At 41.3% G+C, this 115343-nt stretch carries 116 protein-coding genes, 1 tRNA gene, 1 pseudogene and 1 other annotated feature (1 of these 119 running past the window's edge); of the genes and pseudogenes, 81 read left to right on the forward strand and 37 right to left on the reverse strand.

Going from position 1 to position 115343, the window contains the following annotated elements:
* Window positions 1-252 precede the first annotated feature (252 nt).
* Window positions 253-678 (reverse strand): hypothetical protein, encoded by a 426-nt coding sequence (locus AB5627_RS02435; RefSeq protein ID WP_117925295.1) that lies wholly within the window; start codon window positions 676-678, stop codon window positions 253-255.
* Window positions 679-916: 238 nt separating this feature from the next.
* On the opposite strand from AB5627_RS02435, the gene AB5627_RS02440 reads away from it, so the two are divergent.
* On the forward strand, window positions 917-1630 hold the full coding sequence (locus AB5627_RS02440; protein ID WP_265291000.1) for a LytTR family DNA-binding domain-containing protein: 714 nt from the start codon (window positions 917-919) through the stop codon (window positions 1628-1630).
* A gap of 536 nt (window positions 1631-2166) precedes the next feature.
* Window positions 2167-2928, forward strand: a complete 762-nt coding sequence (locus AB5627_RS02445; protein WP_256320470.1) for a sensor histidine kinase — start codon at window positions 2167-2169, stop codon at window positions 2926-2928.
* Window positions 2929-3006: 78 nt separating this feature from the next.
* Here the strand turns inward: AB5627_RS02445 and AB5627_RS02450 are convergent, their stop codons facing one another.
* Window positions 3007-3954 carry a DUF3991 and toprim domain-containing protein gene (locus tag AB5627_RS02450; protein WP_265291001.1) on the reverse strand — a complete coding sequence of 316 codons (948 nt, stop codon included), beginning with the start codon at window positions 3952-3954 and terminating at the stop codon, window positions 3007-3009.
* Between the two features lie 94 nt (window positions 3955-4048).
* On the opposite strand from AB5627_RS02450, the gene AB5627_RS02455 reads away from it, so the two are divergent.
* On the forward strand, window positions 4049-4399 hold the full coding sequence (locus AB5627_RS02455; protein WP_046438598.1) for a hypothetical protein: 351 nt from the start codon (window positions 4049-4051) through the stop codon (window positions 4397-4399).
* 64 nt (window positions 4400-4463) lie between these two features.
* Here the strand turns inward: AB5627_RS02455 and AB5627_RS02460 are convergent, their stop codons facing one another.
* The 13 genes and pseudogenes from AB5627_RS02460 to AB5627_RS02520 form a co-directional block, all read right to left on the reverse strand.
* Window positions 4464-5162 carry a hypothetical protein gene (locus AB5627_RS02460; protein ID WP_265291002.1) on the reverse strand — a complete coding sequence of 233 codons (699 nt, stop codon included), beginning with the start codon at window positions 5160-5162 and terminating at the stop codon, window positions 4464-4466.
* A 13-nt stretch (window positions 5163-5175) separates the two neighbouring features.
* On the reverse strand, window positions 5176-5502 hold the full coding sequence (locus AB5627_RS02465; RefSeq protein ID WP_117878576.1) for a DUF3852 domain-containing protein: 327 nt from the start codon (window positions 5500-5502) through the stop codon (window positions 5176-5178).
* The gene (locus tag AB5627_RS02470) at window positions 5502-6293 is read right to left on the reverse strand and encodes a class B sortase (RefSeq protein WP_265291003.1); all 792 of its coding nucleotides are present in this window, start codon (window positions 6291-6293) and stop codon (window positions 5502-5504) included. Before AB5627_RS02470 ends, AB5627_RS02465 begins: the two co-directional genes overlap by 1 nt.
* A gap of 3 nt (window positions 6294-6296) precedes the next feature.
* On the reverse strand, window positions 6297-10685 hold the full coding sequence (locus AB5627_RS02475) for a SpaA isopeptide-forming pilin-related protein (protein WP_302837843.1): 4389 nt from the start codon (window positions 10683-10685) through the stop codon (window positions 6297-6299).
* A 21-nt stretch (window positions 10686-10706) separates the two neighbouring features.
* A complete protein-coding gene (locus tag AB5627_RS02480; RefSeq protein ID WP_265291006.1) occupies window positions 10707-11114 on the reverse strand; it encodes a DUF3846 domain-containing protein in 408 nt (135 codons plus the stop codon).
* A complete protein-coding gene (locus AB5627_RS02485) occupies window positions 11111-11377 on the reverse strand; it encodes a hypothetical protein (RefSeq protein WP_117940694.1) in 267 nt (88 codons plus the stop codon). The genes AB5627_RS02480 and AB5627_RS02485 overlap by 4 nt, the downstream gene beginning before the upstream one ends.
* A gap of 9 nt (window positions 11378-11386) precedes the next feature.
* Entirely contained in the window at window positions 11387-12193 is an 807-nt protein-coding gene (locus AB5627_RS02490) for a DNA adenine methylase (RefSeq protein ID WP_265291014.1), read from the reverse strand.
* Window positions 12194-12318: 125 nt separating this feature from the next.
* A complete protein-coding gene (locus tag AB5627_RS02495; protein ID WP_022288247.1) occupies window positions 12319-12516 on the reverse strand; it encodes a hypothetical protein in 198 nt (65 codons plus the stop codon).
* A 97-nt stretch (window positions 12517-12613) separates the two neighbouring features.
* A pseudogene (locus AB5627_RS02500) lies at window positions 12614-12850 on the reverse strand (hypothetical protein); the annotation flags it as partial.
* A gap of 5 nt (window positions 12851-12855) precedes the next feature.
* Window positions 12856-13626, reverse strand: a complete 771-nt coding sequence (locus tag AB5627_RS02505) for a phage antirepressor KilAC domain-containing protein (RefSeq protein ID WP_368369652.1) — start codon at window positions 13624-13626, stop codon at window positions 12856-12858.
* Complete coding sequence (locus AB5627_RS02510; protein ID WP_368369653.1) at window positions 13619-14368, reverse strand: DNA cytosine methyltransferase; 750 nt, start codon at window positions 14366-14368, stop codon at window positions 13619-13621. The genes AB5627_RS02505 and AB5627_RS02510 overlap by 8 nt, the downstream gene beginning before the upstream one ends.
* Before the next feature lie 48 nt (window positions 14369-14416).
* Window positions 14417-14890, reverse strand: a complete 474-nt coding sequence (locus tag AB5627_RS02515; protein ID WP_368369654.1) for a DNA cytosine methyltransferase — start codon at window positions 14888-14890, stop codon at window positions 14417-14419.
* A 53-nt stretch (window positions 14891-14943) separates the two neighbouring features.
* Window positions 14944-15210, reverse strand: a complete 267-nt coding sequence (locus AB5627_RS02520) for a DUF4314 domain-containing protein (RefSeq protein WP_368369655.1) — start codon at window positions 15208-15210, stop codon at window positions 14944-14946.
* A gap of 449 nt (window positions 15211-15659) precedes the next feature.
* Here AB5627_RS02520 and AB5627_RS02525 point away from each other — a divergent pair, with 449 nt between their 5' ends.
* From AB5627_RS02525 to AB5627_RS02775, 51 genes are all read left to right on the forward strand, one after another.
* The gene (locus tag AB5627_RS02525) at window positions 15660-16472 is read left to right on the forward strand and encodes a replication initiation protein (RefSeq protein ID WP_287209470.1); all 813 of its coding nucleotides are present in this window, start codon (window positions 15660-15662) and stop codon (window positions 16470-16472) included.
* Between the two features lie 600 nt (window positions 16473-17072).
* On the forward strand, window positions 17073-17861 hold the full coding sequence (locus tag AB5627_RS02530; RefSeq protein WP_038672587.1) for a ParA family protein: 789 nt from the start codon (window positions 17073-17075) through the stop codon (window positions 17859-17861).
* A gap of 4 nt (window positions 17862-17865) precedes the next feature.
* Window positions 17866-19104: a ParB/RepB/Spo0J family partition protein gene (locus tag AB5627_RS02535; protein ID WP_287612934.1), complete on the forward strand. Its 1239-nt coding sequence runs from the start codon at window positions 17866-17868 to the stop codon at window positions 19102-19104.
* 14 nt (window positions 19105-19118) lie between these two features.
* The gene (locus AB5627_RS02540; RefSeq protein WP_022287869.1) at window positions 19119-19388 is read left to right on the forward strand and encodes a hypothetical protein; all 270 of its coding nucleotides are present in this window, start codon (window positions 19119-19121) and stop codon (window positions 19386-19388) included.
* Window positions 19381-19863: a hypothetical protein gene (locus AB5627_RS02545; protein WP_022287870.1), complete on the forward strand. Its 483-nt coding sequence runs from the start codon at window positions 19381-19383 to the stop codon at window positions 19861-19863. The genes AB5627_RS02540 and AB5627_RS02545 overlap by 8 nt, the downstream gene beginning before the upstream one ends.
* Window positions 19860-20465, forward strand: coding sequence for a hypothetical protein (locus tag AB5627_RS02550; RefSeq protein WP_368369656.1), 606 nt, complete (start codon window positions 19860-19862; stop codon window positions 20463-20465). Before AB5627_RS02545 ends, AB5627_RS02550 begins: the two co-directional genes overlap by 4 nt.
* Window positions 20466-20611: 146 nt before the next feature.
* Window positions 20612-21559, forward strand: coding sequence for a hypothetical protein (locus AB5627_RS02555; protein ID WP_051706741.1), 948 nt, complete (start codon window positions 20612-20614; stop codon window positions 21557-21559).
* 718 nt (window positions 21560-22277) lie between these two features.
* Complete coding sequence (locus tag AB5627_RS02560; RefSeq protein ID WP_368369657.1) at window positions 22278-22964, forward strand: hypothetical protein; 687 nt, start codon at window positions 22278-22280, stop codon at window positions 22962-22964.
* A gap of 212 nt (window positions 22965-23176) precedes the next feature.
* The gene (locus tag AB5627_RS02565) at window positions 23177-23578 is read left to right on the forward strand and encodes a DUF6075 family protein (RefSeq protein WP_287216462.1); all 402 of its coding nucleotides are present in this window, start codon (window positions 23177-23179) and stop codon (window positions 23576-23578) included.
* A gap of 22 nt (window positions 23579-23600) precedes the next feature.
* On the forward strand, window positions 23601-24518 hold the full coding sequence (locus tag AB5627_RS02570) for an exonuclease domain-containing protein (protein ID WP_368369658.1): 918 nt from the start codon (window positions 23601-23603) through the stop codon (window positions 24516-24518).
* Window positions 24519-24567: 49 nt separating this feature from the next.
* The gene (locus AB5627_RS02575) at window positions 24568-24879 is read left to right on the forward strand and encodes a hypothetical protein (RefSeq protein ID WP_368369659.1); all 312 of its coding nucleotides are present in this window, start codon (window positions 24568-24570) and stop codon (window positions 24877-24879) included.
* A gap of 7 nt (window positions 24880-24886) precedes the next feature.
* Window positions 24887-26464, forward strand: a complete 1578-nt coding sequence (locus tag AB5627_RS02580; RefSeq protein ID WP_333635164.1) for an exonuclease domain-containing protein — start codon at window positions 24887-24889, stop codon at window positions 26462-26464.
* Between the two features lie 22 nt (window positions 26465-26486).
* Window positions 26487-28256 (forward strand): hypothetical protein, encoded by a 1770-nt coding sequence (locus AB5627_RS02585; RefSeq protein ID WP_333635163.1) that lies wholly within the window; start codon window positions 26487-26489, stop codon window positions 28254-28256.
* On the forward strand, window positions 28256-28480 hold the full coding sequence (locus tag AB5627_RS02590) for a hypothetical protein (RefSeq protein WP_256321572.1): 225 nt from the start codon (window positions 28256-28258) through the stop codon (window positions 28478-28480). Before AB5627_RS02585 ends, AB5627_RS02590 begins: the two co-directional genes overlap by 1 nt.
* The gene (locus AB5627_RS02595; RefSeq protein WP_256321573.1) at window positions 28480-28830 is read left to right on the forward strand and encodes a hypothetical protein; all 351 of its coding nucleotides are present in this window, start codon (window positions 28480-28482) and stop codon (window positions 28828-28830) included. The genes AB5627_RS02590 and AB5627_RS02595 overlap by 1 nt, the downstream gene beginning before the upstream one ends.
* A gap of 111 nt (window positions 28831-28941) precedes the next feature.
* Window positions 28942-29880, forward strand: coding sequence for a hypothetical protein (locus tag AB5627_RS02600; protein WP_333635162.1), 939 nt, complete (start codon window positions 28942-28944; stop codon window positions 29878-29880).
* 160 nt (window positions 29881-30040) lie between these two features.
* Window positions 30041-30676 carry a hypothetical protein gene (locus AB5627_RS02605; RefSeq protein WP_038672571.1) on the forward strand — a complete coding sequence of 212 codons (636 nt, stop codon included), beginning with the start codon at window positions 30041-30043 and terminating at the stop codon, window positions 30674-30676.
* Between the two features lie 379 nt (window positions 30677-31055).
* A complete protein-coding gene (locus tag AB5627_RS02610) occupies window positions 31056-31958 on the forward strand; it encodes a hypothetical protein (RefSeq protein ID WP_368369660.1) in 903 nt (300 codons plus the stop codon).
* Between the two features lie 123 nt (window positions 31959-32081).
* Window positions 32082-35288 carry a SpaA isopeptide-forming pilin-related protein gene (locus AB5627_RS02615; RefSeq protein ID WP_368369661.1) on the forward strand — a complete coding sequence of 1069 codons (3207 nt, stop codon included), beginning with the start codon at window positions 32082-32084 and terminating at the stop codon, window positions 35286-35288.
* A gap of 49 nt (window positions 35289-35337) precedes the next feature.
* Window positions 35338-35736, forward strand: coding sequence for a hypothetical protein (locus AB5627_RS02620; protein WP_038672338.1), 399 nt, complete (start codon window positions 35338-35340; stop codon window positions 35734-35736).
* Window positions 35729-36037: a hypothetical protein gene (locus tag AB5627_RS02625; RefSeq protein WP_038672340.1), complete on the forward strand. Its 309-nt coding sequence runs from the start codon at window positions 35729-35731 to the stop codon at window positions 36035-36037. Before AB5627_RS02620 ends, AB5627_RS02625 begins: the two co-directional genes overlap by 8 nt.
* Entirely contained in the window at window positions 36034-36462 is a 429-nt protein-coding gene (locus AB5627_RS02630) for a hypothetical protein (protein WP_038672342.1), read from the forward strand. The genes AB5627_RS02625 and AB5627_RS02630 overlap by 4 nt, the downstream gene beginning before the upstream one ends.
* 3 nt (window positions 36463-36465) lie before the next feature.
* The gene (locus tag AB5627_RS02635) at window positions 36466-36627 is read left to right on the forward strand and encodes a hypothetical protein (protein ID WP_181987037.1); all 162 of its coding nucleotides are present in this window, start codon (window positions 36466-36468) and stop codon (window positions 36625-36627) included.
* Window positions 36628-36968: 341 nt separating this feature from the next.
* Window positions 36969-37406, forward strand: coding sequence for a hypothetical protein (locus AB5627_RS02640; protein ID WP_256321799.1), 438 nt, complete (start codon window positions 36969-36971; stop codon window positions 37404-37406).
* Window positions 37366-37527 carry a DUF3970 family protein gene (locus AB5627_RS02645; protein ID WP_256321798.1) on the forward strand — a complete coding sequence of 54 codons (162 nt, stop codon included), beginning with the start codon at window positions 37366-37368 and terminating at the stop codon, window positions 37525-37527. Before AB5627_RS02640 ends, AB5627_RS02645 begins: the two co-directional genes overlap by 41 nt.
* Window positions 37517-37696, forward strand: coding sequence for a hypothetical protein (locus AB5627_RS02650; protein WP_256321797.1), 180 nt, complete (start codon window positions 37517-37519; stop codon window positions 37694-37696). Before AB5627_RS02645 ends, AB5627_RS02650 begins: the two co-directional genes overlap by 11 nt.
* Window positions 37689-38069: a hypothetical protein gene (locus tag AB5627_RS02655; RefSeq protein WP_278339928.1), complete on the forward strand. Its 381-nt coding sequence runs from the start codon at window positions 37689-37691 to the stop codon at window positions 38067-38069. Before AB5627_RS02650 ends, AB5627_RS02655 begins: the two co-directional genes overlap by 8 nt.
* A 5-nt stretch (window positions 38070-38074) precedes the next feature.
* Window positions 38075-38806, forward strand: coding sequence for a hypothetical protein (locus AB5627_RS02660; RefSeq protein WP_333635013.1), 732 nt, complete (start codon window positions 38075-38077; stop codon window positions 38804-38806).
* A 5-nt stretch (window positions 38807-38811) separates the two neighbouring features.
* Window positions 38812-39030 (forward strand): hypothetical protein, encoded by a 219-nt coding sequence (locus AB5627_RS02665; protein ID WP_368369662.1) that lies wholly within the window; start codon window positions 38812-38814, stop codon window positions 39028-39030.
* A gap of 72 nt (window positions 39031-39102) precedes the next feature.
* The gene (locus AB5627_RS02670; RefSeq protein ID WP_038672555.1) at window positions 39103-39300 is read left to right on the forward strand and encodes a hypothetical protein; all 198 of its coding nucleotides are present in this window, start codon (window positions 39103-39105) and stop codon (window positions 39298-39300) included.
* 149 nt (window positions 39301-39449) lie between these two features.
* Entirely contained in the window at window positions 39450-39938 is a 489-nt protein-coding gene (locus AB5627_RS02675; protein ID WP_038672553.1) for a hypothetical protein, read from the forward strand.
* An 84-nt stretch (window positions 39939-40022) separates the two neighbouring features.
* Entirely contained in the window at window positions 40023-40202 is a 180-nt protein-coding gene (locus AB5627_RS02680; protein WP_195220739.1) for a DUF3970 family protein, read from the forward strand.
* A 91-nt stretch (window positions 40203-40293) separates the two neighbouring features.
* The gene (locus AB5627_RS02685) at window positions 40294-40623 is read left to right on the forward strand and encodes a hypothetical protein (RefSeq protein WP_286962139.1); all 330 of its coding nucleotides are present in this window, start codon (window positions 40294-40296) and stop codon (window positions 40621-40623) included.
* The gene (locus AB5627_RS02690; protein ID WP_287215381.1) at window positions 40607-41152 is read left to right on the forward strand and encodes a hypothetical protein; all 546 of its coding nucleotides are present in this window, start codon (window positions 40607-40609) and stop codon (window positions 41150-41152) included. The genes AB5627_RS02685 and AB5627_RS02690 overlap by 17 nt, the downstream gene beginning before the upstream one ends.
* Complete coding sequence (locus AB5627_RS02695; protein ID WP_118157211.1) at window positions 41149-41352, forward strand: hypothetical protein; 204 nt, start codon at window positions 41149-41151, stop codon at window positions 41350-41352. The genes AB5627_RS02690 and AB5627_RS02695 overlap by 4 nt, the downstream gene beginning before the upstream one ends.
* 15 nt (window positions 41353-41367) lie before the next feature.
* A complete protein-coding gene (locus AB5627_RS02700) occupies window positions 41368-42069 on the forward strand; it encodes a septation protein SpoVG family protein (protein ID WP_195550920.1) in 702 nt (233 codons plus the stop codon).
* A gap of 103 nt (window positions 42070-42172) precedes the next feature.
* Window positions 42173-51016, forward strand: a complete 8844-nt coding sequence (locus AB5627_RS02705) for an SNF2-related protein (protein ID WP_265290551.1) — start codon at window positions 42173-42175, stop codon at window positions 51014-51016.
* A gap of 55 nt (window positions 51017-51071) precedes the next feature.
* Window positions 51072-51593, forward strand: a complete 522-nt coding sequence (locus AB5627_RS02710) for a hypothetical protein (protein WP_256321584.1) — start codon at window positions 51072-51074, stop codon at window positions 51591-51593.
* Window positions 51577-52650, forward strand: a complete 1074-nt coding sequence (locus AB5627_RS02715; protein WP_256321585.1) for a DUF3991 and TOPRIM domain-containing protein — start codon at window positions 51577-51579, stop codon at window positions 52648-52650. The genes AB5627_RS02710 and AB5627_RS02715 overlap by 17 nt, the downstream gene beginning before the upstream one ends.
* Window positions 52651-52675: 25 nt before the next feature.
* A complete protein-coding gene (locus tag AB5627_RS02720; protein ID WP_022288328.1) occupies window positions 52676-53068 on the forward strand; it encodes a hypothetical protein in 393 nt (130 codons plus the stop codon).
* A gap of 177 nt (window positions 53069-53245) precedes the next feature.
* A complete protein-coding gene (locus AB5627_RS02725) occupies window positions 53246-55855 on the forward strand; it encodes a hypothetical protein (RefSeq protein ID WP_256321586.1) in 2610 nt (869 codons plus the stop codon).
* Window positions 55856-55907: 52 nt separating this feature from the next.
* Window positions 55908-56273, forward strand: a complete 366-nt coding sequence (locus AB5627_RS02730) for a hypothetical protein (protein WP_195220733.1) — start codon at window positions 55908-55910, stop codon at window positions 56271-56273.
* Complete coding sequence (locus AB5627_RS02735; protein WP_256321587.1) at window positions 56242-58980, forward strand: VirB4 family type IV secretion system protein; 2739 nt, start codon at window positions 56242-56244, stop codon at window positions 58978-58980. The genes AB5627_RS02730 and AB5627_RS02735 overlap by 32 nt, the downstream gene beginning before the upstream one ends.
* Before the next feature lie 7 nt (window positions 58981-58987).
* Window positions 58988-60226 (forward strand): Ig-like domain-containing protein, encoded by a 1239-nt coding sequence (locus tag AB5627_RS02740; RefSeq protein WP_195550914.1) that lies wholly within the window; start codon window positions 58988-58990, stop codon window positions 60224-60226.
* A 12-nt stretch (window positions 60227-60238) separates the two neighbouring features.
* On the forward strand, window positions 60239-60892 hold the full coding sequence (locus AB5627_RS02745; protein WP_022288323.1) for a hypothetical protein: 654 nt from the start codon (window positions 60239-60241) through the stop codon (window positions 60890-60892).
* Between the two features lie 16 nt (window positions 60893-60908).
* On the forward strand, window positions 60909-61277 hold the full coding sequence (locus AB5627_RS02750; RefSeq protein WP_022288322.1) for a hypothetical protein: 369 nt from the start codon (window positions 60909-60911) through the stop codon (window positions 61275-61277).
* A gap of 420 nt (window positions 61278-61697) precedes the next feature.
* Window positions 61698-62171: a hypothetical protein gene (locus AB5627_RS02755; RefSeq protein WP_022288321.1), complete on the forward strand. Its 474-nt coding sequence runs from the start codon at window positions 61698-61700 to the stop codon at window positions 62169-62171.
* Between the two features lie 39 nt (window positions 62172-62210).
* Window positions 62211-64073 (forward strand): relaxase MobL, encoded by a 1863-nt coding sequence (gene mobL, locus AB5627_RS02760; RefSeq protein ID WP_022288320.1) that lies wholly within the window; start codon window positions 62211-62213, stop codon window positions 64071-64073.
* A 10-nt stretch (window positions 64074-64083) separates the two neighbouring features.
* Window positions 64084-66504: a VirD4-like conjugal transfer protein, CD1115 family gene (locus AB5627_RS02765; RefSeq protein WP_333635009.1), complete on the forward strand. Its 2421-nt coding sequence runs from the start codon at window positions 64084-64086 to the stop codon at window positions 66502-66504.
* 164 nt (window positions 66505-66668) lie between these two features.
* Entirely contained in the window at window positions 66669-67421 is a 753-nt protein-coding gene (locus AB5627_RS02770; protein WP_368369663.1) for a helix-turn-helix domain-containing protein, read from the forward strand.
* A 169-nt stretch (window positions 67422-67590) separates the two neighbouring features.
* Complete coding sequence (locus tag AB5627_RS02775) at window positions 67591-67878, forward strand: helix-turn-helix transcriptional regulator (RefSeq protein ID WP_022288205.1); 288 nt, start codon at window positions 67591-67593, stop codon at window positions 67876-67878.
* Here the strand turns inward: AB5627_RS02775 and AB5627_RS02780 are convergent.
* On the reverse strand, window positions 67837-69042 hold the full coding sequence (locus AB5627_RS02780; RefSeq protein WP_333635008.1) for a site-specific integrase: 1206 nt from the start codon (window positions 69040-69042) through the stop codon (window positions 67837-67839). The genes AB5627_RS02775 and AB5627_RS02780 overlap by 42 nt on opposite strands.
* A gap of 233 nt (window positions 69043-69275) precedes the next feature.
* Between AB5627_RS02780 and AB5627_RS02785 the strand changes: the two genes are divergently transcribed.
* Window positions 69276-69845, forward strand: coding sequence for a hypothetical protein (locus AB5627_RS02785; RefSeq protein WP_022288203.1), 570 nt, complete (start codon window positions 69276-69278; stop codon window positions 69843-69845).
* Between the two features lie 114 nt (window positions 69846-69959).
* Here AB5627_RS02785 and AB5627_RS02790 read toward each other — a convergent pair whose 3' ends face one another.
* The 13 genes from AB5627_RS02790 to AB5627_RS02850 form a co-directional block, all read right to left on the reverse strand.
* Window positions 69960-70604: a hypothetical protein gene (locus AB5627_RS02790; protein WP_333635007.1), complete on the reverse strand. Its 645-nt coding sequence runs from the start codon at window positions 70602-70604 to the stop codon at window positions 69960-69962.
* 749 nt (window positions 70605-71353) lie between these two features.
* Window positions 71354-71437, reverse strand: a tRNA-Leu gene (locus AB5627_RS02795).
* Window positions 71438-71809: 372 nt separating this feature from the next.
* On the reverse strand, window positions 71810-72181 hold the full coding sequence (gene rplL, locus AB5627_RS02800) for a 50S ribosomal protein L7/L12 (protein ID WP_022288201.1): 372 nt from the start codon (window positions 72179-72181) through the stop codon (window positions 71810-71812).
* 66 nt (window positions 72182-72247) lie between these two features.
* On the reverse strand, window positions 72248-72757 hold the full coding sequence (gene rplJ / locus AB5627_RS02805) for a 50S ribosomal protein L10 (RefSeq protein WP_022288200.1): 510 nt from the start codon (window positions 72755-72757) through the stop codon (window positions 72248-72250).
* Window positions 72758-72798: 41 nt separating this feature from the next.
* Window positions 72799-72932, reverse strand: a sequence feature (ribosomal protein L10 leader region).
* A gap of 64 nt (window positions 72933-72996) precedes the next feature.
* The gene (locus tag AB5627_RS02810) at window positions 72997-73422 is read right to left on the reverse strand and encodes a F0F1 ATP synthase subunit epsilon (protein ID WP_022288199.1); all 426 of its coding nucleotides are present in this window, start codon (window positions 73420-73422) and stop codon (window positions 72997-72999) included.
* Between the two features lie 27 nt (window positions 73423-73449).
* Window positions 73450-74844 carry a F0F1 ATP synthase subunit beta gene (gene atpD, locus AB5627_RS02815; RefSeq protein WP_022288198.1) on the reverse strand — a complete coding sequence of 465 codons (1395 nt, stop codon included), beginning with the start codon at window positions 74842-74844 and terminating at the stop codon, window positions 73450-73452.
* Window positions 74845-74872: 28 nt separating this feature from the next.
* Entirely contained in the window at window positions 74873-75757 is an 885-nt protein-coding gene (atpG, locus tag AB5627_RS02820; RefSeq protein ID WP_022288197.1) for an ATP synthase F1 subunit gamma, read from the reverse strand.
* A gap of 29 nt (window positions 75758-75786) precedes the next feature.
* Window positions 75787-77301, reverse strand: a complete 1515-nt coding sequence (gene atpA, locus AB5627_RS02825; RefSeq protein WP_333635006.1) for a F0F1 ATP synthase subunit alpha — start codon at window positions 77299-77301, stop codon at window positions 75787-75789.
* Window positions 77298-77804 (reverse strand): ATP synthase F1 subunit delta, encoded by a 507-nt coding sequence (gene atpH, locus AB5627_RS02830; RefSeq protein ID WP_022288195.1) that lies wholly within the window; start codon window positions 77802-77804, stop codon window positions 77298-77300. The genes atpA and atpH overlap by 4 nt, the downstream gene beginning before the upstream one ends.
* On the reverse strand, window positions 77801-78286 hold the full coding sequence (gene atpF, locus AB5627_RS02835) for a F0F1 ATP synthase subunit B (RefSeq protein ID WP_022288194.1): 486 nt from the start codon (window positions 78284-78286) through the stop codon (window positions 77801-77803). The genes atpH and atpF overlap by 4 nt, the downstream gene beginning before the upstream one ends.
* A 34-nt stretch (window positions 78287-78320) precedes the next feature.
* On the reverse strand, window positions 78321-78539 hold the full coding sequence (gene atpE / locus AB5627_RS02840) for an ATP synthase F0 subunit C (protein WP_022288193.1): 219 nt from the start codon (window positions 78537-78539) through the stop codon (window positions 78321-78323).
* Between the two features lie 47 nt (window positions 78540-78586).
* Window positions 78587-78805, reverse strand: coding sequence for an ATP synthase F0 subunit C (gene atpE, locus AB5627_RS02845; RefSeq protein ID WP_022288192.1), 219 nt, complete (start codon window positions 78803-78805; stop codon window positions 78587-78589).
* Window positions 78806-78832: 27 nt separating this feature from the next.
* Window positions 78833-79528 (reverse strand): F0F1 ATP synthase subunit A, encoded by a 696-nt coding sequence (locus AB5627_RS02850; RefSeq protein WP_022288191.1) that lies wholly within the window; start codon window positions 79526-79528, stop codon window positions 78833-78835.
* 270 nt (window positions 79529-79798) lie between these two features.
* Between AB5627_RS02850 and AB5627_RS02855 the strand changes: the two genes are divergently transcribed.
* Window positions 79799-80704: a LysR family transcriptional regulator gene (locus AB5627_RS02855; protein ID WP_022288190.1), complete on the forward strand. Its 906-nt coding sequence runs from the start codon at window positions 79799-79801 to the stop codon at window positions 80702-80704.
* A 97-nt stretch (window positions 80705-80801) separates the two neighbouring features.
* Here the strand turns inward: AB5627_RS02855 and AB5627_RS02860 are convergent, their stop codons facing one another.
* Both AB5627_RS02860 and AB5627_RS02865 read right to left on the reverse strand, forming a co-directional pair.
* Window positions 80802-81701, reverse strand: coding sequence for an NAD(P)/FAD-dependent oxidoreductase (locus AB5627_RS02860; protein WP_022288189.1), 900 nt, complete (start codon window positions 81699-81701; stop codon window positions 80802-80804).
* 72 nt (window positions 81702-81773) lie between these two features.
* A complete protein-coding gene (locus tag AB5627_RS02865; RefSeq protein ID WP_022288188.1) occupies window positions 81774-82226 on the reverse strand; it encodes an Rrf2 family transcriptional regulator in 453 nt (150 codons plus the stop codon).
* Between the two features lie 286 nt (window positions 82227-82512).
* Between AB5627_RS02865 and AB5627_RS02870 the strand changes: the two genes are divergently transcribed.
* The 7 genes from AB5627_RS02870 to AB5627_RS02900 are packed head-to-tail and all read left to right on the forward strand — an operon-like array spanning window position 82513 to window position 86608.
* Window positions 82513-83739 (forward strand): PLP-dependent transferase, encoded by a 1227-nt coding sequence (locus AB5627_RS02870; protein WP_302839177.1) that lies wholly within the window; start codon window positions 82513-82515, stop codon window positions 83737-83739.
* 12 nt (window positions 83740-83751) lie between these two features.
* Complete coding sequence (locus AB5627_RS02875; RefSeq protein WP_368369664.1) at window positions 83752-84615, forward strand: 4Fe-4S binding protein; 864 nt, start codon at window positions 83752-83754, stop codon at window positions 84613-84615.
* A complete protein-coding gene (locus AB5627_RS02880) occupies window positions 84608-84853 on the forward strand; it encodes a sulfurtransferase TusA family protein (RefSeq protein ID WP_022288185.1) in 246 nt (81 codons plus the stop codon). The genes AB5627_RS02875 and AB5627_RS02880 overlap by 8 nt, the downstream gene beginning before the upstream one ends.
* A complete protein-coding gene (locus AB5627_RS02885) occupies window positions 84853-85170 on the forward strand; it encodes a co-chaperone YbbN (protein WP_117858165.1) in 318 nt (105 codons plus the stop codon). Before AB5627_RS02880 ends, AB5627_RS02885 begins: the two co-directional genes overlap by 1 nt.
* A gap of 12 nt (window positions 85171-85182) precedes the next feature.
* Complete coding sequence (gene thiS / locus AB5627_RS02890; RefSeq protein ID WP_022288183.1) at window positions 85183-85389, forward strand: sulfur carrier protein ThiS; 207 nt, start codon at window positions 85183-85185, stop codon at window positions 85387-85389.
* Entirely contained in the window at window positions 85389-86201 is an 813-nt protein-coding gene (locus AB5627_RS02895; protein ID WP_368369665.1) for a ThiF family adenylyltransferase, read from the forward strand. The genes thiS and AB5627_RS02895 overlap by 1 nt, the downstream gene beginning before the upstream one ends.
* Window positions 86198-86608, forward strand: a complete 411-nt coding sequence (locus tag AB5627_RS02900) for a M67 family metallopeptidase (protein ID WP_278459762.1) — start codon at window positions 86198-86200, stop codon at window positions 86606-86608. The genes AB5627_RS02895 and AB5627_RS02900 overlap by 4 nt, the downstream gene beginning before the upstream one ends.
* A gap of 173 nt (window positions 86609-86781) precedes the next feature.
* Here AB5627_RS02900 and AB5627_RS02905 read toward each other — a convergent pair whose 3' ends face one another.
* Window positions 86782-88059, reverse strand: coding sequence for a glycoside hydrolase family 5 protein (locus AB5627_RS02905; protein WP_289148922.1), 1278 nt, complete (start codon window positions 88057-88059; stop codon window positions 86782-86784).
* Between the two features lie 256 nt (window positions 88060-88315).
* On the opposite strand from AB5627_RS02905, the gene AB5627_RS02910 reads away from it, so the two are divergent.
* The 15 genes from AB5627_RS02910 to AB5627_RS02980 all read left to right on the forward strand — a co-directional run bounded on the left by AB5627_RS02910 (window position 88316) and on the right by AB5627_RS02980 (window position 107101).
* Complete coding sequence (locus tag AB5627_RS02910) at window positions 88316-89485, forward strand: cation diffusion facilitator family transporter (protein ID WP_267300846.1); 1170 nt, start codon at window positions 88316-88318, stop codon at window positions 89483-89485.
* A gap of 178 nt (window positions 89486-89663) precedes the next feature.
* On the forward strand, window positions 89664-89867 hold the full coding sequence (locus AB5627_RS02915; protein ID WP_022288179.1) for a DUF1858 domain-containing protein: 204 nt from the start codon (window positions 89664-89666) through the stop codon (window positions 89865-89867).
* 75 nt (window positions 89868-89942) lie between these two features.
* On the forward strand, window positions 89943-90605 hold the full coding sequence (locus AB5627_RS02920) for a class I SAM-dependent methyltransferase (protein WP_117924482.1): 663 nt from the start codon (window positions 89943-89945) through the stop codon (window positions 90603-90605).
* A gap of 23 nt (window positions 90606-90628) precedes the next feature.
* Window positions 90629-91390 (forward strand): Nif3-like dinuclear metal center hexameric protein, encoded by a 762-nt coding sequence (locus AB5627_RS02925; RefSeq protein WP_022288178.1) that lies wholly within the window; start codon window positions 90629-90631, stop codon window positions 91388-91390.
* A gap of 16 nt (window positions 91391-91406) precedes the next feature.
* Complete coding sequence (locus AB5627_RS02930; RefSeq protein ID WP_022288177.1) at window positions 91407-93158, forward strand: NFACT family protein; 1752 nt, start codon at window positions 91407-91409, stop codon at window positions 93156-93158.
* Window positions 93159-93458: 300 nt separating this feature from the next.
* Entirely contained in the window at window positions 93459-95696 is a 2238-nt protein-coding gene (locus tag AB5627_RS02935) for an NPXTG-anchored protein (RefSeq protein ID WP_265290566.1), read from the forward strand.
* Window positions 95697-95795: 99 nt separating this feature from the next.
* Window positions 95796-97757: a DUF4430 domain-containing protein gene (locus AB5627_RS02940; RefSeq protein WP_368369666.1), complete on the forward strand. Its 1962-nt coding sequence runs from the start codon at window positions 95796-95798 to the stop codon at window positions 97755-97757.
* A gap of 10 nt (window positions 97758-97767) precedes the next feature.
* Complete coding sequence (locus tag AB5627_RS02945; RefSeq protein WP_022288174.1) at window positions 97768-99498, forward strand: prenyltransferase/squalene oxidase repeat-containing protein; 1731 nt, start codon at window positions 97768-97770, stop codon at window positions 99496-99498.
* Window positions 99486-100418 (forward strand): MoxR family ATPase, encoded by a 933-nt coding sequence (locus tag AB5627_RS02950; RefSeq protein ID WP_022288173.1) that lies wholly within the window; start codon window positions 99486-99488, stop codon window positions 100416-100418. The genes AB5627_RS02945 and AB5627_RS02950 overlap by 13 nt, the downstream gene beginning before the upstream one ends.
* Window positions 100415-101383, forward strand: coding sequence for a DUF58 domain-containing protein (locus AB5627_RS02955; RefSeq protein WP_022288172.1), 969 nt, complete (start codon window positions 100415-100417; stop codon window positions 101381-101383). Before AB5627_RS02950 ends, AB5627_RS02955 begins: the two co-directional genes overlap by 4 nt.
* 17 nt (window positions 101384-101400) lie before the next feature.
* Window positions 101401-103422: a transglutaminase family protein gene (locus AB5627_RS02960; RefSeq protein ID WP_265290568.1), complete on the forward strand. Its 2022-nt coding sequence runs from the start codon at window positions 101401-101403 to the stop codon at window positions 103420-103422.
* Window positions 103419-103949, forward strand: a complete 531-nt coding sequence (locus tag AB5627_RS02965; protein WP_022288170.1) for a DUF4430 domain-containing protein — start codon at window positions 103419-103421, stop codon at window positions 103947-103949. The genes AB5627_RS02960 and AB5627_RS02965 overlap by 4 nt, the downstream gene beginning before the upstream one ends.
* On the forward strand, window positions 103946-104812 hold the full coding sequence (locus tag AB5627_RS02970) for an energy-coupling factor transporter transmembrane component T (protein WP_022288169.1): 867 nt from the start codon (window positions 103946-103948) through the stop codon (window positions 104810-104812). Before AB5627_RS02965 ends, AB5627_RS02970 begins: the two co-directional genes overlap by 4 nt.
* Window positions 104785-106425 carry an ABC transporter ATP-binding protein gene (locus tag AB5627_RS02975; RefSeq protein ID WP_022288168.1) on the forward strand — a complete coding sequence of 547 codons (1641 nt, stop codon included), beginning with the start codon at window positions 104785-104787 and terminating at the stop codon, window positions 106423-106425. Before AB5627_RS02970 ends, AB5627_RS02975 begins: the two co-directional genes overlap by 28 nt.
* Window positions 106415-107101, forward strand: coding sequence for an ECF transporter S component (locus AB5627_RS02980; protein WP_022288167.1), 687 nt, complete (start codon window positions 106415-106417; stop codon window positions 107099-107101). The genes AB5627_RS02975 and AB5627_RS02980 overlap by 11 nt, the downstream gene beginning before the upstream one ends.
* Before the next feature lie 34 nt (window positions 107102-107135).
* Here AB5627_RS02980 and AB5627_RS02985 read toward each other — a convergent pair whose 3' ends face one another.
* A complete protein-coding gene (locus tag AB5627_RS02985; RefSeq protein WP_022288166.1) occupies window positions 107136-109814 on the reverse strand; it encodes a cation-translocating P-type ATPase in 2679 nt (892 codons plus the stop codon).
* Window positions 109815-110051: 237 nt separating this feature from the next.
* Here AB5627_RS02985 and AB5627_RS02990 point away from each other — a divergent pair, with 237 nt between their 5' ends.
* Entirely contained in the window at window positions 110052-110843 is a 792-nt protein-coding gene (locus AB5627_RS02990) for a Bax inhibitor-1/YccA family protein (RefSeq protein ID WP_022288165.1), read from the forward strand.
* 256 nt (window positions 110844-111099) lie between these two features.
* Here the strand turns inward: AB5627_RS02990 and AB5627_RS02995 are convergent, their stop codons facing one another.
* The 4 genes from AB5627_RS02995 to AB5627_RS03010 all read right to left on the reverse strand — a co-directional run bounded on the left by AB5627_RS02995 (window position 111100) and on the right by AB5627_RS03010 (window position 113487).
* Window positions 111100-111420 (reverse strand): AzlD domain-containing protein, encoded by a 321-nt coding sequence (locus tag AB5627_RS02995; protein WP_022288164.1) that lies wholly within the window; start codon window positions 111418-111420, stop codon window positions 111100-111102.
* Complete coding sequence (locus AB5627_RS03000; RefSeq protein ID WP_118124143.1) at window positions 111414-112124, reverse strand: AzlC family ABC transporter permease; 711 nt, start codon at window positions 112122-112124, stop codon at window positions 111414-111416. The genes AB5627_RS02995 and AB5627_RS03000 overlap by 7 nt, the downstream gene beginning before the upstream one ends.
* A gap of 34 nt (window positions 112125-112158) precedes the next feature.
* On the reverse strand, window positions 112159-112689 hold the full coding sequence (locus tag AB5627_RS03005; protein ID WP_118124142.1) for a cysteine hydrolase family protein: 531 nt from the start codon (window positions 112687-112689) through the stop codon (window positions 112159-112161).
* Window positions 112690-113280: 591 nt separating this feature from the next.
* Entirely contained in the window at window positions 113281-113487 is a 207-nt protein-coding gene (locus AB5627_RS03010) for a DUF378 domain-containing protein (protein ID WP_022288161.1), read from the reverse strand.
* A 274-nt stretch (window positions 113488-113761) separates the two neighbouring features.
* Between AB5627_RS03010 and AB5627_RS03015 the strand changes: the two genes are divergently transcribed.
* Entirely contained in the window at window positions 113762-114766 is a 1005-nt protein-coding gene (locus AB5627_RS03015) for an aldose 1-epimerase (protein WP_265290569.1), read from the forward strand.
* A 172-nt stretch (window positions 114767-114938) separates the two neighbouring features.
* On the forward strand, window positions 114939-115343 hold the 5' end (the start) of the coding sequence (locus AB5627_RS03020) for a glycosyl transferase (RefSeq protein WP_368369667.1). Its footprint extends 2055 nt past the window's final position; only the first 405 of its 2460 coding nucleotides appear in the window; the start codon lies at window positions 114939-114941; its stop codon lies beyond the right edge, outside the window.

The following is a 115343-nucleotide window of genomic DNA, read 5'->3' on the forward strand; positions in this document are numbered from 1 at the left end:
ATGACAGCTGCCACACTCGCTGTCATAGCTAAAGCCAGTACTCCGGATAGCGTTCGCTTGAGCCGTGACTTTGTTTTCTGTTTGATCATAACTTTTACCTCCATAATTTAAAATCCTTGTTAGTTTACTAACGCCATAAAAATACCACAAAATCATGCTGTTCTCAACAAATTTCTTGTAAACACCCCCTTTTTCCTTGTAAAGGAACAAAAACGAGATCAGATTACTAAAATCCAACCTCGTTTTCGCATTTCATAAAATGTTCTCATTGATACCAATATACACATCATAAATTTTGTTTTTAATATCCTGAACAATGAAGTACGGAGGGGTAGCGGGCAAAAAAGACTGGTCTTGAATATACTTCTTAAGCTCCTCCACTTTGTTTTGAATACTGTCGAAAGAACCGTAATGTCTTGTCCTTATAGCATTTACAAGTTTGAACTCCGGTTTATAGCGGTAATGCTTGCTGCTTGAAAATTGTTTATCTACAGGAATCAGAAACTCAAGAAAAGGGGATTTTTGAGTAATAACAATTTTCCCGTCACGGGATAGATCTAAAACGTCAAGACTATAATCGATTCTTTGGGCAAAGTCCTCTATTTCTCCGTAATCAAGCTGCATTTCAAAACATAAAACATTTTTATAATGTAGATACTGGTGTTCAACTATCGGCATAACCGCACCGCCTTACTTGAAGAATTTATAAAATGCAAGCCAAAAATTATAGAACATATTATTTGCCTCCTTTACAAATCGATGCCATTAAGATAACACCGATTTCTAAAACAGGCTACAAAATTCTTGTAAACACCCCTTTTTTTCTTGTAAAGCTCAAAATAGCTTGAAATTAATGTCAAAATATTGTATAATAAGAACAACAAAAAATATCAGAAAATAATAGGGAGAGGTTATTATGCATATAGCAGTTTGCGATGATGAGTCTTTTTTTCGAAAAACGTTGTTTGAAGAATTATACATATATGCAGATAAGCATGGTCTTAATTTTATTATATACGAATATTCCGACGGCATGGAACTCTTAGCTGCCGATATGTCCTTTGACTTGATTTTTATGGATCATCAAATGACAGATAAAAACGGACTCGATACCGTTTCGGTATTGAGGAAACGCAATGTTGATACTACCGTAATATTTGTGAGCAGCTATAAGGACGTTGTTTTTGACAGTATGAAAGTTAATGCTTTTCGCTTTCTCGTTAAACCGTTTGAAAAAGAGGATTTGTACGAAGCTTTGGATTCTGTTATAAAAAATCTAGCAAAAACTGCTTATATAGTAGTTAAGGATACTGTTAATCAAAAGAATATAACGATACCCGAAAACGAAATAATATATGCACAAGCCGACAATATCTATGCGGAAGTTGTCACAGCTCAAGGAATTTTTCTTTATTCAAACAAAATTTCTTTGTTGGAGAAAGAATTGAATGAGGCGTATTTTTATCGCTCAAATCGCTCGTATATCGTCAATTTCAATTACATAATCGGCTACAGTAAAAAGGAAATTGAATTTTCTAACGGTCAAAAAGCGCTTATTTCAAGCTCTAAATTCAAGGACTTTAAAAGCAAATATCTGAATTATCTTAAAAGAAAAAGTATAGGAGAATAGAAATGAATTTAGTACACACATTTGAATTTACAGTAATATCTATACTATATTTATTTACGATTATCCAAACCATGAGTCTTATTTATGGAACCAAAGAGTACAGGAGAAAATATGTGACTGTATTTCTTATGTATTTGATTTCCGGAATTATTTGCTCCTGGTATAGAAATCATGACAAACCTGTTATTTTCCTAACGGCAACAATATGTTATTATGCATTTCTACTAATTTGCATTTTGTCAATATTCAAATCAAAAAAATTATGGTCTGTATATATTTCGGTTATTGTACTGATTTTAGATTCTATTTTCCAATCAATTGGATGCATACTGATTGATTTATTTGTACAAGATTTTGACAGAGCAACGGTTTTAAATTTTTCATCTATGATTTTTAATATTGTTGTATTAATCCTACTCAGATTTCTTCAAAAAAATCATCAAAATCAAATCAGGAACAGCATAAGATTACTGCCAAAACGATTATATATATTGATATTAATTGTCCTGGTTTTTATCGGAGAGCTTTGTGGAAACATGGCTGTTGAATCTAGCGAGTTGTTCTTTGATAATAAAATAAACAGTTTCTTGACAGTGCTGACCATTATGGCTTTTTTGACAATTATTATTTCATTTGTATTCAGCAGTATTTCACGGCAATACTACGAAAGCATATTAGGAATAATGGAAAAACAGATGGTAGGTCAAGTTGAGCATTACCAAAAGATCAATAAGCTTACAGACGATTTGAGAGAATTTCGTCATGATTATAAAAATCATATGATATGTTTGCAGGCAACGCTTGAGAAAAGACAGCTTGATGAAGCACTTGACTATGTAAAAAGTATAACCAAGCAGGAGATAATTGATGCAAATAAGTTTTCAAGCGGAAATCAGATCGCTGATTCGATACTTTCGGAGAAAAGCGAATCAGCCGCAAATATCGGCACTCAGATTCAATTCAGCGGTTTTATTTCCGATGAGATTCCTGCAGTCGATCTATGTACAATGCTTTCCAACGCTTTGGATAATGCTATCGAGGCTTGTGAAAAACTCAGCTTAACCGATTCGGCTGTTATAACGGTGAAATGTGCTGTTGTACAGAATGTTCAGGTGATTAAATTATCAAATCCAAATCCAGACAACAAAAATTCCACAGAAACCTCTAAGCTCGACAAAGATAATCACGGCTTTGGGTTATACAACATTCGCAGGACTGTCGAAAAGCTTGGCGGAGAGATGAGAATACCAAAGCAGTTCCCGGAGTTTGTTCTGGAATTGGAGTTTCCAATCAAATGATAAAAGCTGTTGTATGGTTATGGTGACATACAACAGCTTTGTAATAGCTCCTATTCGGTTCATTTTTATTTTTCTTCGTTAATGGTATAACGCAAGTGCATACTCGGCGAGATATTTGTATTGTTTGTTTTTGAAGGCGGCATAGATCTGAGACGTCAGCTTATCCGGACGGCATTTGACGTTTGAATATCCGTTCTCATTTAGAATATCCCTTAGACGGTCAACGGCCTCGATCCCTCCTTCGTCATTATCAACGCAGAGAATTACTTCCGATAAGTTAGAATGATTCTTTAATGCCGCAAGCACAGCATTTTCATACACTCCGTTCATTGCAATGCAGCTGTGCTTTTGCCAGTCTTTCGGATAAAGCGTAAGAAAACTCATCATATCTATGGGAGCCTCAAACACATAGAGCCTTTTGCTTTCACCGAAATGTGCAAAGCTGTATCTTGTGTCAGAACCTTGACAAGTGATCCTGAAACTATTGCCGTAAGAATTTGTTGAACGCTTGCTTGCCTGCCTTGGAACGCCGTTTTCGTCAACGCCTACGAACACCGCATTGTGATGTTCCTTGTCCTCATAAAGCGTGTGCTGTTTTGCAAAATGGCTGATAATATCGGGAGAAATGAACCTCTGCTTTATCAGGTAGGCATAAACCCTATGCATATTTGTGTTTGCCTCGGGAAGTCTGAACTCTTTCTTTTCTTCCTTTGCCGATACTTTCGGCGGACTGTGGGACAGCGGAGTTACCGTCTGTCCTAACAGCTCTTGTACCGCCGTCTGAAAGTCCATGTCATAGAATTCCTGCATGAACTTTATCGCTCCGCCGCCGATTTGATTTTTGTGGTCGAACCATTTTGACCCACGGATAGTTATACTGTCGTGCTTGCCTGAGCTGTCGTAATATATGAGCTTATGCTCTATGCCGACACGCTCAAGCTTTTCACCACGCACACGCAGGTATTCTGCCAGATCTATGCTGTTGGCAAGGATTTTTTGTTCGTCTGTAAATGGGATATATGACACTTTATCACCTGCTTTCTGTTTACTAGGGTTGATTTTTCGAGGTTGGTGTGGTATAATGGATAATAACATAAATCGAAATTTGTAGGAGATAGCCATGAAAAGTAAAATTATCTATTGTCTGAATTTTCTCTGGACGAGTTTTATTGCATTTTCATTTCCAATATGTTTCGGCTGGATTTTTCTTGATATAACTGGACATTCAAAAGGCTATAGCTATGATTTAGGCTCGGAGAAAGATGTTTCTATTATGCTTGGCTGTATTGAGCTACTGATTTGGCTTGCTTTATCATTTCCCTCAAATATCTATGTATTTCGGAAAACATTGAGTAAAGGCAAGGCATATCTGCTTATCCCTATCGTATTGTATATAACACTTGCTGTAATTTGCGTAATGATTACACATGGTGGGTGGACATCATACGCAAAAGAAGTATTTAATATATAAATTCTGATTTATACTCCCCAAAACCAAAGGGCTGAGCCAACCTCAGCCCTTTTTTCATTTTAAATCAGTACTTCACATTCTCCGCAAACTTAGCCATCAGCTGTGAAAAACTCTGCCTTTCCATCATATCTGAACTGAGAAATGCACCCGACACAACGGTCAGCTTGTTTTCACTCAGCACAGCATAGGTTTCTGTGTATCCGAACTGAGTCGCCATACCGTCGGATTTCTGAACAGAGCCGTACTGCTGATACTTGCCCTTTGAAACAACACTGCTTGTCATTCGGTAACTCGAAACAAAGTCATCTTCGGTGATACCGCTCATCTGAGCAGCAGTCTGCCTGAAGTAATGATCTCCGAAATTTTCAAGGATATATTCCATATCATAAGGAAGACTGCTTTTACTCAGATCAATACACATCACCTCAATAGAACCGCCGCCGTTTGTACCTTTTAGCGTTATCTTCTGCACACCATTTGAATCATCGATTTCATTATCAAAAGAACAGCCTTTCATTGCTTCTGTTACCAATGCGCTTGTATCTGCAAAGCTGATATTTGAATCGAAAAACTCCGCAATAAAGGTATCATATTTTACCTGTTCTTCATCGACGGTACTTTCAGCCTCCGAAGAGGCAGCCGCACTTACTGTCGGAGCGGCTGTTGTGACCGTTGTCTGCTCGGCTTTGAACGGCGGCGAGATATTTCCGCAGCCTGTAAGGATCACCGCAGACAGTACGGCGAGTATAAGAATATTCTTCATTTGTCATACCTCCTTACACAATAGACCAGATATACAACGGAGCGGTAAGGGTGAATATGAGGCAGGCGAAGATTATCGCAACAGGAGTCCATTCTATCTGTCCGTGCTTGCGGTAGTCCATATACATCGCACCTATCTTCACAAACAGCAATACCGCAAGGATAACATCAAGGCACGGAAAAACAACATTGTTCACCACCGACACTATTTGCGATCTGGCTGTGTTCCAAGTGCTTGTGACCGCCCCCGCAACATCACCCGAAGCATAGGCAGTTAGCGACATCACAGCCGCAAAGCACACCGAACTTGCTGCTGCGATCAATTTCTTTTTAGATCTCATTACACATCATCCTTTCTGCTTTCGATAATTTTTCCTACCAGAATTGTACGGCTGTTACCCTCTGCAGAAGTACAAGTTGACAGCGTTATCAGGTTATCTTCTTCGGAAATGCCGATCTCCTTGTAAATACTTGCACAGTTTCTGAGCTGATTATCCCATTCATTAAAATTCGGAGCAGCAAGATAAAGTCCGCTTGTATCGGAAGTTCTTGCAACCGCAAAGAAATCTATAAGCCTGACATCGTTCTCAGTGGTCAGCCAGCCGTAGCTGTGATTCATGAAATATTCCTCGTTTTCGTAATTCGGAATATCCGCAAACATCGTTCCGTTTCCCATATTGTGACCGTAGATCACGCTATTAAAGTCAGAAAAATCGCTTGAACAGCGATAGTCCATAAACAGTGATCCTGCATACAAATATGAACCGTCCGCCGCCCTGCGTGTGTAATAATCGTTATCTCCCGACTGCATGATCGGATAATCGATATTTGTATCGGGAACATACAGCCAACCCACAGAATCGTCATGCTCGTTGGAAAGCTGACGTACCTGTTCGGTCAGTTCTTCTTTGGTATCCTCGGGAACTCTGTCAGACGACGGTTTTTCTGAATCGTTATTTACCGCTTCGTCAAGCGTTTCTCTCGCTATCGGGGTAGGAGCATAGATCAGAATATCCCGCCAATTGATTTTCTGAGCAACATCGTTTTTTACAAGAAGATAAATTCCTCCTCCGAGGAGGGCGGCTGCGGTCACAGCCGCAATAGTGCGAATAGCTTTGGTTTTCTTAGTCATAGATCAATCCTCATCAATTTCAATAAATTCGGGGCAAAGAGCTGAATGATCTTCAGGCTCCTTGTCATCATTTTTCTTTCTGCTAATGATCAGCACAAGAAAGATTACGAGCGAAGCGCCCATAAGTGCAAAAGCTGCAAAATCACTATGGTTATCGCCAGTATACGGAGTATCCGTTTTAGGCGTCAGCTCATCGTACATAACGACTTCGGTCACAGAACCGTCCTCGTTGACAGTAAAACTGATCTCGTTTGCGATCTCATAACCGTCGGGAGCGATAGTTTCACGAAGCGTGTACTCCTTGCCTGCGATCAGCTTGCCTTCGATGAAGTGAGCCTCGTCCGTGGATACCCATTCCTCAACAACATTTCCGTTCTCGTCAATAATTTGCAGAGTAGCACCCGGCAATTCTTCGCCTGTTGTAATGTCCCGCTTTGAAATACGAACCTTAGTGGTATCGTCCACCATAGCGATAAGCGGATTGCCATTATCTGAAACGGCCGTAAAATCAACGTTTTCTACCATAACATTGCCGTAAACATCAACAGTAAATTTAATGTCCGTTGCAATCACATAACCGTCGGGAGCGGCAATTTCTTTAAGCATATATTCACCTGCACCAAGCTTTGAAACAATGTGGTTTGTGCCGTCGGAAGTCCACTTATCAACTATCTCACCGTCAGCATTTTCAAGCACCATTTCAGCACCCACAAGTTCGTTTCCGTACACATCACGTTTGGAGATCTCAACAGTAATAGGTTTGTTTTCCGCAGTTATCTCAATAACTTCTCCGTCCTCTGCAATGCTGACAGCATATTCCTTGTCACTAAGAATATACCCCCTTGGACTTTCTATCTCACGAACGATATACTGTCCGAAAGGAACATCTGTAAACTCAAAACAGCCATTCTCATCTGAGGCGGCAGTCATTATTGCAGTATCTCTGCTGAACTTCACACAGTCGGTAGTAAACAGACCGAACACAGCATTTTCAAGAGGTTCGCTCTTGTCATCTACCTTGTGACCCTCTATCCTGCCACGCTTGAGAAGATTTACGAATTGTCCGCAGTCAATATCCACAGTCCGGATGTCCTGTCCCATATATTCGAAGTTTACAAGATATTTTTCTCCGTTAAGAACATAGTGTTCATCAGTAGAAATTTCTTTGACATAATACCTTCCGAAAGGTATCTGTACATCAAATTTTGCAGTCATATTCTCAGCAAGTGAAACCTCTGAAAGCAGTCCGTCCGCAGGAATAACAGAACCGTCAGCGGCAGTAATATCTTCTGCGGCGAATAGCCCGAAACGAATGCTTGTATAGCAGTCCTTGCCGTAGATCCCGAACAGTTCATCACTTTCCATAACCTTAGAAAGCGATATCCTCACGCTCTGATACTCATTTTCAAAAGCTGTATTCACTGTATCTCTCACCTCAAATTCCTGTCCTGCATATGTTAGTTCAACATCTTTAGGCTCATTGTTCAGCACATATCCATAGGGAGCTTTTATCTCTCTGACCTCATACTTGCCAAGATAAAGCGGTTCGGTTTCAGCATAGCCGTTCTCGTCTGTCGTGATCTCCGAAACAACATCTCCTGCATAAGCTCTGATCGTACCGTCGAGCGTAACAATATCTTCTTTTGCTGTTATCTGAAATACCGCGCCGCTGAGATCTCCGTTCGCAAACACGGGAGTGTAAGTTGTTGGATTCACGATCATTTCACCGTTTTCATTTGTGTATGCGGAGGAAGCCGTTGCCACGCTTGTGAAAATATCTCCCGTTTTATGAACGCTGATCTTACCTTTCTGGGCGGTGTTTTGCTTTTCAACTTTGACGATAGTAAGCGAGTTTTCTTCCTCTGCATTTTCTGAGGAAACCGAAAATGATACTGGAGTTTTATCAAGCACATATCCGTAAGGCGCCTGCACTTCAACAAGTGAATACTCCCCGTATGGGAGCACTTCGGGAGTGATAAGATAACCCTCGGAATTTGTGTAGAACACATCAATGGCAGTAGGAGATGGATAACTATACATCATAGTCATCTTTTCTCCGTCTGCATTGTATATCTCAAATCCGGCACCCTCGTAAGGAATTGTTTTTCCCGTTTCGGAATCGACCTTTACCACCTTAACATAGCTTTCAAACTCTGCATTGTTGATAAGATAGCGGTAGGTCTGTCCGTTTTCGCTGATGTTGACATCAAAATCAGCAATAAACTCAGTACCTTCCCAGCCCTTGGTCTGATGAACCGTGTAAATTCCGTATGGCATATCCTTGGTCTGTGCAAATCCGTTTTCATCGCAAGTCAGATGATCACGTTCTGTTTCAACAGCATTTGCATAAGAACCCGAAGATTTCAGATACACTTCAAATTCAGCTCCCACTTCCGGAGTTTCTATCTGAGTAGAGCCGTCATCGGAATGCTTGATCATTGCGATATTTCCCTTGATAACGTCCTCAGTCACTGTCATAGAAAGTGGGTTATGCTCAATGAAATAATTCTCAGCTTCTGCACCTACTGAGTAAACTGTTTTGTCAATGAGATAGCCCTCGCTTGGTGAAATTTCCTGAACAGTGTAGTTTCCGCAGACATACTCTTTGGTCTTAAAATATCCGTTTTCATCGGTCGTATAGGTATCTACGAGCTCGCCGTCCTTGTACAGTCCGTAAACTGCTCCCGCAAGCGTTCCGTTGCCCTGTGCTGATGCTGTTTTGGAATCCTGCTTTGTCAACTCTACAGTAAATTTCTTGAGGATATTTTTGAATGTCTTAGTTGTGGTTGCGTCTGCCGTAAGGGTTGCAGTTTGCTCTGCAGGAACTACATATCTTATTGGAACATTTTTCTCGGAAATGGTGTACACGATCTTCTCATTATTGCTGTTGTAAACAGGAATATCGGAAAGGATTGCAATACCGTCCGAACCTGTTTTTATTGTGTAGGTCTTACCGTTGCCCGTAATAGTGAACTCTCTGTCGCCGTTCTGATTGTCCTCGGACTGCTTATTTATCTTTATTGAACCCGTTTTAAGCTGATTGTTGAACTTCACATTCACAGTCAGATCAACATCTCCGCTTGTCAGCGTAACATTCTGAGCCTTAGGAACTTCGTATCTTGTATCTACATTGATCTCGGATACGGTGTAGGTGATCGATTTGCCCGTAGATGTGTTGTATACCTTTAATCCGCTAAATTCGGCAACGCCGTTTGCATTGGTTTTCTTGGTGTAACTGCTGCCGTCGTTTCCTGTGACCTTGAACTCTCTGCCGCTTACGATCCCGTCATCGGCGGTCTTATTGACCTTAATTTTGCCTCTCGTAAAATCTTCGGTCACAAATATATTTTCGTCAGCCTTTAATGCGAACACTTCTTCAGAGATACTGTAACCTGTCGGTGCGGAGATCTCCTTAACGTAATACTGCTTTTCAGGTAACTGAATGGAACCTGTTCCGTCCTTGCCGATAGTGATCTCGCCGACCTTGTTTTTACAAGCCTTATCGGTATATACTCCGTATTTTGCAACCGTTCCGTCCACCTTGCTTGTGCCTGAAATCTTAACCGTTCTGTCTGAAGCAAGAACCTTAGTTATTTCAAATTTCACATCATTTTTTGTTATCCTGAACGCCGACATATTCATAGCGGTAGCAGTCTTACCGTCAGTCTTGTTGTTGATAACAACGCCCTCAGAACCGCTTGATTCGATTCTCCAGTGTGTACCTCCTGTGCCTGTGCCGTCCCCGACTGTTCTGGAATTGATAAGACTTTCCGAAACGCCGATAGACTTAAGGTAGCTTATTACATCGTTTCTTGAATCAAATTCGCCCATATATATCCAAGCGTGATCCTCACCAACCGGATTCTGAGCGACCACCACAGAACCTGCTGTAATAACCGAACCGTCAGCACACTCCCAATACGGGCGGTCCGTTGTCTTGATGTTTTTCTTTTCGACTTCGACCTTTGAAGTCTTTCCGTCGTAAGTTATGGTGCAGTTATCATTGACTGTAAGCCAATGATCTGTATCAACAGGCACAGGGTTGTTCCAACTGAACCCCGATGTTTTGTATCCAAGCTGCGTAAGAGTATAGTACACAAGACCCGAACAGTCAATGCCGAGATTATTTATTGTTTCGACCGACAGCGGAGTGTACTGACCCTGATCATACGCATACCAATACCCCTTGTTACCAAAGGTATACGGCGTACCCAGCAAGGTCGCCGCCTTTGCGATCACCGTATCCGCTGACGGGAATGCCAGGTTTTCCATAGGTGTGCTTGCGGCACTTGCTGTGATTGCTCCGCTCATAGATGAACCGAACATAGAAAAAGCACAGAGTCCTGCCATGAACCCTGCGCTGAGTTTCTTTAATATTCTATTTTTTATCATTTATCATTCTCCTTTTGCTTTTTACAATGTCTGCTCAAATTCTGTTTCTTCCGGTTGGATCACTTCCGGCTTTGTTTCTCTCACAGCAACCAGCCCGATACCGGGCAGATCTACTATGATATGATCAAACTGCTGCTTGTACTTTTCTATCTGTTCATCGGTAAGTGAACAGGAATCCCATTCGCCGTATTCGTTCAGACAGTTGCCCGAAATATAGAAAGTGCCGTGAACAAGTGTATTTCCAACTATCCTGTTAGGCTTTGAACCGTTCAGCAGAAACTCATCATTGCACCAGCAAATAGCATCCTGCTTTGGTTCAAAATATATTGACTCGATGCTGCCGCCCACAACTTCCTGCATGGCATGGATATCATCTTCAATATCCTTTACATATGGTTCTTTCAGAGGTTCAAACACAAGTATCCTCATTCTTTTGCCTCACTTTCACAATACTCTTTCAGCGGACAATCGCCGCAGTCATCAAACATCGCACAGGTACGCTGTATCTCTTCTTCGGATATCCCACAGTCAAAATTCTGCTTTTTCTGCTCGTTCTGCCATACGATGAGTGAAACACCGCTGCTGTCACGTTCGACCTCTACCGTTACAGCATTTCCGTGTCTGTCATAAAGCCCTGAAAATTCTGTTTTGCCTTTTGCCGTTAAAACCTGTGCCAATATTATCTTCTTCATAAAAACCTCCTAATCAAAAAGCGAAAGCTGCCTAATAGCTTTCGCACGTTCGCTTGTGTCATAATTTGATATGAGCAGTTCGCCGTACTGACAGCCTGCGTCATAACGCTGTGCTAAGTTGTTAAGTCTGCTTATCTCCTCGATGTGGGTATTAGGCTTGTCCCATATCTCCCTTATCTCAGGACAGTCATTATACGAAACCAAAAATCTGCCTTTGATATCAAGCAGAGCGTCACGCAGTCTGATATGATCTTTTGCAGTAAACCCTACGTCCTTGTAGTAATTCTCTGTAGCAAAATACGGCGGATCGCAGTAGAAAAAGCTCACAGGGCGGTCATACTGCCGTATCAGCTTTTCAAAATCTTTATTCTCAACTACTACCTTCTGCAACCGCCTTGCGGCAAGGTCGATCATAGGGAAGTCCGACCACATCGAATGCGGCTGACTTCCAAAGCTGTCAAGACCGCTTGCATAGCTGTAACGTATAAGCTGATAAAACTTAGCCGCTCTGTCAACGTCATAAAGCCTTGGCAGTATTCCACGCTTATGCAGGCTTGAAGTCAGGTCAAAATCCTCTCTTGAATCGAGCACATATCTCAGCTTGTATTTGAGTCTGTTCGGTTTATCTCTGACGCATCTGTACAGGTTCGTAAGGTTTGAATTGAAGTCATTATACACCTCAAAATCTGCACCTGGCGGCTTGTGAAACAACACCCAGCCTGCACCGCCGAACACCTCTATATACCTTTCATAGTAAGGCGGAAATCTTGCAAGAACCTCGTCACGAAGATTTTTCTTTCCCCCTACCCATGACATAAAACTGTTCATGTTTTTCCTTTCTGCCGTTAGAACCAACAGCAGAAAAGTCGCTTTGCAAGCACCAGATTTTTGATCTGCTGTTGGCAAAACGACCTTAATAAATATTAGATTTTACGCTGTTTTCAGCCCTTGATTATCGGGTCAACATAGCTGAATATTATGCGTTTCTGTTCAAGGTAGCCGTCGGCTTTGTTTACCTCATTACACAGCTCCTTGTATTGCTTTTCCGAAAGCACAGGCTTTGTTGCTCTCAGCATTGCAGGAATATTACCCATACAGAACTTGAAGTCTACTTTGGCTTTAACTCTGTTTGTGTGCATCTTTGACCTCCTTATCAAGACGTGCGATCTCTTTTTCAGCAGACTTAAAAGCCACGGCAAGAGAACCTATCATCATTCCAATGAACAAATACGTCATTTACATCATCTCCATTTCCATATCCTCATCTTCTGTCTGTTCATCATCGATAGAAGTGATCTCAACATACTCGCCGATAACATTCAAGGCCTCATAGTAACTGCCCGAAGATGTTATTCTGCTGCACATTTCCTTTGCCTCATCATACATTCCGTTCCTTTTCAGCGTTTTTGAGGCTATGCCAATAAGATTAAATATATTTCCGTCCTGACCTATCAGCGGACATTTTGGCTTTTTGGACATCACGAAATCTCCTTTCCGTAATATTTTCTCAGCAGACCTATGATAAAAAGCTGACCTTTTCCCGTCACAAACGTCTGCCGATAAGTCTTTTTCAGACCATTGACCTCGAATACCGACTCCTTGACCGCAAAATATCCTCTGTCGATATATCTCTGATATGGCAGATTGTTTGACATCAGTACACCCGTTCTTTTGAGCCAGCGAAACAGCCTTGTTCTGCCGATATTGAAATTTTTATCAGCAGCAAGCTTTGCCATTGCGTTCATGTCGATTAGGTCATCTGTTCCTGCCACCTGATTTGCAAACTCCACCAGCGGTTTATCATGACGGATACGTTCATTCAGCTTTTCGATAGCCGTCATCTGAAGTCTGAACAGGTCACGGTACGGCTCGTCGAGAAACGGGAGGTAGTTTTCAATAAACATTTCTTCGTTTGAAACATAGACGCCTGTTCTTCGGATAGTCGGTAGGACATCATCAAATATCCAGCTTTCAAATTTCTCAGCATAGGGAAGTCTGGAGTGAGATATAAGTCTGTAAAGATTACATTCAGAAATAAACTTAGCACCTTGCTTTCTGCCCATTGAATCTATGAGGTGGTGAATCACCACCCCATCTTTTTTGCAATGAGTTTTTATCGCATTGTTCGTATCGCTATACCCCAATGCGAGAGCCACGTCTTTTCCACAAAACATCACCCTTCCGTTTTCCTCGATAGTTCTCACCGAGCCAAACTCCTCATTCACAAATGTTTTTACCATATTATCCATTTGCATTCTCCTTTTCGATATCTAAAATATACTTTGCCAGAGCCTCGATAACATTAGTTGTCACCGCATTTCCTGCCTGTTTGTAAAGCTGTGCATCGGACATTCCTGTGGCTTTCACCCTTTCAAACTGCTCATCGGTAAAGCCCTGCAGTCTCCAGCACTCCAAAGGCATAAGCTTTCGGATATATCCGCAGTAAACAACGCCGTGCCTGTCCGTTACAGTTATTGTAAACATAGGCTCGTTGGGAAGTTTAAATCTTCGGCCTTGCTGTCTTGTTTCTGCTTTTGCAGGGTCAAGCACAGCTATCGGGTCTGTTATGAGGAACACTCCGGATTTTTCGCCTTTGTGATGACCGATACCGCTGTCCTGCCTTGCGGTGATACATCTTGCAAGCTCTGTGACCTTCGGCTCTGGATTCATATCTATCCCCAATGCGTAATATCCCTGATTACAGCTTGTTGTAAGGGTATGAGCTATCTCCTTGCCAACTCTCCCACGCCTTGAATTCATATTTGGATATGCAAGGTCAATACTGTCGCCGGGCAGAGCTATCTGATAGCCTGACTTAGTTTTTGATTTTATCGGCAGGCCGATTATCTCATAAAGGCCTGTTTTTCCGCCGAATCCGCCAGCCTGACTTGTAAGGGTTATGCTCAGTCCGTCGGCTGAATATACTCTGTTGCCCTCTCTGCCTGAAATTCTTTTGACAAGAGTTTTTGGATTTGCGTCTGTGAAAGACAATACTTTTCCGGAACACTTTTCTCTATGAAATCCGATAATATACACTCTTTATCTGGATTGGGGTACACCAAAATCTGCGCTGTTAAGCACTTCCCATACGACATCGTACCCCAATTCATCCAACGTACTAAGGATGGTCGCAAACGTCCTGCCTTCGTTATGTGATAGCAGTCCGGGAACATTTTCAAGGAGCAGATATTTAGGTTTTTTAATGGCGGCAATCCTGGCGATCTCAAAGAAGAGAGTTCCTCGGGTATCGCTGAATCCTTTCCGTTTTCCAGCGATCGAAAAGCTTTGGCAAGGGAACCCTCCGCATATAAGGTCGAGATCGGGCAGTTCGTTTGGGTCAATTTTTCTTGCGTCATCGTAATACACCTCGCCTTCCGTATCGTACATTGTTTCGTATGCTTTTTTAGCATATCGGTCAATCTCGCAGTACCCGACGCACTCAAAGCCTCCTGCTTTTTCAAGTCCCGAACGGAATCCGCCGATGCCTGCAAAGATATCGAAATACTTTATCATTTATCACGTTCCTTTCTGCAATAAAAAACGGCCAAGCTTTCTTAACTTGACCGTTACATTGACATATTCATTTCTTCTTCCTCAGTTTGTTCCGATTCTTCTCTGATAACGTGAAAATCGTCCACGCCTGGTATAACTCCGAGCGTTCTTCCGTTATCAAAAACGCAATGCACAGTGCCGATGTCATCAACGTGATCGACCCTGCCAAACGTCCCCGACTCAACAGGGAACGGGTCATCATTCATTCTGTCAAGGCAGATGCGAGTTCCTTCGGGATATCTCTGTCGCAGCCTTTCAACGTTTTCTTTATTGTAATACATTTCACATTTCTCCTGTCAAATTTATTTTCTCATCTGTTAATACAGCCTCTGCCACATTAGGATCACCACCTCTCTAAAAAACAAAAAAGCCGATCCTATTGGTTTCTCTGTTTTAAGAGATACCAACAAAATCGGCAGATCCAATAAATTTGTATTGAAAACTTTGTGAAAGTTTTTTCATAAAAAATCGGCAGGCTTAGAGCATAATATACTCAAAGTCTGCCGTTTTGTTTGACGATGTTTAATTGTTGAGGGTTCAGATCCTTTTTTACGAAAAAGCATCTACGGTTTTACACCTGAAATTTTTACCCTCAAAACGCAAAAAAAACTCGTAAATACGAGCTTTTCGAGGTGTGCATCTATTTTATTGCACAAGTATGGTGCGGCAAACGGGACTTGAACACTCAAGTTTTTTGAGGAAATAATCGGCAAAAAAGGGGGAGAAAATCATGGGCAATGCGTTGGTTTTGAATAAGGACTTCAAAATAGTCATGTCAAACAGCATGGTCAAGGGCAAGCAGGATGTGTTGACACTGTGGCAGCATAAGATTTTTCGCTTGCTCATTTCGCAGATAAAGCCCTCAGACAAGGGTCTGGAAACATATACTTGTAAGATAACGGACCTTGCGAAGTATCTTGGAATGAAACCTAAGTCCATGTATGGTGATATTAATGAGCTTACGGATAAGCTTATGCAAGCGTTCATTAAAATCAATACGGGTGGTATTGGAAATCGTGAAAGTTGGCTAAAAATCAACCTCATTTCTTCCTGCTCATGCAACAATGGAATACTTACTATCAGGCTTAACGATGATGTTAAGCCTTTTGTTTTGCAACAAAAAGGCTTTTATACGCAATACGAGATCGGCAGTATCCTGAATTTCAAATCTGTATATGCTATCAGGCTCTATGAGATTTTGCTCTCCGACTTCAAGGCAAGTTTCTTTTCAAGAAATAGGCACAAGTTTGAGTACTCTATTGAACAGCTCAGACAGCTTATGGGCTGTGAGGATAAGCTTTTAAAATTCAGCCAATTCAAGGAGAAGTGCATTGGCAAAGCGATTTTTGAAATAAACAACTCTGATACATCAGAGTTCACGTTGACAGCCAAGTATAACAAGAACGGCAGAGCAGTTAAGGGCGTTTCTTTCATTCTTCTCGGCAGAAGCGAATGTTTTCTGCCGTGTGATGATTACTATAATATCATCAAAACAAGCATAGAATGGAATGAAAGTTGGGATGAACCTGACGCCCCGATTTAAAAACCACCTTTTCCTAACGAGGTGGTTTTTAAAGTTAGGAAAAAGTGGTTCTAAAACATGAAGGTGTGTTGAAAGTTAGGGAAAAGTGGTCGATTGGTTAGGAAAAGGTGGCTTTTCGTTAGGGGAAAGTGGTCTTTACGCAGACAAAAATCAGGTTTTTCTGCTCTGAATTGTTGAAAGTTAGGAAAAAGTGGCTCTAAAACATGAAAGTGTGTTGAAAGTTAGGGAAAAGTGGTCGATTGGTTAGGAAAAGGTGGTTTTTCGTTAGGAAAAGGTGGCTTTTGGTTAGGAAAAAGTGGTCGCTACGTTAGGAAAAAGTGGTTTTTAAACGCTTGAAACAGCGTAGATACGCCATTTGCGACCTCCCTAAGTATATATAAGTAATTAAAGTATTTTAAGTATATAAGTAGCGGATCGATGAAAAAAGCAACATGAAAATTGTCACTAACAGCTTGTCGGTGATGATTTTGATGATGTTTTCATCATCATGGCATAGAACAGGGTAGCTCCCTGACAGGCAGGTTTAGTGTTCTTCATCTGCCTTTTCTATGCTTTTTTAGATTATTGAAGAACACAAGATATCTGAAAGGACGATGTTTCATGAAGAACACAAAAATTATCGCAGTAGCTAATCAGAAGGGTGGAGTCGCAAAGACTACCACAGCCATTAACACAGGTGTTGCACTTGCTATCAGGGGACGCAAGGTCCTGCTTATCGACTTTGACCCGCAGGAGTCACTGTCACAGTTCTTTGGCTGTTATGCGGCTGAAAAGAATATTGCAGGGCTGATGTATAACGTCATCAACAAGCGTGATTGCAATATCTCTGAGTATATCGTACACAATGAAGTCAACAAAATTGACTTCATTCCCTCAGAGCTTAACGCCATGAACAAGCTTGAGAAAGACCTCATTTCGGTAAGGTCTAAGGAAACAGTGCTGAAAAGAGCGTTTGCAAAGGGCAAGGAAATCATAGAGAAATATGACTACGTTATAATCGATTGTCTTGCAAGTCTTAATGTCATGCTTGACAATGCTCTGACTGCCGCAGACCATGTGCTTATTCCTTGTCAGGCTTCGCCTATGTCTTTTGGCGCTTTGCCAAATTTGATACTTCAGGTAAAGGAAATTCAGGAAGAACTGAATGACAGCCTTAGCATTCTTGGAATAGTGACTACGATGTATAGCAGAACTAATATCTGCAAAAATACAAAAGAAATGATCGACAATACCTACGGTGAGTTGGTATTCAAAACATACATAGAGCAAATGTCGGCTGTAGCTGAGTCACCGATGAAAGAAAAAGCTGTGGTGCTGAGTTCGGCACAGCGTAACAGGGTGTCAGCACAGTACAAGGAACTTGCAACAGAAATTGAGGAAAGGGCGTGAGCATATGAAATTTGATAAGATATTAGCAACATCTCAGAGCCGCACCAAAGCTCCGACAGAAGATACTGTTATCGAGGAAAGCAGAATAATCAAAGATAATGCGGAGATACCGCTCACGGATATAGATTTTTATAGCGACAATAATGTTGCACAGCCTTTTAACATTGACGAAGAAGAGCTGAACAGGCTTACAGAGTCTATCAAGAGCATGGGACAGCTTACGCCTGCCACTGTCAGAGAGCTTGACAGTGGCAAGTACGAGTTGCTTTCAGGTCATAAGAGATACATTGCACTCCAGAAACTTGAAAAGAAAACTATCCTTTGCCGTGTTTGTGATTTTAATGACAAAGAAGCATTCAAGGCTGTTTGTCACGCTAACATACAGCGCAAAGGTGAGAAGCCTACAGAGATATGCAATATGTTCAATGGATACAGACAGCGTTTCGGTGAGGATATGTCGGTAACGGAAATGTCAACTTTTTTTGGTGTTTCCCCAAAAACGTTATATCGTTGTATCCATATCAATAATCTTATTGACGAGCTTAAGCCGTTGGTCGATACTGGTATGCTGTCGATACACGCTGTTGAGATAATAGACGCTCTGAATGATGAACAGCAGAAAGTGCTTTTTGGCTATCTAAAAAAGGTAGAAAAAGCTTTGACACCAAAGGCGGCAAAACAGGTCATTGAGCTTGCGGACCAAAACAAAGACTTTACAGTTGATGATATCGACAAGGCTCTTAATCCGCCAAAGATTAAAAAGGTCTATAAAAGCTCTGTTTATAACACAATACACAGTGTTGATCCGTTGCTCATTCAAGGAATGAGTGAGCAAGAGTTGGACGAGCTTATATATAAGTTATTAAAACAGCATATGACCGAACAGCAGGAGGGCGGTAACGAAGTTGCTAAGCCTGTTAGGTGGGACGGCAAATCAATGCAAGTAGAGGTCGATACTGCTGTGATAAGAATATCGAGAAAGTATGATATCAGACGTATGCTTGAAAGAAATGTATCGGCATTTGACATTGCTACACAGTTGAGAAATCATTGCATTAATATGTCTTATGGAACACCTGACGGAGAGTACACCATCTTCTGCGGTGATACAATGCTGATTAAATTCACCAATCGTATACTCAATGCCAATGGTGCAACAAGACTGGAACTGACATGGCGTCAGGTAGCCGATGAACTTATAAAACTCACAGAATTGTCCATGGACAATCTGAAATCTGAATAAGGGAGATTTAAATCATGAAGAACGAATTTAATTTTGCAGACAATATCGACAAAACAAAGATAACTCTGATAAGGCACTACATGGCGGAAAAGGGCATGGACAGTGCAGACTTTGACGAACAGCTCGCAAAAGAAATCAACGAAGCTGTTGAGGTCATGTATAGAAAATACGTCCCTAGAGCTGTACGAGAGCTGTTTGCTCAGGAAAGCTTTACGCTGAAAAAAACAGTCGCTCCTGCGGTCAAGAGTGAAGATAGCAGAAAGGAAGTTGAGAACAATGGCTGAACATCATCTCGGAGCAATAGATTTTGAACTTTCTAAGTTCAAGAACAAGTCAAGAATAGAGGGCTACAGAGCCGCATACTTCAAGGACGATGAACATCATAGTGGCTCTATGACGTTCGTTTTTCGTGGACCTTTAGAGCCTGTTGTCTATGCAAGATATCCATATGAGGAAGAAATGATGTTTGAGGTCGGCTATATTGGTTTTATCAATGATGAGATATCTTTCAGACCATATAAGAAGTTGCCGTATGTCGGACGCTATACGGCTGAAAAGGTGACAGAAATGATGAATGAGGACAGCTTTAAGCCTGATCCAAATGAGCTTGGCAGAGTGAGATGTTTTATTCACAAGCAAAAAGAAGTGCTTGCATGGGCGCATGAACTTGGATATACTTGTTCATTCTCTAACGTTGAATATGTCACTGATGTTGACGGAAAGTCAATTCCTACGATATATTCAAGGATAAGACGATGAAAGTCGCTGAGTTGTATCAAGGCTATAACGGAGAATTTTTTGAAATTCTATCTTTTTCAGATAATGCCGCCTGCATTATATCGGCTAACACTGGCGTTTACTCTGCGGTGGCTAAGCCTTTCATAGACAACTACACAATAGATTGGCGTTTCAAATACGATTTTAAAACACAGGAAAAAGCAGTTAAGGCTACAAAGGAGCTTAGGCAAATGTATTTCAATTTTGAAGATAAAAACAGAGTAATGTCGATATCACAAGATATTGACAGTTGTATTGCAAGAAATGCAGACGGCTATCATTATGACCTTGACAGTGCATATGATGAGCTGATAGAGAGTAACACGGCATTCGATATTGCCTGCACAATGGCACTCGTTGTCAAGCAACATAATCAGGTCGGACGTGATATGAGATATCACAGTGATGTTGTCGAGTGGGCTAATGATTTTCTGCAAAACAATGATATAGATTTTGAGCAGTTCAAAATTCTGCCACTGTGTCATAGCCATGCTATAGTGCTTAATGGCTTTGCAGAAATGGTAAAGGAGAGGTCTGAAAATAACGGACTGAGCATGACAATAAATAGCGGAATGTCATTGTGATAGTTTTTTGTCCGTGGACAAAATAAAGGTGTTTAATGAGTGTTTTTTTAATGCACAGTCAATGAAAAATGCCCTTTTTTATTGACTTTATCATAAAAATCTGATAAAATAAAGATGAAAACAAATGTATCACAGAAAGGACGCGTATGTTAAAATCCGAAAAAGCCAAGCTATATGACGCAAAGGCGAAACAGTTGCTTTCAAGAAAAGATGTATTTGCAAACATTCTCAAGTACGCAGTAAGAGAGTTCAAAGACTGTACCCTTGACGAGATAATCGCTTGCCTTGATGGTGAGCCTGAGATTGGCAACGTTCCTGTTGATGACAGCCCTGAGCTGATAGACGCAGCAGGCAGTGAGTCCGTTTCGGAAAATGACGGCATACGTAGCTTTGACATCAAGTACAAGGTCAAGCTTCCGAACAGCAACGAGCAAGCCGAGCTGATAGTCAATCTCGAGTCACAGAACAAATACCACAATGGGTATACACTGGAGAAACGAGGTATATACTATCTTAGCCGCCTTATTTCATCACAGTACAACGTTGAGTTTGCAAATTCAAATTTTGATGATATGAAAAAGGTGTATTCCATTTGGATATGCACCCACGCTCCAAAAGCATTGGAGAACACTATCACAGAATACAGTTTTCAGCCGACTGCTATAGTTGGAAATGGTGCTGTAGACAATAAAAAATACGATATGATGTCCCTTGTAATGATAAATCTGGGAAAGTCAGATAAGAATTACAGCGGATTGATAGAAATGCTTAACCTGCTTACGAATATGAGAAGAGTATCAGTGGAAAAAGCAATGGATATTCTCGAAAAGAATTATGGAGTCAAGTTTAAAAACAGACTGAAGGAGGTCGATGATATGTGCAATTTAAGTCAGGGCTTTTATGATGACGGCAAAGCTGAGGGCAGAGCTGAGGGCATAATTGAAGGCAGAGCTGAGGGCGAAGCCAAGGGCTTAATAAATGCCGCCAAAGAACTTGGCGCAAGTTATGAAAAAACACTTGATATGGTAGTTGATAAGCTGCACATATCACATGAGGACGGCAAGAAATACATGGATATGTATTGGAATGCGTAATGCTGACTATAGCGTAGTTCAGAAACTGAGGTCGATGATATGTGCAATTTAAGTCAGGGCTTTTATGACGAGGGCGAAGCTGAGAAGTAATTTTGTCCGTGGACAAAAATCGAATACAAACGTAAGGACACTTGAAGTTTCAGGTGTCCTTTTTTGTTGACAAAAGTCACTTTAAATGATAAAATGGGAGAATGAGGAATGATTGGTTGTATTATATTCATAATAATATTCTTAGTTGGAATTTTATACACAGTGAAAAATAAGAACAAAAAGAATGAGTTAATGGTATCGTTATATGATATACTCTGCTTATTGACGGTGTATATAATGTCAACAGAATCGACACGTTTACTTTTTCCACGATTGATAGTTATTTGGCTAATGGCAATATATATTATAATTCGTGAAAAATATTACAGTCCATTGTCGCAAAAATGGAAAGTAATTTTTGTATGTGCAACAATCATTCTTCTAATAATTCTATGTTGGAAGTGGACACGTGAGTTTATTTAAATTCTTGTTTAATTGCAGGCTAAAGTTTCGACGTTTTTTATACCAAAACAGATACTTGATTGAACGAATGTATAGCACAGCATGGTTTTTGATGTTTTTTAACATTATATTAACTTTAATTATTCGGAATGGATTTTCTGAAGCAATGCTAGTAATAATATCAATATGTTTTTTTCTGATTGATTTTATAAGGTCACTAAATAAAATGACGACATCATTACGTTCATTTTTATTAGATAGTGTCTTTTTAGAGCTTATATCGGTAGCCGTACTTTTTGATGTCTTTAACAAAATTGCACATTTAGGAAATAATTCATATGATTTCATCATACAATATGTATTGATAGTATTAGCAATAACCATTTCATGGTCAATTGTCAGTTGCATGGCTAACAACAAAGTTGCTACATTAGCAAATATTATATTATCTACTGCGATTGGATTGATGATATACATTAAGGACGCTATTTTTGATGTTCTACCTGATAGCCTGTTTCAAAAATATGATTCTTCCGATTTTTTGATATCGATTGGCTACACACCAAAAGGAATAGTGCAGGCAGCATTAAATTACGCATTCTTACCATTCCTAATAAGTAATATAATTGCTGCTCTTATTTGTGAAATAAAAGGATATTGGATTGATAAATACAATGACGGCAAAGATATTACGATGGAAATGATAAAAGAGGATATAAATGAGAAAGAAGTACATAGCTCGAATGAATCCGTAGAAAAGTCAAGCGAGAAACTGGAACAAACTCAAGCTAATATAAAAATGCAGATGAATATAATCGACAACCTTTTAGCAAGAGGGTTTAAGCTATCTGAAGCTTTGGAGCTTGCAGAACTTGACGAGGAAACATATAACAAGTTCAAAGCTGAAAAATGATCTTGTCTGAGGGCAGAAAAAAATCGAATATAAACGTAAGGACACTTGAAATCTCAGGTGTCCTTTTTTTATGGTAAAAGGAGTGATTAGACAATGGAAAGAATATTTTACATTTCACTGGGTGCAGCTCTTTGTATAACAGGAATTTGAGGAATAATCAGAGAATTTATTCCTGAAAAATACAGACTTTTCAAGAAAGGCAGGAAAAAATAATGATATTCTATGATGAAGAACACGAGGAACTGTTTAATAAGTTGTGCAAGAAAATGCCCTATTTAGACGGCTATCACTTGTCACTTGCGTATCTCCTCACGATGGATAACGTGCTTCGTGAACATATAAGCGCACTATATGACGTTAGAAAAGACGTGATTATTTTTGAGGGCTTGAACAAGCCTTTTCAGACGCATACGAGCAAGAAAACAACACGCTTGGCGTTTAACCTTTGGGACGGATCAGTTTATGATTCGGACCCACCTGAAACATATATCAACGAGGACGATGAGAAAGCATACGTACCAAGTAAGTACTATGCACCAGATAGTATTTTCAACTGCACATATGCGCCGTATTACATTGAAGCGCTCAAGATGAGGTTCGAGATTTTTATGTAAGTAATGAAATGAAGGTAATGATATGAAAGCTAAGAACTATTGTCCTGAATTTGAAGAATACAAAACCATACGTCAGTGGGCGCTCTTAGGACAGTTGCCGAAAAAAGACGCTAAAGGCGTTGAGCTTTGGGCAAATAGGAATTGTCAAACCTCATATGTGTACTATAGCCCTGATGAGGTAGAGCCTGCAACAGAAAAAGAGTTGCAGGATTTTTTTCAGCCTGAGAGGGACAGAAAAAATAAGCTGGCAAGACTTAACCGCAAGTGGCGTAAAGAAGCCGAGGAAAAGAAACGCCAAGAGGAGCAGAAAAAGATTTTTGACGAAGCGGTTGAAGCTGCCTTATTGCCTTATAGAAAATTGATATGGAGATTAACCGAGAAAACAAAAGAGCTTTATCCGAAAAAAGAGTATCCACAGGCAATTGTTATAGACACCGAAACCACAGGACTTGACCCTTTTCATGATGAGCTATTGCAGGTGTCTATCATTGATGAGGAGGGAAACGTTCTTTTCGACAGCTACTTCAAACCAATCAGACACACAGATTGGTGGGAAGCAGAAAGCGTTAATGGCATTTCACCTGAAATGGTAGCGGACGCACCATATATAAACGAGAAAGCCGCTGAACTATATGCGATATTATCGCAGGCACATTGGATAATCGGCTATAACGTTGATTTTGATTTGAGATTTCTCATGGGAAGCGATATCATAACAGATGAGGAGTACAATGCATTTCGTACTGAAGATGTGATGATACAATTTGCTGAAATTTACGGTGAATACAGTGTGTATCATGAAGATTATAAGTGGCAGAAGCTCACAACAGCGGCAGCGTACTATGATTATGATTGGGCTGAGCATGAAGAAGCTCATAACAGCTTGGGTGATTGCTTTGCAACGCTTTTTGTGTATCATAAAATACTTAGCGGAGAATAAAAGATAATTGACACTAATAATGAATAATATGGTAGAAAGGATTGATATAATGCCTAAAGAAATCAAATCGTGGTTAGTCTTATTATTTATTACAATTGTGATGTGTTTGGGAATTTCTGTCATAAACAGCGAATTAAAAAGTATTATAAATTATAGTACTGTTGGCACAATTATAGACAAGGAATACACAAAAAGCACGTTTATAACACATCAACGATACCAGTTTAAAGTTAGTTTCATCGACAACGTGGATGGAAAAGACGAAGAAAGTGTGGAATGGATAGATGTTACACCAACAGAATACGATGAGTATGAAATAGGTGACAAGTATGAGGATAGCTCAAGAGGCAAGAAGGAGTAGTTTAATAATGGAAGAAAACTATATTGTGATTGATACAGAAACAACAGGCTTGAACGCAGCAGAGGACGAGCTTCTTCAGGTGTCTATCATTGATAATGAGGGCGCAGTTCTTTTTGACAGCTACATAAGACCCACTCAGCACACGGAGTGGGCAGAGGCGGAACGTGTTAATCATATCACGCCTGAAATGGTAGCAAATTCACCGACTATAGAAGAGGTCATGCCTGAGATAAATGATATCTTAAAAAGATATGATAAAATCGTTGGGTACAATGTCAGGTTTGACGCAGATTTTCTAAAACACAACGGAGCAAAATTTTTAAACGCAGAATATGCTGACGCAATGAAAATGTTTGCACCGATTTATGGCGAGTGGAATGACCAAAGAGGAAGCTATAAATGGCAGAAACTCACTATAGCGGCAGACTACTATGGCTATGATTGGTCCGAGCATAAAGAAGCACATAACAGCTTGGGTGACTGCTATGCTACGCTATATGTGTATAAGAAGCTCACTACCGACACAATGACTATCGAGCGTGTTATTGACGGCAAGAGAGTCGGTATCGAGCTAACGCCTGCGGAGATATCTCAGGCATACTATATCAAAGAGAGTGACGATAGACGGCAGGATATACTCAACGCTTTGGACGAAATGGATAGTCTGAAAATAGGCAACATTGACCTTTCAAAAGATTTTCTGAAAAACAGTACCACTTTTATTGATGACGTTATCTATCGTTACGAGAAAATGGACGATCACCTTGAGGATTATAACTTGGCTATAGAAGATGTGTTGGATAACGCTGATAAAAACTATGCAAACAAACTTGTATCTCATTACGCTCAAAATATGAGTGCAGCCGATAAAGAGCAGTATATTGAAAGTGCTGAAATGGCTATGGATTGGAATGATACAAACGAGCCTGCAATTTCAAGGCTTGAGTATATGCTTTATACAACGTTAATAACTGAGAGAGATTACGATAAAATAAAACAAGATTGTTTAAAAGTTCCCCAAAACAATACTGGTGAGTACATTGATAAAATGATTAAAACAATGAGAACTGAAGCCAAAGCTTACTTTATTGAAGGAATAGATGAAAATAGAAAGAATGGGGTCGAAATCTCAGACCTTGATAACATTATTTATAAAAAACTTATTGATGAGCGTAGGACAGAACACACAAGAGCGGTTTTAAGTGAGAACTATAAAATATATCAGTTAAAAGATGGAGAAAAATATCATGGAATAAGATTCGAGCCTTACCATATGATAGAAGCGATTGGCATTAATCTTAATAAGACTGATTATGACCTTGTTTATGAGGGGAAGATTTCTGAGATAAAAGGTAACTCTGTCGATGAAAAGCTTGAGAATATATACTCAAAATTCAATAGGTATGAAACAATGCCAGAAGCTTTCATGGGTCATTCGTTGTCTATAAGTGATGTTGTGGAGATAGGAGATACGGCATATTATGTTGATGACATTGGATTTAAGAAGCTATCTCCTTTTTTAGATAATCATGAGCAAAATGAAGTTCTTGATATGACAGGTCAGAACAGAGGTTTAGGAAGATAAAGATAGAAAGAGGGAAATAAATATGACAGAACAGGACGTTCAGAATACATTGCATAGTCTTGACGTTATCAAGCAATTTCTGGCTTCGGGAAAATCATTTTACGAGTTCTTTGAGGAAAATAAGGACAAAGTAATGGCAACGTATACGGATAGCATAGATACGCCGTATTATAGCAGACATATTGACCGTCATTGGCTGTCTGAAAAAATCTACATAGAACGTAGACTTGGCTCTGATACTTTTGGTGATAGAACTGCCAAAACTGAAAACATCGTTTTAGTTAATGTTTACGATCCAAGCAAGGGAAGCATTTTAGATAACACGATAGACGGTATGAGTTGGGAAGAACGTCTGAATTTGCCTATTGAAACCAAAACCATTGGGAAGTATCTTCTTGAAGATTTAAAACCCTCGGAAAGTCTTTTTATACTTTCAGCATATTCAGATTTGTTTGGTGAGGAACACATAAAGAAGGCATATCTCAAAAGCTGTGTTGAAGAAGCTGAAAACGAGTTAGCTGAATTAAGATCATATGAAGATATATCCCCATACGGCGGAGAAGATGTTTCCATTAGCAATTTTGAGTCTTATTTATTGGAAAATCTTGATAATGCTCAGGAAATGGGCTTCGCTAGTGTCGGAGAGGCAGCGTTAAAGTGTGTCGAGCTAGGGTTGATAGACGAAAAACGGAGAAAAAATGTTATTAATGAGATTTATGATAGTGCAGAAAGCATTAAGCAGGACTACGAAAAAGGTTGGTTGTCAAAAGATGATGTAAAATATCTTGCAAAGCGACACGATCCTGTGGTTGATGAGCCAAAGCGAATCGCTGATAGTCTGTTTGAAATTAAAGAAATGTCAAAAAAAAGAGAGAAGTTGTCAGCGGCAGTAAAGTTGTACTCTGCCAAGAGTGAATATTACAAAAATCGCGGCAATCTAAAAGAGTTAAAAACTATTGACGATAGAATTGTGGCGTGCATAGAGGGTAATGATTGTTATTCTAAGCATATTGAAGAAACATATAACAGCGTTTTACCATATCTTTCACATACTAATGGTATTCAGTATTTGAAAACTGAAGATATACCTATTTCCATACATATGAATGGAATAAAAGCGGATTTTGATGAACCTAGAATAACTACGGATGCAAATCACAAAGTTATTTGGGATTGTGTTTTTTATAAAGTAGAGGAACCTTCTGCGGACGTTTCCTCATTATACGAGTCCCATTACTTCAAGGCGGAAGCGTGTGATGAATTGTATAGGCTTATTGGTGAAGAGCCACCAAAAAGGTATGAAGGTATTCAGGCGGTCAAGTTACCACCTGAAATAGCGAAAAAAGTTGATTTAACCTTAAAATTTATCGACACAGAAGATTACGAGTCAAGTGTTAGGGTTATAAGCAAGATTGATGAAATCAAAGGCAGAATTAGTTTTGCTGAGGCTGACATGGAAAATTTAAAAGATATAAAGCCTAATCTTTGGAATAAAATTTTTAGACATTCTGAAGTTAAGAAAAGAGAAATCTCATCAGCCAATCTGAGGAATAACAAGATTGAGTTAGACCAAGTATATGATGAATTGAACGAAATAACTCAGAAAATGATGTGTGAAAACTTTGAAGATTATTCAGAAAATCGCACTACCAAGGAAAGCATAGAAATAGATTGTCCCGAAGAAAAAAGTCTTGACGAAAACATGGACTTTAATCAATTGCCTTCTTTTTTAGATAATGAAGAGCAAGATGAAGTCCTTGACCTCACAAGTAAGTCAGGGAGGTCGCTTTAATGAAACGTGCTGTAAAGCAAATGCTTCCTGTATATGTTCTTTCATTCTTAGCTAATGTTGTATCGGCAATAGTTATATTACGCTATGGTATGTCGTATTCAGGACAGTGGGAGTTTTTTTATAAGAGAGTAATTTTTGTGATTTTTTCAGTTGTGACCTCATTATTGATCTGCGTATGGGGGACACAAAGACTAAAAAAGATAGAAAAAGGAGAGGATAGCTAATGGCAGGCTTTTTGGTTTATATGACCCCAGCTGCATTTATTGTGACTTGGGAGTTAGCTAAATATTTCTTTGGCGACAAACTTATGATTAAGGTGCTTGAAAGTATATCGATATCATTTTATGCACTAGCATTTATATTTGGAATTGTCTTAGCAGCGAATACCTTTGGTAATTTCATGAGTGGCTTTGCTGTAGATAAGCTTAATGTTTCGATAAATATAAACTATAAGCTGATGATATGCATACCTGTATATATAGCATTAGGAATCTTATTTTCAAGGATTGCAAGAAAGATTGCTATCAAGAATGATGAAAAGAATGACGAGGACGATAGAGGTGAAAAGATATGACAGAACAGGACGTTAATAATACATTACATAGTTTTGATGTTATCAAGCAATATCAGGCGTCAGGACAGTCCTTTGAAGATTTTTTTGAAGAAAACAAGGACCTTGTTAAAAATGAGTATTCTCACGAGTTTAAGTTTATCTATTACTCACATTCAACGCACAGAGTATGGCTATACGGAAGAAAGTGATGAAGTATATATCAAAAGGCTTGGCGTTGATGATAGATATGAGTGTTGTACTATTAAGGACGATGACGAGTATATCGCAGGACGTTTGACGCAAAGCGTTTCAAGTGATGATATCATCGACTATCTTAAGCATTATGGTGTAAAAGCCGCAGAATTTCCATTTGTTTATTCTTCTTTTTCAGATAATATCGGTAAGGAGAATTTGAAAAATGCCTACCTTGATACCTGTTCTTGGGAAGTAAAAGAAAGATACAGTGAACAGCAGGATATTCTTGATTTTACACCAATCGATATCGAGCGTAAGACTCGATTTACAATGCTCAAAGAAGAACTTGCCTGCTGTGAACAGGTCGGTTTTGACAGTATTAATCAGGCTCTTTTGGAATGTGCAAAGAAAGATATCTTTAAGGACGAGATTTTAAAATACGCTGTATTTACTGAAAATGAAATTGAGTCCGTAAAAAATGATTTATCACAAGCCGAGATCGAAACAATTAAAAGAAGGGCGGATATGGTCAGCATTGCCAAAGAACTTATCAATGAATTTACAGTAATCGAATTTGAAAATGACGCAGATTTTTCTGACCTTTCTCATATACCGATTGCCTATACTACTGATGAGATACTTGAATTTCCAATCAATGTTTTTGTTGATCTCGAAAAAATGAGTTTGGTGAAGCGGTATGATAATAACAGAGAATTTGACAACGAAAAATATTTTGGAGAAAGTGAAGACAAAATGTATATGATTTTGGGTAATCTTGAATTTGATGAATTAGTGAGCGTTCCTGATTATGTTAGGGAAGAAATTGAAAAAGATAATGCACTTGACATGACAAATAATAGGTCGTTGTCATTGTAATTTTTTTCTCGAGAGTTTTCCCTGAAAACAAGCCTATAAATGTTTTAATCAATTCAAAAATGCACAATATTTGGTGCGAAAGTTTGGCTATTCTGCCGTTGACGTGTTTTCTTGCTGTATGGTATAATATAGGTGTAGAAAACATATGGGAGGTATAACAATGGTAAAAGATTATAAGTATTATAAAAACTTGCCCGAACTTGATGAAGCGAAGATAGAGAGCCTTATCAGACCGAGCAATGAAGTTGATGATTTTATCAAAAAAGGGGAAGAAAAGCTCAATGACCCTGAGTTTGATAAAAAAACAATGCTTCTTTACACCATTGACGAAATAAAAGATTTTGTCGGTGAGGAGTTTTGGTCGGCTACGGAACAGCCACAGCACTTAGCAATGACCGAAGAAGAACGTTGTCTTGAACGAATGAAAGCATACTATGATAAGATTTTCAAAGCATACTATAATCAGCTTGACGGCATGGGTGAGAACCATGATTTCAGTGGCTCAAGAAAAGCTTTTTTACGCACATCGAAAAAATTCCAGATACAATTCAAGAATATGCTTTTTGAGATGAAAGTCAGCGAAGAAGATTTTTGGAAAAGGTTTGACCGCAACTCTGAAAGATACTGGCTGTCACTTTACTATCCACTTCTCCATACGCAGAGAGAACTGCCCTCAGAAGAACCGATAGAAATGCTCAGAACACACTATATGTTCTGGATAAACCATATGATAAAGGAATTTATGGACGATATGTACATCTATTCGCTTAATCTTCAAGCAGGATATTTCAGCTAAATTTGTCCACGGACAAAATGAAAAATTGACACAAAGAAATGATTGTGATATAATCTAGTTTGGAAAAGGTAAACTTAAACGGTAGGCGGTGTCCTCCCACACGGAATGGTCTGAATATTGTCAGCCGAAAGGCTCAGGCAAAATAGGATATTCGGGAGGTGATAGAATGGACTTAGCTTTCTTTGTCTTGACTATCGTGCTGATTATCGCTCTCAACGAGCTGATAAAAAGCATAAAAAAATAACCGCCCCTCTACCAAAGCTGCGGTTATTTTACATAATTTAAGCTGAGGACAACCGTCTATACGGTTTACCTTTTCTATATATAAGTATACATCACTTTAAGATATATGTCAAGTCTAAAAAAGGAGGAAAACCATATGAAGAACACAATGAAAGCCATAGCCGCCTTGATAATCAGTGCGACAATGATAAGCATAACCGCCTGTGGCAACACAGACAACACATCATCAGCCCCTCCAAAGGCAACCACAACGGCTTCAAGCGCAGAAGCTTCGGCAACTACCACAACAGAAGCCACACTGACCTCTCAGAGTGAGGAAACAACTTCCCTTTCGGCTACCACAACGGGAACGTCTGCAAGCACAAGAAGCACAAGCAGCTCTAAATCATCGACTGATCCAAAGAACACCGCAAAGACGAACAGCTCTAAGGCTAGTAATGGCGGCACAGTGAATAATAATCAGAGCTACAGCCACAGCACTTCAAACAATGGCTCAGGCAACAACAGCTACAGCAATGACAATAACAACAGCTATCAGCCACAGCAGACGGAACGTCAGACAGAAAGACAGACAGAACGTCAGACAACGACTACAAGACAGACAACAACGGCAAAGAAAACGCAAGCTCCGAAGCCAAAGCCGACTACAACTACAACTGCTAAACCAAAGTTTAAGCTTACACAGAATGATATAGACAGAGCAAAAAGAGAACTTCAGGCGTATTCAAGAACGTTGTCACATGATTATGTGTATTCATTATATGAGGAATGTGGGTATTCATCACCCGATGACTTCTATGAGCTTGACGAAAGTACATCTAACCTTGATAATTCTTCATGGGGTACGCCCGATACAGTTTCACCTGATACATACTCATCATATGATGAATTGTACCAAAAGGTACGAGGACACATTGACGTTTTATATAAGCGTATAAAATATGACTCACACGTTGTAGTATACGTTGAATGGCATGGTGACGGATCAGCTATCAATAGTGACGGCAAGCCTGCATGGGAAATATACCTCCTTTACTGATATAAATAAAACTGAATAGAGTTTAAAAGCAATTCGATTTTCTTTCGGATTGCTTTTTTTATTGCGGAAATTCAAGTCCTATGGGCTTTTTAGATAGATAAAAAATTTTTAGGAGGAAAACAAATGAAAAAGAAAAGTCTTTTCAAACGTCTGAGCAGTGTTGCACTTGCATTTCTGCTCAGCTTGTCGGCTCTTACACAAGGCATAACAGCCAGTGCGTTCTCCGACAAAAACCAAGCCACTCAGCAGTGGCTGTCAACATGGAGCTATGATTTCCGTGGCTCAGGTCTGCCAAATGGCTATGATATTGAAACAGGGAAATACAATGACACTCACTTCACTGGATACTTTGCATCAGAAGTGCCGTATTTCACAACATCTGATAACAACTACGCTTACTGCATTAACTTTGATAAGCTGCATAATAGCGGAACAGTTTCAAAGCAGCAGACACTTAATGATTACATGAAAAAAGGTCATATTCCTGATGATATGCAGTATCAGATAAAAGAATTCTGTATTTACAGTTACAAGGGAAAAACTCAGTACGGCTATTCCAAGGACATCGAACTGTGTGCGTCAAGTGTTATGTCACAGGCGGTTTCTGCACGTTTTTTTGATGAAAGCACAACAGGGCTTTCAAGCAATGAAACAAAGCTTCTCAACAGTTATTACTACAATGGCAATAATGCTTCTGCTCATCATCAAGAGTTGGTCGAGTGCTACAAGAAAATGAAATCCGAAATGCTTTCACACTATGATATTCCTAAGGGTACTTCGAAGAAGCATGATATGATTGGAAAGAACGCAACATATCCTGCAAAATATGATGTCAAGACAGGCAAGTGGACAGCCACAGTTAAGCTTGACAGCTCTCTATCACAGTTCAGCGTTTCAAAGCCGAACGCAGTTACTTCTCAGAAGTCAGGCTCACAGATAATTCTCACAGCCGATAATGAGAAAGACTTGAAAAACACTGTCATAACGATAACAAAGACAAAGGGCAAGTATGTTGACCACATTGACGAGTGTTCACCTCTTATCCTTTCGGGCGGCTCAGACGTTCAGGAAATGGTGGTTTCTTGCTACGAGGATAAAGACCCAGTAAAGGCTTATCTGAAAATAACAACACCTATAGGATCAGCTCACATCAACAAAACATTCACAGATTACTTCGGCAACGCTCAGACAGCCACAGCTGATATGTACAAAGCCGTCAAGTTTCAGCTTGCTTGCAAGGTCGGTGACAGCTACAAGTTTGTAAAGGCAACTGGAAAGGACGGAAGCTACAGCTTCACTGACCTCGCTTCACAGGCTACAGACCTTACGCCAAACAATAAGGGTGATATTGATGTAACAGGTCTGCCAGAGGGCGATTATGAGTGGAGAGAAATATCCACGGCAGACGGATATATGATTTCATCAAAGAAAGCTATCACTGTTACCGCTGACAAGACGGCTAAAACGGAGTTCATCAACAAGGCTTCTGCTCCTGACAAGGGCAAGATAACAATTCACAAGCGTGACGCTGAAACAAGAGCTGACCTTGCAGGCGCAAAGTTTGAAGTGGCAGCAGCCGAGGATATCTACGTTGGCAATGGCTATTGTATCTATCCGAAAGGAACAGTTATCGACACCATTACCACAGGCGCAGACGGCATAGCTGAAACAACAAAGGCTATCTACAAGGGCTACAGCTACACTGTGACAGAAATTGAAGCACCAAAGGGCTATTCGATTTCTGATGAGCCAACACAGACTATCAAGCTTGTTGAACAGCAGGCGGAGTTCGTTGTGGATTTTGACAACGAGCAAAACACTATTCCTTTTGAGATAACAAAGACTGACATATCAACAGGTGAGCTTATCCCTGATTGTTCTTTTGAAATTCTTAATGAAAATAAAGAACAGGTCATCACAGGAACTACAGACGAGAACGGCATTGCAAAGTTTCAGCTTGCTATAGGCAAATATTTCTATCGTGAGATTTCAGCACCTGATATTTACGAGATAGACGATACTCCTTATCCGTTTGAAATAACTGAAAACGATGATATCGTCAAGGCTGAAATGACAAACAAGAAGAAAAGTGGCTCTATAAAGGTCACAAAGACAACAACAGGTAATCTCAATATCGAGGGCATTAAGTTCTTTGCAACAGGAATTTCTGATACAAACAAGGACTTGAAGTTTGAAGCGACAACGAATGAAAATGGCGTAGCAATGTTCGATAAGCTTGTTATCGGCAAGTATGTCATCACAGAGGACGGATCAACAGTTCCTGCGGCTTACCTCACTGCTGATGAGCAGGAAGTAACAGTTGAATACAACGAAACAGCAGAGGTTGCGTTCGAGAATATCGAGAAAACAGGCGAGATAAAGGTCACAAAAACCACTGTTGGCAACATCAATGTCAGCGGTATCACATTCAACCTGAGAGGTACATCAGACAGCGGCAGAGATATCGACATTCCTGCGGTAACTGATGAGAACGGCGTTGCGATTTTCAGTGAGATACCAATTGGAACTTATACTATCTATGAAGATGAGAAAACAGTACCAACTGCATATCTTGTCGCTGACCCACAGAACGTGACAGTAACCTATGCTGAAACAAAAGAAGTTCCTATTGAGAACAAGGAAAAGACAGGCTCTATCACAGTTCACAAGACAACTGAGGGTCAGAAGAACATCGAGGGAATAAAATTCTATCTCAGAGGTACATCTGATAGCGGCAGAGCTATTGATATCCCTGCGACAACTGATAAGGACGGCATAGCAAAGTTTGATGGAGTTCCAATCGGAACTTACATGGTTATCGAGGACGAGGAAACAGTACCATACGGCTATCTCGTAGCTGACGAAAAAGAGGTCAAGGTCGAGTATGCTCAGACTATTGATGAAACTATTCTTAATAACGAGCAGACAGGAACAGTTAAGGTACACAAGAAAACTGCTGATATGACTAACGTTGAGGGCATCAGATTTATCCTTTCAGGCATTTCCGATACTGGCAGAGAGATACGCATTGAGGCAACCACTGACAAGGACGGACTTGCGAAGTTTGAGGGCGTTCCAGTTGGTACATACACTATCACCGAGGACGGCAGCACAGTTCCATACGGTTATCTTGTGGCTGACTCCAAACAGGTGACAGTGGCATATGCACAGACTGTTGACACAGATATGGTAAATGAGAAAGCTCCTGATACGCCGAACACAGGCGTAACGGACAATGACTCAGACGGCAGCAAAGCACTGTGCAGCGTGGCTATCATTCTCGCAGGAGCTGCTATCGTGATGTTCAGCCGAAAGCGAAAAGAAAGATAATTGATGCTGTCTGAAAAAAGACAGTAAAAAGGGGATCAATTTATCATACATGAAGAAAGCCCCTGCAACTGGGCAGGGGCTTGGGAGGACGGGAATGAATAATGTGAATATCGATTTTAATTTCAAGTATCCAGGCAAAAAAGAAAGAGTAATCTATACAGTAACATCTATTTTAAAAGATGAAATTCGATTGTTTGGCAAAAGTATCATTTCAGCTATTCTAGTATGTGTTTGTTTTGAGAACGGATGGATCTTACCGCAAGAACACTGTGGTAACGATGATTTTATGATAGTTATGTTTTCAATTTTCTACTTTATGCAGTGTGCTATATTGATAAATATATTCTCGAAAAAATACACATATGAGGGAAACATTATAGCCAAGTTTCATAATGGGGAAATCACTTATAGCGGAAAAACTAAGATAGGCGGAAATGAAGATGAATAACGAAAATGAACTCCATGATGTAACTTTTAAAATCAGGTATCCTAGTAAAAAGGAAAAAATTATATATGCGGTAAAGTCCATTTTAATAGATGAGTTGACTATTCTTGCTGAAAGTATTGCTATAGCTGCAATACTTTGCTCTTTCTTTTCAAACGAATGGTCTATACCTCAAAAATACAATGTATTTATAGTACTATTGTACGTTGTATTTTTTGTTTCACAAATATTGATACTTTTAAGGGCTGCATTAACAGGGAGATACACCTTAAAAGAAATAATCATTCGGAGAGTTGAGAAATGAGCATATTTAAAAGATTGGAAAATCACTATAAAAGTAAGAGCTACTTGACATATCATGCGGCTAATGAGCATGAACAACTGCTGTTATTTTATCCAAATTATAAAAGCACAAAGATATACGTCATACATAAAAGTGATGACTCTAAGTGGTTTGACCTTGGTTGCCTTGAAAGAGGCGATGATGAAAAGCTCGGTGTTTCATTTTATGACGGCTGCGATAACAATTTTAATAAAATGATAGCGAAAATGAAAGGCGTAGATAAGGCAGCTGAGGACTATAGGTTTACAATCTTTTATGACCCCGACACGGATACTTATTGGGTAGACAATTCATTAGAGCTGTTTTTTGAAAATCAAGAAGATGTTATCGCCAGATATTTAAAAGAAAATGGATATCAGTTAATAAGCATGACAGGAGAAAAATAATACATGGAACTTGGGCAAAAAGGAAAAGGACTGACATTTAAACTATATCATGATGTTCCTGAACGCTACAAAGCCACAGCCGCAGATACGGCACGTTTTGAGAAATTTTTAAAAATCATGATAAAAAAAACTACAAAGGCTATTGGCAAAAATTTAACTCGCTAAAAATTCAGACTTTTAAATAGTATAGCATATTTATTTTCAAAGCACAAGCAGTTTAAATAGAAGAAAACGCCTGCAACGGGGCAGGGGAGGTAGAGTAATGTGAACACTCTTTTTTTGATTATATGCTATGTACTTGTAATAGGATCTTGGTCTTTGTTGTGGTCAATATACACTGGTGATCCTTTATATGCTTGGCGAAAACCAATTGAACTTACGAAGAAAATAGCAAAGCGTTTCAAGGTGAAATCATGAATATACTGTATATCTTATTCGTTGTATTTTATTTGTACAATTTTGTCTCCCTATTTAAACTAAGAAAACGTGATAAAAAGGAAATAAAAATGATAAAAGAACAAAAAGTCATAGAATGCATAGCTGACGAGCTGAAAGAAAAAGGGTATAATGTAAGACTATTAAGACGTATTGATGATTGTGCCGCAAGGTACATAATGTTTTACACTGATAAAAGATATTTTGTGACAGAGATATCAGAAACAATTGATTTGAGAGATATGGTACGTGATATACCTGAACTAATGCTAAATGTTGGCGGTCTTGTGTACTGCGGTGGAGTAGTTTCACTTATGTTTCATATCTTTTTAGAATGGACCAAGGATATCACAAACAACATCTGCTCAGAGATTGATGAGAAAAAAGAGCATTATCCACAACTGACAGAGCAAGAGGTCATGACATGGATAAATAATAACAAAATTATAATAATAGGAGCTGATAAGAATGGTAAAAGTACGCATAGAGGGTTTGCCAGAAGAAGTTGAAAAGTTCACAGAACAGCTTGAAAAAGACGGATATGAGTTCTTACAGAAAAGCGAAAACTATCCGAACAGAAATTCAGTTTATATCAGAAAATATGTGGAGATAATGGTTGATGATGAATAATATCATAAAGATTTTCAAAAAGCACCGCAGAAATCACTATAGTGGCATGGGACAGTGTTTTTCATTGATAGAGCAACAGCTCTGTACAGAGAACTTGATAATTCATGACCCTAAGTCTAATGTCATAGCTGTGACAAAGCGAGAAGATTTTGGAGGTAAAAATGAATGAGTATAGATACTTTATAGCAGACGATAACAAAACAGGAACTCTGATTTGCAGTAATGAAATAAAGGGCAAAGATATGCTGCTCCTTGTCGGACACATTATCTATTTGTATAATGCAGCATCTGTTGATGATATCGTAGACAAGCTTGTAACCATGTATGGCTTTAGTGTTATGAAGGAACATATTACAGCTCTTGACCTCAACACTAATCCTGATACGCCTTATACATACTATGACCTTATCGATGAGGGTGGCTATTGTGAAAGTGATGGATATATGTACACCGATATTAACAGAATAAAAAAACTCTTTTCAGGAGAAAAATCCCAGAAGATGTTACGCACTATCGGTCGATTTAATGCTAAGAAAGGATGAGATTCTTGTCAAATTATAGACAATTAAGGTTTGTCATTTCAAGAAATGGTGGCACGGCAAAAACTGTTCTCAAGACTTCATACGATATTGTAAGTTTACCATACTTGCTAACATATGTTATGGGGCAATTCTTTGAGGAATATGCGGACGAAGGCGTTGGTTTTAGCTCAAGCGAGCTTACTGATATGCTTTTGACTATGTATCCAAACGATTTTGCGGTATCAATGGACAATACGGATCTTGTTATTGATGATTTAGAAACATGGGAAAGAAATTGCAGTTCATATGATATCATAAGAACAATAGGAATTTTTAAGCCAAAGAAATTAAATCTTTCTGAAAAGCTATTTTGTAACTTAAAGAAACACTGTAAACAAAATGGGTTTCTTGCTGTGTACGCCGAAACAAACGAAGAAAGCCTGATTATTTTTTACAGACCCAAAAGTAATCAAAGAGTATTCGGAATACGAAGAAACTGTTATTCAAAAAATGGCAATAGCATAGAAATTGGTCTTTTAATAAATGAAAACACATTTTTGTGGTTTAAGACAGCAGCTATCGTTTCCTATAAAAATAATAATTTAAAATCGATATTCAATGATGTGATACAGGAAATAAATAAAATCACTATTGATGAAAAAGCATTGCCACAAGATAAATTTTGTAATCCTTATGTGGCGTGCTTGGAGTATCTAAGCAAATATGGGTATTCAATAAAAACTATAGAATGGGAGTAAAAGCAATGAAAAAACTCAAAAAAAATTTCTTCTCAAAGCTTGCAAAACTACATAAAAGGAATAGTGATAGACCACAGATGTATAACTTGAAGGGAATATCTTCTGACGGAAAAGTTGTGGAGTTCCCGTATATTTCTGCTGATAAATGTGGAGTAATCAATATAAAAGGACTTCCCGTTGGAACATATAAGTTCACCGAAGTTATAAATGACACACAGCAATAATAATCGCAAACACGAGCGTGTGAAGAAATTCATACGCTCTTTTATTATATAAAAATTATGGAGAATATTCAAATGAAAAAGCTAATCAAGCGTAATTTCTACAACATCACTTTTATTATCGCAAATGCAGTCAACTCGATAATTGTTGTCAATAACGAAGCAGATTGGTCAACTCCGTCAGAGTATATTAAGGCAAGAATACTACCGATCATGATACTTCCTGCACTTATGGGATTGATCTTTATATTAGCTGAAAAGAGAAAAGAATAAGGAACTTTTGGAACGTCTGCTGTGATGTTCAGCTGAAAGAAAAAGAAAAGGTAATTGATATTGTCTGAAAAGGCAGTAAAAAGGGGATCAATTAATCTATACATGAAAAAAAGCCCCTGCAACTGGGCAGGGGCTGGGGAGGTAGAGATATGAATAATGAGAAAATAAAAGAAATCGAAGACTTCTCAAAAGGAATGTGGTTAAATTATGGTTGTAAGGTGGCAAAAGAAATACCAAATAGGCAGTTTCTAATGATAAAAACATCACACGCAAATAGTATTTTAAATGGTCTTAGCCTGTCGGGTATTCAATTTTCTGCTAAGTATGATGAAAGAAACCTTATGTTATATTATTCTCTTAATGATAAGATAAAGGTAAAAGAAATACTTAATAAAGCAAAAACTGATACTGCCAATTTTATCGAACAATTACTTTCTGACTATGATTGGGGTTCTAAGGAAAGCTATGCTTCCCTTTTGCCTGAAATAGCTGATATTATGAGTATTTCAACTTCTACATTAGAAAATCATCCTCCTCTTGTACAATTACGGCTTGAAATGGCATATGCACATTTTTGGTTTTCTGATAAAAGAACTATTTATGACGTACTCAGTTCTATCTTGAAAAACTACTTATAAAGTACAAATGTTATAGACAAATCGAGCAAGAGGTCATGACATGGATAAATAATAACAAAATTATAATAATAGAAGCTGATAAGAATGGTAAAAGTACGCATAGAGGGCTTGCCAGAAGAAGTTGAAACGTTCACAGAGCTATTAGAAAAAGACGAAAAATACGAATTTCTTCAGAAAAGTGAAAACTATTCGAACAGAAATTCGGTTTATGTTAGAAAATATGTGGAGATAAGGTTAAAAGAACAGAGTAACCTAGATACATAAGTGTGTCACAGTGACACACAACTTAAAATTGTAAACCCGAGCGTGTGAAGAAATTCATACGCTTTTTTTTATACCAGAAAGGAGAAACAACATGAATATTGAAACGCCAAAGAAAACTAAGTTTGATATCTTGGAAGAAATCATGATAAGCTTTCAAGATGATTATGAAACAGATTATGCTCAAACCCATTGGGTGAAAACCTACAAAGAGCGGAAAGAGAGATTAATTCAGCTTCAAGAGGAAGAATATGAACTGCAAGCGAATGTAATTGATGACGCTCACGCTCTGGGCTTTGTTGAAGGAGTAAGATATGCTCTCAACATCATGGATATGACAGATGCAGGAAAAAATAAAGAGCTTTTGGAACGGCTCTTAAATATTCTTGAAAGAGAGGTCGATGTGAATGGCAAAAAAGGATAAAGAAAAAATGCTGTTTGCAGGAATACGAAAAGGAATTATAGATAAAAACAGAATTTGCAAAGAGGTTGAGATTTATACGGACGGATATAAGCTCTATCTGAAATATGAGCGTAATCCAGATACTTGTGCAGTGTGCGGAGAGCATACACATAGCAGAATACTATGTAACGGCAAACCAGTGTGCAGGCAGTGTATGATGAAAATGAAAGAATGGTCTGAAAACTACCAAACGCAAAAAATACATCTGTTAGACACAGGCTATGCGTCAGCAGTTTCATTGAGTGGTAATCGTTACTTGGTGTTTATTCCGCAGGATTTAACGGATACCATGTTTAAATCCTATGATAAAAACAAGACACTTGTAGGAGAATTATTTGATGATGAATTCTTGGTTATCAATGACAGAGATGAACAGGATCATAATTGCTATTTCTGTGGCAAGGTTAATGCACCATTTGAAATAGAAAATAAGCATATATGTTATAACTGTGCTAAAGAAATTGCTATAAAGGGGGAGTGTAAAGTGTGATTGAAATAGAACGAAAAATAAGTCAGTTTACTAGCTGTGGAAACCTTGACATCAAGTGCTGCGAAAATTGTGTAAACTATGTTTCAGGTTTATGTATACTGAATAATGTCGCAGTGGTGGACGAATATTCTGACTTTGATTGTGATGAGTGGCAGTTGGAGCAGGAGGAAAACTATCAAAAAAGAGGAAGAAGACTATAGGAGGTCTGTATTACAATGAAAATTTCAGTGAGAACAACGCATTATACTAACGATAATAGCCCTCAGTTGAGAGGTTATGCTACAGTAAAGTTTGATGACAGTTATGTGCTTGAGTCGGTGAAGATAATGGAAAGGCAAGACAGTAATGAGATTTTTATTGCATTGCCGTCACTGATGGTTCGTACAAAGGACCAGAACGGAAATTATGTTATCAATGATAAGGGTGAATATGTTAAGGAGTTTAAGGAAGTTTTTCACCCTATCACCGCAGAGAGCCGAAAGGTGCTAAATTCGGCTATAATGGACTCATTCAGTAAAAATGATGGCAAGTATACAACAGTGGAGTTCGGTAATGACAGGTTTCAGCCCACTTTGGCAAGAATATTTGAAAGTTCCGTTAAAGATATAGAGGGTGTTGGCTCTGTGATTTTTTCTGACAGTTTTGTGCTTGAAAATGTTCAGGTCAGAAATGGCAAAAGCGGTGAATATTTTGACTCGCCCAAACGTAAGGTCAGAAATGAGAAAAAAACGTCAGGCTATGAGTATGTGGAGTTCTTTCACCCAGTAAAGGCGGAAACCTACAATGAACTTCGTGACAGTGTTGTGAATGGTCTGAATTATACGAGAAATATGAAAAGAATGAACTCATACGATAACAGCAGAGGACAAGACGAAGTGCTTGACATGACAGGTGAAAGCAGAGGTCTAGGAAGATAATATAAAAAAAGCCGTTACAAAGCTATACGGCTCTTTTTTTTGCGCAACAACCCATATAAATGCTACTCTTTTAAGAGAATTGTTTGCGGAGGATTATAAAAAGATGAAAAAATTTAATTTGCAGGAATGGCTCGAATTTCATAAGTTTGCGTCTAATCTATATGCCTATCCATATGATGAACAGCTTCAGATTTACAATATTAACAGAAATGCTACGGCTGTAGCTCCATTTGAGGTATGGAGCAATATTGGACTTCGTATCAATGGTGGTACAAGGTCAATGACCATTTATGACAAAAACGGCATAAAGAAACATTTGTTTGATGTATCTCAAACTAACGGAAAAGATATCAAGCCGTGGAAATACAACGTATCATATAATGAGTATATCTTTGATATGTTGGATAAGATGTACGAAAAGAATGGTAGTGAAACAAGAGCAGATCGTGGTGAGAAAACCTTTCATAATAACATTTATGATTATGTTTTCGAGTCGGTGTATTCACACCCAAAGTCACCAACAGGACAGCTTTCAACGGAATTATGTGAGCTGATCGCAGAAACAGTTACATATACAGTATGCGAAAGATTAAACGTCATTGAAGAACAGTACAAGTACGATTTTTCAAACTTCCCTGTAATCAATGAAAATGCTCAGGAGCTTGTAGGTACTGTTGCGGCAGTCTATGTCAATGTCTTTTGCCGAACTGCAAAACAGCTTGTAAAAACTGTGTCACTGGAAGAAGCTCAGGGCAGACAGGCTATGCGTAAGCCAATTGTCAATGATGATATTTCAGAGTTTGAGCAGAAAGTCACAGTTGAAGAAACAACAGTGACAGATAATGCTGATATCGAAACGGAAAATGATATATCTGAAAAAGAAGATGATAGATATGTTGTTGAGCCTGATGATACGGTTGAGCCTGAGCCTGACTACAATGAATTTGTAGAAGTTCCTGAAAAAGCTGAACGTCTGACGCTTACCGCTGAGCAACAGGAAACAGTGCTTAAACAGATTTTTCAGGCGGATTATAAAAAAGTTAATAAGCAGGCAGTTATCAAGTTCTATAACATCAACAAGTCAGCTAAGGTGCTTATGCGGTATACCTATGCTGTATATAAAGGTTCACACCCTATCGAGCTTGCTGAAATGCCTGATGTAGTCAAATGGTCTGCGACTTCCAAGGGCGTTGTCTTTGCTGACGCTAATGGAGCGGAACTATACTGTGTAAACTGGCGTACTGCCTGCGGCTATGTTAAGCAGCTCATCAGGGATAACGAGTATGCCATAAGCAACACCATAGAGGCAACATCTGAAAAAGAAGAAAAAGAAACGGAAAAATACCGTGGTAATATTATTTCCGCAAGCACGATGAAACAGCAAAGACTGTATTCAAAGTTTGTCGAGCTGTTTCCTGATTTTCTGACGGACTATAAATATCTCAAGCTTGAAAGCGACTTAGGCTTTATGACTTTGTCCTTGGACAAAATCGGTAGCAATTCTGTAGCAATGGCACATTACTATGAGCAGAATGGCGATTTAATGGTTGACCCTGAAATAGTGTTTGATATTGATAGTAAAAATAAAACACTTACTGCAATTTCATATCAACAGGACGGCATGAGCATATATAAAACGTATGAACCAGACAGTGACGAACAGGATAATTGCAATTCTTTTGTAGATACTTGGTTCAATAATATTTCAACTCAGGCGTATAGACCTGTCAAAGCCATAAACATACATGGAAAAGAGATAACATTTGCGAATGTTTTGTCCATGGACAAAAATGAGAATGAGGACAATATTAAACCCATAAGCACCACGCTTATCGTTAATATTTATGGAGGTCCGGGGGCAGGAAAATCAACAACTGCATTACAACTTGTTGCCGAATTAAAGAAACTGGGGTATCACGCTGATTATGTTTCCGAAGTTGCAAAAGAGCTTGTATATGCTAAGGATTTTGAACACCTTGATGGAACTTTAAAAAATCAAAGCAAAATACTTTCAGAACAAAAAAGGCGTCTGGATATAATGCTTGACAATGTAGATGTGGTAGTCACCGATTCGCCTCTTTTGCTTAACACAGTCTATCTAAAAGAAAATGCACCTGAGTATATAGAGAGCGTTTTTTCTCAATATGAGAATTATAACAACTATAATGTTGTTGTTGAGCGTGACTTGTCTGTCGAATTTGAGCAAGAGGGCAGAATTCATAATCTTGAAGAAAGCATAAAAAAAGACGGTGAGATAAATACACTGCTTGACTCTCACGATATAGATTATCAGCGTTTTGACAGAAACAATATTGCAGGTATACTTGACGGAATCATTTCGAAAATAAATGATATTAAGATTAATGAAAGTATTATCGCTGACAATACAGAAGATGAGGACAATACGATCGTTATTTCCGAAAATGGTGTATCGAGAGAGTATATCATTGAGCAAAAACGAGATAACATTGTTAATGTTGTTGACAAAGAGAGCGGTGAGTACGCAGTTGAAGTTGACCTAGAAAATAGGGTAGCGGTCAAGTTTATTTCCTCTTTTTCAGATAATCAAAAAAATCAGTTCTTTGAATATTTCAAAGACTATGACGCTGTATATAACAAAGAAAGCTTTATACAGTCAACGGCAAAAGCACTTCTTCTCGGAGCTGAAACGGATGATGATTATGTCATTATAAAGCATATTGAAATGATTGATAATGACCCTGATAACATCAAGGTTGTTGATGATAACGGCTCTGAAAAATCATTTGCAGAACAGGTCGATGATGTATTTGCAGGAAATGCAAACCGATACAATGACTTGAAGGTATGTGATACACCTCAGATATTGCTTGACGTTGGCTGTGAGCAACTTCCAATGCTTTATACGCAAAAACATTTGAAAAAAGTTGTTCAACCAAAAGATTTGGAAAAGCATACACATGGCTTAACTACAGAACAAATAAAAAAGCTACCTGAATGGCTTGCAGATCCAGTAATGATATATGACTCATTATCAAGACAGGATAGTTTAGTAGTTGTAACATCAGAAATTGATATTGATAATGATCCTATAATCGTAAGTGTCCGTCCAAGTGGTAATGGAAATTATAATCTTAGAAGAGTAAACTCAAATTTTATAACAAGTGTATATGGAAGAGAAAACTTTGACAGACATTTGGAACTAGAGTTACAAGCAGATAATATCTTGTATATAAACAAACAAAAAAGCCAAGAACTGTTCAGTGTGCTGCGACTACAATTCTCGCAGGGCTTAAACGCTCTTGACTCTAATGTTATTATACACCAAAGTCGCAATATTGTCAAGGGTATGCAGCAGGAAAATAATGCAGAACAACTCTCTTTCTTTGAAAATTCGACATTGGAAGATACGGAAGTTGAGATACCTTTTGCAGTTGGTGATGAAATAGATTATGGCGAACGCCATTACACGATTTCAAAAATCGACAAAGAGAAAAATACAGTTACGCTCCTTGACTATAATACAGGTTGGTATCCTATTTCTCATGATGAGGACCTGTCAATGGTCATTGCCGAGTTTGAAGCGGTGAGGGAAAAGGAGATAGTTGAGTCTGAAGCATTGGCAACTAAGCCTAACAACTTTGTTAAAATAGATGATGAAGGCTCAGTCAATAGCGGCTCTTTATCTGAAAATTTTGTTATCACTGACGAACAGCTAGGCGTTGGAGGTCCAAAGCAGAAATTCAATAGAAACGTGACAGCTATTCAGCTTCTAAAAAAGATTGAAGAAGAAAATCGCAACATAACCAAAGATGAACAGCAAGTGCTGTCGGAGTATGTTGGTTGGGGCGGTATCACTGAAGCGTTTGATAAAAATAATAGCTTGTGGTCGCAGGAGTATGAACAACTGAAAAATCTTCTGACGGAAGAAGAATATCAAAATGCCATAGGTTCGGTGCTTAATGCCCACTATACACAGCCTGTTGTTATCAACGCAATGTATACAGCGTTGTCAGAGCTTGGCTTTAGTGGCGGTAAAATACTTGAGCCAGCCGCAGGCGTTGGAAACTTTATCGGCTGTGCGCCTGAGAATATTGCAGATAGGTCATTCTTTACTGCGGTGGAGATAGACAGCATATCAGGCAGGATTGCAAAACAGCTCTACCCTGAGTCAGAAGTTCAGGTGTGTGGCTATGAAAACGCAAAGCTCAGAGCAGGCACGTTCGATGTGGCAGTCGGCAATGTTCCTTTCGGTGATTACAGTGTTGTTGATAAGAAGTATAATCGTGACCATGCTATGATACACGATTATTTCTTCCTAAAAACGCTTGAAATGGTCCGTCCAAATGGTGTGATAGCTTTTATCACGTCAAAAGGAACAATGGATAAGCAGAGTAGTAAAATCAGAAAGCAAATAGACGAAAAAGCTGAGTTTATCGGTGCTATAAGGTTGCCGAATACGGCTTTTAAAGCTAATGCAGGCACAACAGTTGTCAGTGATATAATCTTTCTGAAGAAGAGGTCATTTCCACAGACAAAACTCAGTGAATGGGTCGATACCGCATATAATGAAGATGGTCAGCGTATAAATCAGTATTTTATCAATCACCCTGAAATGATATGTGGAGAGCTAAAAATAAAGTCAGGTCCATATGGTCCTGAAATGACAGTTGACCCTTTTTCAGATAAAAGTCTGAAAGACGCATTGTCAGAGTGTGTTGAAAATCTAGTGAATAATACAGATGTGCGCTATACACAATTATCTCTCAGACCAGTAGCCGCTGAAGCAGACGATACGCAGAAACAGGAAGAAGCATTGCCTGCACCTGAAAACATTCCTGACGGCTTTTACGTTTCAATTAATGATAATATCTATAAAAGAAACGGAAGCGTTCTTGTAGAAGCAAAAAGGAAAAGCGGCAAGGCGTTTACAGAAAGAGAAAAGGGAATGCTCACTCTTGCGATAGACCTTGCCAAAGATTTGAGGTATGCTGTAAACATTCAAAATACAGATATATCGGACGAGGACTACGAGAAAATCAGAATAAGTCTTGAAAGCAAGTATAATTATTTCTCCGTAAAATACGGCAAGATAACAGACCCGAACAATAAACTGGTTTACAACACTCTCAGATATGTGAGGGACGATAATCTCGATTTTCTCAAGAGCATTGAAACACCAAAGTTTGAAAAGTCAGATATTTTATTGAAAAGAACAATACGTCCGTCAATAAAAATAACTCACTGTGATACAGTTGAGGACGGCTTTCAGGCTACTCTTGCGGAATATGGATATATTGACCTTAATCATATATCAAAAATCACAGGATATAAGGTAGACGAGTGCATTAACAGACTTAACGGCATACTTATGTATCGTGACCCTGACGAATTGTTTTCTGCTGACATTCAGCCTACTGATGGTTGGTTGACGGCAGACGAATACTTGTCGGGAAATGTGGTCGAAAAGCTAAGAAAAGCAAAACTTCTATCATCAAGGTTTCCTGAGCTGAAAGTAAACGTTGAAGCACTTGAAAAGGTACAGCCTGAAAAAATCAAAGCAGTTGATATACTAGCTCAGATAGGCTCATCATGGATACCTGAAAAATATATAGAGCAATTTGTAGAAGAGGTTTTCGGCATTGGTACAGTTGTTGAACACAACACTGCAACAGCAAATTGGAAACTGTCAAATAAGGTCAATGGCAATTATCACTCGTCCACAAGCACGGAGTATGGAACAGCGGATATAAATGCTATGTACATACTTGAAAACTCTCTTAATCTGAGAGATAGCACAGTATGGCGTGATAAGCGTGATGAGCTGGGTCACTTGGTCTATGATGATAAGGGAAATAAGGTCAGAGAAAAAGACGTAGAAAAAACCATAGCTGCTAATCACAAGGCTGAGAAAATCAAGGAAACATTCAAAGAATGGGTATGGACAGACGCATATAGAACGCAGGACCTAGAAAACATCTACAACTCAAAGTATAACACAGAACGTGCAAGAACGTATGACGGCTCACATCTGTTTTTTGCAGGAATGACAAGTTCAATAGAGCTTGCGGATCATCAGAAAAATGCAGTTGCACGAGTTTTGTATGGTGGAAACACATTGCTTGCTCACGTTGTCGGTGCAGGAAAAACATTTGAAATGACAGCCGCTGCCATGGAAATGAGGAGAATAGGTGCTGCAAATAAACCGCTGTTTATTGTTCCTAATCATCTGATAGGACAGTGGGGAAAAGAGTTCTTGACGCTTTATCCTGACGCAAATATTCTTCTTGCAACATCAGAGGATTTTGAGAAAAGCAGGAGAAAAGCGTTTGTTAATCGAATAGCAACAGGAGATTATGACGCAGTAATAATGGGCTATTCAACTTTTGCAAAGATATCAATTTCGCCTGAAAAGCGAAAAGAATACTATCAACAGCAGATAGATGAGCTTATAGACATTATCCAGAGTTCTGATGATGACGATAATCTGTCTGTTAAGGACGCTCAGAAAAAGAAGAAGCAGTTAGAAACAAGACTTAAAAATCTTGAATATGATACTGAGCAGGACGATAATATCTATTTTGAAAACCTTGGCGTTGACGCACTTTTTGTTGATGAAGCACATAATTTCAAAAATCTTTCCATAAACACAAAGCTGTCAAGGATTGCAGGCATACAAACGACTGAGTCCAAACGAAGTGAGGACTTGCTCTTGAAAATTCAGTACATTAAGGAAAAGCAGAATGGATTGGATCGTGGCATTGTATTTGCAACTGGTACGCCTATCTCAAACTCACTTACTGAAATGTATGTCATGAAAAAATATCTCGAGCCTGATTATCTCAGAGAAAAAGGTCTACAGCATTTCGATTCATGGGTTGCCGATTTTGCAGAAGTGACAACAAATATAGAGTTATCTCCTACAGGTAACTCGTGGAGAGCCAAAAAACGTTGCTCAACGTTTAAAAATTTGCCTGAATTGATGAGTATCTATCGCAGAGTGGCAGATATCCAAACAGCAGAAACATTGAAGTTACCAGTGCCAAAGCTGAAAAACGGCAAGTATACGATATGCCTGACTAAGCCGTCAGAGGAACAGAAACTATTTATCTTTGATTGTGGCGAAAGAGCAGAGGAAGTTCATCAAAAAAGAGTTGACCCTAGCAAGGATAATATGCTGAAAATAACCAATGACGGAAAGATGTGTGCGTTAGATATGCGACTTGTTGACCCAACTGTAGAAGATAATCCTGACAGCAAGGTTAATATGGCGGTAAATAACATCTTCAACAAATGGGAAGAAACAAAAGATGATAGCCTGACACAGGTAGTTTTCCTTGACCGCTCTACGCCGTCAAAGGGTTTTAACCTATATGATGATATCAAGGAAAAGCTAATAGCTCTTGGTATTCCTGAAGAAGAGATAAAATTCATTCATGACGCAAAAAATGATAAGGAAAAGGTAAAGCTCTTTGAAGATGTGAATGAGGGCAGAGTGCGTATACTTATCGGATCTACGGAGAAAATGGGTGCAGGCACAAACATTCAGAAAAAACTATGCGCACTTCATCACATAGATGTTCCATGGCGTCCGTCTGATATCGAACAGCGTGAGGGACGTATACTCCGTCAGGGAAATGACTGCAAGGAGGTCGAAATTTTCCGTTATGCAACAGAGGGTACATTTGATAGCTATTCATGGCAAACAATAGAGTATAAGCAGAAGTTTATATCCCAAGTTATGACAAATAAACCGCTCGGACGTTCGATAGATGATGTTGACGAAGCGGCATTGAACTACGCTGAGATAAAATCTTTGGCAACAGGTGACCCTCGTATTAAAAGACAGCTCGAGCTTTCAACTCAGGTGGATAATCTGCGCCGTGAAAAGGCAGAGTTTGAAGCTGATAGAATGAAAGCAAGAGAAGAAATAACATTCACTATTCCTACGCAAATAAAAAGAGCAGAGAAGTTTATCGAGATATTCGATAATGCAGTAGAGTATTCAAAGCAATATCCACGTTCTGAGAATTTCTGCGTAGAAATAGTTGATAACAAGATAACAGATAGGGAAGAAGCAGGCAAGGCTGTAAAAGCATTGCGAAAAGTTGGTGGCGAAGAGCCTATTGATGTGTGTGATTACAGAGGTTTTAAAATACAAATTCAGTATTCATCACTTGGCGGATATGGCTCTTTCAAGACAATAGTTTCGCACGAAAATGCAACGCTCTTTACTTCTCTTGGCGTGTCGAACACAGATGTTTTTGATAACATTGATAATGCTATAGACGTTGATATGCCACAGTTGTTATCGAAACATAAGGAAGAGTTGAAAATAGCTCAAAAAAATATGCAGAAGTCAAAAGAGATAGCAGAGCGAGAGTTTCCAAAGTTAAAGGAGTATCAGGAAAAGAGAGAAGAACTCAATAAGCTCACATCGGAAATAGGCTTGAATGATAACTCAGGGGATATGGATATAGTTTTCAAACAAGACGCTGTTAATTCTGTTGTCGACAAGAGCTACATCCGAGATAATTCAGGAACGATAATTGCAAAGTTCACCTATAGTGTTCCTGAGAGTTATATAGAGAAGATTTATAACGATGATGATAACCTGAGCTTGGAATATGGTAGCCTACAGGAATACGTTAAGAGTGTTCAGGGTGATAACCGATTTTATGAAAAATCTAAAAAAGCAAGAAAAATCGTTGATGATGATATTCCTGCGGTCGATGATACGATGTTCTTAACGTTTAAACAGTGCCGTGCAATAGTTTTGGAGGAAGATAGTGAGCTTTTGACATTGCAAGGAGTTAAATCAAACGGAGAGCATATTAAGGTAGGAACATTTGACTATGATTATCAGACATATCAAACTTTAAGTTCTGTCGGAAAGCTCTATTCTGAAAAGCTTGGTATTCCATTTGGCGATGAAGATATTGCTGCTTCACGCAATAGAGGAATTTAAGATATAAGCCCTTGATTGATTGTCAGGGGCTTTTTTCTTTCGGAGGTGAAAATTATTGTATAAAATTCAGATAGGCTGTAATAGGCGACTATCAAAGATATTTTATATCGATGAAAATGCGTTTAACAGCTATTTCGGGTGCAGTTCAGCAGACGAGTTTAAAAGAACTGTAAGACAAGAGCCATATGCTTGCAAGATTTTGTCCGTGGACAAAAGTGCAGAAGCATTTTCACTTGCTTTTGCGGATAGAGTATTGAGCAGATTATATATAGCTGAGTACTTAGTGGCGGACTATGGCAGTGAGCATAAAGCGTTAGGAATTATTCGTTCAGAAATAAAAGATTGTATCGCATTTGACGGCTATATGGACGTTATTGACCTTAAGAGCATTGAAAATATTGATTATGCTATCAAGCTCTATACAGACTACATCAATAAAATAATGAATTTAGTAGAAGGTGACGCTGAGAAGTATAAGCGACGCAAAGCTTTAAAGTCAATAATTGAGTTGGCAAGGCATAGAAATGTCAATTTATACTCTGAAAAGGGGGATAAAATCAATGGCAATACGCCGTGAATATATAGGTTCGGGCAAGAAATTCATACGTTATTCTCCTGAAGAAATGGCAGACGCACGGCAAACGGATATGCTTGACTTCTTATCCCGAAAAGAGGGTTTTACCTTTATAAGAGTAGGCTCTGTATATCAATGTAATGAGCATGACAGCTTGATTATTCAAGGTGACAGACAACGTTGGTATTGGAATTCGCAAAAACTTAAGGGGCTTAATTGCATCGACTGGCTTATGAAAATAGACGGCATGGGCGTTCAAGAAGCATTTGAAACAATTATAGACTTGTCGGGAAATATTAAGACGGAGTTTGTGAAAGCTCCTGAAATAAAGAATGAGCCAAAAGAATTTCATTTGCCACCTAAAAGCGAAACGTATAGAAACGCTGCCGCTTATCTCACGAAAACACGAATGATAGACTCTCATATAGTCAGCTATTGTATTAAAAATAGTTACATATATCAGGATCAATACAAAAATGTTGTGTTTGTGGGTTTTGATGATAAGAATGAAGCAAAGTTTGCCGAGAGCAAGATAACGAATACCTTTTATAAGCGCAAGCCCAAGAATGTAAGCGGAAGTCAAAAAGAGTTCAGTTTCAATCTGACGCACTTGACACCTGAGGGCAACAAGGATACTGTTTATGTCTTTGAAGCTCCAGTTGACTTGCTAAGTCATGCAACGATGTATGTCATATCTGAAAAGAAAAGGGCTGAACGATTGGGGCAAAAACCTGATTATGATGTTTGGAAAAAGCAAAACAGGCTATCACTGTCGGGAACATCAGATGTTGCATTGCAATCATATCTGCAAAGATATCCTGAAATAAAAAACATTGTGCTTTGCTTAGATAATGACGAAGCAGGGCGAAATGGAATTGCAAAAATAAATGAGAAGTATGCTGACAGGTATAACATTACAGTTCATGTTCCTAAATTGGGCAAAGACTACAACGAAACACTGGTCAGCTATTTAACTGTAGCGGAGAAAGCTACAGAACAGAGAACAGTTGATAACAGTGAAGAAGTTGCTGTTACAAATACAACTCAGCGGTCACGCTGATACAAAAAATCAAGGAGTGATTTCTATGAAAAACAAGAAGATGAAGAAAATTGGTGCAACGCTCTCATCATCAGTTGCCGCATTGTCAATGATGTTGATGAACGCTGTATCCGCAAGTGCAGACGCTATTGATGTGAATGACAATGGCAAGGCGGCTGTAGTCCTTGCTGACCTGTCTGGTCTGCTCAAGTGGATCAATGACTTGGGTGACACTGCTAAGTATATTGGCTATGCCATATCAGTTCTTGCAGTTATAATCGCAGGTATCATGCTTATTGGCGGTGGCAATGGCGGTATGAGCAAAACAAAAGGTGTATTTATAGGAATACTTGGAGGCTTAGCAATACTCGGCTTTGGTCCTAAACTCATTCAGGATTTTCAGTCAGCAACAACGAGCGGTATGCTTTTTATCAAATAAGCGGAGCGAACGGTACATATTGTATGTACCGCTATGGGTCTTAAGCTTTGAGCCTATAGCGGTGCATACAGTGCATTAGAATCAGAAAGGACGGATAATTATGAGAGAAAGGTTATACAATGGTGATTTTTTTAACTTCGATTTTTATATCGAACGTACAGGAGGAGTCAGAGTATAATGAGAGTATCAAAAACGAAAAAATATGCGTTTTCTGTATTCATAACACTGCTTATAAGCACAATGTCATTGAGCATACTTGCATTTGCGGCTGACCCTCGTACACTTCTGCCTGAAGTGCAGGAGATAATCGTCAAGAAAACTTGGCACGGAGAAATGGTACAGAATGTTGAGTATACGTTGCTGAAATGGCTTGCATATGTTGTGGATTACATTTCAGAAGCTGTGGATCAGGTGCTGAATTTTAATCTTTACAACGTTATAAAAGACGTTTTTAACATAGATACTATTATATACCCTATAGCGTGGGCGTTGGCAGGAATGACAGTGGTGCTTATAGGAATACTTATCATCGTCAATGCAGATAAGATACACATAACAGACTATGTACGAAATATCTTGACGTCACTGTTTTTCCTTATCGCATTGCCGATACTCGTTTCATCATTTAGTGACCTTAAAACTGTGGGTGTGCAGTTTGCAAAGGATAATACAACAAAAGATACTGCAACAAATAGGACGATAGGTGAGTATATTCTCGCAAGCAATATTTACAACGTGAATAGCAGCATAAATCAAAATAAATTGGTAAAACAAAGTCAAGTATCGTCATTTGGTGTAAATCCTAACACTGTGTACTCAATGAATATTAATCTAGGTTTAGATCCTTCAAAAACGCAATATAGGACAGTTACAACAGCAGACCATTATGATGTGACTCCTACATACAGATTTGATGATTTGACCTTTGAGCATAAACTTGAACTGTTAGACCTTGTCGATGACTATGCTTTTTGGCAACAGCGTGTCGCATGGGCGCAGGCTAACGCTGGAGTACAAGACAATTCTGATACGGAAGAAGATGATGATAACGCATATAAAATAACAATAACACGAGGAGAGGGAGATAACAGACATTCAACAGATTATTACGTTATAACCTCACAAGCTCCATATTATCAAGCTTCATTTGAATGTTACTTAATTCGTGAAGCAGCGGAAAATGCTGCCCACGAACTTCAAAATCGTGGCATAAATATACAAGCTAGTCAAGTGGCTTCCATGATAATGTATTGCCAAGACTCCGATACTTTTGAGGAAGCTATAAACAGGTTGAGTAAAGGCGCATTTAGAGAGTTAGACTTCTACGGAAACACAATGAGTGCTATTCAAATACTTAACATTTCCAATATCGAAGATTTTGCGGATAATGGATTTGAACATCATAGTGGCGGTAGTTTTGAACAATTAAAAGAAGCGTCCGATTTTAGTGACGGAGATATGTCAGCACAGTTTGATAAAATGTGGCAATATGTTTCTGTCGGTCACTTAACGGAAAAAAATCACTTCTATCGTGTTAATTTTCTATGGGGGCTTTTCATGCTTGTAATAACGGCAGTGTGTCTTATCTTTGCAGGACTGAAACTTGCGTCCTTGTTGTACGACATAATGTTTGCACAGATAGTAGCACCAATAGTTGTGGCAACAGATATGGGTGGCGCAGGACGGCTAAAAAAGGTCATACTGAATTTGCTTAACTGTTTTCTATCCGTGATAATAGTTGTACTAGATTTGCGTTTATATATCCTGATACTTACCAAAATTCAGGACTCATCATTGCTATCAAACCCTATAGCTGTTATTTTCATAACAGTTGCAGGCTGTAAATTTGTAATTGACGGACCTGACCTTGTGGTACATCTTCTTGGCATTGACGCAGGCGTTAAGTCGGGCGTATCAACTATTATGGGTCTGCGTTCCGCAGGACAGATAGCTTCAGGTGCAGGACACACTCTAGGTCATATAGCAGGCAAAGGAATTTCAAAAGCGGGTGGCACAGTTGCAGGCGGTATCGGAGGAGCTATCTCAGGTGGTATTAGTGGTGCGAAAGCGTCAATGGCTAATGCTAGAAACAGTGACAATAAAGCTGAAAAAGGAATGCGTGGTGCTGTCGGTGCTGTTGGCGGAGCTGTCGCAGGCGGTGTCAGCGGTATGGTAGGCGGCTTTGGAAGTAATAATGGCGTTATGGGCGCAGCTGCTAATGGCACAGCCGTAGGCGGTAAAGCAGGAGAAGTTGCTAACAAACCTATCGGAGAAGTGGCTAAAAGTGCAGGACAAAATTTATCAGGCAAGGCAATGGGAATGGGTGAAAAACTTGGTGTAGGTACAAGTGGCAAGGACGGAAAAGACGGCACAAACGGAATAGACGGACTTAATGGTAAAGACGGCTTGCAAGGTGAAAATGGCAAACAGGGTGAGCAAGGTGAAAGTGGTGAATTTTCGTCAAACATCGATAATAGTTCATCTGAAAATGCTGTGGCGCAAGGCTCTTTTGGCTCGGACAGCATATCAGGCATGGATGGCTCACAAACAGCTAGTGCAGTTACACCACCTAGCATTAGCACTTCGGGTGGAAGCTTTGGCACGGATACAAGTGCTTCATCAGCACAAGCTGTTAATTCAGGTAGCTATAATGCTCAAACATTTGCAGATAGACAGTATCATGCAGAGAGCAATACAACAAGCTATGCAGATACAGCTATGGCAACAGAAAAAACACAGCCTACATTTGCTGAGAAAGCAATGCGTGATGAAAATAAAAGAAAATAAATTGGGGCAGGCGTAATGCTTGCCCTTTGTAACTTAGAAAGGGGCAGAGTAAATGAATGATGATATAAGGGCAGGCTTAGTGCCGAAAACCACAAAATCAAAGGTCATGTTGACAAAACATCTGACAAAGTATCGTTTTTTGGGCATAATAGCTGTTTTCTTTTCTTCAATGTTCATAGGAATGGCGTTTGGCTCGTTGAGATATGTATTTGTGGTGTTCTGTTTAGTCATATTTATGATATGTACGGCAGGCTCTCCCTCAGACCCTCGCAAGAGCTTTGGAGGAAGCTTGCTTGACTTTCTGAGGTTTTTTGCTCAGAAAAAAACATACTACGGCTCAGGAAATGTGGATTGTGCTGATTATCTGAAAAAGGAGGAGGACAAGCGTGAAGCTAAGAAAAGAAAAAAGGAAAAATAAGCGTGTAAAAATGAATGCAAAGAATTGCCTTTGTACATACTTAAATTTCAATTCATTCCGCTTGACAGAGCAGGATCTAGCAACAGTTGGCGGTGGAAGGACAAATCTTGCGGCTAACTATGTGTTCAGGTTAAAGCATAATAACATCGGAAAGTATATGTCTGTTGTGGCTATTTACGGCATTGATATCATGCACTATTCCAATGACGATAAAATATCAGCGTTTAATGCTTTCGGTAGTGCAACTCAGCTTTTGGACTTGCCTCATAAATACATTTTCAGTCACAAGAAACCTGACCTTTCAAGGCAACGTGAGTTCTTGGAATACAAAAAAACGCAAACACAGCACCCATTTACAAGGGCAATGCTCGATAAGAAGCTCCGACAAATAGATGATCTGGAGAGAACTCACCGCAGTAATCTTGCATATATGTTTGTTTATGCAAACGATATTGATACGCTTTATGCAGCGGTAGAGCAATACTGCAATGCGTTTTCTGATACATCTATGGCTCTGTGCAATTTTGACACAACAATAAGCTTTATGAGAACGCTTTTAAGCTTTTCGGACTGTGAAAATCGTGATATTGATTATCAAAATATCAATGCTTATGTTCTGCCCGACACAGTAAAATTCGGTCAGAATTATTTTAAGGTGAACAACACATATGTGACATCAGTTGTCATAAAAAGTTTTCCTGCATTGCTTGCTCCACTTGCTTTAACACGGCTTGTATCACAGAAATATAGTGACATAGTATCTATGTGGGACGTGTGTACCGCTGCTCGTGATGATGTTCAGGAACAGTTGAAGCAATCAATGGACGAGCTTAACTCTCGTTGGGCAATTAGGCTCGGCATGGCTGATAACATTGATACTCAGACAGAACTTGCAAAGATACAAGAGATATATAATTCAGTAGTGAATGGTGCTGAAAACATGGTGTATATGACACTGCGTTTTTATATCTTCAATAAAGACCTGTCAGCATTGAAAAAGCGTGTTGCAGTAGTGCAGAAAGAGTTGGCTACAAACAATGGACTACGTTCTTACGTCCCTGAAAATCAGATGTTTACCGAGTTTACAAGACTTATTGTTGAGGGCAATAATATTCAAACGCCAATGCCTATCTATGATACATACGCCAAAGAATTTCCGTTTTATTATCAGGAACACATTGATGATAATGGATTGTTTATGGGCTACACGCAGACAAACGGACTTGTCTTTCTTGACTCGTTTCTGCGTAACAGATACCGCTCGTCATATGATATGATACTTTGTGGAGTAAAGGGCGGTGGTAAGTCTGTAACGCTTAAGTTAATGGTGCAAAATCAGCTTATAATCGGCAACAAGGTTTTCGCTATTGATATTGAGGGTGAGTATAAGGACCTTGCTATGATGTATGACGGTCAGGTCATTACAATGGATAGACGTGCCTTTATAAACCCTCTGCAGATAAGGACAGTTATCGATTGGCAAAGCGAAAACAAGCTTGATGAAGAAAACGATGATGATACACAGCAACAGCTCCTCTCCAAAGAAAGTGCTATCGAAACAAATTTTATATCTGAAATATCACGAATATGCACTTTCATGTATCAATACGTTCCGACAATGACCTATGATGTTATGACAGCTTTTAGAACTGCCCTTGTAGAAACTTATCAAAAAAAGGGTATAACAAAATACACTGATGTAAACTCTCTTTCGCCAGAAAACTTTCCGATATTTTCTGACGTTGTTGATGTTATAACGTCAAAGATCTCTTCGGGAACGCTCTCAGCAGACGAGATAACTTTGTATAAAACATTGCTTATGTACGTGAAAGAATTATCTGTTTCGGGTGCATATGGAACAATGTTTGATTCGCATACAAACATTGAGATAAACAATTCAAATCTTATAGTTTTTAATGTGAAAGCATTGTCTGAAATGGACGAGAGTGTGTATAACGCACAGCTTTTCAATATACTCTCGTTGATGTGGTCTGAGGTTTGCAAGAACGTTGCTCATAACAATAACCTTGTAAATCTTCTTGACCGCCGCAGAGTTATCTGCCTTATCGATGAAGCTCATCGTTTCATCAATACCAAAAACACATTGTGTACTGATTTTATCCTTAAACTTGAGCGTCGCTCAAGAAAATATGATGCAGGACTTTGGTATGCAACACAATCAATTCTTGACTTTATGCCGTCCGACACTGGTGAGAGTGTGGATACAGTTAAGAAGATATTTCAGCTCGTGCAGTATAAATTCTTGCTCAAGCAATCATCTGATAGTATTGAAATTCTTCATAACATTTTCGGTCAGTTTACTATGTCTGAGTTATATGCAACGGACAATTTTGAAGCAGGAGAAATGTTGCTGTCACTAGGCTCAGGCAAGAACAAAATACACTGTAAGAACGCTGCTACAGAGTGTGACCTTATGTACATAGGTAACTCTCAGGACAGGGACGAGATAGTAGACAGCATATTCAATCGAATGTATCTTCTTAATTGGAGTCCTCAAAATCTAGCTGATGAAATGTATCGTTCTGAGCAAAAAACGCAAGAATTTATCGAAACGTTCACAAGGGAAGTCATTGAATATTTCGGCTTTAAACTGACAGATAGCGAGTATCTTTATTTGACAGTAAACAGGCTAGTAAAAAACCTCGCAAAGCGTTTTGGTGACAAGTACAACGTGAGAAAGTGGTGAGTACAGTATGGATAAGATTAAGCGAAACAACGCCATTTATATAGCATTTCTGAGCATTTCAATAGCTATTATGGCAGTTATTATAATCATACCTATGGTGCAATCTATGCGCTATGTGCGCCATACTGTAGACTACAACAGCATAGTTGCAATGGGTAGTTATCATATAAAAATATCAAATGCAACGTATCTTAAAGATAAAAAAGAGCTTTACTTTGCATTGTCGGCAAAAGAGGAAAGCAACTATTCAGGTAGCATAAGTTCAAAGCCTGAGATAAGCAACTACACGCTGAGATACTATGATGACAATGGCAAATATCATACAGAAGATATGCTGAAAAAGTATACTGTTTCACAGAAAAATGACCTTACAGAGATAATAACAGTATCCGATATTCCTTCGGGATATGACTACGTTTACCTCGAGTTAAAGTGTACGATCGCTGCCTATGACGAGCCTGACACAGTTGACGAATTTGGTGATGTAATAAAGGGGCAACACCATGATGAGATAGTCAAAGAACAGTATTTTATGTTTGACAAAAAGGACGTCAGAGTGATAGACAGCAAGGACGATAATCAGGACGATATGAGCATTGTTATTGAAGAACAGACAGATAGTACATCTGAAAAAATTACAACTACAGAAGCCAAAAAGGATATTAAATCAGATTTGAAAAATGATAAAAAAGAGGATAAGCGCAGTGAAAGTTCATCAACCACAGATAGTATATCAGAGAGCAAGTCTGACAAAAAGAAAACTGAAAAGGTCACAACATCTACAGTGACATCGACTAAAAAAGTTGACGTAAATCCACAAGATAATCACGATTGGCAGGATACACAAGCACAGCCAAGTGGCGGTAACGATAACTATCATAATGACAATACATATACTGAAACACAGCCATACTATCATGATGAGCCTGCACAGACAGAGCCACCATATCAACCGCCTGCAACAACTACAACAGCGGTCATAAAAGCACGTTCTTTAAAGATAGAAACAATCTATGAGTACAATGATGTTAAGATAAACGTAGGTTCAACGGCACAGCTTAAAGCAGTTGTAGGTCCGTCAAATGCTGTGAATAAATCAGTGATTTGGCAAAGTAACAGACCTGATATTGCGGAGGTAGACAGCAACGGAAATGTGCATGGAATAAGCAGTGGAAAGGCTATAATAACTGTCCGTGTTGCAGACAACAGTGCCATAACAGCAAGCTGTATGGTGACAGTAAATTAAAGGAGAAATACAATGAATGACGAATATATTTATCAGTATCCTGCGCCTGAGTACATGGAAAGATTCAAAGAAATGGTAGCGCAAAGAACAACAAATACCAATGGCGCACGAAAGAAAGTTATCGTGTGCTTTGGCATTAGCATGGCTTTTTTAGTCCTTTACTGTCTGCCGTTTCTGAATTTTATCGACACATATTTATTACTTGTTGCAGTGATTTTTTTATGCGCAACAGTGATACTTCTTAAAGGGATAACAAAGAAAATAGGCACTCATAATCTCATGATACAAGCTACAGAGAATGACATGGTGCTGACGTATTATTCTGTCGGGGCAACGCCTAAAAAGGTATTGACCGTGCGTTATGAAGATATAATCGAGTGTCAGTTTTTCGATAAATCTTATACAAAAATACAGATAACTTTTAAGAAAAATAAGCACTCATATCTTAAATCTTATAGTCAGACAGGAGAAGAAGTGAGCAATCTAGTTGACACTATGGTTTCATTTGAACTCAATCCATATTCCTATGAACAAGGCTTTTTTATGTACATAGTACCTGATTATTTCAATATAAAAAAATATGCTCTGACAGATAAAATTCTTAAAAAATATGGCAACATAAATGAATATTTCACTCGCTTGTCTGAGAGTGAAGAAGTTGAATAAGGTGGTGTAAAAAATTATGCCAGATATTCGTTTGTCTAGTGATTTGATGAGTAAAGTCGATAAAATTGCGGCTGAAAAAGAAATGTCACGAAACAAATTAGTCAACAAAATAATTGAAAAATACGTTGAAGCAAGTGACAGCTTTGTATCTGATATTCTTCCTGATGTTGTCCGCAGTATTGTCAAAGATGAGATAAAGAAACTTGACGATACTTCAACAGAAGTAATAAAGGATATGTATGTAACTATCATAAAGCTTAGAAAAATAACTGAAACACTAGAAACTTTCATGCTTCCAGAATACAATGAAGTGGACTATGATACGTTAAAAACTAACGAACTTTTGACTCTTATTGAGCTGTCTGAAAAGCAAAAAAAGCGTTGATTTTTGAACAAAAATCTTCATGCTTTTTTAGATAACAAATATTGCAAGGAGATTTTAGGGGGAAAACGCTATTTAAGTTATTTAACTTTGCTGATTTTAAGCTGAAATTTCTTATTTAAGTTAAATAGTCTATCCTATAATGTGGAAATTTTCAAGTGAAAAAGTTATTTAAGTTATTTAATTTGTCAGAAAAAGGAGTATTTAAGTTATTTAACATTGCTTAAAAAGAGGTATTTAAGTTATTTAACTTTCTGAATAAGTAGCCCCATTTTAAGTTCACCTAAAGCTCGGTACTACCGAGCTTTCACACAGGGAGTGTACCCACTTCCTTTATGCTCTTTGAGGTTATTCGTTCATGTTCTGAGCAAAATTCATTCATTCAAGTTCCCCTGAAAATCAATAGTTGGAGGTGCAAATTCAATGCCAAAAAAATTAAAAACATTCTCGTTTTCTGATACCGCTGAGAGAAATCTCAGCCTGCTTATGAGTGACCTTGAAATACATTCAGCGAGTGAATGTATAAGATACCTGATAGACGCAGAGTGCGTTCGTCGTGGGCTTATAAAAAAGGACGCAATGTCTGAAAACTTTGGTGCAGGAAAAGGTGACAGGTCAAATGCAAACTCAGTAAAAGACAAAGACGATCTATTGAGAGAAATACAAATGGTCAGCATTCAAATGGCAAAGTACAATAATCGTATTGAGGATATATATAAGATGTGTTATGAGGTCCGTGACGGAGTTAATTCTCAATGCAATTTCATGGACGCTCCTTTCACGTCTGCGGATACTATGGTTGAGGGCGCAGCGGTGAGCAAAGCAGTGCAAGGCTCATGCGAAACTTACGAAGCAAGAATGCGACGTTTGTCCGTGGACAAAGCAAACCGCCGCTAACGGCGGCGTATCTAAAAAAGAAGAAAAAGGGGTGATACATTGAAAAAGAAGCACACAACGCCTGCGGTAGTTTTTCATCTTGATATGATACAGCCTACGAGTAAGAAGTGGGTAATAGCCAAAGGATTTGACGGAATGTCTTATATGAACAGGGACGGAAAATTTCTTCCGAAAAAAGAGAAAACATTTAAGTCGCAGGCAACAGTAAATAAAGACTATATTGATTACATGAATAAGAATGGCGTCTTTGATACGAACTACTCAATGCTCACAGAAAAACAAATGGATACTTACAGAGATTATGAGCGTCAGAGTAAATCTGAGGGTTGTCCGAAATATGTGGGCTATCTGTCATTCGATAATCAGTTTCTAGTCGACAATGGTCTGATGATAGGTGAAGTGCTTGACCGAGCAAAGCTGATGGATATCGCAAGAAAAGGAATCAATTCCTTGATTGATAAAAGCAACAAGCTAAAAAATGAAAACACTTATTGGTATGCGGCTATTCATGAGGATACAGACAATATCCATGTTCATTATACTTTGCTTGAATATCACCGCCTAGAGGATAGAACAGTAACATACAAAGGTAAAGGGCAGGACCTTTTAGAGCAGGACGCATTTAAGAAAATGAAGTCTACAGTTGCTAATGAAATTATGACAAAAAAGCTGACACCTGAGCTTACGGCTTTCAAGCGTAAAAATCTCATACCTGAGTTTTCTTCTTCCATAGTAGCGTCCAAAGAAATGATAGAACTGTTGAAGCTCCTTCCACCAAAACCACCACATTCAGCGTGGCAGTATGACAATGTAAAAGTTCGTCCGTATCAGCGCAGGATAGATATGTGTGTTGATAAAATTATTAGCTGTAACGAAAAGCTTCAGGCAGAGTTTGATGAATACGTTGAAAAGTTGAAAATGGCAGACGAACAGTACAAAAGATTTTATGGCGAAAACTCTGATTATTTTGAATACTCAAATAATCAGCTTGACGATTTTTATAACCGAGCAGGAAACAAGCTCCTGCAGGAACTTGCAAAATTGCAATATAGACTTGATAAAAATTATGTCAAAGAAAGTGACTTTACAGATATGGAAAAAGCCGTATCTAAAAAAGAAGAAAAAATGGCATACAAGGAGTTCAAAGAACATCTGAGTAAAAATGAATTGCTTCAGGCTCAGAGCTGCCTGAAAAAGCATAGCAAATCGAACGATACATTTGCTTATCAGCTTGGAAAGCTTTTGCTTGATAACTATGATGATAAAGAAAACATTGATAATGGAATAAAGATACTCAGCGAGATCGCAGAGAAAAAAGACAGTCGCTGTTATGATAAAGCAAACTACCGATTGGGTAAATATTATGAAGATATAGGCAACACCGAAAAGGCAGAGGTACATTTGCTTCGTTCGGCAGAGGATAACAACGTGTATGCGATGTACAAGCTAGGAAAAGCGTATCTAAAAAAGAATAAAGAAACAAACAACAAGGACGATTTGAAAAAGGCAGAACGTTGGCTGAAAAAAGCGGCTGACTTCGATGACCCATATGCACAATGTTCATATGGTATGCTTTGCTTCAAGACAGAACGTCGTGACAAGGGATTATATTATCTCGAAAAATCAGCGGCTAAAGGAAATGAATTTGCAAAAATGATAATTCAGACTACAGTAAATCGTGAAGAAGCAAGGCTGAGAAAGCAAAACAACAAGAGAAAATTCCGCAGTTTCAGCGCACAGCAAGCTTTGGTTCGTTCTAAACGAGCCATGAATGTATGTTGGCATTCGGTTAAGTCACTCATGAGCGAGTATGACTTTCACATCAAGAAGTTGCAGGAAGAATATGACTATGAAAATAATATTGTAAATGAAATGGACGGCTATAGCTATTCAATAGATTAGGAGAAATACAATGAACAATGATTTTGATGAACTGAATAAAAGCAGAATAAAGGTACGGCTTTTAAAGGCGTTTGGTTTTGGTGGTCTGATATATGTTATAATAAACTTGTGCCTGAATTATTTTCACCTATCCCTGACGTTCATAAATGCAAAGCATAAAGGTATAACAGCGGTGGAATATTTCCGCTTGAAGTGGACGTATTTTATTACAACAGATAATTTTCCGTTACCAATGGTAATTATGATATCATTTTTCATAGGCATAATGCTTGCGCTGCGTTCTGAAACACATTGGCGTATCAAAAATGAAAACAAAACTATAAAGGGCAAGCAGCGTTTTATGAATACTAAAGAAATGGAAAAAGTTTTATATTCGTTTGATTGTGATAAAATGAAGTCGGCTAAAAAGTCAGGAATCATCATTGCAAAGGAAAACGGAAAGTTCTACATAGACGCTGAAACGATACACAGCTTAATTATTGGTACAACTCGTTCAGGTAAAGGTCAGACGTTCGTTATGCCTATGATTAGGCACATCGCAATGTCACAGGCTAAACACTCTATGGTAATAAATGACCCTAAAGGCGAGATAGCTGAAAACTGCACGGCTATGCTGAGGGAAAACGGCTATAAAGTAGTGTTCCTAAATCTGCGTGATACAAATATGTCATCGTTATGGAATCCGCTTCAAAAAGCCATTGATGAATACAAAAAGGCAAGAGATAATAATGAGGACCTCGACAAAACTATAGACGAAGTGCAATCGTTAGCAACGGTCTTCACAGCCGATGAACAATCTCAGCCGATTTGGCCTGAATCGGCTAAATCGCTTTTAGTTGCGATGATACTGTACTTGCTTGAAAAAGGCTATGATGACGGCAACCTTGCCAATGTTTCTATGTATTCAATATACAATCTGTTCGTTGAGTTCGGAACGGAAAACGAGGTGCAAGTGGTCAATGGTGCAAAGCAGAGTGTTAATGCACTGGACAGCCTTTTCAAGTCATTGCCCCGTGGGTCTGCTGCCAAGGCTTCATATGCAACTTCCCGATTTTCAGAGGGTGACTGCCGAGCAAGTATTTTCACAACGTTGTCATCAGACATATCAATATTTGGTTCAGACAGCGGCATATCTCGCCTGACATCAGGCAATCAAATCAACTTTGAGGAGCTTGCCGACCCTGAACACCCTATGGCGATAATAATAATTGTCCCTGATGAAAAGAAAAACCGCCACGTTATAGCCTCTCTATTCGTCAATCAATGTTATAATGCACTTGTTGACTACGCCAATAGATTCACTGGTCAGAAACTGCCTCAGAGGGTGCATTTCATACTGGACGAGTTCGGTAATATGGTGAACATTCCTGATATGGATACAAAGATAACAGTTGGAGCAGGACGTAACCTGCTCTTCGACCTCTTTGTGCAAGACCTTAATCAGCTTGATACAAAGTACGGCAATGCTGCGAAAACGATACGGTCTAATACCGGTAATCTTATCTACATCAATTCCCTTGATGTAGATACAAATAAGTACTTCTCCTCTGCTCTCGGTGACAGGACGATCGAGTACACCACATACAGTGGTGATCTGCACAGCTTTCTGTCGCACCAGTCGGGTTCTGTTGACGGTGTACCCCTCATTCGTCCTGAAGATCTATCAGAGCTGCCTTTCGGAACGGCTGTGACAAAACGTCAGCGTTGCTACCCCATACGAACGCTGTTCGACCCTTTCTACAAGCTAGGCATTAAAGCACAGAGCATATCTGAAATAGCTGAAGGCATGGATTTCATACACAGAAGTCTTGATGAAACGATATATCCCCTCGATAGCATATGGCAGAGGTTATTTATTCCGATAAAAGACAACAAGGGTTATATGTATAAGGCTGTGCCACGAAACAATCCTGCCGAAACACAACGGCTGACACAGGCGTATAGCCGTGGTAGTCAGACTATGGTCCTGCCAATTTGTTTTGAAAACCGCATTTATAGAAAAATGCCTTTCAGTGACAAGCCCGAAGAGCGTGAGTGGACCGAGATACCTTGTGATAATGACCACATTGCCGAACTAGGAAAAATCAACCTTGACGCATACATATCATCAGACGGTCATTACAAGACTCGGTGGGATAACAAACGTTTGGAACTAAAACGCTACGCTGCTCAGAATGCAGCTTCATCAAAGGCAAGCAAGACCGACTATGCCAAGAAAGAAAGTCCTGCTCCGTCACCGCTTACTGAGGCATTGCAAATCATCAACAGACAGTCTGAACTGGGTGCAGAAAACTGCTACAACAGGTTCATTGAGGACAAAAACAAGGATGCTGCGGAAAAGCTTATCAATCGGGCTTTAGCAAAAAGAATGATTACTAAAGAACAGCATACACTGCTGCAGCGTAACATCGAGCAGTATTTCAATCACTAGGCTTGCAAACCGTATCTAAAAAAGGATAAAATGCTTGACTTAGCGCAAGGTATAGAGTATACTTTAGATAAACAGAGATAGGAATGTACTCATTTATATGCTTAAGGATCTGAATTTCAGGTCCTTTTTTTGTTGCCTAAATATATTGGAAAGGAGGAAGGGAAATGCGTATACCAAACAGCTTTATAACGGACCTCAGAAGCAATTACACAGATTTTGCCGTAGCCTGCAAACTATATAGCCTTGTCAGCTCTCACACCAAGCGTAGCAGCAACGGCTATGAAGTTTGCATTAAGCAGGAAACTATAGCTGCTTCCTGCAAATGCTCTGTATCAAGCGTAAAACGCTCTGTGTGCCGTCTTGAAGAAATGGGTATAATTACGCATAAATATCGTTTGGACGGCTCTGAGGGGCGTTTAGGGGCATATCACTATGCGTTGAAGCCTTATGACCTGAGCAAAAACTATTTCTATATGAATAATCGTAAGGCGTACTCTGCCGAATTGTCACCAAAGCTTTTCTATGTGTATGCAGTATTCTGCAAACTCATGTGCAATGATATAGCAAGATTTTATCAGTCGCTTAATGACCTTTCTGCGCTCATCAGGCTGAGTAGGGCAGAAGTGTCAAAGGTCATAGCTGTGCTTATTAACAGGTCCATGGTGCGCAAACAGCTCAAACGAACTAGAGCAGGAGATTATACGGACAATACATACTTCATCATCACTCGTAAACAAGGTTGCATAAAAAAAGCAGGACCTAGATCCAATAGGTCCTGCTCAAATGGTTTGTGTTCTCGTGGGAGTTCACAACTCAAACAGCTATATAATAACACCTCGGACGGGATTTGTCAATCCTTTTTGCGAAAATTTTTATTATATAAGCCGATTTTATTTTATTATGGGGGTAGTCCCTGATTTGCACCTTCATATTTATAACCCACTTTGTATTAATATCTAAAAAAGGTCAGATAGAGTAATTCTGTTATATTACTTAGTTCAGAATATGTAGTAATATATATGGCTTTTGATATTTTTGAAATTTGCCCTTTTGCCTTTTTTGGATAATTTTAGGAGGACTTTTTTTATGTTGAGAAGAGAATATTTGATAAGATTGCGTACAGATATGCACTTTACCCGAGAAAACGTTGCTAAAGAGCTTGGCGTTAAAGACCGCTATCTCAAAAACATAGAGGACGGGCGAAGCCTATCTACGGAAGCTATAACACGGCACTTTATTGTTTTGTCAAAGCTTTTTGGTATATCAATAACCGACTTGGCGGCAATGGAAGCACTTTATCAAGTTGCCAATATTGAGCTGATAGATACGATGTCAAATGAAACCACCAAGAGCAGTATTGACAATGTCGACTGATTTCGTCTTGCTTTCCTCAAAGCAATGACTATATATGTTTAACGTTGTAGTTGGGGTTGAGTGACCTAGTGTCGCTGATACAGTTACAGCGTCTATGCCAGCATTTATCTGCAGACTGGCGTTGAGATGTCTGAACGTATGAACGCCATAGAAGGGTAAACCATTTTTCTTGCACATTCTCTCAAGCCACTTGTAAGGCGTATTTGGGTGCATGGGCTTGCCATTTGCCTGCGTGAATAGCCTATCAGTTTTGACAATTTCTAAGCCTTTTCCTTTTCTGTTCCGAAAATCAAATTGCTGAGAATTTTGGTAGAGCTTCAGTAGCTTTGATAGTTCTTTCGGTATTTTAATAAAACGTTGCGATTTTTCGGTCTTAGTGACATCTGTATAGATACCCTCTATTGGCGTGTAATTTGAAGTCCGCTTTATCCTGACGTTGCATTTATCAAAATCAAAATCGTTCCATTCAAGACCTAGTATCTCACCTCTGCGTAGTCCTGTAAGCATAGCAAGTGTAAAGAATATTTGATATTTGAATTGAACGTGCTTTAATGTGCTTAATAATGTCTTGGCTTCATCAATGGTGTAGATTTTAATCTCTTTCGGACGCATTGTTTCGCCATTACCATTGATTTTAGGTATATCAACATCTGAGCAAGGGTTGTCTTTTATGTATCCGTATTTCACCCCATACGAAAAAATATTCGTAAGATACGTCATGTAATTCTTTATAGTTTTTCGTGATAATGGATTTCCTGTGCGTAGATTACCACCTTTTTCAGATAACTTATTAACATATGATTGGATAGTTATAGTCGAAATAGTTTGCAGACTGTTCTCGCCCAAATCATGATTGATCCGATTAGCAATCAATCTTTCTGAATTGCGAGTTGTTTCACGATGATTTTTTTCAGCGTAATTTGTATACCATTCGTCAGCTAAGTGTTTAACTGTCATTTGTGTGTCTGTTTGAATATTTTCAAAAGTGTTTTCTTCGGCTGTTTTTTGTACTGATTGAGATGAAATAATAGTAGTCAATTCTGATATAATATCATCTTTCTGCTTTGAGCTTTCTGTTAAAATACGAATTTGCTCTTGTAAAATAGTATTTTGCTCCATTAAAAATCTTATTATCTCATTATTTTGCTTATCATAGAAATTCATTGATTATTCTACAGCTATCTCCCTTTTTTGTCCGTGGACAATTTATTATAAATCCAATGGATATTATACCACAAGTTGGATATATTTCATGTGTTAAATATAAAAACAATAATGATATTGTGTGAACGAATGTTCATTTTTAACACAAGAGAGAATGACTTCCAAAGGTTGACAAAATGTCTGACATATGTTATAATTAAAGCAAATAAAAAATCACATTAGGAGAGATCAAAATGAAAAAATTATTAGCTATGATACTTGCGTTAGGAGTTACGTTTTCTATTTGTACGTCTTGCGGTTCTTCAAGTTCTGATACCGAAGATGAAGACTCATCTTCGACTGTTTTGGAAAATAGTGATGAATTGCTGAAAAGCAATAATAAAGTCGCTAAGACACTTTTTACGTTAGTGAATAGTCGATACGCTGATGTTATCGTTGAAGGCGGTGAATATACAGAGGGCGAATACACATTCGATGTAACTGACGCCATGGAAACAGAGGGACAAGACGATACTATAAAGCGTGAAAAATATAGCGAGGAAGCGACCAAAGCAGATATTGAGCAAGTGTGTTGGAAAGCTTTGAAAAAAGCAGATATCGATAAGGGCATTTGTGTTGTCAAAATTGCCGACTCTGTAATCACAATGGCTTGTTATTCTAATTCTGAGATAAGTCAGTGCGCAGGCATTTATCCTAACCCAAAAACAGAAGCTCCTTCTTTTGGTATATCAAATATTCCTGAAGAATATAAGCAAGTTCCGTCATATGATGATGACGATGAAGACGCTGGCGTAATGGACTAACTTAACTTTTTAAAGCTCAAGCCGTGGCATAGTCTGCGGCTTGAGTATTTTTTTGTCCATGGACAAAAAAAGCCTGTGAGTGTAAATTCTCACAGGCTTTTGTATTTTAATGACTTAGGGAGTAATATAATGATTTTTACACTTCTTCAAAAAATCATTTGTGATTTGAAACGATATTGTATCAAAAACATTAAGCGGTGTCATATCTCTGATAAAACGATTAATATCCTTATAAACAAAATTTTTCCCTTGTATTGCTTTGCAATGCTCACATATATTCATCGCATAGCTGCGTCTTAGAGTTTTGCTGTATGCAACAGAGATTCTTTTAGGATATTTGTTTACCATGATTTCATCAAAAGAGAATACATCGCCGAGTACCTTAACTCCATAGTATTCAATATCCTCGTTTATCATGTGTAACTCTGTGTTTTGATATTTGAGAGCTTTAATTTTATCCCAAGGGTATGTGAAGTTATCAAGAATATTGCCTGTATACACAATATAGGTCAATATTTGAGCCTTCTCTCCGCAATTGTAGCAAGTTTTGTCATATGAATATACAATAAGTTTACCAGTGGATGTTGGAACATCGTTGGAACTTGATAAATCACACCCTGTCATCAAATCAATGGTGTATCGGTCATATGTATACTCCTTTCCGCCTTTTTTGAAAACAACAACATATTTATCTCCTATCTCCCTGATAGAATATGCAGTGTAAAGTTTTCCTGTTTTAGTGTTTACAAACTTATTCAAGACGCAACCCCCTATAAAATTTTATTTTCATCCATATTTTTTTAATAAAAGTCTTGACAAATGCTGAGATATGTGGTATAATAAAAAGGAAATAAGAAAAGTGAGCGCATTAAAAAAGCACTCACTTAGGTATATAACTTTTGGCGAAGCTATATACCTTGAAATCACAGTTGTTCGAGCAACGGTGAAAACATTAAGTGAATGCGATTTATTCTGTCGTTCATTATAACACAGAATTTCGATAATGTCAAGAGTGTTTCATTGTTTAGCGGACTGTGAAGCACTCTTATTTTTATGCAAATATATCCCCGTCAGGCTTTAGGACCTTTCGGCTGGACTCAGAATAAGACATAATGATGTTGTAATCTTTGCGAAATCACTAACAACTACGCCGTGACGGTTGGTCAGAGCAACCGCAGCGAGTATAAGCTCTGTGGAGCCGAGCTACCTGTGAAAGTAACTAAGCAAGGGTGTCAACCCCGTGCCGACATTGCCACAATGCAGTCCCATTGTTTGGATGTCACCGCAGAGGTTTCGTGCGCCAAAGGGAAAAATCATTATAAGCGTAAGCAAAAAAATCAATACGACTACGGATTGTTTTTACATACACTCGGTCAAGCGGTATGCTTGGCTGACCAAAGGGTATTAATCATTAATGCTCTTTGGTCAATCAAGCAAGTTTGTTTCTTTTTTAGATATTAGCACAAAGTTCGCAGAATAAATACCCTACGAACTTTGAACTTAATCTTTGGTGCGGCAAACGGGACTTGAACCCGTACGTCAAGGACACACGCCCCTCAAACGTGCCTGTCTGCCAATTCCAGCACTGCCGCATTTACTATTCTTTTCGCTGAACTCTTTTGTTTTGTTTGTGTTCCGTGTCATTCAGCTTAATTATTATAGCATTTATTTTTTCTATTGTCAAGGCTTTTTTTCAAAAAAAATCGACTATTTATAAATATACATATCACATGCTTATTTGTATATATCAAATTCAGCTATTGACAAATCAGTCAGGCGGTATAACAGTTCTGTTAGGCTAGATATTCTAAACCAAAGCATACCACACGGTACATCTACACAACCTTGTAAAAAATTCAAACCACTCCGCTGCCCAAGGTGGGACAGTTTCACTCATTATGAATTTTTTCAACAAAAAAAGGACTTCATTACGAAGTCCTTTAATTATTTGTGCAAACTCAGAATTACTTGAGCTCAACAGAAGCGCCAGCAGCCTCAAGCTTTGTCTTGATCTCCTCAGCGTCAGCCTTTGAAGCACCTTCCTTGATAGCCTTAGGAGCACTCTCAACGAGTTCCTTAGACTCCTTAAGACCAAGACCTGTGATCTCCTTAACAGCCTTGATAACAGCCATCTTAGCATCGCCGAATGAAGTCAGAACTACGTCAAACTCTGTCTTCTCCTCAGCAGCAGCGCCAGCAGCACCAGCAGCTGGAGCAGCAGCAACAGCAGCTGTTACACCGAATTCTTCCTGGATAGCGTCAACAAGCTCTGAAAGCTCGAGAACGGAAAGTTTCTTGATCTCTTCTACAAAATTCATAATCTTCTCTGAAGCCATGATAAAAATCTCCTTTTTATTAAATAATTTTTCGGGTCAAAGCCCATTCGTTAAGCGGCATATAAATTATGCAGCCTCGTTGTCCTTGTCCACAACAGCCTGAAGTGTTGCGGCAAGTTTCTGGATAGGACCCTGAAGGGAACCAACCAGCTGTGCGAGCAGAGTTTCTCTTGAAGGGATCTTCGAGAGAGCCTTAACGCCTGCCTCGTCATAAACGTCCTCACCAATGTAACCGGCCTTGAGGAAGAACTTTTCGTCCTTGCAGTCCTCAGCAAACTTACCGAGTATTCTTGCAGGAGCTGTCTGGTCGTCGTTAGAGATAGCGATAGCTGTTGTACCCTCGAGTACGTTTGTGATACCGTCAAGACCAGCTTCCTTAAGAGCAAATCTCAGGATAGTGTTCTTCTCAACGAAATAACTTACGCCAGCCTCTCTCAGCTCTTTTCTGAGCTTTGTATCCTCTTCAACAGTGATACCCTTGTAATCAACGAGTACGCCTGCAGCAGAGTTCTTGAGCATTTCAACGAGCTGTGCAACTCTTTCCTTCTTAGCGGACAATGTCTTTTCGCTTGGCATTTCAATTTCACCTCTTTGAACTAATTTACGCAAACCGTAAACTAACAAAAGAAAAATCCCTTTCGTCGCAAGACAAAAGAGATACAAAGTCATAATTACTTTGCTATTCCTTTCCTCGGCTGGACTTCCGCAGCTTCCTGCTGCCAACTGTCTTTAGATACGAATGCTCTAATATTATAACAGACCCTTGACCTTTTGTCAAGAGCCTGCTATGCTTTTAATGTAAACTTTTTGTGAACTTAAATATTTATCTTGTGCTTGTTATACTTGCTTGATATTTTAAGCCTTGCCACAGCCTTGTTAAGAGCTGCCTGCGTGTGATAATATTCTGAAATGCTCTGCTTCTGCCTGAGCTTCTCCTCAGCTCTCTCCTTGGCGGCTTCGGCACGCTTTTCATCTATCTCCTCAGGGCGTTCCACAGTGTCCGCAAGGAGCGTCACATATGACGGCATTATCTCCACAAAACCATCGCTTACCACCGCATAGTGCCACTGGTCGCCCGTTCTGTAACGCAGCTCACCTGCGTTAAGACAGGTTATCATGGGCTGGTGATTAGGCAGTATTCCGAAAGAGCCGTCCTGACCCGGGAATATAAGCTCGTCACATTCTCCCGAATAGAAAATGTGGTCGCTGGCAAGTATTTCAAGCTTGAATGTCTTTACCATTTCAGCTTCTCCTTTCGGTGAGGGTCATCACTCGTTTTCAAGCTGTTTAGCCTTTTCGATAACATCGTCGATAGTGCCTGCGTTAAGGAATGCAGCCTCTGGATATTCGTCCATTTCGCCGTCGATGATCTTCTTGAAGCCTCTGATCGTTTCTTTCAGAGGAACATATTTGCCCTCTATGCCTGTGAAGTTCTCTGCAACATGGAAAGGCTGTGAAAGGAATTTCTGTATCTTTCTTGCTCTGTAAACAGCCGTCTTGTCGGCGTCGTCAAGCTCCTCCATGCCCAGGATAGAAATGATATCCTGAAGTTCCTTGTACTTCTGCAAAAGCTCCTGAGTCTTTCTTGCAACTTCGTAATGCTCCTGACCTACTACGTCAGGCTCAAGTATTCTTGAAGTTGACTCCAGTGGGTCAACGGCAGGATAGATACCCTGTTCAACTATCTTTCTTGAAAGCACTGTTGTTGCGTCAAGATGTGAGAACGTGATAGCAGGGGCTGGGTCTGTCAGGTCGTCCGCAGGGACGTATACAGCCTGAACAGATGTGATAGAGCCTTGCTTTGTGGAAGCGATACGCTCCTGCAAAGCGCCCATTTCGTTTGCAAGGGTAGGCTGATAACCAACGGCTGACGGCATTCTGCCAAGGAGTGCCGATACCTCAGAGCCTGCCTGAACGAATCTGAATATGTTGTCTATGAAAAGCAGTACGTCCTGATGTTCCTTATCTCTGAAATACTCAGCCATTGTAAGTCCTGTCTGAGCAACTCTCATTCTTGATCCAGGAGGCTCGTTCATCTGACCGAACACTAGGGCTGTCTTTTTGATAACGCCTGAGTCTGTCATTTCGTGCCAGAGGTCGTTGCCCTCTCTTGAACGCTCTCCAACGCCTGTGAATATGGAATATCCGCCATGCTCTGTGGCAACGTTTGTGATAAGCTCCTGAATAAGCACAGTTTTACCAACGCCTGCACCGCCGAACAGACCTATTTTACCGCCCTTTGCATATGGAGCAAGAAGGTCTATTACCTTTATGCCTGTTTCAAGAATCTCTGTTGCAGGCTTCTGATCTTCAAATTTTGGCGGCTCTCTGTGTATCTCCCAGTAGTCGTCAGCCTTGACAGGCTCGCCGCCGTCAATGCTCTCACCAAGGACATTGAACATTCTTCCCAGGGTAGCGTCGCCTACAGGAACTTTTATGCAAGCGCCTGTGGCAGTGACCTCCATATCCTTTTCAAGTCCGTCGCTTGAAGCAAGCATGATAGCTCTGACAGTGTTGTTGCCAAGCTGCTGAGCCACTTCCATGACCTTTGTCTTGCCGTCAAGCTGTACAGTAAGAGCGTCCTTTATCATAGGTAGCTTGCCGTTTTCAAATTCAACGTCAACGACAGGTCCCATTATTTCAACGATCTTTCCTTTTTCCATTTTAATCTCAACACCTTTCCCGAAAGCCTTAACTCTCGTCCTTTTGAGCATTTGCTCCGCTGACGATCTCGGTTATCTCCTGTGTGATAGCCGCCTGTCTTGCTCGGTTATACTGCAATGACAGCTCCTTTATCATCTCCGAAGCACTTGTGGTAGCACCGCTCATGGCGGTCATTCTGGCATTCTGCTCACTGGAGAATGCCTCTACCAAAACGCCGAATATAAGACCTTTCATGTAGTTCGGCACAAGATGATCCATTACCTTTTCAGGACTTGGTCTGAACGTCACGATATCGTGATCCTGCTTTTGCAGAGGGTGTTCAAAGTCCTCACGCTCCAGCGGAAAAAGCTTGAGCATCTCAGGCTCCATATCCATGGAATTTATCATCTTGGTGTAAATAACATAAACCTCGTCAAGATATTTTCTCTCAAAAAGATCTGTGATAGTTTCGGCGATCGCCCTCGCCCTGTAAAGGGTAGGATTTTGAGCCGTGTAAAGGAACTCAGCGTCGATGGTCACGTTCTTTCTTGAAAAATAATGTCTTCCGATCTGTCCCACAACGAAAAGGCAGGTGTTCTTGTGCTTAGCCATTTCCTGCTCTGCAAGCTTTAAAACGTTGTGGTTATAAGCTCCTGCCAGACCCTTGTCGGCTGTTACCACTATGTAGCCTATCATTTTGTCCTCAGGCTTTTTCTCCTCACGCTGGTCGAAATACTTGTGCTCGAACTCAGGCGTGTGGAGCAGTATGTGGTGAATGGTAGATTGGAGCTTTTCAAAGTAAGGCTCGGTGTTTTCAAGCCTTTTCTTGGCTTTTTTCAGATTTGAGGAAGAGATAAGGTACATAGCGTTTGTGATCTTCATGATCTCGCTTACGCTTGCGATCCTTTCTCTTATCTCTCTCATTCCTGCCATGCCTTATGCCTCCTTTCGGTGCAGAGCCTTTATCTGCCCTGCTTAAATTCCTTTGCGGCAGCAACTATCTTTGCGTCTAGCTCGTCTGTCATGACCTTTTTGTCGTTTATCTCGGCAATTATATCGCTGTGATTTGCCTCAAAGTAGGAAAGCATATCGAGAGTGAATTTTCTTATCTCCTTAACAGGCACGTCAAGCAAAAGCTTGTGCTGTGCACAGCAGAGGATAATTACCTCCTCGTGCATTGAATAAGGGTGATAGAGCGGCTGTTTAAGTATCTCAACGAGCCTGTGACCATGGTCGAGAAGCTCCTGCGTTGTCTTATCAAGCTCAGAGCTGAACTGTGTGAACACTTCCATTTCTCTGAACTGGGCAAGGTCGATACGCAGATTGCCTGATACTTTCTTTACTATCTTGGTCTGTGCCGCACCGCCTACACGGGATACTGAAAGACCAACGTTTACAGCAGGTCTTACGCCTGAGAAGAACAGCTCTGTTTCAAGGAAGATCTGTCCGTCTGTGATAGAAATAACGTTTGTAGGGATATATGCGGAAACGTCGCCTGCCTGTGTTTCGATTATAGGCAGGGCAGTGATAGAACCGCCGCCGTGAGCGTCGTCAAGTCTGCATGAACGCTCCAGAAGTCTTGAATGAAGATAGAATACATCTCCAGGATAAGCCTCACGTCCCGGAGAACGTTTCAGAAGCAGGCTCATTGCTCTGTATGCAACTGCGTGCTTTGAAAGGTCATCGTATACTATAAGAACGTCCTTGCCCTTATCCATGAAATATTCAGCCATTGCTGTGCCTGCGTATGGGCATATGTACTGCAAAGGCGCAAGGTCGCTGGCCATAGCCGTTACAACTATGGTGTAATCCATAGCACCATGCTTTTTAAGATCCTCAACGAACTTCGCAACTGTTGAGGCTTTCTGTCCGATAGCCACATATACGCATATCATATCCTTGTCCTTTTGGTTAAGAATGGTATCAAGAGCAATGGAAGTTTTACCTGTCTGACGGTCGCCTATGATAAGCTCACGCTGACCTCTGCCGATAGGGAACATTGAGTCGATAGAAAGTATACCTGTTTCCAGAGGCACTGTAACAGACTTTCTGTTGCAAACGCCTGCGGCTTCACGTTCGATAGGGTAATAATCGTCATACTCTATCTCGCCCATGCCGTCGATAGGAGCGCCCAGAGCGTCAACAACTCTGCCCAGAAGCTTTTCGCCAACGCCAACACCTGCCCTTTTCTGTGTTCTGACTACCTTTGAACCTTCTGTAAGACCATGGTCAGAGCCAAGAAGAACGCAGCCGAGAGTTTTTCTCTCCACATTCTGAACTATTCCTTTAACGCCTGTTTCAAATTCAACAAGCTCACCATACATTGCATGATTAAGACCGTAAATATTTACGATACCGTCATTTATGGATATTATCCTGCCTGTTTCGTTGACCTGAGTTTTCGCCTCAAAGTCAGCTATCTCACTTTTAAGCACCGAGATAATATCGCTTCTGCTTGAACCTGCCAAGCCGTTCACCTCCCTGATATCCTGTTCTGCAAAGCTTTTATCATACCCTGAACGCTCTTGTCATACTCGACCCCGTTCACTTCAAGACGATAGCCGCCCATAAGGGCTTCGTCGGTATTCACTTCCAGCAGAACATCGCTCACGCCGTATTTCTTTTTCAGCGTTTCTTTTATTTTATCCGTCTGTGCCTTTTCAGGCGGGCAGACGCAGTAAAGCTCAGCTTTAAGTATATTTTTGCTTTTGAGGACTTCATCGTCATATGCGTCAAAAATGTCCATGATGTTATCCATGTGACCCCACTGACACATGACCTTGAGAAAGTTTCTCATATCTTGTGGAAAAAGCCTGTCTATAACTTTCTCCTTTTCCTTTATTTCCACAGCAGGGCTTGCAAGAGCGTCCTTAAGCTCGTCACAGCTTTCAAAAAGCTCTCTTGAAGCCTTTACGCTCTCAGCCTTTGGCGAAAGCTCAAAAAGCACTCTGCCGCAGACTTCCTCGGGATAAAAGATCATTTGGCAGCACCTACCTCGGAGAGAAATTCATCAACAGTTTCTCTGTCGGAGTCGCCTCCCACATTTTTCTTAATGACCTTAGCAGCCGCCAGTATAGCAAGGTCTGCGATCTGGTATTTTGCGTCGTCCATAGCCTTTTCCTTTTCGTTTGCAATGGACTTTTCAGCTTCTTTCATTATCTTAGCAGACTCGGCTCTTGCATTTTCAAGCATAAGGTCGCATTCTCTGCCTGCCTGTGCTTTAGCCTTGTTTGTTATCTCAACAGCCTGACTGTGTGCGTCGGCTATCTCAGCTTCATAGTCAGTTTTCATTTTTTCAGCGTCCGCCTTAGCCTGTGCCGCACCGTCAAGGTCGCTTTGTATCTTTGCAGACCTCTCGTCCATCATTTTGCACACTGGCTTGAAAAGAAACTTTTTAAGGAGCAGATACAGTACCAGCAGATTTATTATTACCCATACCAAACTTATATCAAGACTTATCATAGCTATGCTCCTTTCATAAAGATGTTTTGTTTTATTACTTCAGGAAGAAGATGATAAGGATAGCTACGATAAGACCGTAAATAGCGGTCGCCTCTGCAAGTGCGCAGCCGAGAAGCAGCGAGCTTCTTATATCCTTTTTAGCTTCGGGCTGTCTTGCGATAGACTCTGTTGCCTTTCCTGTTGCAAGACCTATTCCGATGCCTGCGCCTATACCTGTAATAACGGCTACAGCCGCACCAATTGCTACTAACATGATATATACCTCCGTTTTTATTCTTTTACTTTTCTACGCTTATTCTCTTACTTCAGGAAGAAGATGATAAGGATAGCTACGATAAGGCCGTAGATAGCTGTTGCCTCTGCAAGTGCGCAGCCGAGAAGCAGTGAGCTTCTTATATCCTTTTTAGCCTCAGGCTGTCTTGCGATAGACTCTGTTGCCTTTCCTGTTGCGATACCTATTCCGATACCTGCTCCTATTCCTGTAATAACGGCTACAGCCGCACCGATTGCTACTAACATAGATCATACCTCCGAATTTCTGTTATCTTAGTCGTCGTCCTCTATTGCTTCATTTATGAACAGGGACGTGAGGAACACGAAAACATATGCCTGAATGAAGCCGTCGAAAATATCAAAGTATGCCGAGAATGCCAGCGGTATCACTATCGGGCAAACGGCGTCGATAAGCTCCATGATGATATAAGACGCAAGCACGTTTCCGAAAAGTCGCATACAAAGCGACAGCGGTCTGATAACAAGCTCCATTACATTCAGCGGAGCGATTATCGCCACAGGTTTGGCAAAGCTTTTCAGCCAGCCCTTTGTTCCTTTTGCTCTTATTCCTGCAACCTCCACAAGCACAATGCTCATGATCGCAAGTCCTGCGGTAACATTCAAGTCTTTTGTAGGCGGTGTAAAGCCCAGCAGACCGATGATGTTCGCAAAGCCTATGTAGATAATGACAGTTGCAAGGAACGGAAAATACGCCATACCCTTTTCTCCCAGCTGTTCTCTGAAGAAATCTCTGAGAAAGCCTACGAATGATTCAAGCATCATCTGTTTCCTGTCAGGGATAAGTTTAAGGTTTCTTGTGAGAAGTATTGAAGCTATCACAAGTATCGCCATTATTATCCATGTTACCACGCAGGACACAGGAACGGGTATGCCTCCGAAAATCGGTATCCTGAAAGCTACTTTGTTTTGCATAGCCTCGGAAAGATTTTCGGAAATTCTCTCCAGCATTTTATCACCTCCAAAAAAATAAAACCAATAAGAATGCCAGCCTCATAAGGGTATAATAAGGTCTACACCGTTTACCCCCAGCGGTTGAATGCAATCGTCATTGATTTTATCATGATAAAACTATTTTTTGTATGCGTCCCCCTATGGGCGCAGTGATGTAAGACTTGCTTTTTGTCTACGAATATATTATAATACAATCATAAGCATATGTCAAATAGATATTTTCTATTGTAAACATACTCATAGTGTATGGATAGAGAGGAAAGGTTTATGAGAGAGATAAATTTCGAGCATTATAAGATATTCTATTATGTGGCAAAGTTCCAGAACATAACAATGGCGGCGAACTATCTGTTTTTGTCGCAGCCGAGCATAAGCCGATGCGTAAAAAATCTTGAGGACGAGCTTGGGTGCAAGCTTTTTGTGCGGTCAAAAAAGGGTGTAGAGCTGACAACGGGCGGAGAGATGCTCTTTAAGCATATATCCATAGCCTGCAAGCATATATTCTCGGCAGAGGAGGAACTTGCGCTGATAAGCGAGCGTGACAGGGCGATAGTAAGGCTTGGAGGAAGCGAGGTGGCACTGCAAAGCTTTCTTATCGACCGAATAGTAGAGTTTCACAGAGAACACCCGAAGATACAGATAAAGATAGACAGTATGTCCACCCCTGACGCTATAGAAGCGTTGAGGGCAAATCTAATAGACGTGGCGGTAGTTACCTCGCCGTTTGCAGACAAAACGGGGCTTAACATAAATGTGATAAAGAAGCTTCAGGATATCGTTGCCGCAGGAAACGGTTTTTCCTATCTTAAAGACAAGGAGATATCCCTGCATGAGCTTGTGAAATATCCTCTTATCTGTCTTAAAAACACCACCACCACCCGAAACTATCTTGACCATATATTCAGACAGCACAACCTGCTGTTAAGACCTGATATCGAGCTTACGTCCATAAACTTTGTAATGCCGATGGTAAAGAACAATCTTGGCATAGGTTTCATGCAGTATGCCACCACCAAGGCGGAGATAGAGGCAGGGAACATTTTCAGGGTGAACACAAAAGAGCAGATACCGCCAAGGAGCATATGTGCGGTGACGGCTTCCCAGTATGAAACTCCGGAACCTGTGCAGAGGTTTATAGACAGCCTGCTTGAAAAGGAAAGCGTGAATATATAAAAGCAATTTGGGGCGTTGGTGACAGCGTCCTTTTTGTGCTATAGAATAGAAAAAGCGGTGCAGAGTTTTACGCTCAGACACCGCTTTGTTTTGCTTTTTACAGCTCCATTATATATTTTTCCGCAGAAGAAAGTGCGTTTGCACCGTCTGCCGCTGCTGTTATTACCTGCCTGAGAGGTGTAGTACGGACATCTCCTGCCACAAAAAGACCCTTTGCAGTGGTGATTCCGTCCTCGCCAGCTTTCACATATCCGCTTTCGTCAAGCTCGCAAACGCCCTCTAAAGCTTGTGTATTCGGCACGCTTCCGATTGCGCAGAACACTCCGTCCACGGCAATGTTCTTTTCCTCGTTGTTTTGCGTATAGGTAATGCCCTCTGCATTTTCGCCACCTGTTACCTCTTTTATAACCGCACTCATAACAGGCACGATATTATCTGTTTCAGCGACCTTTTTCTGCAAAGCTTTATTTGCTCTGAACTCGTCACGTCTGTGGATAAGGTAAACAGTTTTTGCAAGCTTTGAAAGATAAAGTGCGTCACCAAGTGCAGTATCTCCTCCGCCCACAACAGCCACAACTTTATCCTTATAGAAGAAGCCGTCGCACACTGCGCAGTAAGAAATGCGCTGTTTCTCACCGCCTGCCACGTCAAGATGACGATATGAAGTGCCTGCGGTGTAAATAACAGTTTTTCCTTCTTTTACAGAGCCGTCCTTGAATATGACCTTCCAGCCCTCGGCTGTTTTCTCAAAGCTCTCAGCCTCGCCCTCGTAAAACTCAGCACCAAGAGTTTCAGCCTGCTCTCTGAACTTTTCTCCAAGGTCATAGCCGTTTATGCCGTAAAGACCCGGGTAGTTCTCAACTCTGTCTGTAACAGATATCTGACCTGTACCCATGTAGTCCTTTTCGCACACCAGTGCGGAAAGCATTGCTCTGCCTGCATATATCGCTGCAGTAAGCCCCGCAGGACCACTGCCTATTATTATAACGTCATACATAAAAAACACATCCTTTATATATAGTATACACTTTCTGTCCCTAATTATAAAATGAAAACCGACTTTTGTCAATCAGATATAATACATAGGCTCTGAAACGTTCTCTACTGACTCTTTATTATAGAAGTCAACGAGCTGTCTGAGGGTGATAGACTCAGTGTAGCTTTTCAGTTTGTTCTCTAATCTCAGCCATATATAATCGTCAAGCACCTGTGCAAATTCTGTGTTTTCGTCATTTACTACCGCAACATCGCTTCCAAGCACCGATGGGTCGAGAGCGTCGATTATTTCTTTGAGTGTTATCTTCTCCGGCTTTTTGTTGAGTATATATCCGCCCCTAGAGCCTTTTATGCCTTTTATGAGCCTTGCCTGCCTCAGAGAAGTAAGCACCTGCTCAAGATATTTTCCTGAAAGTCCACGTCTTTCTGCCACGCTGTATACTGTCACTGTTTCGCCGTTTTCTGAGTTCATTGCAATGTCTGCAATGGCAATTATGCCACATTCTACTTTTGTTGAAATTTTCATTTCTGCACCTCCCTAGAAATGACAATCTTATCATTTCTCATGCTTTTTATACTTGTCCTATTATTCATAGTAATCCTATCAACATAATATATTTTATACTTTTTTGAGCAAACTGTCAAGAGTTTTCATAAAAATAAGGGCATATTTTAAAAGAAATGTTAAATCTATAGTAATCCTATTGACTTTATATGATTTATGTTGTATAATATCTACAGTAACAAAGAACATCGCACCTTGACAGGCTTGCGGTGATAGCTATATAATAAGAAAACAGGGGGCGTTTCCTTTGAAATTCAATACAAAATTGCTCCATGGCGGATTTGGACCTGAGAAAACAACAGGCTCAACGCTCACTCCCATATATCAGGTGAGTGCCTTTGCGCAGGAGTCGGCTGAGCAGCTTGAAAAAGTATTCAATAATAAAGCACCGGGATATGCTTACACAAGAATAAGCAACCCGACAGTAGCGGCTTTTGAGAACCGAATGAATACACTTGAAAAAGGTGTTGGCGCAGTGGCGTGTTCATCAGGCATGGCGGCTGTTACAATGTCGCTTCTGAACATTCTTGAAGCAGGTGACGAGATAATATGCGGCGCAGGTCTTTTCGGCGGCACTATCGACCTTTTCGGCGACCTTGCGGCATTCGGTATCAAGACCAAATTCGTAAAGCACGTTACAAAAGAGGAAATAGCCCCTATTATAAATAGTAAGACCAAAGCGGTCTTTGCCGAGCTTATCGGAAACCCTAATCTTGAAATAGTTGATATAAAGTCGGTGGCTGACCTTGCCCATGAAAACGGTGCAGTGTTTATACTTGACAGCACAACGGCTACACCTTATCTTATAAATCCATTTGACTACGGTGCTGATATCGTGGTACATTCCACGTCAAAGTATATAAACGGCGGAGGAAATTCCATAAGCGGCGTTATAATCGACAGCGGAAACTTCAAATGGGATTATGATAAGTTCAAGGGTCTGGCAGAATATAAAAAGTTCGGGAAGTTTGCTTATATCGCAAAGCTGAGAAACGGCATATGGAGAAACGTTGGCGGCTGTCTTGCTCCAATGAACGCATTTATGAACAGCGTGGGACTTGAAACACTGGGTCTTAGAATGGAGCGATGTTGCCATAACGCTTTGAAGCTTGCGGAGTTCTTTGAAAGCTGTGAGGGCATTGAAGTGAACTATCCTGCACTGAAAGCCAGCCCGTTCTATGACCTTTGTCAGGAAGAACTTGGCGGCAAGGGCGGTGCTATACTCACCATAAGAGCAGGTTCAAAGGAAAGAGCCTTCAAGCTTATAAACGGCTTGAAGCTTGCAACAAATGTAACTAATATCGGAGATACAAGAACGCTCGTTATACACCCTGCAAGTACGATCTACGCCCACGGCAGTGAGGAGCAGAAGATAAACGCAGGCGTGTTCGGCGACACAATCAGGATAAGCGTCGGAATAGAGGACGCATCGGATCTGATCGAGGACTTTAAACAGTCCATAGAAAAACTTTAGGAGGAATTTACTATGGCAGTTGACTACGCAACACTTAAAAAAGGCGGCTTTATGCGCCAGAAACAGAAGAATAATTTTTCACTTAGACTTAGAGTTGTGGGCGGAAACCTTACGGCAAAACAGCTTGCAACTATTGCAGAGGTGTCTGATAAATACGGCGAGGGCTATGTTCATCTTACATCACGTCAGAGCGTTGAGATACCTTTTATAAAGCTTGACGATATCGACGAGGTAAAAGCGGCTCTTGCAAAGGGCGACACAGAACCGGGCGTTTGCGGACCGAGAGTAAGAACTATCACAGCCTGTCAGGGTGCTGCGGTCTGTCCAAGCGGCTGTATAGATACATACGCTCTTGCAAAGGAGCTTGACGAAAGATATTTCGCAAGGGAGCTTCCTCACAAGTTCAAGTTCGGTATCACCGGCTGTCAGAACAACTGCCTTAAAGCGGAAGAAAATGACGTTGGTATCAAGGGCGGCATAAAGGTTGAGTGGCGTGAAGCTGATTGTATCGGCTGTGGCGTGTGCGTAAAGGCTTGCCGTCAGGGCGCACTTACAATGGAGGACGGAAAGATAGTCCTTGACAAAGAAAAGTGCAACTTCTGCGGACGCTGTTTTAAGGCTTGTCCTACAGAAGCGTGGGATACTATCCACGGCTATATAGTTTCATTCGGTGGACTTTTCGGCAACCATATCAACAAGGGCGAAACTGTTATCCCATTTATCGAGGATAAGGAAACTCTTATGAAGATATGTGACGCAGCGATACAGTTCTTTGACGATAACGCAAAAGCTGGCGAAAGATTCAAGTTCACTATCGACAGAGTGGGCAGAGAGAAATTTACAAATACTATACTGGAGGTTTATAACAATGGCTGATTTTAAAATAGACGATACAGTGGATATCACCACAGTGGTTTGCCCGACAACATTCGTTAAGGCAAAGGTAGCTCTCGAGGAGCTTGACGACGGGCAGATCCTTTCCATTAAAATGAATGACGGCGAGCCTGTTCAGAACGTTCCAAGAAGCATTAAGGAAGAGGGTCACAAGATATTGAAGCTCATTGACAATGAGGACGGCACTTATGACCTTATCGTACAAAAGGTGGGAGATTAATGTCAGTAAGAGCAAATAAGGATACTTTCGAGAGCGAGATAAACGAGGCAGGAAAGCTTGTTATCGCAGATTTCTATTCAGATTCCTGCGTTCCATGCAAGCGAATGTCACCGCTTCTTGCGGAAACTGAGGAAGAAGACCCTGAGGGCATAAAGCTTGTGAAACTCAACATCAACTTTGACGGGGAAACTGCTCAGAAGTATAATGTCACAAGCGTTCCGACACTTGTGTTCTTCAAGGACGGAGCAGAAAAAGCAAGACTTACGGGAGCTGTAAAGAAAGCACAGCTTGCCGAAACAATAAATTCAATAGATTAAGGAGAAATGGATATGACTATAACAGTAGCAGGCAATAAAAAGGACGTTGCAGAGGGACTTACAGTGGCACAGCTCGTTATCGACGAGAACGTTGAAACACCGCAGTATGTTACAGTAACTATCAATGACGAATTTGTGGAGAGCGGAGCTTTTGAAAGCACAGTTCTTAAAGACGGCGACGTTGTAGAATTTCTTTACTTCATGGGAGGCGGACAGTAATGGCATTTACAGACGAACAGCTCGAGCGTTACTCACGCCACATCATTCTTAAAGAGGTTGGCGCAAAGGGACAGAAAAAGCTTCTTAACGCAAAGGTACTTATCATAGGCGCAGGCGGACTTGGCGCACCTGCCGCTATGTATCTTGCCGCAGCAGGCGTTGGCACTATCGGCATTGCAGACGCGGACGAGGTAGATCTCTCAAATCTGCAAAGACAGATAATCCACACAACTCAGGACGTCGGCAAGGTAAAGGTCCTTTCCGCAAAGGAAACAATGGAAGCTATCAACCCTGACGTCAAGGTGAATACATACCGCACCTTTATCGACAGCGAGAACATCATGGATATAATCAAGGACTATGATTTCGTTATCGACGGCACTGATAATTTTCCTGCAAAGTTTCTTATTAATGACGCCTGCGTAATGGCTAAAAAGCCATTTTCACACGCTGGTATCATCAGATTTAAGGGTCAGCTCATGACCTATGTTCCAGGTCAGGGACCATGCTATAGATGTGTGTTCAAGAACCCACCTCCGAAGGACGCTGTTCCTACTTGCAAGCAGGCAGGCGTTATCGGCGCAATGGGCGGCGTTATCGGAAGTTTGCAGGCAATGGAAGCTATCAAGTATATCCTTGGTGTAGGAGAGCTTCTCACAGGCTATCTGCTTACTTATGACGCACTTAAAATGGAGTTCAGAAAGGTAAAGCTACCTCAGGATACAAAGGGCTGTGCAGTATGCGGCGAGCACCCTACTATCACAGAGCTTATCGACTATGAACAGGCAGAATGTGACGGTGTACATCTATGATAAAACTCATCAAAAGCGATTATGAAAAGATACTGCATCACGCTGAAAGCGAGCTTCCAAACGAAGCCTGCGGTCTTATCGGCGGAGTAAAAGAGGGCAGTGACAAGATAATAAAAAAGGTCTATCTTCTCACGAACATAGACCACTCAAACGAGCATTTTTCTCTTGACCCTAAGGAGCAGCTTGCTGCTATCAAGGATATGAGAACAGAGGGACTTGTTCCTCTGGGCAACTGGCACTCACACCCTGAGTCACCTTCTCGCCCTTCTGACGAGGACAAAAGGCTTGCTTATGACAAGACAGCAAGCTATATGATACTCTCACTTATGAACAGAGATGAGCCTGTGCTCAATTCTTTCCATATCGAGGGAACGGATTCCACAAAAGAGGAACTTGTAATAGAATAGCAAAAAGTAGGGGCGAACAGCGTTCGCCCGCAATTCGTCCCCTCTCGTTTCGTAAGACACAAACAAAAAGCAGTACCCCAAAAGGTACTGTTTTTATTATTTCATCATGCAGATCAAACGGGCGAACGCTGTTCGCCCCTGCAAATGTATCAGCATATTTGCGTGTGAAAAACTTATGAAGCCTTTGCGCTCTTTCTGACCTCTGTGTAGCCTGCCGGTGACGGGATCTCATAATCGTCTGTGGAGTTTATGGCTCTCATCATGCCTGCGATAAGGTCAGGCTGTGTGATAGTGTAGTCAAATCTGTTTATGATGCCAAAGCCCTTGTTGCCGTTGTAGCCGTTGTCCCAGTATACACAAACAACGCCGTTTTTCTTTGCCGCCTTGATAAGATATTCAGACCAGTAGCGTCTGAACTCATTGTAGTCTGCAAACTTTTCTGTCTTGTCCTGTGCGCCAAATTCGCCGATAACAACAGGATAACCTTGACTTACAAACTTCTCGTTAAGAAGTGCCATTTGGCTGTCAACATAATCCTCCTGACCCCAGTTGTCATAATTCTTTACCGCATATTTGCCCCACTGAGTTTTTGCGGTCTTGTTCTCGTCAATAGTGAAATTGAATGGGTCATAATAGTGAACTGATATCATGATACGCTTGCCGTCAGCCTTGCAGCCGTTGTCGGTCGGTATCTTGAAGTTGTATTCATCACCTGCTGTGTAATCGATATTGGTGTTCCAACCAGGGAGAAGCAGCCAGCGTTTTTCATTGTTTGAACCTGTTGCTCTTACTGAGTCAACAAATATCTGATTGTATGCGTTGATGTTTTCATAAGCATTGGCGTCAGGCTTGCCGTAATCGTTGTTGAATTCCTCGTTCATGGACTCGAAGATAAGGTGCTGGTCATAGTCCTTGAAACGGTCTGCTATCTGAGTCCAAACCTTGCCGTACTTGTCCTTTATCTCGGTCTGCTTGTCATCGTCTTCAGCACAAAGCAACCAACTGTGGTCAACAGTGTAATATCCGTCGCCGTGCATATTCACTATAGCGAACATATCGTTGTCAACAACATAGTCAACGACTTCCTGAACTCTGTCCAGCCAGTCAGTGTCTATCTTGTAGTCAGGACCGTCTCCTATCATGTCAAGATAAGAAACAGGTATTCTTACTGTCTTGAAGCCCTGCGCCTTGACAGTGTCGATAAGCTCTTTGGTTATCTCAGGGTTGCCCCAGCAAGTTTCGCTGGGAAGTCCGCCGCTGGAAGCTTCAAGCTGATTGCCTAAGTTCCAGCCAAGCCCCATGGCTTCTGTTATCTGTGTTTGGTCAAGCTCTGTCCACTTCTTTGCTGTGTCTTTTGCCTCGCTGTCGGAGTTTTTTCCGCAGCTTGTCACAGCCGCTGTCATAACTCCTGCTAGCAGCAGAGCCGCAGCTCTCGATATGAATTTTCTCATTTTTTATATAACCTCTTTCCTTTTTGCGTATGTAAACGATTAACGCTAATGACTATTATAGCACACTGCACAAATTTTTTCAATAGTGAAAAGAAAATTTTATTATGTGGTTGAAATGAGAAATAAGTGGCTGCATATTGCCTGCTGCGGCGAATATCCATATAAATAAGCATTTGCACTTGATTTTGTAATATTATGTGTTATAATAGTAGATAAACTTATAAGTTTACTTTGGTAAACAAAAGGGGATATTCATATGGCAGCACTTCTTATAAGATTATTTATAAAAGACAGGGATAACGTGAAAGATAAAAACGTCCGAAAAAAATATGGCTACCTAGGCTCATGTACTGGTATAGTCCTTAATATCATGCTTTTCCTCGGTAAGCTTATTGCAGGATTTGTGTCAGGTGCTGTGTCCGTTATGGCGGACGCTTTTAACAACCTTTCTGATGCAGGTTCGTCTATAATGTCGCTGGTTGGATTTAAAATGGCAGCCAAAGCCGCAGACGAAGACCACCCTTTCGGTCATGGCAGAATGGAGTATATCTCAGGTCTTGTCATTTCGTTTATTATAATGATGATGAGCATTGAGCTTGGAAAATCTTCTTTTTCAAAGATCTTTGCCCACGATAAGCTTGCTTTCTCGGTAATGACCTTTGTGATACTTGCCTGCTCTGTGGCTGTGAAGCTTTGGATGTGGTATTTCTATAGAAAGCTTGGAAAAAAGATAAACTCTACCTCGCTTTTCGCCTCTGCCGCTGACAGTCTTTCCGATTGCGCCGCAACAGGAGCTGTTATGCTTGCAATGGTATTCTCTGCGTTCACAGGCATAAACATAGACGGCTATATGGGCGTTCTCGTTGCTCTCTTTATCTTCCGCTCAGGCTTCATGACCTGTAAGGACAGCGTTTCGCCGCTTTTAGGCTCAAAGCCCGATAAGGAGTTCGTTCAGGATATTGTTGATACCGCAATGAGTTTTCCTGAGATAATCGGTATCCATGATCTGCTCATACATGATTATGGCGTAGGGAATACCGTTATCTCCTTTCATGCTGAAGTGCCATGCGAAATGGACTTTATGGCGGCTCATGAGCTTATAGACGATCTTGAGGATAGCATGAAGGAAAAATATCACTGCGCAGTGTCTATACATATGGATCCGGTGGCAGATCATGACGAGCAAACTATCGAAACTAAAAAGATAGTAACAGACGTTGTGAAGTCTATCGACCAATGCCTTAGCATACACGATTTCAGAATGACAAAGGGCGAAAACCGTGAAAATCTTATCTTTGACGTTGTAGTGCCTTTTGATTTCAGACTTTCAGACAGCGAGGTAAAAGCAAAAATATCAAAACGGCTCACAGAATTTGACGGAAGATACAACGCTGTTATAAATGTGGATAAGGGAGATACATTATAATATATAAGGCAACACCGCACAAAAATCTGACAAAAAAATTTGACTACGCATCTGACGCACGATCTTTGTGAGGTATTGCCATAAAAAAGACTTGCTTTTTTTCTCAGGATTGGTTATAATATAGGTATAACGCAAAGCGTTTGCGGTGCGTGGTCTATCATGATAGGAGGAATATAAAATGGCATTCACAGTTACAAAGGATACTATTATAGGCGATATAATGGACGCTGATGAAAATACAGCACCATACTTTATGGAAATGGGTATGCACTGTCTGTTCTGCCCTGCGTCAAGAGGCGAAACTCTTGAAGAGGCTTGTGCTGTTCATGGCGTTCCTGTTGAGGAAATGCTCGAAAAGCTCAACAAGCACTTTGCAGAATAAGCGTTTGGAACTACTTTCGCCGCCCAGCCGCCTTTTCAGGGGGCGAGCGGCGATTTTTTTCTTTGGAGGACAGCTTTGGATAAAAGACTTGTGACCTGTGCAAAGCTTTGTACAGGAGATTTTGTATGCGACGTGGGGACAGATCATGGTTATCTGCCCTGCTTTATGATAAAGGAAAATATGTGCAAAAAGGCTCTCGCCTGTGATGTTGCACCAATGCCGCTAAAGTCGGCTGAGGAGCATATCAATCGTGAGGGGCTTTCAGACCGCATTGGAACGGTACTTTCAGACGGACTTGACAATGTTCCCCCGGAGGGCATAACAGACGTTGTTATGGCGGGCATGGGCGGTGAGCTTATTGCAAGGCTTCTGGAAAAATGTCCGTGGGTGAAAAACAGCGTAAACCTCGTTTTACAGCCTATGACAAAATGGGACGTGCTTAGAAAGTGGCTTTATGACAACGGCTTTGAGGTAAAAAAAGAGCTTGCCTGCACAGAGGGTCAGTTTGCATATTCTGTTATGCAGGCGGTGTATACAGGCAAAACGCCGTCCTATGATTGCGACGACAGATATTTGCAGTTCGGCTTTGTTAAGCCTGAGGGCGAGGGGAAAGAGTATATCGCAAGGCAGGCAAAAAGAATTTTTGTCGCAGGCAGCGGAATGATGAAGTCTGAGGACAAAAAGGAACTGGGAGAAAGGCTCGTTAAGCTTGCACAGAGCGAGCTTGACAGACTTTGACACACAAAAAGGAGCTGACAAAAATGACGACAGTTTATGATATTTATAGTTTTATAGAGGATTTAGCCCCATACCGCTTGCAGGAGGGCTATGACAACAGCGGTCTTAACGTGGGGGAAATGTCCGCAGAGGTAAGGAGCGTGCTGGTGGCGCTTGATTGCACCGCTGAGGTGGCAAGAGAAGCCTGTCAGCGTGACTTTGACCTTGTTCTCACCCACCACCCTGTTATTTTCAGAGGACTAAAGACCCTCGTGCCGAACGACCCTGCTGTGATACTTGCGGCAGGGGGAAAGAACGCTCTTTCCATGCACACAAATTTCGACTCCGCAGAGGGCGGAATGAATGACGTGCTTTGCAAAATGCTTGGTCTAAAACCTGAGAGCGCTTTGCATGAGGAGCATGGCGTTGGCTGTGGATATGTATGCGAGTGTGACGGCATGAACGTCCGTGAGCTTGCACAGAGAGCAAAGGACGTTCTTGGCTGTAGAGTAGTCCGTTTCAGCGGCGGCGAGCGTGAGATAAGTCGTGTGGGAGTGTGCTCAGGTTCAGGCGGTTCGTTCCTTGCTGATGCAGCAGAAAAAGGCTGTCAGGTGCTTTTGACAGGTGACGTGAAGCATGACGTTTTTATAGACGGCGGGAATATGGGCGTTTCTGTTATAGACGCAGGTCATTTCTATACGGAAAATATCTTCTGCGAGTTTATCGCTAGTGAGCTGAAAAACAAGTTCAGCGGTCTGAGAGTAGAGATAGCCGTAAGCAACAGGGATATAGTTGAAGTAATATAAAAAGCAGGTAAGTAAAATGGCATTGGACGGAATTTATCTGAGCTTGCTCAGAAAAGAATTTGACCCTCTTATTGACGGCAGGGTGGATAAGATACACCAGCCTTCACGAGAGGAGCTTATAATGACTATCCGCACTAAAGAGGGTGCGCAGAAGCTTATGTTCAGCACAGGTGCAGGCTCGGCAAGGGTCCATATAACAACGACGGATATAGAAAATCCGAAAACACCGCCTATGTTCTGTATGCTCATGAGAAAGCATCTTGCAGGAGGCAGACTCACTGCCATTAGGCAGGACGGCTTTGAGCGTATACTTTTCTTTGACTTTGAAGCCACCAACGAAATGGGCGACAGGGTGAATCTCACACTTGCGGCGGAGATAATGGGCAGGCATTCAAATCTTATCCTCTATCGTGAGGACGGCAGGATAATAGACAGCATAAAGCGTGTGGGACAGGAAATGTCATCAGTGAGAATGGTTCTTCCCGGTGCGCAGTATACTTTGCCCCCAAGAGAGCAAAGGCTGAATCTTCTTGACTGCACAAAGGAAGAGCTTTTGGCAAAGATAGCCGAAAACCCCACGGCGGAGCTTTCAAAGGCAATAATGAAAACGCTTGAGGGCATTTCGCCAGTGTTCGCACGGGAAGCTGTGTTCTTTGCGGCAAGGGGTGCTGAGATAACAGCCGAACAGCTAAGCGGAGACACTGCAGACAGGCTGTGGTTTTATTTCTCGAAAGTCCGTGACAGCGTAAATGAGGGCACTAACGTCTACACAGTGCTGAAAACAAAAGAGGGCAATCTGAAAGATTTCTGCTTCTGCGATATCACGCAGTATGGTGCGCTCATGGTGACAAAAAGCTTCGAGTCGCCAAGTGTTCTTCTGGACTATTTCTATGCGGAGAGGGACTCCCTTTCAAGAATAAAGCAGAAAGCCAACGACCTTTTCAAGCTTCTTATAAACACCTCCGAGAGAACTCAAAGGCGTGTGCAAAATCAGCGTGAGGAGCTTAAAGAGTGCAAGGACAGGGAAAAATACCGCATTTACGGTGACCTTATCACTTCAAATCTCTATGCGCTCCAAAAGGGCATGGCATATGCTGAGGTGCAGGACTTTTATGACGAGAACTGCCCTACAGTGAAGATACCACTTGACAAAAGGCTTACGCCAACACAGAACGCTCAGAAGTATTATAAGGAGTACAGAAAGCTCGACACCGCAGAGAAAAAGCTCACTGTGCTTATTGCAGAGGGCGAGCAGGAGGTCAAGTATCTGGATTCTGTTTTCGATTCTCTAACGAGGGCACAGACGGAGGGAGATATAGCCGAGCTTCGTGAGGAGCTTTTTCAGGAGGGCTATGTAAAGCGCTCAAAGTTCAAGGGCAAGCCTCCAAAGGCTCTGCCGCCTATAAGATACCGTTCTTCTGACGGATATGAAATAAGGGTGGGCAGGAACAATAAACAGAACGACCGCCTCACCTGCAAGGAAGCAGAGAAAACTGACCTTTGGCTCCACGTCAAAGATATCACAGGAAGCCACGTTATTGTCACCTGCGACGGAGAAATGCCACCTGACAGGACAATAGAGGAAGCGGCAATAATCGCCGCCTGCAACTCAAAGGGAAGAAATTCCTCCAGGGTGGATGTTGACTACACTTTCATAAGAAACGTGAAAAAGCCAAACGGCTCAAAGCCGGGCATGGTTATTTTTACAAACAATTACACTATCACTGTCAAGCCTGACACGGAGCTGGAGGAGAAACTGAGGGTATAGTCTAAAACTATATCCAACAAAGTTTCAGTCTATGAGTTTATGAAAATGCCACAAAAACGGCGTTGTATCGGACTTATTAGTGGTGTAAAAAGGTTATTGAATAATCCATAGCAATATGGTATAATTATCATGATGTGAATATTAAGAAAGCACAGTTTGAAAAGTTGTTAGCTGAGTAGAGCGTGTCAGGGCAAAAGCCTTGCCGTCAGGGAAGCAGGTCCAAATCCTGCACAACCGCCATTACTGTGTTTGACAGGCTTTTTGTGTGCTGTCATAAGTCAGGTATCTGCTGTGTTTTCGTTGACTATTTCTGTCTTGGGCGATGAAGATGACGGTCTGCTTTATCGCTGTGCAGGCAGTAAAGCGGATAGAATGCTTTTTCGTTTCGGCGGAAAGGCATTTTTTGCTGTGGTCGGGGTGTTCATAAAAAGTGCATTGACGGCGGAACAGTGTGTATCAACGAAAGGACAGAAAAGAATGAAGAAGAAAATTTTGAGAACAGCCAGCTTCGCTCTTGCGACTGCTCTTAGTCTGAGCGTGTGTGTAAGCGCATTTGTTTCAGACGGAACAAACAACAACGTAACAACATCAGTCCTCCCTGACAGTGCGGATAACGCAGTGCTTAACTGGGCAACTAAGGTAGGAAAAAGCTGGAACGATGGTCCGTCGCCTGTGGCTATCGTTGGAGATGATATTGTTTATACATCTGGCGACAAGCTCGTGAGAATGAACAAGGAAACGGGCGTTGTGGATTCAGTAGTTGGACAGCGAGCAGGTACAAACAGCTACGCTATCCAGCCTGTTACTTATGCAGATGGCATGATATTCTCAGCCTTTAACGGCGGAATTCAGGCATTTGACGCTGACACCCTCGAGTCGCTGTGGGTATACAAGGACAGCGTTGGTGGTCAGTCTGTAAGCCCTATCTACTATAATGACGGCTGTATCTACACAGGCTTCTGCAACTATGGTTCAGGAAAAAACGATCAGTATGTTTGCATAGACGTTAAGGACGAAGATCCTGACACAACAGATGAAGAGAAGTCACCAAAGTGGACATTCACAAACAAAAGCGGCTTCTATTGGGCAGGCGCATATGCAACTGATGATTTTGTCGTTCTCGGCATGGAAAATGCAAAGGCAAACACTACCGATCCTGCAAGAGTAGTTACTCTTGACAAAAACTCAGGAAGCGTTATAGATACTAAGTATACAGTAGGCGGAGGAGTAAGAAGCACTATTTCTTACGATAAGGATACAGACGCTTATTATTTCACATCTAACGGCGGATATTTCTATAAGGCAACAATAGACGATGAGGGCAATTTCACAAAGCTTGACAGCATTGCACTTGGCGGCGCAAGCACATCAACTCCTACAGTTCTTAACGGAAGAGCTTATGTTGGCGTAAACGGCTCAGGCTGGGGCGACTATAAGGGCAGTGTTATTGCAGTTATCGACCTTGACAGCTTTAAGATAGCATACAAGGCAGAAACAAAGGGCTATCCACAGACCTCAGGTCTTGGCGTTGTGAATGAGAACGGCTATAACTATGTTTACTTCACAGAGAACGCATCAGCAGGCGCTATCCGCTATGTAAAGGATAAAAAGGGCGTAACAGAAGTTCTTGACGCTCAGATAGTAAACGGAAAGAAAACAGCTCCGTCACTTTTCACACCAACGGGAGCTCAGGCACAGTACGCTATAGCTGACCTTGTTGCAGACGAAAACGGCACTATCTACTTCAAGAACGATTCAGGCTACATAATGGCTGTCGGCTCAGAGGTGGAAAAGCTTGTGACCGAAAATGCTAAGACAGTATGCAAAGAGGGCGAAGCTTATGACGCTTCCGACTTGAAGGTTTACGCAGTTCTCAAAAACGGCGCGAAGAAAGACGTTACAGATTATGTGACTATCGACGATACTGCTCTTACAGCAGACGATGATTTCGTTACTGTTACATACAAGTATGGTATGTACAGAGATAAGACAAAAGAGGGTGCTGCAAACACAACAGGCGTTGCCGTTTCACCTGTTGAAACAACTATCAACGTAACAGTTCTTGCAGCAGAGGATTATGACAGCGTAAAGGCTGTTGAGAAGCTTATCAGTGACCTTGGCGAGATAACACTTGACAGCGAGAATGACATCAAGGCAGCAAGAGCCGCTTATGACGCTCTTGGCGACCTTAAGGAATATGTAGGCAATGTTGACGCTCTTACGGCCGCAGAAAAAAAGCTTGAAGAACTCAAGACACCAAGCTCTTCATCAGAAGCAGAAAACTCTGTAAGCTCATCTGACGTATCTTCCGAAAGCACAGTATCTTCTGCAAACTCTGAGGATACATCTTCTGCCACTTCATCAGCCGCAGAGTCAGTAAGCAGTGCTGACACATCAAAGGCGGCTGACAGCTCATCAAAGACAGCAAATAACGCAGGTGCGGCTAACCCTAACACAGGTGCGACAGCAGGCGTTTGCGTAGCAGGTCTTGCACTTCTTATCAGCGGAGCTCTTACAGTTTCAAGAAAGAGAAAGTAAAAAAAATTAAGACAATTAAGATATAAGTTATTTTGCAGGATACTCGCCCTCTATTTTCAGGGGGCGGGCATTTTCTGTGATATGAAAAGTGAGAATATTATGAAAAAGCATACACAAAAAAACAGGCAAATAATAATGCTGTCAGCAGCGGCGTTTTTTATCGCAGCGGCTTTTTTGTGTATGCGTTTTTATAATATGAGCAGTTATAAGACCCCTGAAAATCCGTTTTCAGCACTGTCTGAAAGCCTTGCGGAGGAGGACGGACAGGGCGGAGAGGGCTATGAAACAAGCTCTCAGCCAAAGGACGAAAGCTCAGATATGGACAGCTCACAGGCAGATGACAGTGATAACACTGATAGTAGCGACAGCAATACAGATACAACAGAAAGCTCTCCGCAGGCTGACAAAATCGACGGAAATTCCCCGACAGTAAATGGCGGGAACACGAATGTTACCATAAATGTCCAAGGTGAAAATAAGTCTGACGAGGTAAAGAAAAAGCCTGACAGCAAGACCGAAACTGTCACAAAGAACACCGACACAGAATATTTCACCACCTCTATAAAAGAGGGCGAGCGTGTAAAAAAAGCCCTGTATAAGTTCACAATAACACATAAAAACAAAGCTCTCACAGTGCAGAAAGTTCAGGTCACTGTGAACGACAGCGTTGTAAATCAGTTTTCGGGCAGCGTTTCCCTTCACGCAGGAAAAAACACTATCCGTGTTGCCTGCACTTATACCGACAAAAGCGGTCAGGTGAAAAGGGCTTATAAGGACTATACAGTTTATTTTGACAAAAAGGAGATAACCTTTGACACCGACCTTGCGGATAAGGATACTGACACAGAAAGCATAACATTTTCAGCCACAGCTTTTTACGGCAGTGATAAAATACCTTTGACGGTTAAAGTCAACGGAGAAAAGCTTTCAGGCGGTGAAACTTTTACCGCACAGCTTTCTGAGGGCGAGAATACTATAACTCTCTCTGCGGAAAAGGACGGCTCAAAGGCTGAAAAAAGCTTTAAGATAAAATACACTCCTGCGGAGTTTTCCATCGATACCGACCTTTATGACCGCACTGTAAATGACGCCGATTTTAGCTTCTATGCGAGAATGAAAGGTCAAAGCGGCAGTGCAAAGCTAAGCGTTATTCTAAACGGCAAAAAGCTTTCGGGCAGAGATAATTATACCTGCACCCTCCAAAGCGGTGATAACCGTATAAGGCTTTATGCAAAAGACGGTGACAAAAATATAGACAGATATTTCACTGTCACCTATGTACCCATTGCTGACGATACCACAAGACCTGAGATAACGTATATAAACGTCACCAACGGACAGACAGTGAAAGGCTCGGGCTTCACCCTCAGATTTAACGCACAGGACTATAAGGGCGGAAGGATATATGCCGACAAGACCGAGGTCTGGCTCAATGGGCTTTCTGTTGAGTGTATCGCACAGGACAGGAACTCAGCCTATTATCTCCAGCTTTCAGGCGGGGCAAATCTTCTTGAAATAAGGGTGTATGACCCCGAGGGCAGATATGCGGATCATGCCTATACCATAAATTCTGTCAGCGCACAAAAGGGCGAGCAGACAGGCGTTATAACAATGAGCTTTGACGCCGATACCATAGGGCTTGGACAGCTTGCCGCAGGCTCAGAGGTGGCAATATACGAGGGGGACACAGGCGTTGACGTTATAGAGCGTTTTCTTCAGCAAAACGGCTTCACAGGTGACTTTACAGGCAAGGGCGATCAGAGATATCTAAGCCGAATACACAAAAGCGGTGCGTTTTCAGGTGGAGCAGTAAACAGCGAGCTTGCGGAGCTTGTAAAAAATGATGGCATTGCAGACAGTGGCACACAGTATGCCGACAGCCTTGGAGAATTTGACTACACCTACGGCTCAGGCTGGGTGTACACTGTGAACGGCAATATGCCTGCATACGGCATGGGCAAGGTGAACTTCACCGACGGCGACACTGTTAGGCTTGCGTTCACAGTTGCCTACGGCAGAGATATAACAGGTTCACAGGATAGCTATGACAAAACATGGTAGGAGGATATCGTTGAAAACGAGAGGTTTTCTTGGCAGATTAGTGGCGGTGTTTGCAGGGGCAGTAATGCTTCTGACAAATGTTCCTGCGGTGAATGCAGATAACGCAGATAAAAGGGACAGGATAACTGAAAGCGCAGAAAAGGTCTGTCAGTGGCAGCGTGACAAAATGGGCATTTCTCAGGACGAGAGCATTTTTTCGGGGGATTTTCTGCAAAACGCAGGCATAGGAAGCTCCGATTGGCTAGCCATAGGCATTTCACGCTTTGGTTTTGAGGAGGACTATGAGGCTTATCTCACTGCACTTTCTCAGCGTGTGAAAGCTCTTTCAGATACCGACAACGCTACCGAGTGGCAGAGGTGCGCTATAACAGCCTCCGCAATGGGAGGCGACCCTGCCGACCTTGGGGGCATAGACCTTGTAAAAGGCGGTGTTTACGGCAGAGATGAAAATAATTCCGTAGGCAAACAGGGCCTTAACGGATGGATATTTGCACTTTTGACCCTTGATACAATGGGCTACAAGACCCCAGAGGGTGCAGAGTTTGACAGAGAGCGTATACTTGACAAGATAGTTTCTTCACAGAATACCGATGGCGGCTTTTCGCTGTCAAAAGGTGAAAGCGATATCGACATCACCGCAATGGCTTTGCAGGCGATCGCCCCATATTACAATGATTTTTCCCGTGACGATGTTAGAAAAAGCGTTGACAAAGCGGTGGAGTATCTAAGCGGCAAGCAGGACAGCTCAGGTACGTTCGGAAGCGCAGAAGCTGATTCGCAGGTAGTAATAGCACTTTGTTCACTTGGTATCGCCCCCGAAGCTGACAACCGTTTTGTGAAAAATGCCGACCTTTTGACCGCCCTGCTTTCCTATCAGAACAGCGACGGTGGATTTTCACATGAAAAGGGCGGCGATTCTGACGAGCTTGCCACAGGGCAGGCGCTTTGCGCACTTGCGGCACAAAAGCGTTTTGAACTTACGATGCGACGTATTTACGATATGAGAGAGGAGCTTTCAGTTCTACAGCGTGAAAAGCTTGACGGCATAAACGGCAGGCTTTCGGATATCTCAGACGAGGAGAGCGCAGAAAAAGCCTTGAAGCTTTTCAATGACCTTGATTGTGACGAACGCACATATGTGAGATACGGTGCAGAGCTTGAAAATGCGGCAGAAAAATACAGCCTGACCTTGAGCGACAGGGCTTTCACAGTGGAGCTTGCACAGACAGATCATGGAAACGGTTGTGTATACAGTATCGAGAAAACGGAAATATATAAGGGCAAGAAAGGCTTTACAAAAAGCGACAGGAACAAGCTTGAAGCCCTGAGAAAAAACGGTGTTACTTCGGGGGACTGCACTGCTACGGCTGTGCTTTTAGCCCATGCAAAGGCTGACGAGAGCCTTTCCGACAGGGATAAGATAATATCAGAGCTTGAAGAAATGAACGCTAAAGCGAACGAGCTTTACAGTGAGATATCAGACCTTAACAGTATCATAAGCCGTGAGCTTTATCCTGTTGATAGTGTTGGAAAAGACAAAAAGGAGCTTTTGGAAAAGACCGCAGAGAGGATAAAAAAGCTTCCTGAAAGCGAGCGGAAAAAGGTCACTTCTGCTGACGAGATAATAAAAGAGGCGGAGGATAAAAACGTGACAGTGTATGTGATATCTGCGGCAGCGGTGCTGTGCGCAGTGGGAGTTTTCACAGTGGTAAGAAAGAAGGGTAAAAAATGCGTGAGATAACAGATGAAGTGAAAAAGGTCATAATCGGCAAGGACGAAGTGGTGGATATGGTGTTCGCCGCAATTTTGGCGCAGGGTCATGTGCTTATGGAGGACGTTCCGGGCGTGGGAAAAACTACTCTTGCGGTGGCGTTTTCAAAGGCTTTGGGGCTTGAAACAAAGAGGATACAGTTCACCCCTGATACCGTGGCTTCCGACATCACAGGCTATACGGCTTTTGACAGACAGGCACAGGGCTTTACTTTTCACAGCGGTGCGGCAATGACGAATATACTTCTTGCAGACGAAATAAACAGAACCTCAGGCAAGACGCAATCTGCCCTTTTGGAGGTCATGGAGGAGCGGGCCTGCACAGTTGACGGCAGAACATATCCTCTGCCTGAGCCTTTTGCAGTGATAGCAACACAAAACCCTACAGGCACAGTTGGCACGGCGGCACTGCCTGTTTCACAGCTTGACAGATTTATGATAAAGCTTTCAATGGGCTATCCTGACAAGGCGGCAATGCGAAGCATAATGTCAGACCGAAGCAGTTCAGACCCACTGGTAGATGTGAAAGCCGTCTGCACCGCTGAAAAGCTTATAGAAATGCAGAAAAAGGCAAAGGCAGTTTTTGTTGACGACAGCATTTATGACTACATCTCAGACCTTTGCGACGCCACAAGGCATAATGAAAATATTTCTCTAGGTGTATCCCCAAGAGGTGCTTTGGCACTTTGCAGGATAGCAAAGGCGTGGGCATGCTATAAGGGCAGAGAATATGTCGTTCCCCAGGACGTAAGAGATTTTTTTGCCCATGTTTGCAGCCACAGGATATCACTTTCTGCAAAGGGCAGGCTCTCAGGACTTGCGGCAGAAAGTGTGCTTGACGAGATACTTGGCAGCGTAAAATGCCCTGAGAATGAGGAAAAACGCAGATGAAGAGGCTATGCTTCTGCCTTTGCACAGCTTTGGGCATACTGCTTTTTGTGCTGAAAAAGCCCATTGGCATAACGGTGCTTGGTTTGTGCGCAGTGCTTTTTGTATTGTCAGTATGTGTAAATATATTCTCGAAGAAAAAGCTGTCAGCAACACTGGTAAGCGACGGCACAGGCTTGAAAAATAAGGACATGAGCCTTAAATTTATCTTCACAGGAACTTGCGGCGAATACAGCGGTAAACTGCGGCTTAGAAATATGCTCACAGGACAGTGCGATGATATAAAGGTGCATTTTATCATCAGCAGAGAGCCTGCTCAGGTGGATATCACTGTAAAAAGCGACACCTGCGGAAAGATAAAAGCAGAGTTTCTGACACTTAGAGCCTTTGACTTTACAGGGCTAACATGGAAAAAGGCGCAGTGCGAAATAAAGGGCAGTGTGAACATAATGCCTGATGCTGCAGAGATAGATGAGAGCGAGGAAGCAAATCTCAAGGAAGCCCTTGAAAGCGACTTTTTCAGCAATGAAAACGAGGGCTTTGACCACAGCGAGCCTATTGGAATAAGAGAATATCGTCAGGGGGACAGCTATAAATCGGTGCACTGGAAACTGTCCTTCCGCCTTGGTGATATCTACGTCCGTGAATATGGCGAGCCTGTTACTGACAGCCTTTGTATCTACGTTGAAACAGGCGGAAATGTCCTCGCAACGGATTATGACCGCATTGCCGCAAAGGCACTGAGCCTTTCAATGTATCTTTCAGACGGCGGTATAGGGCATTACATGGCGTTTTACAGCTTTTCTCAGCAGAGAAAAGTTTTCGAGCATATTGACAGCACAGACAGCTTCACTGTCGCTCTGGACAGCCTTCTTTCTTCACAGCCTGAGCAGGGAAAAGAGCGACTGACGGAGTTTTCAGAGCTGTTTGAAAGAAGCGGCATAAGCCGTGTTATCGAGATAAAATAGTAAAAGAGGTGACAATTTTGACAGCAAGTGTTTGCTATGTGGAAAAGCACTTTTCAAAGGGTGTTTATATCATGCGGAGCCTTTTTGGTGCAGTGACAATGCTCCTGCTGTCATTGTCGCTTGGTATGGGCTGGCGAGCCTTTGTTCTGGTAGGTGTGTGCATATTGACAGCCCTTGCAGGGGTATCAAAAAAGACTTTGCCTATACCATTTTTCTCCGCACTATTGTCGACGGTGATATTCCACAAGAAGTTTTTAACAAGCCTTGCAGGTTTTTTAAACTGCGTCTTGACCGCCCACGGTAAAAGCGCAGGAGTAGTGGAAATGCTTGTGGAAAAAAGCTCAGACCCTTGGTTTGCTCTTTGCGTGGGTGCAGTGATAGTTTCCACAGTGCAGAGCATTTTCAGCCGTCTTGACAGCAGAGTTTTTACAGTGGCGATGCTTGCGCTGTTTTTGTGCGCAGGTATCTTTATTGATATCCCTCTGTACTACGCCACTGCAGAAGTGGCGCTCGGTATCCTTGCATTGACGTTTTCCGGCAGCATAAAAGGCGATTTGAAGCCCTTTGTGCTTATACTTACAGCATTTTGCGCAGTGCTTATAGCCTGCCTGACAGGGCTTTTTGATAAGCTTGCCGACTTTGCCTTTGCCGATCGCTTTAATACGAAAAGTGAGTATGAGATCATAATGGAGCACCCACAGCCATTGTATCTTATGGAGAGCCGTTTTGAGAAAGAAACTAACGGCGTGTGGGGGGAGCTTAGTGGGGAAGAGAAATATGCCTACTCAGACGAGTTTTATTGGCTTGATAAGCTTGATTTCTCACCGGCTTTTCAGACCGCTTTGCTTGACAATGCCATTGATATATCCGACAGCGGCAATGTTACAGTAAACATCAAAAATGGCGGAAAGCCCCTTTATACCTATGGTATGACCGCCGCAGAGAACGCTTTTTCCGACCCAAAGATAATAGGCGAAAGCTTTGAGAACACCAAAAGCTATTACAGGCTTGCGGTGTCGGAAGGCTATCTCACAAAGCCTTTTGGCACTTTTGATACCCTGCGCACTTCTGAGCCTGCGGATTATCTTGCCGCAGAAAAGGGTTATCGTGACTATGTTTATTCCACCTGCCTTGACATATCAGCCGAGGACAAACAGCTTGCCGCAAACCATTTTGATCTGCAAGGTTCTCAGGGTAAACTGCGGTCTGATATGCTAAGCTTTTTTGTGTCAGACACAGTGCTTGACAGGTCAAAGACCTATGGGGGCGAAAGCTCTTTTGCAGATATGCTTGAGGTAACTTGCCGTGGGGGCGAGGAGGATTTTGCTGCCGCTGCTGTGAAGATCTTCCGTGCAAAGGGCGTTCCTGCCAGACTTTGCAGAGGATATTTTATCACATCAGATATGACCAAAGGCCTTACAGATAACTCAGCCCTGACCGTCACTTCAAAACAGCTCCACTATTGGGCGGAGTATTACAAAGACGGCATAGGCTGGCAGCCTTTCGAGGTCTGCCCCGATTATGTTGGCATGATAAAAACTGACGACAGCTCTGTAAAAGCAAAGCCCACCAACCAAGGCGGCGAAGCCCTTGCTCCCGAGGACGAGGACAAACCAAGGGAAGAGATCTTTGAGGAGAACAAGACTAAACCTGCGGAGAAAAGCTATGCGGTATATATCGTTATAGGTGCGGTAATACTTATACTCTGCCTTATTGTGGCAATAATAGCTTTGGTAAGAAAAAGAAAGTTTGCCGCTCTGCCTGACAGCAAAAAGGTGGAGAAGCTGTTCTTTGCAGGCAGAAAAAAGCTTTGCGGCAGGAATTTCTCAGACCATACGCCAAGAGAGCTTTCCGAGAGCATAAAAAAGACCTTTGGCGCTGATATGGCGGAAAGCTTTGCAGAGTGCGAGAAAATATACGAAAGGGCGAGATTTTCAAGGCTCGAAATAACCAAAGAGGAAATAGCAGTGGTTAAAAATTTCGCAGATCAGGCAAAGAAAGCCAAAAAGCTCAAAGTTCAGGAGGGAGCAGAAAAGTGAAAAAGGATATCGCTCTGCTCATAGTCATAATTTTGGCAGTGGCAGCGGTCATAAAGGGCGTTGATATTCAGTCCGTTGACGAGTATTACAGCCTGCACAGCGACGATACCGCAAATGCCGCTCACACTGTCACTCTGACAGTGGATTGCTCTGATATTTTGGATAATTACGATATGCTTGACAAAAATCTTCGTGACGAGTGCTATGTTCCCTCAGACGGCATTGTTATGCCTGCGGAAAAATATGTCCTCCGTGAGGGCGACACCGCCTTTGATCTGTTGGAAAAAGCTACAAGGTGTGAGAAGATACCCCTTGATTATCAAGGCTCAGAGGATAATATTTACAACACTGTGTATGTCCGTGGCATAAACAATATCTACGAGTTTTCCTGCGGTCCGTCCTCAGGGTGGACCTATACGGTAAATGGCGAAAGCCCCGATAAGGGCTGTTCACAGTATGTCCTCCATGACGGTGACAGCGTGGAGTTTTACTACGTTTGCGACTACACAAAGGAGGCGGTGAAATGAGGTTGTCAGCTTTTCACCCTTTGACCGCCCTTGTGTATTTTGCGACTGTGCTTGCGGTGACAATGTTCTGCTTTTCACCAGCCGTTGGTATATGCTCGGCAGTGGGAGCATTCCTGTTCTGTGCCATAACTCAAAGCTGTAGACAGACCGCATCAGACCTTGCTTTCTACATCTTTCTTACCGCCGTTTTGACTGTCACAAATCCACTTTTTTCACATAAGGGCGTAACGCCGCTGCTTTTCGTAAACGGCAAGGCTTACACAAAGGAAGCCCTTTTTTATGGCTTGACCGCCGGCTTATCCCTCACCGCTGTGATAATGTGGTGCAAAGCTCTTGGAAAGGTGCTTACAAGGGAAAAGCTCCTATACATTTTCGGCCGAAAAACGCCAAAAGCTGCCCTTGTGATAACAATGACAATGGGCCTTATCCCAAAGCTCAAAAGGCTTCACAGACAGCTTTTGGACGCTTTGAATTGCTCTGGTGCGAACATCTCCGACAGCCGTTTTGACCGCCTGAAAAAAGACTGCACAGTGTTCACAGCCCTTTGTGCAGGCACGCTTGAAAGGGGAGCGGACACAGCCGCTTCAATGAAAGCCCGTGGTTATGGTATCCAGAAACGAAGCTTTGCACACTCGTTCAAGTTCAGAGCATGGGACAGCATTTTTGTGGCGGTTTTTGCAGTTATCTTTGCATTGGTGCTGATATTTTCCGCAAGGGGCGAGCTGTCCGCCGCTTTTTACCCTGTGATAAAGCTTGAAAACAGCGTTTTTCCTGTGGGAATGTTCGCATTACTATGCGTTTTCCCGTTTATTCTTGAAGTAAAGGAGAGCATAAAATGGAAATATTGTCTTGCGAAAATGTAGCTTTCAAATATAACGAAAGCACGGACTATGCCATTTCTGACTGCACTTTTTCAGTGAAAAAAGGCGAAAAAATAATGCTCTGCGGTGCTTCGGGAAGCGGAAAATCTACTTTGCTCAGGCTTCTGAAAAGAGAGCTTTCCCCAAGGGGCGAGCTTTCCGGAAACATCACCCTTATGGGCAAGGACAGAAGCGAGCTTTCTGATAGAGAAAGTGCCGAAAAGATAGGCTTTGTAATGCAAAGCCCTGACAGCCAGACGGTGTGCGACAAAGTATCGGCTGAGCTTGCTTTCGGGCTTGAAAGCTTTGGTGTGAAAAGTGGTGAGATACAAAGCCGTGTTGGTGAAATGGCGGCTTTTTTCGGTATCGAGTCGCTCTATGACAGGGATATCTCCACACTTTCGGGCGGTCAGAAACAGCTCGTCGCTCTGTGTTCCGTCATGGCCACAGACCCTGATATCCTGCTTCTTGATGAGCCTACCGCACAGCTCGACCCCGTTGCCGCAAGGGAGCTTCTTGGCATTTTAGACCGCCTTAACAAAGAAATGGGCGTGACTATCATCATTGCCGAGCATGACCCCGAGGAGCTTTTTGACTCCTGCGACAAAATTTTGTATCTTGCAAATGGCAAGACCGAGTTTTTCGGTACGCCTACCTTGACTGCAAAATATTTTGTGAAGAACGCTCTGGAGGGTTTTCTTCCCGAAACCGCCAAGGCGTTCGCAAGGCTTTGCGACGACCTGCCCCTCAATGTAAGACAAGGCAGGGCGAAGTTTGAAAAGCTTGGCGTGACGGATATTCCAAAGCAGGCTGTCACTGATACAGAACGTGTTGAGCCGTATGCCCTTCAGTGCAAAAATCTGTGGCAGAGATATGAAAAAAACTCCCCCGATATCCTCAAAGGCTGTGATCTTGGTATCAGAAAAGGGGAGTGCTATGGGCTTTTAGGCTCAAACGGCGGCGGAAAATCAACGCTCCTGCGTGTGATATGCGGACTTTGCAAGCCTTATATGGGCACTGTTTCACTTTTCGGTAAAAAGCAGAAAGCCTATAAAAACGGCTCGCTTTTCCGTGAAATGCTTGCATTTTTGCCCCAAGAGCCTGTGACGATGTTTGTAAAAGAAAGCGTCCGTGAGGATCTTTTGCAAAGCGGTGACAAAGTCACAGTGGAAAATGTTTCACAGCGCATGGGCATAGAACATCTTCTTGACCGCCACCCTTGGGATCTCAGCGGCGGCGAGATACAGAAATGTGCTTTTGGAAAAATTCTTCTTGCTGACCCGAAAATAATAGTCCTCGACGAGTGTACAAAGGGCATGGACAGTTTCGCTAAAAAGGCTCTTGGTGATATTCTTTTGGACCTAAAAGACGAGGGCAGGACGATACTTCTCGTGACTCATGACCTTGAATTTGCCGCACAATACTGCGACAGGTGCGGACTTCTTTTTGACGGAAAGATAGTCGCCGAGGATAATGCCGTGGAGTTTTTCTCCCAAAATCGCTTTTACACCACCGCCGCCGCAAGGCTCACAAGGGGCTTTTTCAGTGGTGCGGTGACGTCAACAGCCGTAAGAGAACGGCTCGCAATGGTGAAAAGAGGTCAATATGAGCAGTAAAAAACTTGTGTCAGGGCTTATCTATCTTCTTGTCATACCCCTTGTGTGCTTTGGCGGTATAATGTTTTTCAGAGAACGCTTCTATTCTTTCGTCACCGCAGCACTTGCCATTCTTACCGTGGCAGGCTATTTTCTCCACTTTGAGAAAAAACACTCCGACAGCACACAACTTGTGATAATAGCCGCCATGACCGCATTATCCGTTTTCGGCAGGATAGTTTTCAGCTTTCTGCCGGGCTTTAAGCCATGCACCGCTATAGTCATTATCACCGCCCTTTATATGGGAAGAGAATCGGGCTTTATGACAGGCGCAATGACTGCACTTATCTCAAACTTCTATTTCGGACAGGGTGCGTGGACGCCTTTTCAAATGCTTGTTTGGGGTCTGACCGGATATTTTGCAGGAATGTTGGCTGATAAGCTTATAAAAAGCAAGCCACTCCTTGTGACCTTCGGTATAATCTCAGGAACGGCGTTCTCTCTTATCATGGACTTGTGGAGCTGTCTGTGGGCTGATAATGCCTTTATTCTCAGCAGATACCTTGCCCTTGTTGGCTCGTCAGCTTTTTTCACCCTTATATACGCAGTTTCCAACGTGTTCTTCCTGCTGGTTTTATCAAAACCTTTTGGCAGGATATTTAAAAGGCTGGATAAAAAATATGGTATAAAAAATTAGACCGACAAAGCTTTGCCCTGTCGGTCTTTTGTTATCACTGCCCAATGTTCACTGTTACGTCAGGGGACTTTTTGCCCATAAAAAGCTTTGGTATTATGCCTGCCCCAACAGGCACGATAGCCGCCGCTGCCACCGCCACAAGAAACTCTCCAAGGCTCGGAACGGCTGTGAAAAATACCTTTTGCAGAACAGGGAGCCATATGCCTGCAAACAGCGCTGCCGCTGATATGAATACAGAGAAAAGCAGGAATGGGTTTGAAAGATAAGGCACAGTGAAAAGCGTCTTATCTTCCGATTTACATTCAAACACATGGATAAGCTGACTAAGTACAAGTGTTATAAGCGCACCTGTCCTTGCAGTGCCGAGAGAATGGGTGTTAGTGAGCAGAACAGTGAAGCTTGCAAGGGTGCAGATACCGATAAGAAGCCCTCTTATTACGATATGCCACATAAGTCCGCCACTGAAAAAGCTGTCGTCCTCTTTCCTAGGGGGCTTTTTCATTACCGAGCTTTCCGCAGGTTCAAGCCCCAGCGCAATTGCAGGCAGGCTGTCTGTAACAAGGTTTACAAGAAGTATCTGCGCTGGAAGCAGTACCATTGGAAGTCCCATTATAATTCCACCGAGCATTGTTATGACCTCGCCTATGTTGCAGGAAATAAGGTAGCGCACGAATTTTCTTATGTTCTGATATATGGTCCTGCCCTCCTCAACGGAGTTCACAAGGGTGGCAAAATTATCGTCAAGAAGTATCACGTCAGCCGCCTGCTTTGTGACCTCTGTGCCTGATATTCCCATTGATACACCTATGTCGGCTTCTTTTATAGCAGGTGCGTCGTTTACCCCGTCGCCTGTCATTGCACAAACGTGCCCACGGCTTTTGAATGCCTTTACTATCCTGAGTTTGTGTTCAGGTGTCACCCTTGCAAACACACGGCAGTTTTCTATTACCTCGTCAAGCTGTTTGTCGTCCATTCTGTCAAGCTCGTCGCCTGTCAAAGCGATAGAGCCTGCTTTCATAATGCCGGCTTCTTTTGCAATAGCCTGAGCGGTGAGCTTGTGGTCGCCTGTTATCATAACTGTCTTTATGCCTGCACGCTGACATTCCGCCACCGCTTTTGCGGCTTCAGCCCTGAGAGGGTCTTTCATTGCCATTAGTCCAAGAAAAGCCCATTCCCCGTCCACCTGCTGTGAAAATGCTATCACACGCAGACCTTTTGAAGCGTATTCATCGCACTTGTAAAAAGCCTGTTTTCTCATTGCTCCGCCAAATGGTATAAGCTCGCCGCTGTCAGAAAAAACGTGGCTGCATTCTTTTATGATAACGTCAAAAGCGCCTTTCCTGAATGCCGTTGTGACCCCCTTTTCGTCAGCGCATATTACCGTCATGGAGCGTGTTTCACTTTCAAATGGCAGCTCGTCAGTTCGTCTGTAACCAAGGGAGCTGACGTTTATACCTGAGTTTGCGCAGGCTATGAGTATAGCTGTTTCTGTAGGGTCGCCCTCTGCACAAAGCTCGCTTTGCCTGCCGCCCCTGTCACGCTTTTTTATCTTTTCAGGCGGGCAGAGCCTTGCGTTGTTGCAGGCTGCGCCGCACAAAAGTATCCTGCCAAGGTCAGGGCTTTCCCATGCTTTGAGGGCTTTCTCATCAAAGCTTGCTCCCTCTTTTGTTACGCCGTAAGCACGGCTTTTTTCGGTGCAGGTGAAAATATCAGTAACTGTCATTTTGTTCATTGTCACAGTGCCTGTCTTGTCAGTGCAGATAACAGTGGCACAGCCAAGAGTTTCCACTGAATGAAGTCTGTGTACAAGTGCTTGACGCTTTAGCATTTTTCTGACCGCAAGGGCAAGCGCTATAGTCACAGTGGCAGGCAAGCCTTCAGGTATTGCGGCAATGGCTATGGTTATTCCTGTCATTGCCATATTGAGAACAGGCTCGCCCCTTAGTACGCCTGCAATAAAGACTACCACGCACACTGCAAGGCAGATGATAGCAAGAGTTCTGCCAAGCTCTCCGAGTTTTTTTTGCAATGGAGTTTCAGGCTCTTTTATCTCATCAAGCATGGTTGAGACCTTGCCCATTTGGCTTCGCTCACCTGTTGCCACCGCTGTGACCTCGCCAACTCCCTTTGTGACAACTGTTCCCATGTATACCATGTAATCCTTGTTCAAAGCGGTAAAATCTATCTCAGATGTACGGCATTTCTTTACCGCAGGCACAGCTTCGCCAGTGAGTGCAGATTCGTCGCATGATAACGCCCTTGATGAGTTTATGTAGCCGTCACACGGCACTCTGTCACCTGCTTCGAGAGTAAAAACATCTCCTGCCACGACCTCCGATGCAGGAATTTTCACAAGCCTGCCGTCACGGTATACCATGGCGGTGGGAGCGGTCATATTTTCAAGCTTTTCCAGAGTTTTTTCACAGCGGTATTCCTGAATAAATCCCAGCGCAGCGTTAATGATAACTATAAGCACGATAGGCACAGCGTCAGCATATTGCCCAAGTGCTACGGATATCACCACCGACACAAGAAGTATCATCACCATAACGTCATGAAACTGTCCTGCAAAAATTTTCGCCGCAGAGGTCTTTTTCTTTTTGGCAAGGCGGTTCTCTCCGTCTGTACTGAGCCGCTTTTCAGCTTCCGCAGTTGTTAGCCCCTTTCTTGTGGTCGGGTTTTCCGTAAGCTTCTTTTCAAGTATATCCAGCACAATGTATCTTCCTTTCCGATTTTTTTGGCATAGCCTTGATAACATTGTGCGAAACGTTTTGACTGCACAAGATTTTTCAGTGCTTTTGCCTTTGCTTACATCATATGCGGACAAGTCCCAAAAAAGAACCTTGCGTTGTTGCCTGAAAAATCATATTGACTTTTTTAAGAAAATATGTATAATAGTATATAAGCCATGAAAATAAATATTGGCGAAAAAAATAAAGGAGGCAAATTCATGAACGATTATAATAATTTTTCTGAAAGCTATTCAAATCCACGAGTGAAAAAGCTACGCTCTTTCGCACAGTCCACTTACGGCATGGAGGCGGCAAGCTATAAGGGCATTGCAATGAAGACCTTGTATTTTGTTGCAGTTTTCGCCGCAGGCATGGGAGCATATTTTTACATTCACAACTTCTTCGGAGGCGGTGCGCAGGCTTTTTCCACTGAGTATACTATCTTTGTCGGCGCTATTATCGCAACAGCAATAGCAGGACTTGTGGCTTCATTCGCTCCGAAAACAACGGCGGTAACAGGCTCTATCTATTCCGCAGGCATGGGATATGCCCTCACTTTTATGTCAATGATCTACGCAATGCAGTGGAAAGGTATAATAGTTGAAGCCGTTACACTGACGCTTCTCACAGTTGCAGTGCTTGCAGTTATCTATTCAAAGGGCGTTCGTGTGGGAAGCAGAATGAAAACTGCTCTTATCACCTGCCTTTGGGTCTCTATCATAGGCGGATTGCTTTTCATGCTTCTTGCATGGCTCGCACCTCATTCAGCTATCTACACTTCGATCGTTGCAATAAACAACGGCCCTATCGGCATACTTTTCGCTGTTATTGGCGTTCTTATCGCCGCAGCGCTTCTTATGTGCGATTTTGAAACTATCCAGATGACAGTTGAACAGGGGCTTCCTGCTCAGTATGAATGGTATGCAAGCTATGGTCTTATCGTAGGCGTTATTTATCTTTATCTTAAAATACTGAATCTCCTTGCAAAGATAGCAAACAACAGAAAGTAATTTATAGACTTAGCACTTTTTATCCCTCGTCATATGGCGGGGGATATTTTTATGCACAAAAAAGGAACTCCCGAATAAACGGAAGTCCCTTTTTGTGTGGGTATATTTAATTAATAGAAAGGCTTTTTTATCAGATATCCCATTTCCGATCTCTGATCTCAGGCATATCAAGACCATACTCAGCAATATACTGCTTGTGTTCAACAAGCTTGTCCTGCATGAGCCGGTAGGCTGTCGAGGACGCCAGCCCCTACATTTAGATAAGCTGACAAATAAGTATCACGCAGAAGCTTGCAAGGCAGGCAAATGCCGCAACTATGATAAGGCTTTTTTCCTTGAATGCAAGCACGCAGGCTGTTATAAGTCCTGCTATGGAAGCCGCAAGGTTTCCCGTTGAGAATAGTATGGACGGGAACGTCATTGCTCCAAGCACCGCATATGGCACATAGTAAAGAAAGCTTTGCACAAATCTGTTTGTTATCTTGCCCTTGAATATCACCAACGGCAGGGCACGAATAAGATAGGTCACTCCTGCCATAATGAAAAGATAAATGAAGAAATCTCTTATACTCAGCATTGACCGTCCTCCTCATTTTTCACAGGCATGAGAGCCGCCATTATCCCTGCGGAAAGAACGGTGCAGATTATTATGGAAAATCCTCCGGATACCTTATTAAGAATAGGCAGCCACTTGAAACAACAGCTAAGAAGAGCCGCAAATATCGCCGCCATTGCAATGCCCTTGTTTTTCTTTGCAGGCGGTATTATTATTGCAAGGAACATTCCGTATATTGCAATGCTAAGTGCACTTATGACTATCTCAGGAAGTATTTTTCCTGCCGCCGCACCTATAAGAGTCCCCAGCGACCAGCCTGCTACAGGTAAAGCGATAAGCCCATACATATACTGCCTTGAAACTTTCCCTATATTTCCCATTGCCATGACAAATATCTCGTCTGTCACTCCGAAGCCTACCAGCCAGCGGTGTATTCCCGACAGTGACTTGTCAGCTTTCTGTGATAGAGATATTGACATAAGTGCATACCTCAGGTTGATGATAAACTGGGCACAAGCCATTTCTATCCAGAAACCGCCCCCCGACAGCATAATGTCAAGTCCTGCAAACTGACCTGCCGAGGTCACATTGCAAATAGAGATAAGCACAGTTTCCCACCAGCTCAGACCACCTTTTACGCCTTGAAGTCCAAATGTAAAAGATACCGAAAGATACCCCAAAGCAATAGGTATGCCGTCTTTAAGACCTTTTTTGAAACCACTCATAAATCATTCCGCCGAAGCGGTGTTCCCCCTCAAATCAAAAATTATCTATCCTGCACTGACATGACGCCATTGTAACAAGTGCCGCCTTGTGGCTTTCTTCCGTTACTCCTGCGCAGGCGTTTGCGTCAACTATGACCTCGCATTCAGGACAAAAAGCTTTTATTAGCAAAGCGTTTGATACCACGCAAATGTCTGTGCAAAGTCCGCAAAGCTCTATCTCGTCCCCTGCCTTTGTTATTTCAGCAAGGTGCTGTGCAAGCTCAGCCGAGCCGAATGTGCTTTTTTCATAGACCTCTGCGCTTCCACCGATAGCCTCAGCTACCTGAGTCTCAGGCTGCCAGCCCTCGGTGCCTTTTATGCAATGCTCCACAGGGAGCTTTTTTCCCTCAGGCGTTTCAAGATAATCCTTGAAATGCGTGTCAAGGGTCATGAATACAGTGCTGCCCTGAGCCTTGTAACTGCGTATTTTTTCACAGACAGCAGGAACGATCGTTTCTGCCATTTTTGAACCAAGACTGCCCGTGACAAAATCATTCTGCATATCAACAACTATAAGATATCTCATATTCTATTTACTCCTTTCTCTCACGACGAAAACGTTTTGACAGGTAAGAACTGACATATTGTTTTATTAGTCCATAAAGTAACATTATAACTCTAAAATATGAATTTTTCAACGTGTGCATAAAATGGGCAAAAAAAATGCTGAGCAACGGTGCTCAGCAGAAAATAAAATAAAAAAACTATGTGTAGAACAAAAGAAAGGAGACAACAAAACGGATGTTAAATCAAACAAATTATGTTCAATATCCTTAACATCAATTAAATTATAACCTCTTTTGTAGCGATAGTCAAGAAAAAGTTGCAAAGAACTTGTTAATTTTCTGAAAATTCGGGATTTTGCACAAATATTTCGTTGACATTATGCTAACAATGACATCTGCGTGAGGTCTGAACTTAAATCGACTTAAAAAAGTAAAATATCTTATCCATTTTTAGCGTCTGTGATGTTCAAATTTTAATGTTTAAATCAAAAAAAATAAGGTCATGACAGCAGGAAAGAGAGCCGATTTTAGAATATGCAGCAGGCAAACCCGTGATAAAATGCTGCCCTCTGAAACAAGCTCCCTCTCCTGCCGCCATGACCTGCAGGGGACTACTGCTCGGTGACAAGTCTGTTGTCTTTGAAAAACAGTGAAATGCACCAGATAGCCGAAATAGCTACCAAAACGTAGATGATCCTGCTTAGTATCGCCGCAGCACCTCCGAAAAGAAATGCCACAAGGTCGAACTGGAAAATGCCCACAAGCCCCCAGTTTATGCCGCCTATTATGAGAAGCAGCAGTGCGATCCTATCTATCATGAGAAACTCCTCCTTTGATTGTTAAAAATATAGAGCAGTCCGTCTGTCAGCGGGCTGTTAATTGTAGTATTGTCATATTTTTTTGGATTATTCATTGAACGTTTGGTAAAAAACTACTAAAAAACACAGCGAAAATTCTATATAAAAATCTGCGTTTTGTACTAGACAAAAGCGACGGGCTATGTTATAATAATTGTATGTTAATCGTTTAAGTAAAAATGTATGGTAAGGCGTGAGGCAGATCATCGCTTTGCACTATGGGGGCGTTACTTTTTTGAATAATATAGACCTTAAATTCATGTTTAAAGATACGGAATGTGTCAGAATGCAGTCGGGAAAGTATTCCTGCGTTATCGCACCAAAACTTGGTGCTGCTGTGCTGAGGCTTCGTGACGAGGAAAACGGCATAGAGGTGTTCAGATATCGTGATGACTGCACTCTCAAGACTATAAATAAGGCGAGAGAGATATGGGGACTGCCTACTCTTTTCCTGCCTAATCGCTTTGATAAGGGCATTATAAAGACCTCTGACGCAGTGTATCAAATGCCTGTAAATGAGAAAAAGCTTGATAATTTTATCCATGGCTGGGTGCATAAGAGAGAACACGAAATAGAGTGTTATTCAACACAGGATAAAAAAGTTGTGCTTGTTACTTCTTATACCTTTGACAAGAATGACGAGATGTATTCTTATTTTCCGGTGGATTTTAAAATATCCTATACGTTTACGCTTTCTGAAAACGGTCTTTTGCAGGAGATATACCTGACAAACAACAGCGACAAGGCTCTGCCTGTTTCTATATGTACTCATACCTGCCTTAATGCGCCAATGTGCGACGGCGGCAGGGAGGAATCAATGAGAATGTGCGTGCCGATAATCGAAAAGTGCGAGCTTGACAAGAGATGTCTGCCAACAGAAAAGCTTTTGCCTCTTAAAAAGAAAGACCTTGAATATAAAGAGGGTACAAAAATGCCTACTCTGAATAATATCTCAAACGATATGTATACCGCAGGCATGAACAAGCTTGACGGCAAGGATTTCTATGGCTCTTATGTTGTGGATACTGACAATGGTCATAAGGTTTGCAACGAGGTGTCAAAAGAATTTAAGTTCTGGAATATGTGGAACGATAAGGGCAATAAAGGATATTTCTGCCCTGAACCAATGACAGCTATGATAAACTCTCCTAATCTCAGCCTGCCTAACGAAGTGAGCGGATATGAGGAGATAACAAAGGGTCACACATTCAAGTGCTGGCAGAGATTCTTTACTGAATAATAGAAAAAACTATCATTATGCAGAATGAGAGTTATGTAACAGCTCTGTAAATGTAGGGGCGAACAGCGTTCGCCCGTTGGCTTGATCACTTTGTGACGGCTATACACTTCACAATGGTTATAATTAAGAAATTAATTAACAATAGATAAATTACGAAAGGTGGAAATTATTGATGAAATTTGGTCATTTTGATGACGTGAAAAAGGAATATGTCATCAGCAATCCAAGAACGCCATATCCATGGATAAACTATCTTGGCACACAGGAATTCTTCTCACTTATCTCCAACACAGCAGGAGGCTATTCCTTCTATAAGGACGCAAGACTGAGAAGAATAACTCGTTACCGTTACAACAACGTGCCTATCGACATGGGCGGAAGATATTTCTATATCAAAGACGGCGAAACTATCTGGAATCCGGGCTGGTCACCGGTAAAGACAGAGCTTGATTTTTATGAGTGCCGTCACGGTATGGGCTATACTATCATCACAGGTAAGAAGAACGGACTTAAGGCTGAGGCTACATTCTTTGTTCCTCAGAACTATAACGGCGAAGTTCAGCAGGTAGTTCTCACA

Source organism: Ruminococcus sp. RTP21198st1_G1_RTP21198_201120 (assembly GCF_040924265.1).
GTDB classification, from domain to species: domain Bacteria; phylum Bacillota; class Clostridia; order Oscillospirales; family Ruminococcaceae; genus Hominimerdicola; species Hominimerdicola aceti.

Bases quoted from the DNA above. Each gene is read 5' to 3' on its own strand.
- AB5627_RS02585 (WP_333635163.1), top strand. From the start codon at position 26,487: ATGACAGAACAGGACGTTCAGAATACATTGCATAGTCTTGACGTTATC.
- AB5627_RS02955 (WP_022288172.1), top strand. From the start codon at position 100,415: ATGAAGAGGCTATGCTTCTGCCTTTGCACAGCTTTGGGCATACTGCTT.
- AB5627_RS03005 (WP_118124142.1), bottom strand. From the start codon at position 112,689: ATGAGATATCTTATAGTTGTTGATATGCAGAATGATTTTGTCACGGGC.
- AB5627_RS02545 (WP_022287870.1), top strand. From the start codon at position 19,381: ATGGCTGAACATCATCTCGGAGCAATAGATTTTGAACTTTCTAAGTTC.
- AB5627_RS02525 (WP_287209470.1), top strand. From the start codon at position 15,660: ATGGGCAATGCGTTGGTTTTGAATAAGGACTTCAAAATAGTCATGTCA.
- AB5627_RS02610 (WP_368369660.1), top strand. From the start codon at position 31,056: ATGAAGAACACAATGAAAGCCATAGCCGCCTTGATAATCAGTGCGACA.
- AB5627_RS02475 (WP_302837843.1), bottom strand. From the start codon at position 10,685: ATGATAAAAAATAGAATATTAAAGAAACTCAGCGCAGGGTTCATGGCA.
- AB5627_RS02930 (WP_022288177.1), top strand. From the start codon at position 91,407: ATGGCATTGGACGGAATTTATCTGAGCTTGCTCAGAAAAGAATTTGAC.
- AB5627_RS02765 (WP_333635009.1), top strand. From the start codon at position 64,084: ATGAACAATGATTTTGATGAACTGAATAAAAGCAGAATAAAGGTACGG.
- AB5627_RS02980 (WP_022288167.1), top strand. From the start codon at position 106,415: ATGAGCAGTAAAAAACTTGTGTCAGGGCTTATCTATCTTCTTGTCATA.
- AB5627_RS02625 (WP_038672340.1), top strand. From the start codon at position 35,729: ATGAATAACGAAAATGAACTCCATGATGTAACTTTTAAAATCAGGTAT.
- AB5627_RS02690 (WP_287215381.1), top strand. From the start codon at position 40,607: ATGGCAAAAAAGGATAAAGAAAAAATGCTGTTTGCAGGAATACGAAAA.
- atpH (WP_022288195.1), bottom strand. From the start codon at position 77,804: ATGATCTTTTATCCCGAGGAAGTCTGCGGCAGAGTGCTTTTTGAGCTT.
- AB5627_RS02675 (WP_038672553.1), top strand. From the start codon at position 39,450: ATGAATAATGAGAAAATAAAAGAAATCGAAGACTTCTCAAAAGGAATG.
- AB5627_RS02925 (WP_022288178.1), top strand. From the start codon at position 90,629: ATGACGACAGTTTATGATATTTATAGTTTTATAGAGGATTTAGCCCCA.
- AB5627_RS02480 (WP_265291006.1), bottom strand. From the start codon at position 11,114: ATGAGGATACTTGTGTTTGAACCTCTGAAAGAACCATATGTAAAGGAT.
- rplJ (WP_022288200.1), bottom strand. From the start codon at position 72,757: ATGCCAAGCGAAAAGACATTGTCCGCTAAGAAGGAAAGAGTTGCACAG.
- AB5627_RS03000 (WP_118124143.1), bottom strand. From the start codon at position 112,124: ATGAGTGGTTTCAAAAAAGGTCTTAAAGACGGCATACCTATTGCTTTG.
- AB5627_RS02485 (WP_117940694.1), bottom strand. From the start codon at position 11,377: ATGAAGAAGATAATATTGGCACAGGTTTTAACGGCAAAAGGCAAAACA.
- AB5627_RS02685 (WP_286962139.1), top strand. From the start codon at position 40,294: ATGAATATTGAAACGCCAAAGAAAACTAAGTTTGATATCTTGGAAGAA.
- atpG (WP_022288197.1), bottom strand. From the start codon at position 75,757: ATGGCAGGAATGAGAGAGATAAGAGAAAGGATCGCAAGCGTAAGCGAG.
- AB5627_RS02900 (WP_278459762.1), top strand. From the start codon at position 86,198: ATGATAAAACTCATCAAAAGCGATTATGAAAAGATACTGCATCACGCT.
- AB5627_RS02630 (WP_038672342.1), top strand. From the start codon at position 36,034: ATGAGCATATTTAAAAGATTGGAAAATCACTATAAAAGTAAGAGCTAC.
- AB5627_RS02940 (WP_368369666.1), top strand. From the start codon at position 95,796: ATGAAAAAGCATACACAAAAAAACAGGCAAATAATAATGCTGTCAGCA.
- AB5627_RS02580 (WP_333635164.1), top strand. From the start codon at position 24,887: ATGGAAGAAAACTATATTGTGATTGATACAGAAACAACAGGCTTGAAC.
- AB5627_RS02570 (WP_368369658.1), top strand. From the start codon at position 23,601: ATGAAAGCTAAGAACTATTGTCCTGAATTTGAAGAATACAAAACCATA.
- AB5627_RS02560 (WP_368369657.1), top strand. From the start codon at position 22,278: ATGACGACATCATTACGTTCATTTTTATTAGATAGTGTCTTTTTAGAG.
- AB5627_RS02605 (WP_038672571.1), top strand. From the start codon at position 30,041: ATGGTAAAAGATTATAAGTATTATAAAAACTTGCCCGAACTTGATGAA.
- AB5627_RS02470 (WP_265291003.1), bottom strand. From the start codon at position 6,293: ATGACTAAGAAAACCAAAGCTATTCGCACTATTGCGGCTGTGACCGCA.
- AB5627_RS02555 (WP_051706741.1), top strand. From the start codon at position 20,612: ATGTTAAAATCCGAAAAAGCCAAGCTATATGACGCAAAGGCGAAACAG.
- AB5627_RS02635 (WP_181987037.1), top strand. From the start codon at position 36,466: ATGGAACTTGGGCAAAAAGGAAAAGGACTGACATTTAAACTATATCAT.
- AB5627_RS02730 (WP_195220733.1), top strand. From the start codon at position 55,908: ATGAATGATGATATAAGGGCAGGCTTAGTGCCGAAAACCACAAAATCA.
- AB5627_RS02855 (WP_022288190.1), top strand. From the start codon at position 79,799: ATGAGAGAGATAAATTTCGAGCATTATAAGATATTCTATTATGTGGCA.
- AB5627_RS02520 (WP_368369655.1), bottom strand. From the start codon at position 15,210: ATGTATTACAATAAAGAAAACGTTGAAAGGCTGCGACAGAGATATCCC.
- AB5627_RS02770 (WP_368369663.1), top strand. From the start codon at position 66,669: ATGCGTATACCAAACAGCTTTATAACGGACCTCAGAAGCAATTACACA.
- thiS (WP_022288183.1), top strand. From the start codon at position 85,183: ATGACTATAACAGTAGCAGGCAATAAAAAGGACGTTGCAGAGGGACTT.
- AB5627_RS02745 (WP_022288323.1), top strand. From the start codon at position 60,239: ATGAATGACGAATATATTTATCAGTATCCTGCGCCTGAGTACATGGAA.
- atpF (WP_022288194.1), bottom strand. From the start codon at position 78,286: ATGATAAGTCTTGATATAAGTTTGGTATGGGTAATAATAAATCTGCTG.
- AB5627_RS02435 (WP_117925295.1), bottom strand. From the start codon at position 678: ATGCCGATAGTTGAACACCAGTATCTACATTATAAAAATGTTTTATGT.
- AB5627_RS02705 (WP_265290551.1), top strand. From the start codon at position 42,173: ATGAAAAAATTTAATTTGCAGGAATGGCTCGAATTTCATAAGTTTGCG.
- AB5627_RS02780 (WP_333635008.1), bottom strand. From the start codon at position 69,042: ATGAATTTCTATGATAAGCAAAATAATGAGATAATAAGATTTTTAATG.
- AB5627_RS02640 (WP_256321799.1), top strand. From the start codon at position 36,969: ATGATAAAAGAACAAAAAGTCATAGAATGCATAGCTGACGAGCTGAAA.
- AB5627_RS02565 (WP_287216462.1), top strand. From the start codon at position 23,177: ATGATATTCTATGATGAAGAACACGAGGAACTGTTTAATAAGTTGTGC.
- AB5627_RS02550 (WP_368369656.1), top strand. From the start codon at position 19,860: ATGAAAGTCGCTGAGTTGTATCAAGGCTATAACGGAGAATTTTTTGAA.
- AB5627_RS02530 (WP_038672587.1), top strand. From the start codon at position 17,073: ATGAAGAACACAAAAATTATCGCAGTAGCTAATCAGAAGGGTGGAGTC.
- AB5627_RS02700 (WP_195550920.1), top strand. From the start codon at position 41,368: ATGAAAATTTCAGTGAGAACAACGCATTATACTAACGATAATAGCCCT.
- AB5627_RS02715 (WP_256321585.1), top strand. From the start codon at position 51,577: ATGGCAATACGCCGTGAATATATAGGTTCGGGCAAGAAATTCATACGT.
- AB5627_RS02910 (WP_267300846.1), top strand. From the start codon at position 88,316: ATGGCAGCACTTCTTATAAGATTATTTATAAAAGACAGGGATAACGTG.
- AB5627_RS02880 (WP_022288185.1), top strand. From the start codon at position 84,608: ATGGCTGATTTTAAAATAGACGATACAGTGGATATCACCACAGTGGTT.
- AB5627_RS02740 (WP_195550914.1), top strand. From the start codon at position 58,988: ATGGATAAGATTAAGCGAAACAACGCCATTTATATAGCATTTCTGAGC.
- AB5627_RS02785 (WP_022288203.1), top strand. From the start codon at position 69,276: ATGAAAAAATTATTAGCTATGATACTTGCGTTAGGAGTTACGTTTTCT.
- AB5627_RS02440 (WP_265291000.1), top strand. From the start codon at position 917: ATGCATATAGCAGTTTGCGATGATGAGTCTTTTTTTCGAAAAACGTTG.
- atpE (WP_022288192.1), bottom strand. From the start codon at position 78,805: ATGTTAGTAGCAATCGGTGCGGCTGTAGCCGTTATTACAGGAATAGGA.
- AB5627_RS02750 (WP_022288322.1), top strand. From the start codon at position 60,909: ATGCCAGATATTCGTTTGTCTAGTGATTTGATGAGTAAAGTCGATAAA.
- AB5627_RS02875 (WP_368369664.1), top strand. From the start codon at position 83,752: ATGGCAGTTGACTACGCAACACTTAAAAAAGGCGGCTTTATGCGCCAG.
- AB5627_RS02650 (WP_256321797.1), top strand. From the start codon at position 37,517: ATGATGAATAATATCATAAAGATTTTCAAAAAGCACCGCAGAAATCAC.
- AB5627_RS02515 (WP_368369654.1), bottom strand. From the start codon at position 14,890: ATGATAAAGTATTTCGATATCTTTGCAGGCATCGGCGGATTCCGTTCG.
- AB5627_RS02755 (WP_022288321.1), top strand. From the start codon at position 61,698: ATGCCAAAAAAATTAAAAACATTCTCGTTTTCTGATACCGCTGAGAGA.
- AB5627_RS02850 (WP_022288191.1), bottom strand. From the start codon at position 79,528: ATGCTGGAGAGAATTTCCGAAAATCTTTCCGAGGCTATGCAAAACAAA.
- AB5627_RS02600 (WP_333635162.1), top strand. From the start codon at position 28,942: ATGAGTATTCTCACGAGTTTAAGTTTATCTATTACTCACATTCAACGC.
- AB5627_RS02495 (WP_022288247.1), bottom strand. From the start codon at position 12,516: ATGCACACAAACAGAGTTAAAGCCAAAGTAGACTTCAAGTTCTGTATG.
- atpE (WP_022288193.1), bottom strand. From the start codon at position 78,539: ATGTTAGTAGCAATTGGTGCGGCTGTAGCCGTTATTACAGGTATAGGC.
- AB5627_RS02725 (WP_256321586.1), top strand. From the start codon at position 53,246: ATGAGAGTATCAAAAACGAAAAAATATGCGTTTTCTGTATTCATAACA.
- AB5627_RS02860 (WP_022288189.1), bottom strand. From the start codon at position 81,701: ATGTATGACGTTATAATAATAGGCAGTGGTCCTGCGGGGCTTACTGCA.
- AB5627_RS02905 (WP_289148922.1), bottom strand. From the start codon at position 88,059: ATGAGAAAATTCATATCGAGAGCTGCGGCTCTGCTGCTAGCAGGAGTT.
- AB5627_RS02975 (WP_022288168.1), top strand. From the start codon at position 104,785: ATGGAAATATTGTCTTGCGAAAATGTAGCTTTCAAATATAACGAAAGC.
- AB5627_RS02655 (WP_278339928.1), top strand. From the start codon at position 37,689: ATGAATGAGTATAGATACTTTATAGCAGACGATAACAAAACAGGAACT.
- AB5627_RS02670 (WP_038672555.1), top strand. From the start codon at position 39,103: ATGAAAAAGCTAATCAAGCGTAATTTCTACAACATCACTTTTATTATC.
- rplL (WP_022288201.1), bottom strand. From the start codon at position 72,181: ATGGCTTCAGAGAAGATTATGAATTTTGTAGAAGAGATCAAGAAACTT.
- AB5627_RS02595 (WP_256321573.1), top strand. From the start codon at position 28,480: ATGGCAGGCTTTTTGGTTTATATGACCCCAGCTGCATTTATTGTGACT.
- AB5627_RS02720 (WP_022288328.1), top strand. From the start codon at position 52,676: ATGAAAAACAAGAAGATGAAGAAAATTGGTGCAACGCTCTCATCATCA.
- AB5627_RS03010 (WP_022288161.1), bottom strand. From the start codon at position 113,487: ATGATAGATAGGATCGCACTGCTGCTTCTCATAATAGGCGGCATAAAC.
- AB5627_RS02455 (WP_046438598.1), top strand. From the start codon at position 4,049: ATGAAAAGTAAAATTATCTATTGTCTGAATTTTCTCTGGACGAGTTTT.
- AB5627_RS02465 (WP_117878576.1), bottom strand. From the start codon at position 5,502: ATGAGATCTAAAAAGAAATTGATCGCAGCAGCAAGTTCGGTGTGCTTT.
- AB5627_RS02950 (WP_022288173.1), top strand. From the start codon at position 99,486: ATGCGTGAGATAACAGATGAAGTGAAAAAGGTCATAATCGGCAAGGAC.
- AB5627_RS02995 (WP_022288164.1), bottom strand. From the start codon at position 111,420: ATGCTGAGTATAAGAGATTTCTTCATTTATCTTTTCATTATGGCAGGA.
- AB5627_RS02895 (WP_368369665.1), top strand. From the start codon at position 85,389: ATGGCATTTACAGACGAACAGCTCGAGCGTTACTCACGCCACATCATT.
- AB5627_RS02915 (WP_022288179.1), top strand. From the start codon at position 89,664: ATGGCATTCACAGTTACAAAGGATACTATTATAGGCGATATAATGGAC.
- AB5627_RS02680 (WP_195220739.1), top strand. From the start codon at position 40,023: ATGGTAAAAGTACGCATAGAGGGCTTGCCAGAAGAAGTTGAAACGTTC.
- AB5627_RS02775 (WP_022288205.1), top strand. From the start codon at position 67,591: ATGTTGAGAAGAGAATATTTGATAAGATTGCGTACAGATATGCACTTT.
- AB5627_RS02505 (WP_368369652.1), bottom strand. From the start codon at position 13,626: ATGGATAATATGGTAAAAACATTTGTGAATGAGGAGTTTGGCTCGGTG.
- AB5627_RS02490 (WP_265291014.1), bottom strand. From the start codon at position 12,193: ATGTCATGGGTAGGGGGAAAGAAAAATCTTCGTGACGAGGTTCTTGCA.
- AB5627_RS02645 (WP_256321798.1), top strand. From the start codon at position 37,366: ATGGTAAAAGTACGCATAGAGGGTTTGCCAGAAGAAGTTGAAAAGTTC.
- AB5627_RS02575 (WP_368369659.1), top strand. From the start codon at position 24,568: ATGCCTAAAGAAATCAAATCGTGGTTAGTCTTATTATTTATTACAATT.
- AB5627_RS02865 (WP_022288188.1), bottom strand. From the start codon at position 82,226: ATGAAAATTTCAACAAAAGTAGAATGTGGCATAATTGCCATTGCAGAC.
- AB5627_RS02810 (WP_022288199.1), bottom strand. From the start codon at position 73,422: ATGGTAAAGACATTCAAGCTTGAAATACTTGCCAGCGACCACATTTTC.
- AB5627_RS02460 (WP_265291002.1), bottom strand. From the start codon at position 5,162: ATGAAGAATATTCTTATACTCGCCGTACTGTCTGCGGTGATCCTTACA.
- AB5627_RS02990 (WP_022288165.1), top strand. From the start codon at position 110,052: ATGAACGATTATAATAATTTTTCTGAAAGCTATTCAAATCCACGAGTG.
- AB5627_RS02620 (WP_038672338.1), top strand. From the start codon at position 35,338: ATGAAGAAAGCCCCTGCAACTGGGCAGGGGCTTGGGAGGACGGGAATG.
- AB5627_RS02535 (WP_287612934.1), top strand. From the start codon at position 17,866: ATGAAATTTGATAAGATATTAGCAACATCTCAGAGCCGCACCAAAGCT.
- AB5627_RS02540 (WP_022287869.1), top strand. From the start codon at position 19,119: ATGAAGAACGAATTTAATTTTGCAGACAATATCGACAAAACAAAGATA.
- AB5627_RS02885 (WP_117858165.1), top strand. From the start codon at position 84,853: ATGTCAGTAAGAGCAAATAAGGATACTTTCGAGAGCGAGATAAACGAG.
- AB5627_RS02445 (WP_256320470.1), top strand. From the start codon at position 2,167: ATGGCTGTTGAATCTAGCGAGTTGTTCTTTGATAATAAAATAAACAGT.
- AB5627_RS02615 (WP_368369661.1), top strand. From the start codon at position 32,082: ATGAAAAAGAAAAGTCTTTTCAAACGTCTGAGCAGTGTTGCACTTGCA.
- AB5627_RS02665 (WP_368369662.1), top strand. From the start codon at position 38,812: ATGAAAAAACTCAAAAAAAATTTCTTCTCAAAGCTTGCAAAACTACAT.
- AB5627_RS02590 (WP_256321572.1), top strand. From the start codon at position 28,256: ATGAAACGTGCTGTAAAGCAAATGCTTCCTGTATATGTTCTTTCATTC.
- atpD (WP_022288198.1), bottom strand. From the start codon at position 74,844: ATGGAAAAAGGAAAGATCGTTGAAATAATGGGACCTGTCGTTGACGTT.
- AB5627_RS02970 (WP_022288169.1), top strand. From the start codon at position 103,946: ATGAGGTTGTCAGCTTTTCACCCTTTGACCGCCCTTGTGTATTTTGCG.